The organism is Mycoplasma sp. 394 (assembly GCF_054353895.1).
The window spans coordinates 1-115,343 of the sequence record NZ_JBTHHL010000002.1 but is presented as its reverse complement, the minus strand read 5'-3'; the positions used below and the strand labels follow the sequence as shown (position 1 = coordinate 115,343).

At 27.7% G+C, this 115,343-nt stretch carries 75 protein-coding genes (1 of these 75 running past the window's edge); 33 read left to right on the top strand and 42 right to left on the bottom strand.

Features of this window, described 5'->3' with window-relative positions; genetic code table 4:
• The 9 genes from ACXYRQ_RS01170 to ACXYRQ_RS01130 all read left to right on the top strand — a co-directional run.
• On the top strand, positions 1–406 hold the 3' portion of the coding sequence (locus ACXYRQ_RS01170; RefSeq protein ID WP_458614548.1) for a transcription antitermination factor NusB. Its footprint begins 50 nt before the window's first position; only the last 406 of its 456 coding nucleotides appear in the window; the start codon falls outside the window, past its left edge; the stop codon is at positions 404–406.
• Positions 396–824: a hypothetical protein gene (locus tag ACXYRQ_RS01165; RefSeq protein ID WP_458597404.1), complete on the top strand. Its 429-nt coding sequence runs from the start codon at positions 396–398 to the stop codon at positions 822–824. Before ACXYRQ_RS01170 ends, ACXYRQ_RS01165 begins: the two co-directional genes overlap by 11 nt.
• Positions 824–1,981 (top strand): aminotransferase class V-fold PLP-dependent enzyme, encoded by a 1,158-nt coding sequence (locus ACXYRQ_RS01160; RefSeq protein ID WP_458614546.1) that lies wholly within the window; start codon positions 824–826, stop codon positions 1,979–1,981. Before ACXYRQ_RS01165 ends, ACXYRQ_RS01160 begins: the two co-directional genes overlap by 1 nt.
• Positions 1,971–2,381: an iron-sulfur cluster assembly scaffold protein gene (locus ACXYRQ_RS01155; protein ID WP_458614545.1), complete on the top strand. Its 411-nt coding sequence runs from the start codon at positions 1,971–1,973 to the stop codon at positions 2,379–2,381. The genes ACXYRQ_RS01160 and ACXYRQ_RS01155 overlap by 11 nt, the downstream gene beginning before the upstream one ends.
• Entirely contained in the window at positions 2,374–3,615 is a 1,242-nt protein-coding gene (locus ACXYRQ_RS01150) for a Y-family DNA polymerase (RefSeq protein WP_458614544.1), read from the top strand. The genes ACXYRQ_RS01155 and ACXYRQ_RS01150 overlap by 8 nt, the downstream gene beginning before the upstream one ends.
• 3 nt (positions 3,616–3,618) lie before the next feature.
• Positions 3,619–4,698: a nicotinate-nucleotide adenylyltransferase gene (locus ACXYRQ_RS01145; RefSeq protein ID WP_458614354.1), complete on the top strand. Its 1,080-nt coding sequence runs from the start codon at positions 3,619–3,621 to the stop codon at positions 4,696–4,698.
• A gap of 1 nt (position 4,699) precedes the next feature.
• Entirely contained in the window at positions 4,700–5,443 is a 744-nt protein-coding gene (locus tag ACXYRQ_RS01140; RefSeq protein WP_458614543.1) for a pseudouridine synthase, read from the top strand.
• Positions 5,444–5,565: 122 nt separating this feature from the next.
• Complete coding sequence (gene gyrA, locus ACXYRQ_RS01135; protein WP_458614542.1) at positions 5,566–8,151, top strand: DNA gyrase subunit A; 2,586 nt, start codon at positions 5,566–5,568, stop codon at positions 8,149–8,151.
• Between the two features lie 6 nt (positions 8,152–8,157).
• Positions 8,158–8,646, top strand: a complete 489-nt coding sequence (locus ACXYRQ_RS01130; protein WP_458614541.1) for a large conductance mechanosensitive channel protein MscL — start codon at positions 8,158–8,160, stop codon at positions 8,644–8,646.
• A gap of 37 nt (positions 8,647–8,683) precedes the next feature.
• Here ACXYRQ_RS01130 and asnA read toward each other — a convergent pair whose 3' ends face one another.
• Positions 8,684–9,664 (bottom strand): aspartate--ammonia ligase, encoded by a 981-nt coding sequence (gene asnA / locus ACXYRQ_RS01125; protein WP_458614540.1) that lies wholly within the window; start codon positions 9,662–9,664, stop codon positions 8,684–8,686.
• Positions 9,665–9,896: 232 nt separating this feature from the next.
• Between asnA and ACXYRQ_RS01120 the strand changes: the two genes are divergently transcribed.
• Genes ACXYRQ_RS01120 through glyA form a run of 5 tightly spaced genes read left to right on the top strand, consistent with a single transcriptional unit; the run spans position 9,897 to position 16,189 of the window.
• A complete protein-coding gene (locus tag ACXYRQ_RS01120) occupies positions 9,897–11,132 on the top strand; it encodes a replication-associated recombination protein A (protein WP_458614539.1) in 1,236 nt (411 codons plus the stop codon).
• Positions 11,133–11,134: 2 nt separating this feature from the next.
• The gene (gene pheS / locus ACXYRQ_RS01115) at positions 11,135–12,085 is read left to right on the top strand and encodes a phenylalanine--tRNA ligase subunit alpha (RefSeq protein WP_458614538.1); all 951 of its coding nucleotides are present in this window, start codon (positions 11,135–11,137) and stop codon (positions 12,083–12,085) included.
• Positions 12,075–12,788 carry a uracil-DNA glycosylase gene (locus ACXYRQ_RS01110; RefSeq protein WP_458607224.1) on the top strand — a complete coding sequence of 238 codons (714 nt, stop codon included), beginning with the start codon at positions 12,075–12,077 and terminating at the stop codon, positions 12,786–12,788. Before pheS ends, ACXYRQ_RS01110 begins: the two co-directional genes overlap by 11 nt.
• Complete coding sequence (locus ACXYRQ_RS01105; protein ID WP_458614537.1) at positions 12,760–14,913, top strand: phenylalanine--tRNA ligase subunit beta; 2,154 nt, start codon at positions 12,760–12,762, stop codon at positions 14,911–14,913. The genes ACXYRQ_RS01110 and ACXYRQ_RS01105 overlap by 29 nt, the downstream gene beginning before the upstream one ends.
• 7 nt (positions 14,914–14,920) lie before the next feature.
• Positions 14,921–16,189: a serine hydroxymethyltransferase gene (gene glyA / locus ACXYRQ_RS01100; protein ID WP_458614536.1), complete on the top strand. Its 1,269-nt coding sequence runs from the start codon at positions 14,921–14,923 to the stop codon at positions 16,187–16,189.
• 8 nt (positions 16,190–16,197) lie between these two features.
• On the opposite strand, the gene ACXYRQ_RS01095 is transcribed toward glyA, so the two are convergent.
• The 3 genes from ACXYRQ_RS01095 to rpmG are packed head-to-tail and all read right to left on the bottom strand — an operon-like array spanning position 16,198 to position 18,443.
• The gene (locus ACXYRQ_RS01095) at positions 16,198–17,208 is read right to left on the bottom strand and encodes an alpha/beta fold hydrolase (protein WP_458597420.1); all 1,011 of its coding nucleotides are present in this window, start codon (positions 17,206–17,208) and stop codon (positions 16,198–16,200) included.
• Entirely contained in the window at positions 17,208–18,254 is a 1,047-nt protein-coding gene (locus ACXYRQ_RS01090) for a M24 family metallopeptidase (RefSeq protein WP_458614535.1), read from the bottom strand. The genes ACXYRQ_RS01095 and ACXYRQ_RS01090 overlap by 1 nt, the downstream gene beginning before the upstream one ends.
• Positions 18,255–18,290: 36 nt before the next feature.
• A complete protein-coding gene (gene rpmG / locus ACXYRQ_RS01085; RefSeq protein WP_435128387.1) occupies positions 18,291–18,443 on the bottom strand; it encodes a 50S ribosomal protein L33 in 153 nt (50 codons plus the stop codon).
• 197 nt (positions 18,444–18,640) lie between these two features.
• Between rpmG and ACXYRQ_RS01080 the strand changes: the two genes are divergently transcribed.
• Positions 18,641–20,971: an HsdM family class I SAM-dependent methyltransferase gene (locus ACXYRQ_RS01080; RefSeq protein WP_458614534.1), complete on the top strand. Its 2,331-nt coding sequence runs from the start codon at positions 18,641–18,643 to the stop codon at positions 20,969–20,971.
• Positions 20,972–21,008: 37 nt separating this feature from the next.
• Here the strand turns inward: ACXYRQ_RS01080 and rlmD are convergent, their stop codons facing one another.
• The 3 genes from rlmD to ACXYRQ_RS01065 all read right to left on the bottom strand — a co-directional run bounded on the left by rlmD (position 21,009) and on the right by ACXYRQ_RS01065 (position 25,672).
• Entirely contained in the window at positions 21,009–22,298 is a 1,290-nt protein-coding gene (rlmD, locus tag ACXYRQ_RS01075) for a 23S rRNA (uracil(1939)-C(5))-methyltransferase RlmD (RefSeq protein ID WP_458614533.1), read from the bottom strand.
• Entirely contained in the window at positions 22,288–22,833 is a 546-nt protein-coding gene (rsmD, locus tag ACXYRQ_RS01070) for a 16S rRNA (guanine(966)-N(2))-methyltransferase RsmD (protein WP_458597428.1), read from the bottom strand. Before rsmD ends, rlmD begins: the two co-directional genes overlap by 11 nt.
• A 67-nt stretch (positions 22,834–22,900) precedes the next feature.
• Positions 22,901–25,672 carry an exonuclease/endonuclease/phosphatase family protein gene (locus ACXYRQ_RS01065; RefSeq protein WP_458614532.1) on the bottom strand — a complete coding sequence of 924 codons (2,772 nt, stop codon included), beginning with the start codon at positions 25,670–25,672 and terminating at the stop codon, positions 22,901–22,903.
• Positions 25,673–25,938: 266 nt separating this feature from the next.
• Here ACXYRQ_RS01065 and ACXYRQ_RS01060 point away from each other — a divergent pair, with 266 nt between their 5' ends.
• Entirely contained in the window at positions 25,939–28,266 is a 2,328-nt protein-coding gene (locus tag ACXYRQ_RS01060) for an HsdM family class I SAM-dependent methyltransferase (protein WP_458614531.1), read from the top strand.
• 32 nt (positions 28,267–28,298) lie between these two features.
• Here ACXYRQ_RS01060 and ACXYRQ_RS01055 read toward each other — a convergent pair whose 3' ends face one another.
• Complete coding sequence (locus tag ACXYRQ_RS01055) at positions 28,299–40,718, bottom strand: beta-N-acetylglucosaminidase domain-containing protein (RefSeq protein WP_458614529.1); 12,420 nt, start codon at positions 40,716–40,718, stop codon at positions 28,299–28,301.
• Positions 40,719–41,079: 361 nt separating this feature from the next.
• Between ACXYRQ_RS01055 and trpS the strand changes: the two genes are divergently transcribed.
• The 3 genes from trpS to ACXYRQ_RS01040 are packed head-to-tail and all read left to right on the top strand — an operon-like array spanning position 41,080 to position 44,270.
• The gene (gene trpS, locus ACXYRQ_RS01050; RefSeq protein WP_458614528.1) at positions 41,080–42,093 is read left to right on the top strand and encodes a tryptophan--tRNA ligase; all 1,014 of its coding nucleotides are present in this window, start codon (positions 41,080–41,082) and stop codon (positions 42,091–42,093) included.
• Complete coding sequence (gene thrS / locus ACXYRQ_RS01045) at positions 42,080–43,828, top strand: threonine--tRNA ligase (RefSeq protein WP_458614527.1); 1,749 nt, start codon at positions 42,080–42,082, stop codon at positions 43,826–43,828. The genes trpS and thrS overlap by 14 nt, the downstream gene beginning before the upstream one ends.
• A complete protein-coding gene (locus ACXYRQ_RS01040; protein ID WP_458597440.1) occupies positions 43,821–44,270 on the top strand; it encodes a hypothetical protein in 450 nt (149 codons plus the stop codon). The genes thrS and ACXYRQ_RS01040 overlap by 8 nt, the downstream gene beginning before the upstream one ends.
• A 13-nt stretch (positions 44,271–44,283) precedes the next feature.
• Here ACXYRQ_RS01040 and ACXYRQ_RS01035 read toward each other — a convergent pair whose 3' ends face one another.
• The 5 genes from ACXYRQ_RS01035 to ACXYRQ_RS01015 form a co-directional block, all read right to left on the bottom strand.
• The gene (locus tag ACXYRQ_RS01035; RefSeq protein ID WP_458607237.1) at positions 44,284–44,790 is read right to left on the bottom strand and encodes a hypothetical protein; all 507 of its coding nucleotides are present in this window, start codon (positions 44,788–44,790) and stop codon (positions 44,284–44,286) included.
• Entirely contained in the window at positions 44,790–46,775 is a 1,986-nt protein-coding gene (gene uvrB, locus ACXYRQ_RS01030) for an excinuclease ABC subunit UvrB (RefSeq protein ID WP_458614526.1), read from the bottom strand. Before uvrB ends, ACXYRQ_RS01035 begins: the two co-directional genes overlap by 1 nt.
• A 73-nt stretch (positions 46,776–46,848) precedes the next feature.
• A complete protein-coding gene (locus ACXYRQ_RS01025) occupies positions 46,849–47,823 on the bottom strand; it encodes a DHH family phosphoesterase (RefSeq protein WP_458614525.1) in 975 nt (324 codons plus the stop codon).
• Positions 47,814–48,785, bottom strand: a complete 972-nt coding sequence (locus ACXYRQ_RS01020) for a DHH family phosphoesterase (RefSeq protein ID WP_458614524.1) — start codon at positions 48,783–48,785, stop codon at positions 47,814–47,816. The genes ACXYRQ_RS01025 and ACXYRQ_RS01020 overlap by 10 nt, the downstream gene beginning before the upstream one ends.
• Entirely contained in the window at positions 48,772–49,980 is a 1,209-nt protein-coding gene (locus ACXYRQ_RS01015) for a hypothetical protein (protein WP_458614523.1), read from the bottom strand. The genes ACXYRQ_RS01020 and ACXYRQ_RS01015 overlap by 14 nt, the downstream gene beginning before the upstream one ends.
• A gap of 315 nt (positions 49,981–50,295) precedes the next feature.
• Here ACXYRQ_RS01015 and ACXYRQ_RS01010 point away from each other — a divergent pair, with 315 nt between their 5' ends.
• From ACXYRQ_RS01010 to pgsA, 6 genes are read left to right on the top strand one after another with little or no spacing between them, the layout of a single operon-like run.
• Positions 50,296–50,517 carry a hypothetical protein gene (locus tag ACXYRQ_RS01010; protein WP_458597448.1) on the top strand — a complete coding sequence of 74 codons (222 nt, stop codon included), beginning with the start codon at positions 50,296–50,298 and terminating at the stop codon, positions 50,515–50,517.
• A 9-nt stretch (positions 50,518–50,526) separates the two neighbouring features.
• Complete coding sequence (locus ACXYRQ_RS01005; protein WP_458614522.1) at positions 50,527–51,108, top strand: diadenylate cyclase; 582 nt, start codon at positions 50,527–50,529, stop codon at positions 51,106–51,108.
• Between the two features lie 2 nt (positions 51,109–51,110).
• Entirely contained in the window at positions 51,111–52,697 is a 1,587-nt protein-coding gene (gene mgtE, locus ACXYRQ_RS01000; RefSeq protein WP_458614100.1) for a magnesium transporter, read from the top strand.
• Positions 52,698–52,699: 2 nt separating this feature from the next.
• On the top strand, positions 52,700–53,050 hold the full coding sequence (locus ACXYRQ_RS00995; protein WP_435128440.1) for a hypothetical protein: 351 nt from the start codon (positions 52,700–52,702) through the stop codon (positions 53,048–53,050).
• An 8-nt stretch (positions 53,051–53,058) separates the two neighbouring features.
• Positions 53,059–53,703: an MHJ_0274 family protein gene (locus ACXYRQ_RS00990; RefSeq protein WP_458614521.1), complete on the top strand. Its 645-nt coding sequence runs from the start codon at positions 53,059–53,061 to the stop codon at positions 53,701–53,703.
• A complete protein-coding gene (gene pgsA, locus ACXYRQ_RS00985) occupies positions 53,690–54,340 on the top strand; it encodes a CDP-diacylglycerol--glycerol-3-phosphate 3-phosphatidyltransferase (RefSeq protein ID WP_458607244.1) in 651 nt (216 codons plus the stop codon). Before ACXYRQ_RS00990 ends, pgsA begins: the two co-directional genes overlap by 14 nt.
• A 26-nt stretch (positions 54,341–54,366) precedes the next feature.
• Here the strand turns inward: pgsA and ACXYRQ_RS00980 are convergent, their stop codons facing one another.
• From ACXYRQ_RS00980 to ACXYRQ_RS00900, 17 genes are all read right to left on the bottom strand, one after another.
• Positions 54,367–55,632, bottom strand: coding sequence for a hypothetical protein (locus tag ACXYRQ_RS00980; RefSeq protein WP_458614520.1), 1,266 nt, complete (start codon positions 55,630–55,632; stop codon positions 54,367–54,369).
• Complete coding sequence (locus ACXYRQ_RS00975; RefSeq protein WP_458607246.1) at positions 55,619–55,999, bottom strand: S1 domain-containing protein; 381 nt, start codon at positions 55,997–55,999, stop codon at positions 55,619–55,621. Before ACXYRQ_RS00975 ends, ACXYRQ_RS00980 begins: the two co-directional genes overlap by 14 nt.
• Before the next feature lie 17 nt (positions 56,000–56,016).
• The gene (gene fmt, locus ACXYRQ_RS00970; RefSeq protein ID WP_435128455.1) at positions 56,017–56,853 is read right to left on the bottom strand and encodes a methionyl-tRNA formyltransferase; all 837 of its coding nucleotides are present in this window, start codon (positions 56,851–56,853) and stop codon (positions 56,017–56,019) included.
• Positions 56,853–57,782 carry a hypothetical protein gene (locus ACXYRQ_RS00965; RefSeq protein WP_435128458.1) on the bottom strand — a complete coding sequence of 310 codons (930 nt, stop codon included), beginning with the start codon at positions 57,780–57,782 and terminating at the stop codon, positions 56,853–56,855. The genes fmt and ACXYRQ_RS00965 overlap by 1 nt, the downstream gene beginning before the upstream one ends.
• Positions 57,782–58,771 (bottom strand): replication initiation and membrane attachment family protein, encoded by a 990-nt coding sequence (locus tag ACXYRQ_RS00960; protein ID WP_458597464.1) that lies wholly within the window; start codon positions 58,769–58,771, stop codon positions 57,782–57,784. The genes ACXYRQ_RS00965 and ACXYRQ_RS00960 overlap by 1 nt, the downstream gene beginning before the upstream one ends.
• A 45-nt stretch (positions 58,772–58,816) precedes the next feature.
• The gene (locus ACXYRQ_RS00955) at positions 58,817–59,398 is read right to left on the bottom strand and encodes a dephospho-CoA kinase (protein ID WP_458597466.1); all 582 of its coding nucleotides are present in this window, start codon (positions 59,396–59,398) and stop codon (positions 58,817–58,819) included.
• The gene (locus ACXYRQ_RS00950; protein WP_458614519.1) at positions 59,374–60,261 is read right to left on the bottom strand and encodes a 5'-3' exonuclease; all 888 of its coding nucleotides are present in this window, start codon (positions 60,259–60,261) and stop codon (positions 59,374–59,376) included. The genes ACXYRQ_RS00955 and ACXYRQ_RS00950 overlap by 25 nt, the downstream gene beginning before the upstream one ends.
• On the bottom strand, positions 60,254–63,208 hold the full coding sequence (gene dnaE, locus ACXYRQ_RS00945; protein WP_458597470.1) for a DNA polymerase III subunit alpha: 2,955 nt from the start codon (positions 63,206–63,208) through the stop codon (positions 60,254–60,256). The genes ACXYRQ_RS00950 and dnaE overlap by 8 nt, the downstream gene beginning before the upstream one ends.
• A gap of 130 nt (positions 63,209–63,338) precedes the next feature.
• A complete protein-coding gene (locus ACXYRQ_RS00940; protein WP_458614518.1) occupies positions 63,339–64,952 on the bottom strand; it encodes an MHO_4530 family protein in 1,614 nt (537 codons plus the stop codon).
• Position 64,953: 1 nt separating this feature from the next.
• Positions 64,954–67,131 (bottom strand): ATP-dependent helicase, encoded by a 2,178-nt coding sequence (locus ACXYRQ_RS00935; protein WP_458614517.1) that lies wholly within the window; start codon positions 67,129–67,131, stop codon positions 64,954–64,956.
• 9 nt (positions 67,132–67,140) lie between these two features.
• On the bottom strand, positions 67,141–67,794 hold the full coding sequence (locus ACXYRQ_RS00930; protein ID WP_458614516.1) for an RDD family protein: 654 nt from the start codon (positions 67,792–67,794) through the stop codon (positions 67,141–67,143).
• Positions 67,794–68,819, bottom strand: a complete 1,026-nt coding sequence (locus tag ACXYRQ_RS00925) for a glycosyltransferase (RefSeq protein ID WP_458607252.1) — start codon at positions 68,817–68,819, stop codon at positions 67,794–67,796. Before ACXYRQ_RS00925 ends, ACXYRQ_RS00930 begins: the two co-directional genes overlap by 1 nt.
• A gap of 89 nt (positions 68,820–68,908) precedes the next feature.
• Complete coding sequence (gene secDF / locus ACXYRQ_RS00920) at positions 68,909–71,401, bottom strand: protein translocase subunit SecDF (protein WP_458614515.1); 2,493 nt, start codon at positions 71,399–71,401, stop codon at positions 68,909–68,911.
• A 60-nt stretch (positions 71,402–71,461) separates the two neighbouring features.
• Positions 71,462–72,415 (bottom strand): Holliday junction branch migration DNA helicase RuvB, encoded by a 954-nt coding sequence (gene ruvB, locus ACXYRQ_RS00915; protein ID WP_458597482.1) that lies wholly within the window; start codon positions 72,413–72,415, stop codon positions 71,462–71,464.
• The gene (gene ruvA, locus ACXYRQ_RS00910; protein WP_435128490.1) at positions 72,396–72,989 is read right to left on the bottom strand and encodes a Holliday junction branch migration protein RuvA; all 594 of its coding nucleotides are present in this window, start codon (positions 72,987–72,989) and stop codon (positions 72,396–72,398) included. Before ruvA ends, ruvB begins: the two co-directional genes overlap by 20 nt.
• 74 nt (positions 72,990–73,063) lie before the next feature.
• Positions 73,064–73,267 (bottom strand): 50S ribosomal protein L32, encoded by a 204-nt coding sequence (gene rpmF / locus ACXYRQ_RS00905; RefSeq protein WP_435128492.1) that lies wholly within the window; start codon positions 73,265–73,267, stop codon positions 73,064–73,066.
• Positions 73,268–73,476: 209 nt separating this feature from the next.
• Positions 73,477–74,178, bottom strand: a complete 702-nt coding sequence (locus ACXYRQ_RS00900) for a hypothetical protein (protein WP_458614514.1) — start codon at positions 74,176–74,178, stop codon at positions 73,477–73,479.
• 189 nt (positions 74,179–74,367) lie between these two features.
• On the opposite strand from ACXYRQ_RS00900, the gene ACXYRQ_RS00895 reads away from it, so the two are divergent.
• A complete protein-coding gene (locus ACXYRQ_RS00895) occupies positions 74,368–76,245 on the top strand; it encodes a ribonuclease J (RefSeq protein WP_458597487.1) in 1,878 nt (625 codons plus the stop codon).
• 156 nt (positions 76,246–76,401) lie between these two features.
• On the opposite strand, the gene ACXYRQ_RS00890 is transcribed toward ACXYRQ_RS00895, so the two are convergent.
• The 12 genes from ACXYRQ_RS00890 to mnmG form a co-directional block, all read right to left on the bottom strand.
• On the bottom strand, positions 76,402–77,691 hold the full coding sequence (locus tag ACXYRQ_RS00890) for a hypothetical protein (protein ID WP_458597488.1): 1,290 nt from the start codon (positions 77,689–77,691) through the stop codon (positions 76,402–76,404).
• Positions 77,675–79,663, bottom strand: coding sequence for a S8 family serine peptidase (locus ACXYRQ_RS00885; RefSeq protein WP_458597489.1), 1,989 nt, complete (start codon positions 79,661–79,663; stop codon positions 77,675–77,677). Before ACXYRQ_RS00885 ends, ACXYRQ_RS00890 begins: the two co-directional genes overlap by 17 nt.
• A gap of 458 nt (positions 79,664–80,121) precedes the next feature.
• Entirely contained in the window at positions 80,122–81,432 is a 1,311-nt protein-coding gene (locus ACXYRQ_RS00880) for a hypothetical protein (RefSeq protein ID WP_458607259.1), read from the bottom strand.
• On the bottom strand, positions 81,416–83,404 hold the full coding sequence (locus tag ACXYRQ_RS00875) for a S8 family serine peptidase (RefSeq protein WP_458614513.1): 1,989 nt from the start codon (positions 83,402–83,404) through the stop codon (positions 81,416–81,418). The genes ACXYRQ_RS00880 and ACXYRQ_RS00875 overlap by 17 nt, the downstream gene beginning before the upstream one ends.
• Positions 83,405–83,507: 103 nt before the next feature.
• Positions 83,508–83,777 carry a hypothetical protein gene (locus ACXYRQ_RS00870; RefSeq protein WP_458614512.1) on the bottom strand — a complete coding sequence of 90 codons (270 nt, stop codon included), beginning with the start codon at positions 83,775–83,777 and terminating at the stop codon, positions 83,508–83,510.
• Between the two features lie 425 nt (positions 83,778–84,202).
• Positions 84,203–85,177 (bottom strand): hypothetical protein, encoded by a 975-nt coding sequence (locus ACXYRQ_RS00865; RefSeq protein WP_458614511.1) that lies wholly within the window; start codon positions 85,175–85,177, stop codon positions 84,203–84,205.
• A 163-nt stretch (positions 85,178–85,340) separates the two neighbouring features.
• Complete coding sequence (gene infB / locus ACXYRQ_RS00860; protein WP_458614510.1) at positions 85,341–87,146, bottom strand: translation initiation factor IF-2; 1,806 nt, start codon at positions 87,144–87,146, stop codon at positions 85,341–85,343.
• The gene (locus ACXYRQ_RS00855; RefSeq protein ID WP_458597499.1) at positions 87,121–87,423 is read right to left on the bottom strand and encodes a YlxR family protein; all 303 of its coding nucleotides are present in this window, start codon (positions 87,421–87,423) and stop codon (positions 87,121–87,123) included. Before ACXYRQ_RS00855 ends, infB begins: the two co-directional genes overlap by 26 nt.
• A complete protein-coding gene (locus ACXYRQ_RS00850) occupies positions 87,404–89,164 on the bottom strand; it encodes a NusA N-terminal domain-containing protein (RefSeq protein WP_458614509.1) in 1,761 nt (586 codons plus the stop codon). The genes ACXYRQ_RS00855 and ACXYRQ_RS00850 overlap by 20 nt, the downstream gene beginning before the upstream one ends.
• A 7-nt stretch (positions 89,165–89,171) precedes the next feature.
• Positions 89,172–89,603, bottom strand: a complete 432-nt coding sequence (locus ACXYRQ_RS00845) for an LSm family protein (protein ID WP_435128526.1) — start codon at positions 89,601–89,603, stop codon at positions 89,172–89,174.
• Between the two features lie 144 nt (positions 89,604–89,747).
• Positions 89,748–90,182, bottom strand: a complete 435-nt coding sequence (locus ACXYRQ_RS00840; RefSeq protein ID WP_458607265.1) for a 23S rRNA (pseudouridine(1915)-N(3))-methyltransferase RlmH — start codon at positions 90,180–90,182, stop codon at positions 89,748–89,750.
• Entirely contained in the window at positions 90,182–92,002 is a 1,821-nt protein-coding gene (mnmG, locus tag ACXYRQ_RS00835; RefSeq protein ID WP_458614508.1) for a tRNA uridine-5-carboxymethylaminomethyl(34) synthesis enzyme MnmG, read from the bottom strand. Before mnmG ends, ACXYRQ_RS00840 begins: the two co-directional genes overlap by 1 nt.
• Before the next feature lie 384 nt (positions 92,003–92,386).
• On the opposite strand from mnmG, the gene metK reads away from it, so the two are divergent.
• The 7 genes from metK (at position 92,387) to ACXYRQ_RS00800 (ending at position 115,266) form a co-directional block, all read left to right on the top strand.
• On the top strand, positions 92,387–93,511 hold the full coding sequence (gene metK, locus ACXYRQ_RS00830; protein ID WP_458614507.1) for a methionine adenosyltransferase: 1,125 nt from the start codon (positions 92,387–92,389) through the stop codon (positions 93,509–93,511).
• Positions 93,512–93,559: 48 nt separating this feature from the next.
• Positions 93,560–94,819, top strand: a complete 1,260-nt coding sequence (obgE, locus tag ACXYRQ_RS00825; protein ID WP_458614506.1) for a GTPase ObgE — start codon at positions 93,560–93,562, stop codon at positions 94,817–94,819.
• A 23-nt stretch (positions 94,820–94,842) separates the two neighbouring features.
• Entirely contained in the window at positions 94,843–96,624 is a 1,782-nt protein-coding gene (locus ACXYRQ_RS00820) for an ABC transporter ATP-binding protein (RefSeq protein WP_458614505.1), read from the top strand.
• An 8-nt stretch (positions 96,625–96,632) separates the two neighbouring features.
• Positions 96,633–98,558: an ABC transporter ATP-binding protein gene (locus ACXYRQ_RS00815; RefSeq protein WP_458614504.1), complete on the top strand. Its 1,926-nt coding sequence runs from the start codon at positions 96,633–96,635 to the stop codon at positions 98,556–98,558.
• A 360-nt stretch (positions 98,559–98,918) separates the two neighbouring features.
• A complete protein-coding gene (locus ACXYRQ_RS00810) occupies positions 98,919–111,209 on the top strand; it encodes a hypothetical protein (protein ID WP_458614503.1) in 12,291 nt (4,096 codons plus the stop codon).
• Positions 111,210–111,303: 94 nt separating this feature from the next.
• Positions 111,304–113,418 carry a DNA (cytosine-5-)-methyltransferase gene (gene dcm / locus ACXYRQ_RS00805; protein WP_458614502.1) on the top strand — a complete coding sequence of 705 codons (2,115 nt, stop codon included), beginning with the start codon at positions 111,304–111,306 and terminating at the stop codon, positions 113,416–113,418.
• 54 nt (positions 113,419–113,472) lie between these two features.
• On the top strand, positions 113,473–115,266 hold the full coding sequence (locus ACXYRQ_RS00800; protein WP_458614501.1) for a methyltransferase domain-containing protein: 1,794 nt from the start codon (positions 113,473–113,475) through the stop codon (positions 115,264–115,266).
• The last annotated feature ends 77 nt before the right edge of the window (positions 115,267–115,343 follow it).

The window sequence follows — 115,343 nt, the reverse complement described above, 5'->3', positions numbered from 1 at the left end:
AATTATTTATAAACATGAATTACTTGATATTCCTTATAACCTTGAAGCTATTATTAATGAATTTCAAATAAATTTTGAACAAAAACTTTTCTTTATCAAAGTCAAAAATTCAGTTGTTTTTGTTAAAAAAATACTGCAGAAGTTATTAAACGAGGATTGACCGTGACAACGACTTAGTCCACTTATTCGTGCAATATTAATAAATGCATGTGTAGAACTTTATTCTATACAACCAAAAATTGTAATAAATGAAGCCGTGATTATTACTAAAGAATATTTTGGACAGCCATCTAAGTCATACAAAACCTCTAATGACGAACTTTTATATCAATTTGTCAATGCTATTTTAGAGAATTTTTATAAAGCGGTCATTGTACTCGATTCTGAAAGCAGAAATGCAAACTAATGAAACTTTATTAAAATATATTTTTTTAAAGCATCAAAGTTTATTTAATTTTATATTCAAAACCTTTATTGATTTAGATGTTATTGAAAAATATGATTTATCGAAAATACAATGAATTGAAATTAAAAATAATTTTAATGGTTTTAATGCAACTATAAATAACTTTTTACAAGGTTTTATAGTTAAAAACACAAATAAATTAATGCTTAAAAACTTTTTTATCTATATGTTTTTACAACTTATTTATAAAAACAAAAATCATAAATTTATTAAAACATGTCCGTTTTTTGATGAAATTCAAAATGAGATAACTTTTAATAATAAAAAACGCAGTTATTACTATGATTTTTTAGATGAATTTAAAAAAATACCTAACTATAATATATTTTTGATTAAGATATTAAGGAGGTTGTTATAATGAATGACTGGATTCGTAAGCAATTCCCAATCCTTAATAAAATTACTTATTTTGACAGTGCTGCATTGGTTTTAAAACCAATTTCTGCAACAAATGCAATTTATAATTATTATAAGAATATCTCGATTTCATCAAGAACTGCAGACACTCCACTTGGAAATTTAGTCAATTCAAAAATCGCATCTGTTAGAAATAAGGTGGCAAAACTAATCGATAGTAAAGATCATGAAATAATTTTCACCAGCGGAACAACTGAATCGATTAATTTGTTTGTAAATATGTTTGCACATTTATTGAAACCTAATGATGTAATTTTATTAAATGCTTTCAATCATTCTTCAAATCTTATTCCGTGAATTGAAATGTCAAAAAAAATAGGATGCAAAATCCATATTAGTAACAATTTACTTGATGACTTGCAAACCTTTAAAAATGTTAAAATTATAGCATTCGCTCAAGAAAATAACACATTTAATCAAAATTTTGACATCAAAAAAATATCACAAATAGCACATTCAAAGAATATTTATGTCTTTAACGATGCTGCACAATCAATTAGTCATCAAAAAGTTTCATTAAATGATTCAGATATCATTGTTTTTAGCACAAATAAGTTTTACGGTCCTACCGGTATGGGTGTTTTAGCAATTAAGGAAACACTTTTAAAGAAGTTAAAACCAGTAAAATTTGGTGGTGGTAGTGTTTCAGAAGTTCATAAAGATGCATCATGGGTTTTAAAAGATACCATCAATGCATTTGAACCAGGAACCCCTGATATTGCAGGTTTTTTTATGTTTGATAAAGCACTTGAGTTTTTTTACAAAGTAGGTTATCAAAAAACTCAAGAAATTTTAAAAGATCTATCTTTTTATTTACATAGAAAACTGATGAATTTACCTAATATAACTGTTTCAAGTAAACCAGGTGATTTTATCGCATTAATTAATGTTAAAGGAATTAATGCACAAGATGTTGCAGGATATTTGGGAAGCAAAAATATTTATACAATTGCTGGAATCTTTTGTGCTCCTTATATAAGAAATATCATCAAAGAACACTCGTTTTTAAGAATTTCTTTAGGTATTTATAATAATTATTCAGATATTGATAAATTAATTGATGCTTTAGCAAATGGAGGTGATTTTTATGCATTTTAATCCGAATATAGCACGCGAAACGATAATGAATCACTATCTTAAACCAAAGAATAAAACAAAACTTGATACATCAAATGTTTTTTATAGCACTAGTTGTTCGGATAAGTTATTAGTTGATTTAAAATGGGATCAAAACATCCTAATAGATGCAAGTTTTGATGGGATCGGATGTGCACCTTTTTTAGCAGGTGCTGATATGTTTTTAGATGCTGTTAAAGGCAAAACAAAAGAACAAATCGACTTACTAGTAGATATTTTCACCAAATTTGTTAATGGTGAAAATATCAGTGATGAACATATGGATTTATTAGGTGATTTATGAGTTTTTTATAACATCAAAAGTCAACCAAATCGCATTCATTGCACCTTAATGATAACTAAAGCATTTAAAGATGTCTAGACCTTATATTTTTCACATTGATTTTGATTCATATTTTGTTTCTGCTATTAGAACTTTAAAACCTAATTTGCTTAATAAACCAGTAGCGATTGCAAATAAAGGAATCCATTCAGTTGCTGTTTCAGTGAGTTATGAACTTAGACAACTTGGTATCAAAGCGGGGGCAAAAATATCAGAAATATTAAAAAAAGAACCAAAAGCAATCATTGAACAACCTCGTTTTGATTTATATATTGCAACTTCAAATGCGATTTTTAGATATATTAAAAAGTTCTATGCTGATAAATTTGAAATCGGGTCAATTGACGAATGCTACATCCAAGTTCATAGCAGCATTGATAGCGATGAAAAAGCTTTACAACTTGCTAAAAGATTGCAAGATGATATCGAAAACAACTTTAAAATCCCTATTAGTATTGGAATTTCTAAAACTAAGTTTTATGCGAAAATGACAACTAATTTATTTAAACCAAAAGGAATTGCTGTAACTAATAGCAAAAACTATCAAGAACGCTTCTTTAGTCTACCGATTACTAAATTTCACGGTATCGGAGAAAAACTTGGTGATCACTTTAAAAACCTTGAAATAAATACCATTGGGGATTTAGCAACATTAACTTATAATGATATAAGACTGACATCAATTTTTAAAACATCCGGATTTAAATTCATAGATGCTTTAAATTATTTTGCTGATTCAGATGTTAGTGATGAAATTCCTGAAGTCAAAGGGATTAGTCACGATATCACCTTTAACAAAAAAGACATAAACACTGAAGATATTTTGCAAAATATAGCAATACAAGCACAAAAAGTATCAAGAAGGTTGCAAAAATTATATAAACTAGGTAATCAAATTAGCTTTGGTGTACGAACATTTAGTGATGGTTGAATCGCAAAACATATGGTAGTTGAAAAATTTATCAATGAAGCAGATGAAATTATTAAATATTGTAAGCAACTTTTTTATGATAATTTTTTAGATACCAAAATCATCGGAATCAGCATCCGTGTATCAAACTTAATCAATTCCTTTGAAAACTACCGTAGTTTAAGTATTTTAGAAACACGAAAAGCATGTAAAACTAACTACATTGTAGATCAAATTATTAATAAAGTGAATACAAAAATGAAAATGAAGAGTTTAAAAACTTTGGCGGACTATAACATCGAACGAATTAAAAAAAGAAGGGGACAATCTGATTCAATTGAAGTAGGTGTCTTTAAGAGGTAAATTATGAAAATAGGTATATATGGTGGTTCATTTGATCCAATTCACATTGGTCATATAAAACTTGCAAAATATGCAATTAAAGAACTCAATTTAGATAAACTACTATTTGTTCCGACTTTTACATCACCATTTAAGTCTAAAACAAAATTAGTTAAACCATATCAAAAAGCAGAAATGATTCAGCTGGTTTTAGAAGAGAAAATGCAATTATGTGACTTTGAAATTAAGCGAAATAATGTCTCATATACCATCGATACAGTAAAATATCTAAGGCAAAAATATCCTAATGATCAACTTTTTTTATTAATTGGTAGTGATAATTTACCAAAATTAAATAAATGAAAAGACATTGATATTATCTCTCAACTCACACAAATAACAGTATTTCGTCGTGATAAAAACATTAATAAAATTAACCTAAAAAAATATAATGGAATTTTGTTAAATAACCCCTTTTATGATTTTGCATCAAGTGATTTTAAAAACGGAATGCTCTCGCATGTAGATAAAAAAGTTTTAAACTACATTCAAAAAGATGGTTTATATTTAGAACAAATTATTCATAATAGTCTTTCTGCTTTGCGTGCCAAGCATTCTGTAGCAACAGCTGATTTTGCTGTCAAACTTGCTAAAGCTCATAATTATCCTGCTAAGGATGCTTATATTGCAGGATTAACACATGATATTGCAAAAGAATGGGATGTTAAAAGATCGCTGCAAGCAATTAAAGAGTTTGAACCAGATATTAAAGAAGAAAATCCGGCATTTTTACACCAAATCTGTTCATATATATGATTAAAGCATGGATATATGCTGCAAAATCAAGCCATTTTACAAGCTGTTCGTTATCATACCCAATTACATCCGAATATGAGCAAGTTAGATAAAATTATTTTTGTCGCCGATAAAATTTGTCAAGGACGACGTTTTACTGGAATTCAAAAAATACGAGATCTTGCGTTAACTAATTTAGATGCTGGCTTTAAAGAAGTTGTAAAACAAACCTATGATTTTAATATTTCAAAAGGTGTAAAATTCTCTAATGAATCACTAAATTTATACAACTTATATATGAAAGATTAAAATGGAAAAAATTAGATTACAAAAACTACTTTCACAAGCTGGAATCGCATCAAGACGTGAATCAGAAACATTAATTGAAAAAGGTTATGTAACAGTAAATGGTATGGTAGCTAAATTAGGTGATAAAGCAGATTTTGGCGATAATGTGTTTGTGAAAAATAAACCTATATTTCAGCAACAAAAAGTTTATTATGTTTTAAACAAACCAACAAAAACTATTACAACTTTAAAAGATAATTTCAATAGACCTTCTGTGATAGATTTAATGAATGTTCCTTATAAAGTGTTCCCAGTAGGGCGTCTTGATTATGATACTACTGGAGCACTAATAATGACAAATGATGGTGATTTAGCAAATAAATTAATGCATCCAAAATATCAAATCCCAAGAGTGTATCGAGCTAGAATAAATGAAAAACTTAGTATAAAAGAGTTAAAAAAACTTAATTCAATAGTTAAAGTTAATGGAGTAAAAAGTGTGCAGGATGTTATCCCTTGCGGAAGCGATTCACCGAAAAGTTATTTTGTTGTTTTAACACAAGGAACATATCATCATGTTAAAGAATTATTTAAATTGGTAGATAAGTTAGTTATCAATCTAAAAAGACTTGAATATGCAGGAATCACAGTAGAAAAAATGCCAATTGGAACCTATCGACCACTTAGCTTAAAAGAAGTTAAGGATTTGAAAAATTTAGTAAGATTACAAGAAGAAAAATTGCAAAAAAGAGAAAATAATTCGTAATTTTCTCTTTTTTGCTTGTTCATAGGGACAAAAAAATGCTTAATTTTACCTGTTTATAATAACTTTAAACAAAAAATTGTGTATAATTTAATAAATTTATAATTTATTAAATTGGAGAGGATATGGCAGAAGATCAAGAGAAAAAAACAAAAATTAAAGAATATGACTATGAAGAAGATAACCACATCGTCTTTAAGAAAAAAGAACCAATAATAGAAGAAGACGAAGAAGAAATTCCGCAAAATAATGCAGAATATCAAGTTTCATCACAAATCATCAGCGAATCAAAAGACGGTTTGCATCCAATCCTAGTCGATGATGAGATGAAAACATCCTTTTTAGAATATGCTATGAGTGTTATTGTTTCTAGAGCGCTCCCTGATGTTCGTGATGGACTAAAACCAGTACACCGTAGAATTTTATATGATATGTCTGAATTAGGTATTACTCCTGGTTCACAACACCGTAAATCTGCCCGTATCGTAGGGGATGTGCTTGGAAAATATCACCCTCATGGTGATTCATCGGTTTATGAAGCAATGGTTCGTATGGCACAGGATTTTTCAATGCGTTATCCGTTAGTTGATGGACACGGAAACTTTGGATCAATCGATGGTGACCAAGCTGCTGCGATGCGTTATACCGAAGCTCGTATGTCTAAGTTATCTGCTGAAATGCTAGAAGGAATAAAAAAAGAAACAGTTGATTTTGTGGATAACTATGATGCAAGCGAAAAAGAGCCTGCTGTACTTCCTTCTCGCTTTCCAAACCTACTTGTATCTGGTTCATCTGGTATTGCTGTTGGTATGGCAACCGAAATCCCTCCACATAATTTAGGTGAAACTATTGATGCTACAGTTGCTTTAGCCAAAAATCCTAACATCAGCACCAAAGAGTTAATGCAACATATAAAAGGTCCTGATTTTCCTACGGGAGCAATAATTTTAGGGACTCGTGGGATTATTGATACTTATGAAACAGGACGTGGTAGCATTATAGTTCGTTCTAAAACTAATATTATAGAAAAAGCGAATGGTAAATCACAAATTATAGTTTCGCAAATACCATATGCGATTAAAAAAACCACTTTAATTCAAAAAATTGTTGAACAACATAAAAATAAAGAAATTGAAGGAATTGCTGATTTACGCGATGAATCAAATCGCGATGGAATTCGCATTGTGATTGATATTAAACGTGGCTTCAACCCACATATTATTTTAAATAAGTTATATCAAAAAACTTATTTACAGACTGCATACAGTGCTAATTTAGTTGCTTTAGTCAATGGTGAACCGAAACTACTTACATTAAAAACTGCTCTTAACGAATATTTAAAACATCAAAAAGATGTTGTTACCCGTAGATTAAAATTTGATTTAACCCGTGCCGAAGAACGTGCACATATCTTAGAAGGTTTAAAAATTGCTATTTTTAATATTGATGAAGTTATTGCAATCATTAAAGCATCCAAAACTGATTTAATTGCACAAGAAAAGCTTAGTATGCGTTTTGAGTTAAGCGAAAAACAAACTAAAGCAATTTTAGATATGAATTTGCGTCGTTTAACAGGATTAAGTATCGAAAAGATGCAAGAAGAATTAAAAAATTTATTAACTGAAATTGCTCATTATAAAAATATATTAGCACACGAAGATAAATTAATTGATTTAATTATTAGTGAACTACAGGAAATTAAAGCAAAATTTAATGATGCTCGTCGCACACAAATTGATATTTCTGGTGCTGGTAAAATAACTGAAGAAGATTTAATCCCTGAAAATGATATTGTAATCACAACGTCAGTAAATGGTTATGTGAAACGTATTAACTTAGATGAATATAACACACAAAAACGTGGTGGAGTTGGTTCGGTTGGTATGAAAACATATAAAGACGATGATATCGCAATGATTATTCAAGCAAAAACCCATACTGATTTATTGTTATTTTCAAATTTTGGTAGAGCATATAAACTTCGTGGACACCAAATTCCTGAAGGAACCAAACAAAGTAAAGGTGTTCCTTTCATTAATGTTTTAGAAACCTTAGATGTTAATAATGGTGAAAAGATTATTTCTATTATTAGTGTTGATGATTATGAGCAAAATCAATATTTAACTACTGTAACAAAGTTTGGTATCTTTAAGAAAACTGATATAGCTTCTTTTAAAGTTGTTCGTCGCAATGGACTTATTGCCTTCAAACTAGCTGATGCAGATGAATTAGTATGTGCATTCTTATCATCTGATGAAGATCATATTTTAGTTGCAAATAACTATCGTAATATTGCAATCTTTAAAAATGATGATATTCGAGCATTAGGTCGTAATAGCATCGGTGTAAGAGCAATAAAACTTGAAGAAAATCAATATGTTGTATCTGCTTCATCGAACCGTGATGGCAATTTAGTGCTTTCTCTTGGTTCAAAAGGTTATGGAAAACTTACTGATGAAGGTGAATATAATTTAACTAAACGTAATGTTAAAGGTCTTGTAGGAATTGATAATATAAAAGCTGGAAATCTTATTTATGCAGGATTTGTAAGTTTAGAAGATGAATTATTGATAATTACTTCACAAGGGATAACTATTAGAACACAAATTACACAAATACCTAAATCATCACGTCAAACTAAAGGTTCTCGTATTATTAATTTAAAAGACAATGATGAAATAGTTGCAGTTGATGTAATTAAATTAAGATAGGAAGCAATGAATAAAAAAGATAATAAGAAGTCTTTACTTTATGAATCATTTACAGAAGCATCGAAATTCTTTAAAAAAGGTAACTTAATTATACTTGCCGTTGGTTTTTTGGCTGGGACAGTATTTAATGCAGTTGTTTCTTCATTAGCAAACGATGTTATTATGTCTGCAATTGCACATAATATCCTTGGTGATAAATTTAAAGACTTAGAAAGTTTAGTGTGAAAAGGTATTAAATACGGGAAATTTCTAGGTGCAATTATTAATTTTGTAATCATTTCATTCACCTTATTTATTATGTTAATGTCATATTTTATAATAAAAGCTGGTATCAAAAGGTATAGATTAAAGAAAAATCCACCTGTTGCAATCGAACCTGAAGTAGTTAAACCTACCACAGATGAATTAATTTTAGAGCAACTGAAATTAATTAATCAAAACTTAAACAAAGAACCACTAAATCAACAATCAGATGTCGACTATCAATCAGAATAAAAATGTTTTTACCTATATCATAGGTAAAAACTTATTTTTATAACAATTCAATACCTTTATCTTTCATTTCTTCGATGTGTTCTTTTGGTCAATAACTTGACTGAACTTCACCGATATGTGCTTTTTCAAGTAAGAACATACTTAAACGACTTTGACCGATTCCACCACCAATAGTTAATGGTAATTGATCGTTAAGAATTTTATAATGAAACGGTGACAGGTTTAACAAGTCTTCTTTATCCTTTTTCGATTGTCTTAACATCGATTCAGCATCCACGCGTATTCCCATCGATGATAACTCGATTGCTTTATCTAAAACATAAGAATACACCAACAAATCACCATTTAATTTTCAATCATCATAGTCAAATGCACGTTTTGAATGAACTATACCTGATTTAAGATTTTCACCTATGCTATAAACGAAAACAGCTCCCTTTTCCTTTACAATTACATCTTCACGTTGTTCAGGTGATAAATTTGGATATAAATCTTCTAAATCTTGAGCACTAATAAAAAATAAGTTTTCAGCAAGTTTATCAGTAAGTTTTGGAAATTCTTCTTGCAATGCATACTTAGTAGCTTTAACAGCATCATAAATTTTACTTACAATCATTTTTAGAAAATTTAAATTACGATCACTACGGGAAATAATTCTTTCTCAGTCTCATTGATCTACATAATATGAATGAGTCGAATCGAGCTCTTCCTCACGACGGATTGCATTCATATCAGTATAAATACCTTCACCATCTAAATATTGATATTGTTTTAATGCATGACGCTTTCATTTTGCTAACGAATGCACAACTTCTAAGCGAACATTAGAATCTTTTGGATTAAATCAGACTGCCTTTTCACCTGATAAACCATCATTTAATCCTGTTTTTGCATCTAAAAATAACGGTGCAGTTGCTCTAGTCAAATTTAATGCTACCTTAATATTTGCTTGAAAAATTTGTTTAAGATCTTGAATAGCTATTTGTGTTTCTTTAATGTCTAATTTTGATTTATACATAGCAATTTAATTTTAAACTAATTTATTTTTGTTGATAATTTTTTCTTTATTTATGAACAATTTTACATCCATCGTTTTTTTAAAAAAACTAAAAATATACATAGTATGCAATAATAAGTTCTATTTATACATTCGTTTTATTAAATTATCCACAAGTTTATACACAAGAAAAATAATTTTGTTCTTTAACACCTATAAAAATCAAAAAATCGTTATAATTATAAAATAATATATGAACAAAAATTTAGCAAATTTATTGAGACCACAGAAATTAGATGATATTGTCGGTCAAAATCATATTAAAAAATTGCTTAAGGAAGTAATTGAAAACAAAATTACTTCTAGTTTTTTGTTTTTTGGTGAAAGTGGAACAGGTAAAACAACAACTGCTTTTATTTTAGCAAATGAGTTAAATTTAAAAGCGGGGTATTTTAATGCATCGATTGATAATAAATCAGATTTAATAAAAATTTTAGATGATTGCGATGTTATAATAATCGATGAAATCCATCGTTTGAATCGTGATAAGCAAGATATATTACTATCTTATTTAGAGTTTGATAAAATAATTGTTTATGCTACAACAACAGAAAATCCTTATTTTAAAGTTGTTCCTGCTGTTCGTAGCAGAATGCAGATTTTGCAGTTTAATAAAATAGATGTTCAAGATATCGCTTTAATGCTAGAGAAAATTATAAAAGAAAATTATCCTTATTTAAAAATAAGCAAGGAAAATTTAGTCAATTTAGCAGCTTTTTCAAGTGGTGATTTAAGAGCAAGTATAAATAACTTACAATTACTTGCACTATTAAAAAAAGATGGAAAAGAAGTTAGTAAAAATGACTTAAAAACTATAATACCAAATATCAATTTTTATAGCGATAATAAACAAAGTGCTCACTATAATAACCTTTCAGCATTTCACAAATCACTTCGTGGTAGTGATATTGATGCTGCATTATATTATGGTTTTTTAATTTTACAAAGTGGTGATAATGATGGTTTATTTCGAAGGATGCTTGCTGTTGCATACGAAGATATTGGATTAGCAAATCCAATGGTAGGTGCAAAAACTGAAGCAGCCATAAGAGTTTTTGAAAGACTAGGTATCCCCGAGGGGGAACTTGCTATTACATCAGCAATAATCGAACTTGCTTCATCTCCTAAAAGTAATTCCGTTGTTTTAGCACGTGATAAAGTTAAGCAAAACATTTTAAATGGTAACATTTACCAAATACCATCTTATTTAAAAGACTCACATTATAAATCTGCAGTAAAATTAGGTGATGGAATTGGTTATCAATACCCACATGACTATTTTAAACATTGAAATAATCAACAATATTTACCAAAACAACTACAAAATACTAAATTTTACATTCCAAGCAGCAACAAAAATGAACAAAACATTTTAGAATATTGAAACAATTTAAAAGCAGAATGAAAAAAACACTATAAAAAGGAGTAATAATGTTAAAACTTGAAGATATAAATACACTCGAAGATCTTAAACAAGCAAAAGCTAAAATTTATTCATCAGATGGACAAATATATCAACTACAACAAAGTCTAAAAACTGCACCAGTTGAACAAAAAAAACAAATCGGTAAACAAATTAATGATTTAAAGAAAACATATGAAGAGTTTTTTAAAAATGCTGAAGAAAGATTGGAAAAAATAGAAATAGATCGTAAAATAAACTCAGAATTTATTGATATTAGCAAACCTGTCTACAAACCTGGTAGCTTGCATCCGATAACATTAATCGAAGAACGCATTATGACTTGGTTTATTCAGCATGGTTATTATCAGCAAGAAAGTGGTGAAATAGTTTCTGATTTATATAATTTTGAGAAACTTAATATCCCCATCGATCATCCGGCTCGAGCAATGCATGATTCACTTTATTTAAATGCTACAACATTATTAAGAACTCATAATACTGGAATTACTGCAAAAGTTCTACACGAAAATAAAAATATCGAAATTTCAACATTTGCATTAGGTAAGGTGTATCGAAATGATGAAGATGATGCTACTCATTCACATCAGTTTACTCAACTCGACTTTGTTTGTGTTGGTAACGTTAGTTTTCCAAATCTCATATGAACTTTAAAATCCTTTCTATCCTATGTTTTGGAAGAAGAAATTGATATAAGGTTGCGTCCTAGTTATTTTCCATTTACCGAGCCTAGTGTGGAGGTAGATATGTTTTATAAAAATCATTGAATAGAAGTTTTAGGTGCTGGAATGCTGCATCCGAAAGTGCTACAAATGGCAGGATTTGATGCTAAATTTAATGCTTTTGCTGCTGGTGTAGGAGTCGAAAGACTTGCAATGATTAAATATGGATTTAATGATATTAGGGATTTATATCGTAATGATTTAAGAATTTTGGAGCAATTTAGCAATGAAAGATAGTTTTTTACAAATCTTACAAAAAGAAGGTAAAAAAAGTTATTTTGATAATATTTTTCATTCTTTAAAAGAAGCAGAATTAAATAACCAAACCATCTACCCACACCAAATGGACATATTTAAGCCTTTTGAATTTTTTCAAGTTAATGAAACTAAAGTTGTTATTCTAGGTCAAGATCCTTATTATAATGATGATAGCGCAGACGGATTGGCTTTTTCTAGTTGAAAAGACGAAACACCAAAGAGTTTAGCAAACATTTTTAAAGTCCTTAAACAAGATTATCCAGATATTGTCATAAAAACTAATTCACTAGTTAATTGAGCTAAGCAAGGTGTATTATTGATGAATACAGTTTTAACAGTTATAAAAGGTAAACCTAATTCACATAAATATATCGGATGACAAAAATTTACATCAGTAATCCTAGATAAAATCATCGAGGCAAATAGTGATATAATTTTTGTTATACTAGGCAAACAAGCAAAAGAAACTGTATATAATTTATCTAACTTCGATAAAATTAAACAACAAAATATCATCGAATCCTCACATCCTTCACCGTTGTCATTTAATAAAGGATTTAATAATTCACAAATATTTTTAAAAGTTAATCATCTTTTAAAAATTCAAAATAAAACAGAAATCGATTGAAATTTACCACATGAGGAGGTTTTTAATGCTCGTTTCACTAAAACATCTAAATAGTTATTTACCAGATATCAAACTTACTGCAGAAGAAACTACAAATGCATTAAATGAAATAGGTTTTGAAGTTGAGGATGTGAGAAAATTTGCTAATATAGAAGATATTTTATTTGCAAAAGTTATTAATGTCTTCAAAAATCCAAATTCTGATCGTTTAGATGTTGTTGAATTAAAAACTAAAAAAGGACAAATTACAATCCAAACAACTAATCGAATCTTAAAGGTAGGTGATTTAGTTGTTTGTTTTCCTGTTGGTGCAAAAAGAGGTGAAATTATCTTTGGTGAAAAAACACTTAAAGGTTATCCATCACAAGGGATGTTAGCATCTTGATCAGAATTAGGTTATAAATGAGACTTACTGTCAAAAAAAGATGAGTTGTTAGTCTTACCAAATGATTTTGCAAGCATAAATGATGATCCAATGCAACTTTTAAATATCGATGATTATCTAATCGAAATAGCAATCAATGCAAACCGCAATGATGCAAATTCATATTTTATTCTTGCTAAAGAACTTGCTGCATATTTTAACACTAAATTTGTTTTTGAATCAAAAGAACAAGAACCAAATTTTATAAGTGATTTTAAAGCAGCCAATGGAATGGCAAAAAATCTTAGTTTTAGTGAAATAAAAGGAAAATTAAAAACAAGTATTTACGAAAAAACTTTATTAGCAAAACACGATATTTCTTCTTTATTTGATTGAAGTGTTAACCTGACAAATTTAACATTAATAAATATCGGTGTTCCAGTACATGTTTATAATGCTGCAAAACTACAAAAAAATATTACTGCAAAATTGTATTCTGGTGAGATTGAGATATTAGGTGGTAAAAAAGTTGCTGTTGATAATGTTTTAGCTATTTCAGATGACAGCAATATTATTTCACTTGCTTCTGTTATCGGTCTAGAAACCACAAAAACTGATTTAGATACAGAAAACTATTTATTTGAAGTAGGTGTTTTTGATCCTAAATACATTCGTCACAGCACAAAAGAAATAAGGATAAGCACAACTGCATCAAGTCAAGGTTCAAGGGTTATAACTGCTTATCTCGCTTCAGTTGCGATGGAATTTATTCGTTTTTATTGCAAAAATTTACAGATTTCACAAATAATTAACCCTATTATTTATCATAAGCAAACAAGCATTATATATAATGCAGAACTTTTAAAGAAATATGCAGGTATAAATGAAATAAATGTTTTTGATAATGCTTTAAAAAAACTAACTTCGCTTGGATTTAGATTTGAAAATAATAAAATAACTACCCCTGAATATCGTTATGATATAGAAGTTTTTGAAGATATAATCGAAGAAATTTTTAGATTTTATTCATATGCAAAATTCAAACCACAACCAATTAAAACTGTTCCTGCTCATATACAAAAAATTAATAATTCTAAATCATATTTTCAGCACCAAGGATATAATGAAGTACGAACCTTTACTCTTGTTTCAAAAGAAAAAAATAAATTAAATCCTTTTTCATTTGAAAAACAAATCAATTTAATGACTTTTATTTCAAAAGAACACGAATGCATTCGTAATTCGATTATTACATCACTTTCAGAAGTTGTAGCATACAATCAAAAGCGTAAAATGAGCAATATTAACATTTTTGAATATGGAATGATTTCAGAAAATATAATGGTTTGAGGACTTGCGAGTACAACAAAGACTTTCGAACAACTAAAACAAGATGTTATTAATTTCTTAGGTTTTGATGTTAAATTTACTGCACTAAAGGATAATGATTATATTCATCCAAATGTTTCTGCTTATATAAAATACAATAATACGATTATCGGATGAATTGGAAAAATCCATCCCAAATATGATCAAACAAATGCTTTTTATGTAGAATTTATGGATATAAAAGCAAATAATAAGATTAAATATATCCCAGTAGATTTAAGTCCATTAAAAACTCTTGATTTAACTTTTACACTTAAAAATACCGATTATATAGGTAATATTGTTTCAAATTTAAGATGTCTTGGTCAAATTTATGACATCCAACAAATTGATAATTATCAACAAACAAATACTCGCAATGTTACTTTAAGAATTAGTGCAAATGATGAAGTTATACAAAGATTAAATGAAAAATTTAATAAGTAGGTAAAAAATGTATTCAAAAATTAAACTACATGATAAAGTTGTTTCCGATGCGATCAATAACGAACTACAAAGACAAGAGGACCACATCGAATTAATTGCAAGCGAAAACTATGTTTCTGAAGATGTCTTAAATGCACAAGGAAGTGTGTTAACAAACAAATACGGAGAAGGATATCCTAACAAACGCTATTATGGTGGATGTGAAAATGTAGATGTGATCGAACAAGCTGCTATTGATCGTTTAAAACTATTATATGGTGTTAAATATGCAAATGTGCAACCATATTCTGGTTCAGTTGCTAATGCTGCAGCTATTGCTGCTTGTGTACCATCAGGTGGGAAAATTATGGGATTATCCTTAAATAGTGGTGGACACTTAACTCACGGATATAAAATTTCTTTTAGTGGGATTTTTTATCAATCAGTTTCATATGATTTATCCAAAGATGAATTATTAGATTATGATGCAATCGAAGAATTAGCTATTAAAGAAAAACCGGATTTGATTATTTGTGGATATTCATCATATTCAAGATTAATAGACTTTAAACGTTTTCGGCAAATTGCTGATAAAGTCGGTGCCAAGTTGCTTGCAGATATTGCGCATTTAGCAGGATTGATAGCTGGTGGAGTATTTCCATCTCCGGTTAATTATGCACATATTATTACATCTACAACTCATAAAACTTTACGAGGTGGTCGTGGGGGAATAATTATGACTAATGATGCTGAATTGGCTAAAAAAATTGATCGTTGAGTGTTTCCTGGTTATCAAGGTGGTCCATTGTTTCATGCTATTGCTGGTAAAGCAGTTGCTTTCTACGAAGCATTACAACCACAATTTAAGCAATATGCTAAAGATATCATTAATAACTCGAAGCGTTTTTGCGATGCATTCAAGCGTCGTGGAGCAGTAATTATTAGTGGAGGAACTGATAATCATTTATTTATGATTAATGTATTAAAAACCTATCAAATAAACGGTTTAGAAGCCGAAAAAGTATTACATAAAATTAATATTACAGCAAATAAGAATACTATTCCATTTGATACTCTATCACCTTTTTTAGCAAGTGGAATCCGCCTTGGTACTGCTGCTATGACTAGTCGTGGTTTTAAACAATGAGCATTATTAGCAGACATTATTGATACAGCTTTAAAAAATATACACCTTATTAATTCAGATACCAAAGCAGGTCAAAGACTACTTAGTTCATTAAAAAACAAGGTTGTCAAAATTACTAGTGAGCATCCGATTAAAAAATCGTATTTATAAAATCACATCTATTTTTGGATGTGATTTTCTGTAAGATAATCATATATATTATCAGCAAATACTTTTAACTTATGATTGATACCAGGTTCATTGATTGAATGTGCCGCACCATTAATAAAAGTTAATTTAACATTATTTAGTTCTTTAGCTAATAAATATGCACCTATTGGTCTGGTATCTACATCTTGACGACCATGCACAATATATGTTCTAATATCTTTTATTTTATGTGCATTTTCAAGAATATAATTATCCGAAGGTAAAAGTGATTTATTTAAAAAGAAATGTAATTGATTGTAAAATAAATCTTTGTGTTCTTCTTGAAGAACAGGTACTTGGCGAATTTGTTTTCGGCTTAAATACCTTTCTTGTGGTTCAATTGTAACAATTGATTCTTCTCACTCGCAAAAGTTTTGAATCAATTTAATCTCTTTTTCTTTTGCGTTCTTAGATTTTAAGATTTTAGTTCAAGCATTATAGTATTTTTCCAAAACTTTTGCACCATCATATTTAGCAACTGCATTATAAAATTTCTTATATGCTTCTGGATAAAAGGTTGCCGCTCCATTAGGTTCATATAGAAAATCAATGTCTTCTTGACGTGCTAAGAAAATTCCACGCAGTAACATAGAAGCAACATTTTCTGGGTATCTAATAGCATAAAGTAATGCTAATGTAGTCCCCCAACTTCCTGCAAATAAGGTTACTTTATTTAACTTAAAATGTTTTCTAATTCGCTCAATATCTTCAATTTGATCATCTATCGTGTTTGAATCAGGAATTCATTTTGGTTTGCTAGAACCACATCCCCTTTGATCAAAAGAAATTAAATAAAACTTACTTTTATCAAAAATTCTTAAATATGGATTTGCATTAAAAGCACCTGGTCCACCATGTAAAATAATTACAGGATATCCACTAAAGCGGTTTCCACTAACACGATAATACAATTTATATCCATCTCCAACATCAAGGGAATCACTCAAAGTTAAGATATTTTTATCATTTCATTGGTTCATTATTTATTTTCATTAGGTCTAGAAAAGACATAATAACCATTTTCTGTAACTAGAACATCATCCTCAATTCTAGCACCACCTAAACCTTCGATATATATTCCGGGTTCAACTGTTATTATCATACCAGGTTCTAAAACATAATTAGAAAATTTTGAAACGTTAGGAAACTCATGAACATCAATACCTAACCCATGTCCAGTAGAATGCACAAAGTATTGTCCATAACCTTTTGCTTCAATATAATCACGGCATACTTTATCAATTTGTGATGCTTTGATACCAGGACGAACCGCTTTTCTCCCTGCTGCTGCTGCTTCTTTAACGATTTCTAAGATTTCAAGTTGCTTTGGATTTGCTAGTTTTTCATCACCTAAAATAAAGGTACGTGTAATATCTGCTTTATATCCTTTGTATTGAGCTCCAAAATCTATTTTTAGTAAATTGTTATTAACAAGTTTTTTATCAGTTGGATGATGATGAGGTTCCGCAGAAGCTTCAGCAGTTGCGACAATTTCCTCAAATCCTTCTTTTTCTGCACCTTTTAACTTTAATAAATAATTCAGTTTAAAAGCAACTTCTTTTTCACTCATACCAGGTTTGATTCACTCTTTAAGTTCATTGAGTGCCTGCATAGAAATATCTACAGCTTTTTGTATTAACTCAATTTCTCCATCATCTTTTAATATTCTAAGATGTTGCGCTGAAACTCACTCAATATGATCCGGATTTACTCAAGATAAAATTTGATCTTGAACTTGTTTTACTAAATATTCTTTTTCAAGTGCTATTTTCTTAAAGTTCTTTGCTGCAAATCAATTTTTAACTGCATCACCTTTAATTAAAACAATTTCTACATTCTTTGCATTTTTTTGTGCATACTCAATATATCTTCCATCAACAAATAAGGTTGCTTTATCTTTTTCAATAGCGATGAATCCATCAGTTGTTTGAACTCCGGCATATCAAAGTCTTGTTTGTGGTGCTTCAGAAATTAAAACTTCTACACCAGTTTTAGCGAACATTTCATCTAATTTTTTACGATTCATAAAACTCCTAAATTAAAAAACGCAGTTATTGCTGCATTATTTCTTTTCTTTATGTGCTGTATGCGCATTACATTTATGACAGTGTTTTGTTAACTCTACTTTTTCAGGATGAGTTTTTTTATTTTTCTTTGAAATATAATTTTCCATTTTGCACTTTGTACATGCTAATGTATAACCTTCTCTTGGCATATAACTCCTTTATTTATTTAGTATTACTATTTTACCAAAATATTTTTTTTCTTACTTAAATTTACAAATATTTTACTAAGTATCTATTTCAAACATAGTTTGTGAATAAATTTGTTAATAATTTAAAATTATGAGATGTTTTAAAATCAATAAGAAAAAAATGGTAAAATTAAAATACAAAATATTATAGAGGTTTTATGGCACGCAGTGAGTTTAAAATTGTAGAAGCATTTACTAATATATTAGGACTAAAAAATAATACTGATGGTACCATTCCTCTTTATAAAAAAACATCTGATGCTAAATATGAAGCAACAAAACCAGATGGGTATTATTTTTATGATGGTGTAATTTTTATCTTAGATGCTAAAGCAGAAGGGGTAAAATTTGAAAAGCAAATTTATGACTATATGAAGTTTGAAAAACATAAGAATACCATCGGTTTTCAATATAACGGTATAAACTTAAATGTTTTTATTAAGAATGATAAAGGTGAAATAAAATTATTGGATAATGAATCTGAAGTAAAAAACCATAAATACTACAAAGACACCTACTTTAAAGATATCAAAGAAAATAATGAAGTTTTAATTAGTAATTATGCAATGCAACTTGCAAATTCTTTTCGTAATGCTAAAATAAACAAGCAAATGACTGTCCCGTTCATTGGCGCTGTGATGCTTTGTTATAAATTTCAAGGAGATGATAAGTTAAATCGTGAATCAACAAGTTTGCTGCTTTCTAGTATTTTGGATGCTCTAAAAGATACTCCACTTACTGATGATATATCAAAACAAGAAAAGAAAAATAATATCTATAAATACCTTGATGATAAGACATTGAAAATGGCTAAAATTTCTGACTTAATTGAAATAGTTGATTCGATTCGTAATATTTATAACCTTATTAATATCAGTCACAAAGACTATAAAGGCCACGATATAATGAATGCTTTTTTAAAAGTTTTTCGTAAATGAAATTCAGCTAATTCAAATGAAAAAGGAGAAGTTTTTACACCCGATCACATCGCTCAAATAATGTACGAATTAATTGATGTTGATCCATTTAACGATGTTATAATGGACCCAACATGTGGGAGTGGTACCTTTTTAGTAAATGCAATGTTTAATATGTTTTCTAGCATAAATGATTTTTATTTAAAGCAAACAAATATAAATGCAAAAGAAAAAGAATATCAAATTGATAAAGCTTGCATCGAAGTAAAGGAAAAAAGAATCATTGGAATCGAATATGACGAATTTAATTCGACATTAGCAGGAATTAATATGCTATTACACGGTGATGGAAGTTCGCGAATTTATCAAGATGACTGCTTTAAAAGACTTGAAAGATTAAAATATGAGTATTCTAAGGTTTTAATGAATCCGCCCTTTAGTCAAAGTGATAATGAATTAAAGTTTTTATATACAACTTTAAAATATTTAAAACCAGATGGGTTAATTGCATGTATTATACCTAAAACAAACCTAAACGGTAGAGATGCAAAAAATGTTGCATATCTCAAAAAAATATTTGAAATGTCTAAAATTACACAAATTATTTCACTTCCTAGGGATTTATTTCAACCTAATGCAGGTGTCAATACATCAGTGATAGTTTTAAAAAAATATGATTCACGAACACTCATGAAAATAGATGCACTAAGACAAAATGCAGATGCATTATTAGAACACTGACATAATCAAGATATTTTGTTAGTAGATTTTACTAATGATGGATTTATCTATACTAATGAAAAACGATTGAAAACTAAATTATATGAAGAAAAAGTAGCAAGACTTAAAGAAGTTCTTAAGGGTAAATACACAGAATTTCAAGCTGTAATGCAAAATTTAAAATATGATGAAGAACTTGCATTTGAAAAATTTACAACAAATCGCCCTTTTGAAGTAAATAAAAACACTTTTATAAAATATATAAGAGAAAATTTATCTGCCAAAATTTTATGCGGCATCAGTAATAAATTAATTTTCTCACCTGTAGATATGCAAAAATATCAAAATATTAAATTTAAATATTTTAAAATATCTGATGTAATTGAATTTATTTCAAAAGGAATGCAAAAGAAATCAATTGATCGTAAATTAGAAAATAAATATGAGAACGGAATCCCAATAATAGTAGCAAAAAAAGACAATAACGGTATTGGTGGTTTACTTATAAAAGAAAAAGTATCTCAGACATTCAGTGATAAAATTTGCATCATTAACGGTGGTGATGGTGGTGGTGGAAAAACCTATTATTGTGATTTCGAATTTGGTGCCACTTCTTTTGTGAATATTTGTGATATTGTTCCAAAATACAAATCTCAATTTGATAATAAACCATTAGCAAAGTTTTATCTTGCTACCGTTATCAGCGAAAGGCTTTTTAAATCAATCGGTCATGGTCGAACCTTGCGTAGTGAAATTCCGAATGTAGAAATTAAGCTACCTGTTAATTCATATAATCAATTGGATATCAATTATATGAATGATTACATTTCATCTTTAAAAATCTTTAAGTAAAAAAGCAAGTAGTAGTTATTCTACCTACTTGCTTTGTTTACTTACTAAGATAAGCGACTATTTCAAAATGTGGGGTGTTTGGAAACATATCATAACCTTTGATGTAATTAATTTTAAAACCTTGTTGTTGTAAGTTTTGTAAATCACGTATAAAACTTCTTGGTTCACATGACATATAAATAAATGAATTTATATTATTCAATCATTTAGTCAATTTTACATCCAAACCTGCTCTGGGCGGGTCTAAAACCACAATAGTATTATTAATATCTAGATTATATAAATCTATAACTTGATAAACATCACCATTTATATATTTAGCCGATCTAAATCCATTTACATATGCATTATCTTTTGCTGCAGCAATTGCTTCTTTTGAAATATCTACACCTAGGATTTTATGTCTTTTATAAGCAACTAATTGTGAGATAATTCCAACACCACAATATAAATCGATGAAATTTTGTTTAAAGTTTTCTGCTACTTTTTTATGCATATCATTAAAAATTTTGGTAGCCATCTCAATATTTATTTGAAAAAACGAATTTATATGCACATCAAAGGATTTTTTATTTATCAAAATCGAAAAAGGTTTTTTTTCAAAAATTAATTTCAATTTTTGATTTTGATAAAAATATAATTGAATAATATTTTCAATAGATTTTAAAGTATTGATTATTTCACTATAAACATTTTGTTCATCAGAAAGATTGAATAACACTTGCACTTCGTTTATATGATTTATTCTTAAAGTTATTTCTCGAAATGCTTCTAAAACTTTATAACGATGACTTTTTTGTGAATATTGATTTAATGCATTAATTATTTTATCTAATGTTTCATTTAAAGAAATATTATTTTGGATTTTTATATCATCAGTTACTAAAATATTATTTGAATTACTATCATATTCTCCATAATGCAAAATATTATCAATCAACTTTAATGGAACCTTAATTTTGTTACGGTAATGAGTTTCTTGGATTGCCGGTTCAAATGTATCAATTACTGATTCGTTAATATTTAAATTACGAATCAGATGTGATTTAAGATAATTCTCTTTAAAAGCAACTTGTTGGTTATATGCTAAATTAATCAGAGGAGCACTGTTGATGCAAGAATATGATTTATCACGATGTTCAGATTTAGTGATTAATTCAACCACTTTTGCAAAAGCAAATTTAGTAGTTTCTTTATAAATTTGAACTTTCGCCTTTTCACCGACAAAAAGATCATGCACAAAAATAGGTTTATTATGCTCACGAGTCACACCTAATCCTTGATAACTTAACTCTGTACAAGTAACTGTGATGATTTTATTGAGCATAAGCAAGATATAAAATATCTACCTTTCCATATCTTTTGCTTTTATAAACTATAAAGTCATCTGGAATAACTACTTCAGAAACTTTATTTGTTTCAATAATTATTTCTCCATCAATATTTAATGTTTTTGCTTGTGAAATTAATTGCAAAGTATCATTAAGTAATTTGTAATCTAAATATGGAGCATCAAGATAGATGAAGTCAAATTTCATTGTATTACCTTGCAAAAAATTCAAAGCATCCGATGCTACAGCATTAATTGTATCTATTTTTAGACTCTGCAAATTTTCTTGTAGCACTCTAAAGACCTTTATATTTTTTTCCACTGCATATACTTTCAAAGCACCCCTACTTAATGCTTCTATCGCAATCGCACCCGAACCAGAAAAAAGATCTAAAAAACTTTTATTTTCTATTTTAAACTGCAATGAAGCAAAAACGGCCTCACGAACTTTATCTGTTGTAGGCCTTGTATCTTTTAAATCAGGCTGACTAATCTTTCTACTACGATATAAACCACTTATTATCCGTAACATTACCCCTCCAAAAATAACTACATTATAGTTATTTTATCATAATTTAAAACTTGAAAAATGTTGAATATTAATTTTTAGGTATCACTTCTCCGTATAAATTTATGCTTTCACGAAATGAAGCACTATTTTGATTTGTTTTAGTAAAATTTGTTGGCTGTAATACATTCGCATTATATATAATAGCAATTTGCTCAGTTGCTCCACCTTGAAAAAAAGCATATTTTGTGTCCTGTCACAATGTTTGTTCACGGGGTTGTAAAATTAATTTATAATTACCTCCATTTTTATTTAACTCATCTAAGATGTAGTTAACCGAATTTCCTTGTTTATCGTTTATTTCAGTTAAACCTATAACATCAAAACCAACTTTTTTAATCAAGGTGGCAATAGCATCTATTTTAAAGTCAGCAGTACTTTTGTAATCAGTAGTTTTTTTACCATAATTTTCGATATTTCAGTGTGCTATTCTTATAGTATTTGCTGGTTTTGGATAATTTGAATCAGTTGATTTTGCTGTATTTACTGTAATATTTTTTACTTTTACATCTGTAAAAACAGGTGCATGATCAGAAATTCTATATCTTATATTTCAATTAAAATTTTTGTCTTTATCATAACCTGCGTATTGATTAGTATTTTTTATATATTCTTTAAATGCTTTATAAGTGTCAACTTTAAATTTTAAATTAGCATCATCAGATGTTGTAATAGTATCATAATATGAATCTTCGCCGTTTAAATAATACATTTTATCATACGGATTTGCATAACCACTTTTTGTGTTTAAAGATGTGTATCAATCCGGGTTTTTTGGTGAATCTGAAACAAGTACTCGATGAACATCAGATGAGAAATATTTATCTACTTTAAAGTTGGATGAATCAATATTTGTATCTCCTCCAAAAATTACAAGTGATTCATTGTTGCTATCTAAGTTTTTATAATAATTCAATAACTGCGGGATAGCAACAAATTCAGAAAATTCTTGAGCTCCGTTCTTTTTAACTACCAAATTGTTAAAACGACTTTTATATAATTCTGATGTTGTTTTAACAAACGATTCGCTATATTTGCTAGAGTTTTTAAGTTTCGCTCCAGGTGAATCAAGGTGATCAAAAACAGTTATTATCGGTGGCATTTGGGTGTTATTTTTTATTTCAAACTTTACTCCAAACGGTGGTCTTACAAAAACAGTTTGATTTTTATCTAATTTAGTGCTACTAGTATTTAAGTTTCTTTGTGAGTTATCAGAATAATCATCTTTTGAATCTGTTGTTAATGTAAATGTTTGACTTTCTTCTTGATTTGTTCTTTTGTTAAAGTAAGTTACTGTAAAGGTTTTTTTATCTTTATCTAATGATGTTGCAAAATATTTTGAATCATTTTGATCACCAGCAATGTTTGTTTGATCAAAACCTTTATTAAAATTCAATATTTGGTTGCTTGATTCGTTTGATTGTCCAAAAAAACCTAAGAAATTACCTTTATACAAATAAAGTTTATGTTTATATTTTGAACCTTGTGATTTATCATATTTTTCTGCTATTTTGTTAAATTCTTTGACATTTAAAACAAACACTCCACTTGTTTGTTCTGGATTCTTATTATCTTTTTGCTTATTAGGAGTTTGTTGTTTTGAATTATCGACTGGATTATTTTCATCATCACTATCAAGGTTAATAACTTGAGTCTCTATTTTATCTGGATTATTTTTATTTTTATATGTTATGGTAATTTTTTCGGTATCTGTATCTCAATTCATCTTAAAATGAGTTGGTTTTGATGCATCTGAACCAATTATATATTTAGCATAATCATCTTTATTAAAAGTAATATAATCTCCTAAGTCTTCGTTGTGCTTATCAAAGCTAAAACTACCATCTGAATATACTAAATTCGGAAGTTGTTTATTATCAGAAGTTAAATCATCTAACATATTCATAAATTCATCAGCATTATCAGAATAAACTTTAAAAGGCTCGCTGATAGTTTGTAATTGCTCTGATTTATTAATTTGCTCTTGTTTCAACGAATCAGGTGTATCAACTTGTTGACCATTTTCAATATTAAAACTTGATCAATAAATATCATTTGAAATAATTGGTTCTTGTTTAGGTATATATTGTGCAATTTTATAAGAAAATGCAATAACATTACCTTTTATCACATAATATATTTGTCCATTGATAAATGTTTTAGTTCCATTATTTGTTGTTGGTTCATTTGCATTTGCAGGCTGATATTCTGAATCGGTTTTTAAACTAAAAACATCAAAAATTGAATCACTGCCTAGTTCTTTCACTTTCAAATATTTTGTTTCAACTGGTTGTTTAACTAATTTTCTTGTTTCGTAGTTATAAAAAAGTTTTTCATTCTTTGAAATTAATTCTTTAAGATTATCAACTGAGACGAGTTTAAAAAGATTGTTTGCATTATCTTTTGCCCATTTATCAATAGGTTTTGTATCTTCTTGTTTTTGTTGATTATTATTCTCTCCAAATTGATCTGTTTTTTCAGGTGACTCCTCCTTTTTTTCATCTTCTGATAGTTTACCATCTTCTGGATTGTTAGTAGGTTTAGTTGGATTAGATTGCTGTGGTGTATTTTTAATCGGATTAGTTTCACTTGGATTTGTTGAAGTAGAGGGTTTTGATTGCTCTTTTGGATTTATAACAGGTGATGTACTACCTTTATTAGGATTTTTATCTTTATTAGGTGTGGATTTATCAAATCCATCGCTTTTTTGAGTGCTATTTTCACCATTGCAAGCGACAGCAACTACAACCGATGTAGAAGCTAAAATAACAGCAGAAAATCATCATTTTTTATACTTTGACATTACAACTCCTTTATCATAATAATTATAAATTTTTATAACTAAAACTTTAACAAATCACATCACTTTTTGCAAAAATTGTATTTTTGATAACATAGTTTTCATTTATATGGAATAAAATTCCCATTTATAAGATTTTTAATGACAAATCACTGCTTTTTTGTTTTATCTATTACATTTATAAAACAAAAATTGCAAAAATTTCAATAAAGTAACTAATAAATTTATAAATACAATTTATTATAGTAATATTTAAATATAGGAGAAAAATGTCTAAATTAATATGTCCAATCCGAGGTCAATTAAATATCAATGAAAAAGCAAAAGATGGTAAAACATCAACTGAAGAAAAATTAAGAATTGATTTAATAAACATATTGCTTTCAAAAAATTATAACAAAGATGCTATATACTTAGAAGAAAAAATGCAAGTAGGTAGCAAAGGTTCACATCCAAAACTAATTGATTTAGCGATTAAGGATGGTGATTCATATTTATTAGTAGCAGAAGTTAAAAGAGATGATATCAGTGAAAAAGAAATAAAAGAAGCAATCTTATATCAGTTGCAAACTGCAATAAATTTAAAGAAAGCCAAATACGGTATTTTTTATAATGGTAGTCATCAAAAACTTTTTTATAAAGGCAATGAATACAATTTATCAATGCTACCTAATTATGGCGAAGAGTTTAAAACTGCTTTATTTAAATTTGATGAATTAGTCCCAATACAAAATGCAAAAGTGTTATTTGATGAGTTAGATTTGATTATTCATTCACTTGGTTATGGAAAAAATGAACGATATAAAGGTCTTTTTCAGGTGATATTAGCGAAATATTATGATGAACAATTTCATAAACATGATTTAAAATTTACTGCATTAACTACAAATATTGCAGTATTTGAAAAATTATGAGCAGATGCATATGATTATTATCAAAGAAATTTTGTGCAAGGACAGCAAGTACAAAAAGAACTTATTTTTAAATATGATGACTTGCAAAAAGTAATAAAACTTTTACAACCATATTCATTTATTAAAAGTAAATCCAGCGTACCACAAGATTTCTTTATGAAGTTTAGTTCAAAAATTTTAGATAAAATTAATATGGCACAATATTATACACCTGTTGCTATAATTGATTTTATAGTTAATATTTTAGATATTAAACCTTATCAAGCTGTCATTGATCCAGCTGGTGGTAGTGCAGATTTTTTAACTGGGGTTATCCAAAAATACAAAAATAATCCAGATTATAAAGATATGAAAGACAATTTATATTATTGAGATATTTCAAAAGATGCTTGTTCTGTTGCATTCTTTAATATGGTATTAAACGGTGATGGTAGAACTAAAATTCATCAAATCGATAGCATTGCAAATTGAAATAAAAATAACAGCTTTTTTGATTTTGTCATTACAAATCCACCTTTTGGTAGCAAAGTTAAATTTATGGGGAATCAAAGTATTCTAAAACATTACAAACTTAATGAACATTGTAACGGACAATTAGGGGTTTTATTTATCGAAAGAGCAATGAAACTGCTTAAGGAGAATGGAATTTTAGCAATTGTGCTGCCTAGTGGTTATTTAAATAATCAACAACAAAGATATATCAGAAAATACTTAATTGATAATTTTCATATTTTAGCAGATATCTCTTTTCCAGAAGGGGTATTTAAGGGTGCTGAAACAGGAGTAAAAACTGATGTATTATTTGTAAAGAAAACTAAACGAATACACAATTATAAAATTTTTACAGATGTAGTCAAAAACATCGGTTTTGACTTTAATACAAAAAATTTACCTCCTATTTATAAAATAAATGAAGAAAATGGTGAAATTCTAAAAGATGCGAATAATGAAGCAATTTTAAACACTGATTTACCTGAAATTCTAAAAAGAATGCAGCAGTTTGCTTATGATGAAAAAATCATTGGATTGTCACAGGTTAATCACTCGATAAATTACGGATATACCTATATGCAAGACTTAGACAGTTCATTAAAGTTAAAACCAGAATTATCAAACACAAAAATTTCTTTAATTTTAAATGATAAAAGTTTATATTCTCTTCGAGAATATAAACAAAATAATCAAAACGGATTAATTATTGAAAAAAAGACAAAAAACTTTGAAAAATCAATTATAAAAAGCAAAATTTATTCATACATCCCGATTGCTCAAACACATAGCAAAGGTTTATATACACTTTCAAACAAGCTACGTGGATGACAAATTCAAAATATTTCAAGAGCGAAGCAAATAGGTCACAAAGACAGCATTTATTTACCTTATTTATATGGTTCATATGATAAATTCTTTTATTTTAATTTGGATAATTCAGATGTCATTATCTCAAATGGTTTTTATCGAATTTATATCAATGACGAAAAGGTAAGGTATTCATTTTTTAAATTTTTATTTGATCAAAGTTATCAAATCCAATTTCAAGCTTTTGCTACTGGTCACATTCAAACCAATATTATCGAAGAACGGATATTAGACTTTCGTTTTAAATTACTTGATAAAGAAGAAATCAACAAAGTAAAACAAATGATAAAAGTATTCGATGAATGCATTAAAGTACGTGGATAACACTGCATCATAGGAATAAAAATAAACTAGCATTAGCTAGTTTGTTTTCTTCTTCTGTGTCTTAAAACAACAAGGATGATAATTCAAATAAGTCCTAAGGTCAAAATACTTGCAAGGGGGATATATGGTTTTAGTTTTGCTGAAACAATTGATTGAGAATCAATCAATGAATCTAGTTTGCTATTAATTAACTCATAACCATTTAAATTATCATTGGAATTAAATTGTTCTTTTAATGCTGCTACTTCATTTGTTGGTTTAAGTCTATCAAACTTGCTTTCTATTAAAGTTTGTAAGTATGATTTACGTTGTGTTTCTGTTTGATATGCATTATTTGCATATGAGAGTTTTTCTCTTAATGTATTTAAATCATTTGCATCGTATTTTACTGAATTTAATTCAGAAATATGAGTAACTGCTTGTAATCTTGCAGCAACATCTTCTAATGCTTTATTTAAAACTGATTTTTCACTTGCTTCTTGTTTTAAGGTTTCTAAGACATCATCATATAACTTTTGGTATGAATCTAAATAAGATGTTGAATCCAGTTTATCTGTATATGTATCAATGTTTTTGTGATCACTTAACTTACTAATACTTTCTTCGATTTTAGAACGATATTCATTTTTTAATTTATCTTCTGATGCTTTTGCTTGAACTACTTCATTTTTATATTTTCTTAAATCGATAACATTTTTAATTTCTACATATTCATTATTATCATATTTAACAATATTTTGCGGTTGCTCAAGTTGTTTAACAGTTGATTTTATTTGATTTGTTAATGAAATTATTTCATCGGATTCGATGCTTAGAGCGATGTTAAGCAAACGATATAAAGCTTCATAGTCATTTAAATTCTCGATTTTATTATATAAACTTGTATATGTTTTAATATATGCAGGTGTAGTAAGTTTTTTTAGCATATTTGGGATTAATTCTTTTAACGATTCTTTACGTTCTGATTCGGATGTATATGCATCTGTAACATCTGCTAAGAATACTCTTAATTTTGGTATGCTGTTTGCTTTCAAAAGACTTACTTCATTATATAAACTGATGTGATCAAGGTTTTCTAAAAGTGGCATATAGTTATGAATCTGAGTTTGTAATTTTGTCTTTTCAACCGATTCTTTGCTTAATATTTCATCTAATTTATCATTTAAAGCGATTAAAGAATTTAAATTTGTTGTTTTATAAAACTTATCAGAATATATTTTGATGTTTTTTGGTTCTTCTAATAAAGCAACCTTAGCAGCAATTTGTTTTCTTAGATTTTCCTTTTGCACATCTTCACTATGTTTTGCTGCTGCAACTTTTGCTTTATAAACTCTTAGATCTTCTAGATTATCGATGTTAGCGAAATTCTTGGTATTATAGGTAAAAATATGCTCAAAGTCTTCTAATGAATTTAATAAATCACTGATTTGTTCTTTTAACAAACGAACTTCACTGTGTTCAGAATCATATACTTCAGAAATTTTTGCATACAATGCTTCATAGTAGTTAAGTTGATTGATTTGGTTGCTGTGATGGTATTTTTTGTTATATAAAATAATGTTATAGTTATCTTCTAAACCTCTTAGTTTATTTTCAATTAAGGTTTTTAATTCTGTTTTTCGTTGTTTTTCACTTTGTAAAGCATTAGAGGTATCTGTATAATACTCTCTTAAATCATTTAAATTAGTTAGTTTCAATAAATTGTTTTCATTATAAACAACTATATGATTAAAGTCTTCTAATTGTGGATATAATGATGTAATTTTAATTCGTAATTGCTCTCTTTCTTGTTCTTCTTGTTTTAAAACATCAGAAAGTTTAGCACTAAGTGGAGTGTAATTTATGAGTAAATCGCTGTTTTGCGAATTAGCATATTTTTCTGTATATGTTTGTATATTTTGCGAATCTTCTAGCTTTGCTAATTGTGAATCAATCTGTGCTTTAATTCTTGCTTTTTCTGCTGCTTCCTGTGCAAGTGCTATATTTAATTCATCTAAGAAATTTTGTAAATCTCTCTTACTGGTAGTTGTAAACAATCGTTTAGCATTTAATTTAATAATATGCTGCGCTTCTTCTAAGTGTGGTAATTTTTCTTTAATTTCTTCACGGATGTTAAACTTAATTGTATCTTCGTTGATAACATCAACTAATGCATCATTAAGAGCATGCAACGAATCAATATGTGTATTTTGATTTAATTTATGAGCTCATTTGATAAAGGTGTCAAAATCGTGCAATTTAGCAATTTTGTCTGCTGTTTGTCCAAATAACTTGCTAAATTCACTTTCTTCAACTGCTGATTCAGCATCAATTTTGGTTTTAAACGATCTTAAATCATTTAATTCCTTAGAGTTTTTAATGCTGCGATATTCAGTGTTTAATGTAGCAATTTGATCAAATAATCTTAACTTACTTAATACAGTTTCAATGTGATCTTGAAGTTTTTGTTTTTCATGTGTTTCTTCAGCATACATATTATCTGTTTCTTTTAATAATTCACGAAGTTGGGTTAAAGTGGTAGCAGTTTGCAATTTATCTTTAACTTTCTTGATATTACCTTGATCTTGCAATTTTGCTAAAATCTCATTAATTTTTGCTTTTAACTGTTTTCTTTCAGTCTCTTCAGTTTTTAATGCTTGATCTATTTTATAATCTAAACCAAAATAACTATTTAAATTAGGATTTTTTTCAACTTTTGTATTTAAATCATTGAAGCTCTTGATATTATCAGGATCTTCTAATTTTGTTAAATTAGTCTTTATGTTATTTTTATATTTTTCTTTTTCTGAATTCTCCTTAGTTTGAGCTGCTGTTACTTTATTTAATAATTGTTGTAAGTTGCTTTGTCCGTTTGTTCGCGATAAAACATCCATATTATATTTACTAATATGATTAAAGTCTTCTAGTGATTCAACAATCTTTTTGATTTTTTCTCTTAAATCATATTCTTTTTGATCTTCTGTTTTAGCATTATCTACTTGAGTTTTCAATGCTCTTAAAGCATTTAACTCAGTTGTATTCTTACGTTTTAATGCTAAATTAATCACATTATTAAAATCATAGAATTTTAACAACTCGTCTATTATTTCCTTGTGTAACTTATCCTTTTCTTCATCTTCTTTTTTAATTAAATTTTGTGCTTCGTTATTTAATTCACGCAATTTATTTAAATCAGATGTAACATTGGGTTTTTTGGTTGTTATAGTCGTTTTATGAGTTGCATCTTCGAGTTGATTAGCAAGTGTATCAATATTATTTGATAACTGCTGACGCATTTGTTCTTCTTGTTGCAATGCTTGATCAAGGTCAGTTTTTAATGCTCTAAAATCATTTAAATTATTGGTTTTCTTAGCATAATCAAATTGGTGTTTATAAGTATCTAAATTGTTTTTATCTTGTAATTTCTTTATATTTTCTTCTATTTCTTTTTTAAGAGCTTCTTTTTGTGCTGCTTCTTCTTTTATTTCCTGTTTAACTTGATCTAAGAGTATTTTCAAACTAGTTGAATTTTTATATTCGTTTAATTGATCATAAATGCTATTTATAGTATTTTGATCATTAAGTTTTGGAACTTCAATTGTTTTAATTTCAGAAATTAAGTGTTGTTGTAATGTTTCTTCAGCAAATTGTGCATAAACTTCTTTGTCTAAATTACGCAATTCAACAAGTTTTTTAGCAGAATCCATTTTAGCTTTCAACTTTTGCTTTTCTGTTGCATTTGTTAATTTATCATAATCTTCTTTAATCTTTGCTTTTAGCCGCTCTTTTTCTTGTTCTTCTTTTGCAACTTGTGATTTAACATTAACAAATAACTCATCGAGATCTTTTGGCTGTGTAGTTTTAATAAAATCATCACTTAACAATGAACGATTAATCGGGTCCTCAAGTTTTTTTGCCTCTTCTAGTGCTTTTGCACGCACCGATTCAAGTCGTTCTTCTTCTGCCTTAACTGCATCAATATGTTTGCTTAGTTTTTCTAATTCAGCAATGGTGTTTGAATTTGCTAATGATGCACGATTTGATAATTGATTATCAGGATACATTAAATGATTAATTTTATCTTTTATTTCTTGCTTTAATTGTTCTTTTTTAGCGTGTTCTTGATCTAAAAGTTCTTGTGCTCTTTCTCTTAAAACACGCATGTGTGGAAGTTTTGTATCAGTTGTTTTTTTGTTTTCTATTTCTTGACGGTTATTATCTAATTCTAACTTGTTATATAACTGATCAATTTGGTTTGTTAATGAATTCTTTTCGAATGTCTCATCTTTTATTCTTTGTTCAGTAGCACTTTTGGTTTCTCTTAATTTAATTAAATTATTAGATGTGTTTGCTAAATCAGTATCAACTTGATTTTGATTTTCAGGATCTTCAAGTTGATTTTTAAGTTTAGCAATCTCTGCTCTCAATTCAGATTTTTCTTGTGTTTCTTTATTTATTAGAAGTTGTGCTTGATTTTTAGCATTATTAAGTTGTTCAATTGTGCTATTTTGATTATACATATTATTAACTTGTAATTGATGCTCTGATAAATCAAGTTGCGATACACTTTGCTCTATTTCGCTACGAAGTTGTGCTTTTTCGGCATTTTCAGCATCTAAGCGAGCTTGTACCTGAGGTAAAAAATCGCGATAATCATTTAAATTCTTGCTTGATAAATTATTTAAAAACTCATTAACAAAGCTTTGATTTTCAGATTTCTCTAATTTTGAAAGAATGCTTCTTATTTTATTTTCAGTGTCTTGTTTTTCTTGTTTTTCTGCTGCTATTTGATCATTCATCTCTGCTTCTAATGCATAAACTGAGTTAACATTTAAATTCTTGGTATTATATAAATTCTTAAGTTTTTGCAACTTAGCATCTAAATAAGAATGTTTATTTACATCTTGAATTTGTGCTAGTAAGTTAGGAAGTTTTGTAGAAGTGTATGTGGCACGAGCATTTTCTTCGCTATCCACTGCAGCTTGAACTTTTATTTTTAATTGATCAAGTCCGACTTTTTGAGTTGCTGCTAATAACTTGTCATTATATTTGACAACATTATTATAATCTTGAAGCGAATTAAGTAGTTGTGTAATATCATAACGTTTTTGATCTTCATCTGCAATTTCAATTAATTGGTTATTAAATTCTTCGAGTTTTAATAAATCAGTTATCGGATGATATTTTGATTCTTGCTCATCAGCAATCTTTCGATTATGCATATTAGCAAGCAGTTTTTTAATATTATTATTTGCTTGATCGCGACGATGTATTTCGGAAGCTTTCGCTTCTTGTGCTTGCTGTAAAATACTTTCAATTGTTGATCTGCCGCGTAGATCATCGATTGCTTTATTTTGATATTTGCTTTGATTTTTGTTTGTCGGATCTTCTAAAGTCGCTACAACTTGCTTAATTTGTGCTTTTAAAGCGAGTTCTTCAGCTTCAGTTGCAACAGCAGAATTTACATCATTTAATAAAGTTTGTAAATTAGCAATGCTGCTAGTGGTATTAAGTTTATTTTGAAAATTACTTTGATTTTCTGGGTAAGTTAATTTAGTGATTGCATTAAGAATTTGTTTCTTTAAATCGAATTTTAGATTATCTTCTTCTTGTTTAAAGTTATTTATCTTAGTTTTAAGTGTTTCTAAAGAATTAATAGTATGTGATGAATTTAAATCATTATCAACTTCTTGGATATGGTTTGTTTGCTCTAATTTAGATTTAATTGCTTGAATTTGATTAGTTAAAAGTGCTTTTTGTAGATTTTCATTATTTAAAAATCCTTGTGCTTTGTTTTTTAATGCAGTTAACTGAGCAACAGATAAATCAGCATTATTCAATTCATTTTGAACATCTGATTTATGATTTTGTAATTCTAATAATGCAAGTGTTGAATTAATTTGGTTTCTTAATTCAGTTTTTTCTGTATTAACTAAATTTTCTGCTTGTGTTTTCAAGTTTTCAAGAGCATTAATTTGAGAAGTAGATGATAAATTATTTCTAATTAATTCCTTGTTTGAATCTTTTCCTAATTGATCAATTAAAACATTAATATCATTTTTTAATTGTTGAGTTTGTTGCTCTTCGTCACGAAGATATTGTTCAGCAGTTTGTTTTAGTGTTTCTAATGTAGGAATAGTTGCATTTTGTCTTTGATTAGTAATAGGATTGATATGATTATCAAGTTGTAATCTTGAAACTAAATTATCTAATTCAGTATTTAATGCTACTTTTTTAGCATCTTCTTGTGCTTTTAGATTATCAGCTTGTATTTTTAAACTTTGCAATTGTGCAATTGTTTGTGAAGTAGGTAAAGAATTATTAATGGTATCTTGGTTATTTTGAATTTCCAATAAACCTGCTGTATGAGTTATATCTGAACGAAGTTGAGCTTTTTGATTATCTTCACTAGTTTTAAATTCATTAGCTTTTTGTAATAATTGCTCTAGTGCTGCAACAGTATCTGAACTAGTTAAGCCTGTATTAATTTCATTTTTATGAGTTTCTAGTTCTAAATTTGTTAAAACAGCATTAATTTGTGCTTTTAGCTTTTCTTTTTGTTCTTGTTCAATAGTTTCTTGAATTTTCTTTTCTAATCCGATAAAGAAGTTAAGGTTATCAGTGGTTTTTAACTTATTAAATTTATCAGTATATAAAGTAATGTTTTCTTGTTTGGTAAGTTGTATAATTTTTTCATCTATTTGAACTTTTAACTCTTGTTTTAAATGACTTTCATTATTTACAGCAGCAGATGAATTAGTATACATTTTTTCAAGTGCCGACACACCACGAGTTTTCTTTAAGGTTTTTTCATTATATAAAATTAAATTTGAAAAATCTTCTAGGTTAGTAATATTTTGTCTGATTAAAGTTCTTAAATTATTTTCTTGTTCATCGATTTGTTTTTGCTGCTCTACTTTGGTTTTCAAAGAGCGAAGTTGCACTAAATTAGTTGTTGTTTTTAATTCTTCTGATAATGGTTTTGAGTTTTCGCTATCATAAAAATGACTTAAAAGATCTTTTATTTGTGTTTGTAAATCAGTTTTTTCTCTCTGTTCTTGAGCTAACATCTCATCAGATTGAGTTTTAAGATGCTGTAGACTATATAATAAAGTTGTTTTAGGTAATTTTTCAGTTAATGTATTAATATGTTCAGGATCTTCAAATAATGTTTTATTATGTTCAATTTGTTGTTTTAGTTGTGTCTTCTGATTATTTTCTCTTGTATATTGAGCATTAATTTCATTATATAAAGATTGTAAGACATTTGTATCTGCAAATTCATCAAATTTATTATGTAACTTAACTAACTCAGGGATATCTTCTAATTTTGCCAATTCTTCTTTAATCTTCTTTATCAATTCATTTTGTTTATTCAAATCAGTTAATCAAGTTTGTTTTATTAATGCTGCTTTTTTATTTAAAATATCACGATAAAATGCATCAACTTGGTGTTGACTTAGATTTTCTGGGTGTGTAATTTGACTTTGCACACTTGATATTTTATTTTCATATTCTTGATATGATTCAGATGTATATACAATCGGGTTATTTAATGCTTTATTGGTAATTTCGTGTTGCACTAAAGTAAGATCAACCTTTTTATTATAGTGATCTCTTGCATAAATTAATGCATCTTTAATAGCATCTAAACTTGCTTGTGTATATGATTGATCTTTACTTTGATTTGCTTCGGTAATTTGTTTTAAAGCATTAGTAGCAGTAGTTTTTCAATGTAAAAATTCATTTCTAGATGCTTCAGTTCATAAATTATAATCACTCGGATCAACTTTATTAACTTCATTTTGTAAAGCTGTTTTATCTGTAGATACCGATGCAACTTGCACTGGATCAAAGTCATAAACTTCTAGTATCTTAGGTCTTTTAGTTTCTCAAGCAATTTTAATTTGCACAACTTTTTGATTTTGAGGTAGGATAAATTCATTAAGGTTGTTAGTTAATGTTCCTAAGAGATGGAAGGTGTTTGTTTCATTTTCTTTACGATAATATACCTTTGCAAGCGAATTGCTTTCAATGGTTAAAATACGTAAATGTTTATTAATAAGTGACTTATCATCGATGGTATAAATTAATTCACCGTTTTCTTGTTTTGGTTGATAATAAGTACTTAAATCCTTATCATGAAGAAAATCTAATTTACTATCATCGGTTGGTTCATATTTAGTTCCTAAAAAATAGTTACTAGTATAGTTAGGTTGTTGGATTTTATTATGATTTACGACTATTTCATTGATTTTAAGTTTTTTATTGCTTGGATAATTAGCTTTTATTAAAATCTTGATATATCTAGCTTTTTGATTTGAAATCGAATCGTTTCCTCAATATTTAAACCCTGGATAACGATGGTCATTGATAAGTTTAGGATTCACAGCATATTTAGAATCGTAAGAACCAGTAGCGACATTTTTTAATATTGTTGTTGAATCAGCATCGGTAGTAGTATCTCCAATACTAAAAACAGTGTGTCAAGAACTTTTATCAGATGAAACTTGCACATCCATATCCCTTGGATAATCAGATGTATCATCTTGAGTATATAAACGTAGAGATTTTATGTCTGTTTGACGCCCTAAATCGTAAATAATATAATTATTTGCATTAATATTTGGACCAAATTGATCGTATGTAAAAACCGAACCATCTAGTTCATTATTTCGTTCTGTTTGTGGATTTTGTGTGATATCTGTTGAATCAAATTTTGGATTTAAAGCAAGGTTTTCTACTGTAACAGTTATCTTTTTAAAACTTAAAGTTAAATCCGAACTTCCTGAGTTAAATAAAGCAATATAGCGGGCTTTAGTGTTTGCAGCAATAGTATCTGATGCAGCATCAACTCATTCATAACCATTATCAGAATATTGTAATTTTAATGCATTAGAATTAGCGGTTGAATTGTCATATTCTTTATTAAATGTCTGAATATTTTGAATTTTACTTAAATCTAAACCGATTCTCTCGTTTGCTTTTAAGGTAATATCTTGCTTTTCTTCAGGACTTTTTTGATGGTATAACTCAAATGTATCGTATCCATCATATTTAGCAAGCAAATCATTAACTGCTGCATTTTCACTATAAACATAATCAGTACTGTCTTGTTTATTTTCTGTGAATGCAATGGTATTAATATTAAATCCAAAATTTTCTGCTTTTAAGGTTCTTAAACGAAGTCCTGTAACGGTTCCAAAATTATCTGCTTTTGAAATATTAATTGTAATATCATCACCAGATAAATCATATGTTTTTCAAGGAATATAAACATTATTGATTTTCTTTTCTATACTTATTTGGCTGGTGCGATCTCCTGCTCCTGGATTTTGATCATTGACATATTTATATAACAGACGAATTGATTTAAGATTTTTTGGATTTGAAAAATTAATATCAAAACCATCATTTTGACTTAATGAACCACCTGTTGATGTCGCTATTAATCAAGCGAATGTGTGATCATCACCATCAAACATTAAATTAGGACCTTTATTATCGTGTATTAACAAACGATTAATATCAGCAGTAGTATAGTTGTATCTATCATTATTAGTTAAAAATACTCTTATTTCATCTATACGTCATCAATGCTGAACCTCTGATGTGTTTTTAATTCTAAAATCTTTTGCATGTGCATATCCTGTTACAACTGTTGAATTTTCACCTCATTTTAAATGAGTTGAACCAAATTGTTTTCATTGTCTGCTGGTATCTTTTTCATCTTCATCTTTATATTCGATGATTGCATCTTGTGGTAAATCAGTTGCAGAATCGAATGATTGGTTGATATAAATATGTGAAACTCATTGCTTTTTATCTAAACTAAAACCTACTGTAGCATCCCTTGGAATGTTTGCACCAACATTAACATCACTGCTTCCTTGTTTACCTTGAACCACCTTGGTAAATGCAGCACCTGTTGAATCTAAATCATCAAACATTTTATCAGTGCTTTTGTTTTGATAAACAAGATACATTAAATTAGTAGTATTATCAGCATTATAACTAACATGTGAATATCTTTCTCATGTTTTATTTGATGTTAATTCACCTGAATTAATAACGAATTCTTGTAAACGAACTCATTTTTGTCTAGGAGTAGTATCATTGTTTATTAATCTTACTTTTGTTACATTTGCTATATTTTGATTATTTAAAACAATCGGATTATATTGATTTGCAGATGTAACATTAACATTTCAACCATTTACATCGGTTCAACTGCTATTTGTAGATGTTTGATATTGAACTTTTGCATTTATAAAGTAATCTTTACGCAGTCCTAAATATTTCACTTGTAATGATTTAAGGGTGATTGGTTGATTAAATTCAACACCAAAATAATCATTTTGATGTAATTGTCCACTACTATTTTTTAAAATAACTTGATACGGGTTTCCTTTGTAAAAAACTGTGTCGGTTCCGCCTTTACCCAGACTATCTTGACGTTGCAAATTAGTTATAAATGTTTGTGTCAATTTTATAGGCGGGATAAAAAGTGATGATTCAATTCTTGGTTTCAATCAAGAAACTAATCAATCTAAAAATGGCATCAAATGTGAACTACCAACAATAGCATCATATGATTGTCCATTGTAGGTGATTTTATGAGTTGTTTTTAACTCATTAAGTAATTCTATTCCACGATTATAATAACTGATAAAGTCATTGCTGCTATTTTCCTGCTTTTTAATTACTGATAAAAGCAGCGCTTTTGCTGTTTGTGAAAGATTTATAAATGTATCAAGATAAACCGACATTTCCTTGTTAAATTCAGCATTTTGTGATGTTTTAAGAATACTTGCTGCTTTTTCAAAATCATGAAAATCTGTAATCAATGCTTCTGCTTTTATTTTATCAAAATGATTCGATGCTAAATTTGTTTTAAAAGCATCTATTTTAGTTTGGATTTCTTCAGACTCATCAATACTTGGATAATTACTAATATCTGGTTTTTTAATATGTTTAGCAAGTTTTAAGTATGATTGAGTTTCAATATCAAAAATATTGCTTTTATTAAGTGCGTTAGAAAATGCTGCTTGATAAATATTATTTATTTCAGTATCATTTCTTCAGATCTTTCATCCAAAATTCGCAGCAGCAAATGCAGCAATTTTTGATGCTTGTGCTTGTTGCATCGGATTAATTAATACACCTTGCAAGTTGTCTGCTGTTACATCAGTTCCAAAAAATTCTTTATATCCACCTAATATCAGTTGTGCAGGTGCATCTGAATTATTTGGTCAATTAACTCATGCAACAGGGGTTTTGTTGGTTGTAGTTTTAAATGTTGTTAAAGATGTATTATGAACCCCTGCATAAGTGCCAGTTGCTGAATTAATTATTTCAACTTCAGAAGTAAAATTAGCATAAGAGTTTGATGTTATAGTTGTATTTCTATTAGCAGGTGCATAAATTAAATTAGTACTTAAGTCACTCGTAATTTGTTGTTTTTCTTTTAATCAAGTAATTAAATCATTTAGTATTTTTGTTTCATAATGTACTTGTTGCGAAGTATTTTCAGAAAAGGGTTGGTTTTCTGCAAATAAACCAAATTTTCTTATCCCTGCTGTAATAAGTTGTTCAAATTTAGTTTTAATCTTTGATAAATTTTCATCGTAATTAGCAACTGTTATTTTATCATTTGAATCAAAAGGATCAAGCATATAAACTAAATTTATTTTAGTTTTCTTGGATTCTTGGATTAACTTTGAAAATTTATTTGTAAGTTCATCAGATGTATATTCTGTTTTTCATTGATCTCTTGTTTTTTGATCATCTTTATCAAAATATAGATATGAGTTAAGTTTATAATAACTACCTCATTTCATAAAATCTATTTTTGCATTCAAATCTCAAGGGGTTCCGTTATTATAGCTAAACACTCCACGAAGTTTTACATCTGAATAATCTTGAATATTAAATGTCTCGATTTGATCGCCATCAAGTTGATTAAGAATATGTCAAAAAGTTGTAGCACCGTAAAATGCTGCTGTGTTGTTTTTTGCTAACAAAGTAATGTAATTATGTTTTGAAGATAAAATATATGAATCATTACGTGATTTCAAAGATGCATTAAAATCAAGCCCTAATAAACTTGCTTTTTTATCAATATATGTATCGGTGTTGTCGGTTGTTCCAACTAAAATGTTTGTTTTACCATCACTATCTTCAAATGAATGACTTTCTGTAACAGTTAAATTTCTTATTTGTAAAGCTTCTTTAATTCTTGATTTAACTGCCTCATCAATTCCTTTTTCAAAAACTAAATTAACTTCTTTAGATAATAAATATTTTTTATTATCTGCATATGTTATAGATTTAACAGTCGGATAAATTTGATATATTTTATGATTGCTTGAATTATTTGGTTGTTGATTTGTTGCACTAGTAGCAGATATAGTTAATCCTACTGCCGCAGCAGCTGTTGCTGTTAAAACAAGTTTAGATTTCTTTAATCGCATTAATTACCTCTTTGTTAGATAATTAAAACACCAAAATTATTTTCTGGTTAAATTAAGGTGTTTAATTATTATCAAAATTTTCATTGTATATAATATGTAATATTATATAATAATTTAAATTCATAAGATACAATTTTTAATTTATTTATATAATAAGAACAAAAAAATTAATTTTTTATGAAAAAAATATCAACTTTTATCATAAAAACTAGTTAAATATTTTTGTATTTTTATACTTTTTTATAGATAAATAATTATTAAATTTCTTCATTTAAAAATAAGATTTTAAGCTAAGAAAATTTACAATATAATCAACTTTTTATTTAAAACATATAAAATATAATATTATTTCAGGAGAATGATGAAGCGATTTTTAAGCGGGATTAAACCAACAGGTAATTTAACATTAGGAAACTATATTGGTGCAATAAAAAATTTTATTAATCTACAAAATGAATTTCAATCACTCGTTTTTGTTGCGGATTTACATGCTTTAACAACCGGTAGAGTCGATCCAAAAGAACTACGACAAGCACGAAAAAGTATTATTGCGATGTATTTAGCATGTGGATTAAATGCTGATAAAACTATTATATTTTATCAATCGGATGTCTATGAACATACCTTATTGCAATGACTTTGTACTTCTGAAACCACAATTGGTGAACTATCTCGTATGACTCAATTTAAGGATAAATCACAAAAACTTAAACAAGGTAATGGTACTGAAAAAATCCCATCAGGACTTTTGATGTATCCTACATTAATGGCTGCTGATATTTTGCTTTATAACCCTGATTTAGTCCCTATTGGTGAAGATCAAACACAACATCTTGAATTAACACGCAAAATCGCTGATAGACTTAATAAAAACTATAAAATGGATTTTAAAATCCCTGATGCATATATCGCAAAAGTTGGTGCAAGGATTAAATCTTTAAGCAATCCAAATGTAAAAATGTCTAAATCTGAAAGTGAAAGTGACAAAGGTGTTATTTACTTGCTTGAAGATCCACAAAGCGCTTATAATAAAGTTATAAAAGCTGTAACTGACTCAGAAAACAAAGTATATATTTCTGAAGACAAACCTGGAATATTAAACTTATTAAACATCCATGCAGCATTAAATAATATTACTTTGCAAGAAAGTGCAAAAATGTTTGAAAATGCAAATTACAAAGAATTTAAATCTGCTGTGGCTTTAGATGTGAAAAATCTATTAATTAAAATTCAAACAAATTATCACGATGCTTTGATGAAAGTTGATTTAGTAGCAGAGCAAGGAGCAATTCAAGCTAAAGCAATAGCAAAATCAATCATAAACAAACTAATGCAAAATATGGGATTTAACGGAGAAAACGATGAAAGCAGATAAACATTTAAACCATACTACATCACATTTACTAGCAGCAGCAATTTTAAAATTATATCCAAATACTAAATTAGGTTTTGGTCCTGCAACTGATGAAGGTTTTTATTATGATTTTGAATTTTTAGAACCTTTTTCAGATACTCAATTAGCTAAAGTTGAAAAAATGATGAAAAAGATCGCAGCAAGAAATTTAATTATGCAGCAGGTATCTATTGATGAATATGATTTTGTAGATAAACCATATAAAAAAGAGTTATATAATGAATTAAAAGCAGCAGGAAAAGATATTACTTTTTATGCATTAAAGGACCCACAAAATAATGAAACTATTTTTGTGGATTTATGTGCTGGTGGACATATTGAAAATACTAAAAATATCAAACATTTTAAACTTTTAAACCTTGCTGGTGCATATTGAAGAGGTAATTCTGATAACATCCAGCTTACTAGAATTTATGGTACATCGTGAGAAAATGCTGAACAACTTAATAATTATTTAGCCCTTTTACAAGATCGCAAAGAAAGAGATCACCGTAAAATCGGTAAAGAATTAAAGTTGTTTATGTTTAATAAACTTGGTGGACAAGGATTACCATTTTGATTGGAAGATGGAATGTATATTCATAATGAAATAAGAAATTTAGTATTACAAAATGATCGAAAATATGGATTTACCGAAGTTTTAACACCACATTTTGGAGAAAAACAACTTTACCAAATTTCTGGTCATTTAGAACACTACAAAGATGATATGTTTAAACCTATTAATATGGATGAAAATGAGCAACTTATTGCTCGTCCGATGACTTGTCCACATCATATCATATGCTATAGCAGTGAAAAACGCTCATATCGCGATTTACCAATTCGTTATAGTGAACAATCACAACTTTATCGTTATGAAAAATCAGGTGCTTTAACAGGATTAGAAAGGGTTCGTGGAATGCTACTTACTGAAGGACATCTTTTTGTAAGAAAAGATCAAATAGCATCGGAATTTAAATCCATGTATTCACTGATTAAGGAAACATTACAAGCATTTAAAATCCAAATTAGTTATGTTTCTTTATCACTTCGTGATAAAACAGATACTCAAAAATATTATAATGATGATCAGATGTGAGACGAAGCAGAAGCACAATTACGCGACGTGCTTAATGATTTAGGTGTAAATTATGTCGAAAAAGTCGGTGAGGCTGCTTTTTATGGACCAAAAATGGATATTCAAATTTTTACAGCACTAGGACACGAAATAACAGTTTCTACCTTGCAGCTAGACTTCTTGCTACCACAACGTTTTGATATCACATTTATTAATTCAAACAATCAAGAAGAAAGACCTGTTTTAATTCACCGTGGTTTAATCGGAACCTATGAAAGATTTGTTGCTATTTTAATCGAGCAAACAAAAGGAGTTTTACCTTTTTGACTTGCACCTAAGCAAGTTACTGTAATCCCTGCAACAAACCATAATGATGACATTGAATATGCAAAAGATATAAATGATAAACTTTTTACTAACTTCATCAGATCAAAGGTAGATCTAAGAGATGAAAGATTAGCTAAAAAAGTACGTGAAGCACAAATGTCTAAATCCAAATTCCAAGTAATAGTAGGTGAAAAAGAAAGAATCACTAATCAAATTTCTTATCGTGCTTATGCAAGTGAACAAACTATTACAATAGGTTTAAAAGAATTTATGCAAATGCTTTTTAAACTAAAGGAAAACCGTGAATAAAAAAACTCGTAATTGATGAGTATTAGGTTTTAACATTTATTTTGTTGCAATAATTATTTTTATAGTTATTTTTAGTGGTAAAGTGGTTCCTTGAAGGATAATAACTAATTTTGTCGTTCCAGGATGAGCATTAATTGTGCTTTCTACATTGGTAACTATTTTTACCTTAATTCCTGTATTTTTACTTATTTTTTATAAAAAATATAAAGCATATCATTTTCAGTATTTAGTTATGGTTTTAGGTCTTTCTCTAACAATAGCATGAGTTCCAAGTGCTTATAATGAAAATAAGGATTTGCAGTGATCGTTATACCAATATGATACTATTCCTGTATTCTTTATTTATGTTTTATTTTACTTTTTAGCTTCTTATTATATAAATCCTAAAAACATTGAAAAACTTCGTAATAAATACTTGAATAAACAAAAGAAAACATCGTAATATTACGATGTTTTTAATCTGGGATATCACACCCATTAAATGGTTCAAAATCAAAATAAATCTTCTTTAATGCTTGTTTTTTATCAGTATCCTTTAATATATCAAATTCTTCTACTAGCACTAACAAATCTTTTGTTGAACCATCAACATAAGCAAGTCTAAAAATCTGTTTTGCTTGCTCTAGAATGTTTTCTGCTTGTGAATTTGCTTGATACTCAAAGGTAGCATCGAGTTCAAACAACTCTTTTATCTTTACGAATGCTTGTTCTCTTGTGAGATTTTTACCAATATAATTAAAGTCTTTCAAATAATAAAACATATAAAAAATGAAACGATATAACGGTTTTGAAAAACCTGCATTTGAACGGTAATTATTTCAAGTTACTTCGTGATAAACTGGATTATTTTTATCAACTTCGATAGCAAACACTTTTAAAAAAGCATTGTATACTGAAACAACATCCACAGAGCGGATTTGGATGACATCAATGTCATCTAAAATATCTTGATATGTATACATTATTCTCCTTTTTGCAGCTCAAACATCATATCTCGCAACTGAATAGCACGCTCATAATCTTGTTGCTTTGCTGCTGCTTCCATTTGTTTTCTTAATTCTTTAATCACATCATCTTTTTTAGCAAATTGATTTTCTTTGGTTTGTTTTTTCTTTCTTAAAATTAAATCTATTGCTCCTTGCATCCCATCAGCATAAATAGAAGGTGGTATTGCTTTTGTGATTGTTTTAGGAGCTATATTATGAATTTTATTATATTCAAGTTGTTTTTGTCTTTTTAATTTGTTGTCATCCAAAGTAATTTGGATTGCTTCGGTAATATTATCCGTATATAAAACAGCCTGTCCATTTGCATTCCGTGATGCGCGTCCGATAATTTGGATTAATGATGAGGCAGTTCGCATAAAACCTTGTGCACCAGCATCTAAAATTAAAACTTTTGATACTTCTGGAATATCAATTCCTTCACGTAGTAAGTTAATTCCGATTAAAACCTCGATTTGTCCGATACGTAATTTACGAATCAGTTCGTTTCGTTCAAAGGTATTGAATTCCGAATGAATATATGCCGCCTTTATACCAAGTGAAATAAGATATTCCGTAATCTTTTCTGAACTTTCTTTAGTAATAGTAATTACAACAGTTTTACCACCACTTTGTCGTTGCTGAATAATAGTATCATGAATGTCCTGAATTTGGTTTACGGTGGATTTAATCACCACCTCTGGGTCAGTTAAACCTGTTGGTCTAATAAACATCTTAGTTACATTATTTTGTGCCTTATTTAGCTCGTATTCAGCAGGAGTTGCTGAAATATAGATTTTAAAAAAATCAAAATTATTTTCAGTTTCTTCAAACTTCAAAGGGCGATTTTCTAATGCAGATGGAAGTCTAAAACCATAATCTACCAAGGTTTGCTTTCGCGAATGATCCCCTTTATACATTGCATTAAGTTGTGGAATAGACATATGCGATTCATCGATGAAAACCAACGATTCAGGGGGGAAATAATCTAAAAGTGTGTATGGTCGCTCACCAAAAGTTCTACCATCTAAATACATTGAATAATTTTCTATCCCTTTGCACATCTTAAATTCAGATAACTCATCTAAATCATTGCTAATTCTTTGATTCAGTCTTTGCGCTTCCAGCAGTTTGTTTTCTTTATAAAAGTCAGCAAGCCGTTGATGTAATTCAGAACGGATTTTAGGGATAATTTGATCATATATGCTATCATCGGTTGCATAAGCATCTCCGGGAACTAGCACAAAGATTTTCTTTTTTTCAATTACATGTTTATTTAAAGCATGAATAATAGCTATTTCTTCAATAATGTCATCAAAAAAACTAACTCGCACAGCAACTTCTTCATTATCTGATGGTCTGATGATAACTTCATCACCTTTAACAGAAAATTCACCAGGCTTTGCTTCAACATCGTTTCGGTTGTATAAAATTTTAATAAGTTTATAATTAAAATCTTTTTTGCTTATTTGCAATCCTACATAGAAACGATAAAAAGATTCACGGTATACATCTGGATTTAATGCACCATAAATTGCACTAACTGATGCTACTACAATCACATCTTTGCGAGTAATCAATGAGTTTATTGCACTCAATCGCATTACTTCAATTTGCTCATTTGTACGCGAATCTTTTTCTATATAAGTATCTGTATTAGGTTTGTAAGCTTCAGGTCTAAAGTAATCAAAATATGATATATAGTATTCAACAGCATTATCAGGAAAGAAGTTTTTTAATTCAGAATAAAGTTGACTAGCTAAGGTTTTATTGTGCGATAAAACTAAAACAGGTTTATCAAACTCTTTAATCACATTTGCTATTGTAAAGGTTTTTCCAGAACCAGTGACACCGTGAAGCACTTGATGTTTATGGTGCTTGTTTATGCCGTTCACAAGAAATGATATAGCCTGTGGTTGATCACCAGATGGTTGATACTGTGCATTTAATTTGAAGATACTCATATGATTTTATTATATCACATTTGCTAAAAACTATAATTAGCATAGAAAAAATGCATAAAAATGCACTTTTTTGCTATTCTTGCTCACTTGTATATCTTTCAACTTCATAAGCACAATCATCAATCACTAATTCAACTTGATCAAAACTATCAATAATGCAACCAGCGGCGCGTTCATGACCACCACCGCCTCATTTTAAGGCTACATTACGAACTATTGGACCATTTGAACGAAATTCAACACGCACCCTACCATCTTCTTCTTCTAAAAATTGCACTCAAATCGGAAACCCTTTGATATTCGCAATCGAATTTACACGCAATGAACCTTGAGAAGTTTTTCCATATTTTTTTGTGGTAAGCAAGTCATTTTGAATGTATGCTACCCCTTCGCGAGTTTTTAAAGTAGACATCAATCAGGCATTAAATTTTAAGTCTTCCATGGTTGTTTGAGATAAATTCTTATGAATAAAATCTGCATCTAATCCTGCTTGATATAAATGTGCAACTAAATTAAAAGTCCTTGCACAAGTGTTATTATATAAAAAGCGTCCTGAATCGGTATAAATCCCTAAATATAAATAATTAGCAGCCTTTGGTGTTATTTTTCAATTGCTTTCAACTGCTAATTCAGTTACCATTTCATCAGCGGCTACATATGTTGAATCAACCCATCTAATAGCATTTTCCGCTAAATCATCTTCATTAGGATGGTGATCTATCCTAATAACTTGAGCAAACAAGTTTTTATCTAAAACATCACTAAATTCAATTCTCTCTTTGAAATTAGCATCCACAACAATCCCAAGTGATTTTGCCAAGATTTCATCATTAGGGATCAAATCGTGTTCAAAATTCATAAACTTAAAAGCATCTTGATGGTCACCAATTGCATAAACCATCTTATGTGGGAAGTTATCTTGAATTAACTCTTTTAGTGCAAATTGTGAACCTAGACAATCTCCATCGGGACGAATGTGATGAAAAATAACTATATTATCATATTTTTCAATTGCATTTTTAATATCTGTTAAATTACCTACTCGCATTTTTCCTCTCAATCACTTATGCTTTGATTCAAGTCCTTTAAAACATCATTAACTTGGCTTCAGTTTTCTAATGTAATTCCTGCTGCATTATCGTGTCCACCACCATTATATTTGTTTGCAACAACATTTACTAACGGTCCACTTGAACGTAATCTACCACGTATTCTACCATCTTCAAGTTGGATAAATAATGCTCAACATAAATTATTTTCAATATTTGCTAACTCATTGACATATAATGCTGCCTGTAAGGAATTGATTTCAAATTCATTTAAAAAATCTTGTTTGATTTCATAATATAAAACTCTGTTTGATTGTTTGAATTCTGAAAGAATTTTACCAATTATTTTTATATCTTTTAAACTTCTCTTACTTAGTTGTCTCAAAATGTTTTGTGGATGGAACCCATTTTGCATTAAAAATGCTACAAGTTGATATGTTCGCTGCGATGTGTCAGGAAATAAAAAGCGTCCTGAATCTGTATTAATACCTAAATAAATATGTTCTGATGCACTCTTTGATACTTTTCAACCTGCATCATAAGCTAATTGCGCAATCATCTCAGCAGCCGCTACATAATGCTCATCAATTCAATTATATTCATAATCAATATCTGCTTCATTTGGATGATGATCAATTCTTAATCTTGCAGTAGTTAATTTTTGATATAAAAGTTCAGCACACTGAATCCGATCTCCACTTGATGCATCAACAACTATTGCTAATGAATTGTTAAAATCGATGTCTTCAATTTTATCAAAATCATAGTTCATAAAATCAAAAACGCCTACATTATCACCTACCGTATAAACTTTTTTATTTGGAAAGTTTGTTTTAATAAGTTCTTTTAAACCAAATTGAGAACCTAAACAGTCACCATCAGGACGAATATGGTGAAAAATAATTATATTTTCATATTTATTAATTGCATCAATTGCTACTTTTGAATTACCTATCTTCATATAACTCCTTACTGTGCTTTTTTATGTAATTATTTATTTTCTGCATCATCTGTTTTTTAAATTCATTAGTATTATATCCATCATTAAATATATTTAATAATTTCTTATAAATTTGTTCATTCGATAGATTATTTAAGTTGTTTTTAAATTTATTTAATTCGGTGTTATTAAAAACATCTGAATTTTGCATATTTAAAATCAAGTTATTAATTTTATCATTTATATCCTGTTTTAAAAGCATTAAATCACTCATAGTTATATAATACACATCTGAAAATGTAGTTAAAAAGTTAAAATAATTTTTTATTTTTAGAAAATCTGATTCATCCAAAATCGGTTCAAATGATAATGTTTTAAAAAACGATGTATCAATTGCCTGGAATATTTGTCTCATATCATCAAAAAATGGTCCAAAATATGCTATAAGTTCTTTTTGAACTTTTAACAGTTTTTCTCAATTTGACTGTATATTAGTCACATTAGATTTTTCTTTAACATTTTGATTAATCAATTGCTGATATTTTTGCAATCTTTTATCAAGGTGATTATTAGAATTTACATCCTTTGCTAAATTATAAAATAAATTCTTTTTTCCTTGGTCTGCAAGTGCGATAAAACCTTGGAATTGATTATAAAAAATATATATATCAGAATTAATATCTCTTGGAAAATATTGTGAATTTATATATATAAAATGATTATACAATAATCCTTGTGATAATAAATTAAAATCCCCAAGATATAAAAAATCATTGGTTGTGTCTTTTAAAGAACGAAAACGATTCTCGTTTTCTCCGTGTATAAACTTATATTTTTCTAAAAAAGTTAATGAAGCAATACCTTGGTTTGAATCATTTATTTTCTCTAGTGGGATTATAGATAATTCGTTCTTTAAAAGATTAAATAATTTATGTTTTGCCTGTATCGATGCTGCAAATTTTGTTAAATCTTTTGCTGCAACTTCTCCGCTTCCTTGTCTTAATTGCTCAAATGTTTGCTTAAAAGAATTATCAAAATAGGCAACTAAGGCAAGTAAATATTTATATCTCGGATTATTTTCTTTTCTTGTATTAAGATAAAAATTATGAAAATCCTTTAGTTCAGAATCAACACTAATCGAACTACATGAAACAGTAGTTAAAAAAATTGATGGGAGTGAAAATCATAAAAGCAGTTTAAATTTCTTTTTAAACATATATATTAATTCTATCATTTTTTGGTTTTTTTAATTAAGAATTTGTCTAAATTAACAAACTAGAATATGAATACTTCTAGTACTTATATCTTATTAACTGTGAAATTTATATAACTTCTGCTAAATTTTCCTTTTTGTTATTTAATTATTAATTATACTTTGATAAGTTTTGATATATATTTATATATGTCATTCCAACATAATATATAGCAAGTTATTATCTAAGGTGACTATTTTCGCTTATTTTTTAATAACAAAAGAAAGAAAAAAATATATAATTATAAAACTATATGATTATAAAAATTAGGGGGATTTATGGATAAAAAAGATAAATTTGTGCAATTTAGACAAGAAGAAATTGCATATGCAATAGCAAAAGCAAAACAGAAACAACAAAAACAAATCTATAAAGAACAACAAAAACAACTCCCTTGAATTAAACGTGATTTAACAAAAAACTTATTTATCTCATTTTTAGTTTTAATTTTGATTATTGGTTTATTATTAATAGCATTCTTTATCGGTAAAACCTTATAGGAAGTTATCTTGGATGATGCAATTTTAGTATTATTAATAATTATTTTAATTTTATTAACTGTAATTATAATAATAATTTTATGACCTACCATACACACATTTTTTAGTTCAAAATTAAAAAAGAATAAATATGATAAACTCGGTAAAAGTAGTCAAATCCGTTTAATCAATCAGTTGCGAGAAACAGTTGAATATTTATCAAAACATAAAATAGGTGCATTAATTACCATTGAGAACACAGAAAATATTGATAATTTGAGAACTGATGGTGTTGTTTTAGATGCAAATATTTCTAGTTCTCTGCTTATTTCAATTTTTAACAAAGAATCTCCTTTACATGATGGGGCAGTAGTAATACGTGAAAATCGGATATATTATGCTGCTACATTTTATAAAATTACAAGTAAATCAGTAAGTGCAGATTACGGTTCGCGTCATCGTGCTGCAATTGGTATTTCTGAACAATCTGATGCAGTTACAATTGTTGTTTCTGAAGAAAATGGTTCGATAAGATTTATGAAACGTAGTAGCATTGAAATAATTAAAATGAATGAATTTCAAGAACAATTGATTAACTATCTTAAGGAGTAATTATGGAAAACAACACAGTTGAAATTACCCTTGCGACTCTTATTGGTAAACTTCGAATTTTAACAAAAGAGAAAAGTGTTAAGAAAATTCGGGATCTTGAAGAAGATACACCACATGCTGACTTCGCTAAGGCGGTTGAATCACTTCCTGACGAACATCAAATTTATATTTTGCGTATTTTAAAAACTGAAGAAGCTGCTGAAGTTTTTTCATACTTAGATGATGATGTAAAAATTAAACTTGTTAATTTATTTACTGATGACTTAGGACAGAAAGTTTTGCAAGAAATCGAGACTGATGAATTAGCAGACATTTTAGAAGAATTACCAGCAAATTTAACTCGCAAAATTCTTTCACAGACACCTAAGGAAAAAAGAGAAAAAATTAATCAAATTCTTTCTTTCAATGATGATCAAGTCGGAAGTTACATGAGCGTGGATATTTCAATCCTTAAATCCAATTGAACTTGTAAAAAAGCGATTGCTAAAATTAAAAGAGATTATAATCAAAATATTTTAATGGGTTATAATTTTTACATAACTGATCCACATGGTTTTTTATTAGGTGATGTAACATTAGAAGAACTTGTTTTTTCCGATGAAGATGTCTTGCTTGAAGATATATATAATGCTGTTGCAAGTGTTAAACCTACTGATGATAAAGAATTTGCAGCACAGGTTTTTTCAAACCATGATAAAGCAACTTTACCAGTTGTAACGAGTGATAACCGACTTATCGGGATGATCACTTCCGATGATGTTATCGATATTATTCAAGATGAAGCAACTGAGGATATTTATAAAATGGCTGGTATTAATGCTGATGCAGCAGAAGAAAGTTATTTAAAAACATCAATTTTGAAAATTATCAAATCCCGTGTTTTATGACTTATTATCCTTATGCTATCTGCAACTGCATCACAATTTATTATTCAAGAATTTACAAATCTTTCTGAAAATGTCATAAAAGGACTTGGTATTACAGTATCAACAGCGATTATAGTTTCACTTATTCCTATTATCTCAGGTGCCGCCGGAAATGCCGGTTCACAATCGTCAACAACAATTACCAGAGCTGCTGCATTAGGTGACTTTACTAAAAAAGAATATCGAAAGGTAATTTTCAAAGAACTTAATGTAGGTTTGATAATTGGTGCAATAATGTTTACGGTAAATGTTATGCGTCTATATGTTTATTATGGTATTTACAGTGCTTCACCAAAATTTAAAGATGAAATTGGTGACTGAGCAACATTATCATTTATCATTATTGCTAGTTCTTTATCTTTATGATTTGTAGTAATTTTTGCTAAGTTTTTAGGAACTACTATTCCACTTTTAGCAATACGTTTCAAAAAAGATCCTGCTGTTATGTCAGCACCTATTTTAACCACTCTTTCTGATGCTTTATCAACCTTGGTTTTCTTTGGACTGAATTTATTTGTTTTATGATTTGCCTGAAAAGTTGGTATCATATCATCAAAATCACACAACGAACATCATAGCAAAGAATTATTAGACATCGGCATCCCGATAATTCAAAATATGAATATTTATACACCTATTAACTTACCAAATCTAGGAGTTTAATTATGGATAATACAGTAGATATTGAAAAATTAAAGTTATTAGCAGAACGCTATAACGAAATTAATGATGAATTAAAAGAAATAAAAAAGGAGATGAATCAACTTGTATCTGGTACTCAAGTTGCTATTCACGAAAGACTTTCTGATGGTGGATTCGTAATATATGAAAAACCTGAAAACAAAGAAGTGATTAGTAAAAACTTAATAAATGCAATGCTTATCGATATAATTATGCGCTTAAGTAAAGGTGAGCTAGAGAAAGCTCCAAACATTGAAGAATTGAAAACTCAAATCGCTTTAGGTTGTCGACTTGAAAAAACATTTAAATGAAGATTACAAATTAAAAGAAAATAAGGAGATATATGAATATTATTAGGTTTGAAGAAACCCCGACTGCAAACCAAGGCTCAGTTACAACTAATACCACTGCTTCTCCGTTTGGTGGTAGTGGGATTATTATATGAGTTATTTTTGGTGTAGTTATTCTTGCACTAATAGGTTATTTTGTTTATCAATCAATTAAAACTAAGGTTGAAAACAAAAGAACAAAGGCTGCTGCTGCTGAATATGAATGAAATTCGAAGTTATATTGGTATGAGACTACTGTTAAGTTAAATAAATTGATTGATTTAAATCACCAAACACATGAAAATTTTGTTGTAAGTATTGGTGAATACAAAATGTCACATATCAATATGGCTACAAAAAGCCTTCTTAATGATATCTTAGATGAATATGAATTTAAAAATTTTATTATTCAAAATCCTAAATTTCAAAAAGAAGTGCAAGAAATACAGATGCTAAGAGATTTAAATTCTAATCTTTGAGAAAAGAAATTTAGTATTCTGCTTGCTGACTTTAAAAAATATGTACCAGAAGCACAAAAAATAGCAACGGAAGCTGCACGAACAAATGTAGATGATTTAAAAACACCTGAACAAATCGAATCTGCTTTTGAAGAAAAATATAAAGAAAGATTGTTAGAAAAACGTAATGCAATGAATTAAATCATTAAATGTTCCTAATAAACTTACTTTAATAAGAATTATTTTAGTTATACCAATTATTATCCTTATTAGTATTAATGCAACGATTTTCTTTGCAAATAAAGATATTTTAAATCAAACTAATTCGCTTTTAGCTATTATGTATTTAATTTTTAACATCCTTATTTTTATTATCTTTATCACTGCGATGATTACTGATTATTATGATGGTAAAATAGCACGTAAAAACCGTATTATTACTGCTTTTGGTAAGTTATGAGATCCTCTGGCTGATAAAATAATGACAACTTCTGTTTTAATTTATCTTTCTGTTATTTCTTATACGCCAATTTGGTCAACAGTATTATTCATATTACGTGACATAATTGTTGATGGATGTCGTGGGTTATTGATAAAAAATAATCAGGAAATTTCAGCAAACTTTTGAGGTAAACTAAAGACTTTATTAATGAGTTTTGCTATACCTATATTACTTTTATTTGTAATTATTATGCAATTTATACCTAATATTTCATATTATCATAGTTATTTATATTACTGAATTTATATAATAAACATTCCTTTATTTATAGCACAATTATTCTCGTTATTTTCTGGATATATTTATATAAAATTAGCAACAAAATTTTTCTTTTAAGACAAAAAGTTGGTGTTACCAACTTTTTATGTAAATAAATCTAAATCATAATAAATTGCATATAATATTTTGCTTCAATATAACAAACCAATTAGTTCTCCAAATGCTTCTTCATCGTTATTAGCTATTTCTATCTCAACAGATTTAGAATCATCAATATATGAAATAAAATAGTTATTAAAAGAATTAAGACTGGTATTTTTAAAGGCATGTAAGGTAAAATTAGAAAGATTTGATAATAAATCATCAAAATCAATATTCGAAGATAATTGATAATCAAAATATTTACGTTTAAATACAAAATAAAATAAAGTTTTTGGTAAACCGTTTGATAAAATAGATTGACCTATGCTAGAAATATCCCGAGAAAAAACACAACTATCATTAAAAACTTTTTTTCTTACTGTAAGCATATTAAAATGGTAAGCAAACACCTTTGATAAATTTTCTAAAAAATCATCATAACCAACAAAGATATTTAATGAAATATCTTTTTTTGTGTTGTTTGCTTTATAAAAATTAACTAAATGTAAAAACAAACCTAGTGCTTTGTTAAAATATGAATCGTTTGCATAAATGCTTTCAGAAATGTTTTTATACCCGTGAATTAATTTATTTAAATTTACTCCTTGTGTAGCTAATAATACTAAATATAACTCTGAGAAAAAAGAAAATTGGTTATGAACTGATGATGAGACAAACAATATATTAGAATCAGGGATATTATATTTTGCTAAATTAGCAAACCATTCTTTTTTACCAATAAAATAAATAAGTTTTTGCACAAAAAATTCACTTGCATGCTGGTTAAATTTTGATAGAACTAATTCAATCAACCATTTACTTTTTAATTTATTGATGTTATCAAATACATCTAAAAACATTATTCCTGTATGTTTTATATCACAGTGATGAAAATATGTATAAATCTTAGATTCAATGTTAACTTTTGTATCTTCGTTATTAATAAAAATTAATTTTATCTTTACATCAGAATAAAAATCATATTTACCAAAAATAAATTCAAGTGCTGATTGAAGCATCAATTGTGTCTGTTTTGATGCTATTACTAGCAAATATTTAATATTATTTTTATATAATAAATTACAAAAATTAATAATATTATTAAATCCTTTAACACTATAATTTATTGCTATATCATCAAATCCTAGGTGTTGTGAACCTTTAAAATTTAAACTTTTAAGTTTACTGATAATATTAGTGTTAAAAATGTATAATTCTTTTTGTAGATATTTTGCTTTATATAAAGTATTTATTTTAACCTTTGACATCTTTATTTACATCCTGGTTATTTTCTCGTTTTGCAAATTCCTTGATGCGTATGTTCATATAATTAATTAAGTTTCTAAAACCTTTTGAAGTTTCTTTTAATCAATAATTTCCATATGTTCTTAATTCATTAGGATGATTTTTTTTATAACTTCCATATCCATAGTTTTTGTTTATATTAAAATATAAACAGACAAAATTTACGATATCTCCTATTTTGAATATATCGTAAATTTTGCAAGGTTTATAATCGCTAATATCTTCGCGATAAATAAAAAACTTAGTAAAATCCTTGGTTTGCAATGAAACATATTGTGGACCTACTTTAAACACTTTTGCTATAACAATATCACCGACCTTGTATTTCATTATATAATTATATCTTATTATTTTAAAATTACCCGTCTTTTAGATTCGAATTGATAATCACTAGCATATAATGAACCGTCACTAAAATCTAACTTTATTGCATTCTTAATTGGCTCAAAATAAGCATAATATACTTTCAAGCGTTTATTTTGATAAATTATATATGCACCCGGATTGCTTGAAAAACAACGTATGATATTAAATGCTTGTTGTTTACTCATATAACTAGTTAAAAGTGCATCATCTTTACTTAACTTAGGAGACAAAACTACTTTGGATACATCTTGTTTTATAGGATTTATTTTATTCAACTCTATATCTTTTAGTCATTTTACTATATTTTCAGAAGCTAAATTTGAAAGTTTTTCAAACATTGTTTGTGATGTATCTCTTGGTAAGATAGCAATTTTTGATGTAAACAGAATGTCTCCTGCATCAAATTCTTTGGTCATATATATTAGTGAAATTCCTGTTTCTGAATCGTTATTTAACAAACTATATTGAATCGGTGCTGCTCCACGATATTTAGGAAGTAAAGAACCATGAATATTTATAGATGCTATTTTTGGTAAATCAAGAATTTTTGTTGGGATATATTGACCGAAAGCACAAGTTAAAAATATATCAACTTGATATGATGCTAACTGCTCATAGATTTGCGATATTTTCTGGGGTTGATATAAAGGAATATTATATTTTTTTGCAAGTAATTTCACTGGTGTAGGATTTACTTTATATCCACGTGATGCTGGACGATCTGGCTGACTGACAATGGCAACTACATCAAAGTTATTTATCACTTGTTCAAAGGGTTTAACAGCAAATTCAGGTGTTCCTGCTAAGATAATTTTCATTATTTATCCTTTTTATTACCAATTCATAAGGAACGATAGTTTGATAGTTTATTTATAAGCATTAGTATTTTTTTAGCCATCGGTGTTAATCCGTTTCGATCATCTTTATACCCGTCTTTGAAAAACTGTTTATCCAGTAATTCAGGGGTATAATAAGAACCGAAAATAACTATTTTTTTATTCGCTACACATTCTGTTAATAAAGGTTCTAAAAAAGTTTCTAAAAATCAATTTGAAAACTTTTTTAGTCCAAGTTCGTCAAAAATAATTACATCTAAGTACAAAATACTGGTTAAAAAATCATTAATTTCACTTACTATATCTTCGCTATTACGTCTTATGAAAGTTTTTGAATATGAATCTAAATTATTAATATTTAAATAGGCAACTTTTTTATTCATTAAAGCAAATTCGTTAGTCAAAGCTGATAACATTAGATTTCGTGAACTTTCTGCATCACCGTATAAGAAAAACCCACGAAATTTATTTTCATTAATTAATCATGGTGAATTTATTTCCATCATATGTTTAAATCCACTTTCTGATTCTGAGGTAATTTGTAAATGTGACAAACTTTCAGATGTCATCGGTGAAGAAATGTATTTAAATTTTATGTTATTCAATAATTTATAGTCAGTTATATAAGGTGATTTGTGATTAAGTGTCTTGGTAAAATTTATTTGACCATTATACCCACGTTTAATATTTGTAATAAATAAACGATTCGGGTCATTTTGTTCTTGAACATAGTCAATTAAATTGGCATATGAATTAATAATATCATTCTCTGTAAATGCTAATGTTTTAAAAATAGGTGATAATATTGGATTTTGTTTAATTTCATTAATAACTTGTTGTTTTGATGGTAAATTTGTTAAAGAAAGATGTGGGTTTTGAAAATTAGATCTGGGTTTTGAAAAATCAAACATTAACTAGTCTTTCTAGTGAGAAAATCTTGTTTTAATACAGTTTTTTGCTCAAAAATATGGGTGTATCTCTTATCAATTTTTAATTTACCATCTAAATATTTTTCAATATCTTCAAATTTAAACAAGTTTTGTGAACTTATTTCTAAAATCATTGTTCAGATGTGTTTATGTCACTTATCGCTTTTATATTTTAAACGTGCTATATACATAATTAAGTTTAAACATTTGCTTTCTGGAATTCTATCTGTTCATGTTTTTAATGAAATTTCATCAGCTGATGAAATTTCTTCATTACTTAGTTGTTTAAAAAAAGCCTGTGGTGTAAGTTTTAAAATTGCTTCATATGCATTAGAATATTGTACATTTCCTATTTCTAATGGAATAGGAAGGTTATGTTTTTTAGTATAAACCTTAATTTCTTGATCACTTATTAAAGTAGCACCTTGATTCATAATTAATTTTCTTTCAATTTGCTCTGATTCTGTTTGATTTACAGTTGAAAAAACACTAAAAAAATCTGATGTAATATCTTCATAATTAAATTCATATGAAGACACAATTTTTTGCCTTCTGGATTTTATGAACTTATCAAAATTTATCTTCCCTATTTTACTTACAATTAAATTAGTCAAAAAGGTATTTCGCTGGATATTTTCAGGTGTAAGTGGTTTTTGAATTTCAAAAATTGTTAAGGCTTTTTTATTATCTTTATATGTATTAATCAAACCAGCTCCTTCTAAACGGACACGAGCCGATTGAAGTTGTGATTCGTGTATATTTATAAAAATTGCTAATGTTGAAAAATCATATTCAACCACACTATAATCTTGCCCACCTGCTAAATCCAGTAAATACTCGTATAAACATACTCCTTCAGGGCCTAAAAAACTTCCATAAAATTGTCTTAGGTTATGTAAATCATCTGTAGAGATATTAAAATTTTTAGAAATAACAAAATTATTATATTCCAAATGTTGCATTAAACTCATCTGGTACTCCTTTTTAGATAATCAGGTAAGAATAATTTTAAATACTTATTTATATTTTTGCAGAATTTTCATAATTTTTTGCTTAGTATCACGACTTCTCATAGGGATATTCACAACCCTTTTGTTTCTAAAAAATTCGTTTTTAGTTCATTTATAGTTATTTTTTTTATCTAAATACTCAAAAAATGACTTTTCCACAAAGCGCTTATTAACAAATTCCTTGCGCTTTTTCGGACATATAGACATATTTCAAATTTCATCAAAAAGGTCACTAAAATCTGTTATTTGAGTAAATAAAATTGGTATTTCAACAAAATCAAATGTTTCTTGTAGTAATTTTGTTTTTAAATATGGATATAAAAGTCTTTCAAGAGTTTCAAAATTGTTATAATCAAGTGCTAATCAATCTTTTAAAACTTGTTTTGATATTCTACCATCCTTTATTAAAAACTCTCCGATGCTGCATTGTATCAGTTTGATAAAGGCTAAATCATTTTGATATATATTTAATACATATTCATCCATATTTATGGTTTTATAGCCCAAGGAAGCTAATGTGTTAAGAAAATAACTTTTTCCTGAGGCGATTCTACCTACAATTGCTATTTTTTTAGTTTTATTAGTCATGATTTTACCGTATTAAGTTGTAGTTGATCAAGAACATCATTTGCAGCTTCTAAATCGATGTTGAGCAGATATTTTTGGATATTCAGATCAAAATCACTTACATCTGTGTTTAATTTTGCCAGTTCATAGCACATTTTTCCATCACTATAACCTGCTAAAAGTTTTTCTTTAATTGATTTGGTAAAGAGATTGCTGTTTACGATATTTTTATAGATATTATCAAAGTCATTGAAAGCCTTAATTAACTTAATTGCTGTTATATCACCAATTCCACATACTCCAGGTAGATTATCCGATGGATCACCTTTTAAACCTTTATATGTAGCTATTTGATTAGGTTTTATATGATAAAATTCAACAAAATTTTGCTCATTAATATGAAGATATTCATTTTTTTTATTCAATATAACTTCAACATCTGAACTAACTAATTGTAATAAATCTTTATCGGCTGAAAAAATAAACTTTTTACCTGGTATTTTTGTGACATAAGTTGCAACAAGGTCGTCTGCTTCATCACCAAATTGCTGAAATCATGGTAATTTTAACACACTTAAAATCTCTTTGATTTTATCAATTTGCAAATATAGCTCATTCGGAGATGAAGCACGACCTGATTTATACTTACTATATTGCAAGTGTCTTTTCGTTTTTCCTGGTGCATCAAAAGCGATGAAAAGGTATTTTGGTTTTATGTGTTTAATTAACTTAATCATTTGCATTAAAAATAGTTGTAATGCATTAGTTGGAAAACCTTCATCGTTTCTTAAAATATTAGTTAAATCGCCTCGATATGATGCATAAAAAGATTGAAAAATTAAATAATTTCCATCTATTACTAATGAAATTTCTTGCTTAGTCATTGATTAGTTCCTTGTATTCGATAAGATTATAAAATCCGTTGCGCTTTTTTACAAATGCTCGAATTCGTGTTTTTGGTTTTCGATTTAATAAATTTTTTATATTTTGACTTCAACCTTGCAGTTCTACAACCGCTGAAATATCTTTAACTTTTACCTTTGTGTGTCTAGGATTGTTTCCGTTTTTAACTGATAAAATCTCAACATCGATTCATAAACCTACTTCATTAACATTAATCAGACACGGAATATGATCATCTTTTAATTTTTTTAAATATTCTTTATTATCCGTTGTATATTTGGCCCCTAAATATTTAATTTCATATGCTTCTTGCTCGGTTAAATCTTCGGTAACTGGTGGAAATATCATTTGTGAGACCTGTGCATTTGATATATATGTTAATAAAAAATCAAAATCATCTAAATTTTCCGAACTTCTTTTTACTTGCATCTGATAGGCGGCAAAAAGTTCATTAATAGTTGGAATCATAGTAAGTAAATATTTAACTCCACCAAAGCTTCTGAAAACTCCTGCTTTAATTAAAATATCTATAACTGCTTCACCAATACCTACCCTTTTTAATCTTAAAATAGCAGTTATAAAATCAGGATAATATCCGTAATTACTGCGTTCACTGATAATCTTAGTTACAGCAACCGAACCAATACCTTTGATAATCTGCAAGGAAAGATAAATACGATCCTTTCAAAACACTGCTGAGGCACCAGAGATATTAATATCAGGAGCTACAACTAAAATACCTTGCATATAAGCCTCTTCTGAATATCTTTTGATATTTGATGAATCTATCCCTGCATCTGATAATAATGCTTGATAAAAAATTTGTGGATAGCGTGTTTTATAATAGGCTAATTTATATGCTATCAATGCATATGCGACAGCATGAGCTTTGTTAAATCCGTAATTTGCAAAACTTTCTATTTTACTATAAATTTCTTCAAGCTTTTCTTCTGGAATATTATTTTTTAGTCCACCTTCAAAGAATAAACCTTTTAATTTATGTAACTCTTGCTCATCTTTTTTAGAAATTGCACGACGTAAAAGGTCTGCTTGTGAAAAAGTCATCCCTGTCAATTTTTGAGCTATTTGCATAATTTGTTCTTGATATACTATAATCCCATATGTTTGCTTCACAATAGCATCATAAATCGGATGTACTTTTTCGATTAAGTGAATATTCTGTTTATTTTTAGCGTATATCGGTATATATTTTGCAGGTCCTGGTCTAAATAGTGAAATAATTGCATAAATATCATCAAAACTATCAACATGCACTTGTTTTATAGTTTGTCTCATTTTAGGAGATTCAAGTTGAAAAATTCCATCAGTATATTGTTTGTTTAATAAATCAAATGTTATTTTATCATTAAAAAGTGAATAAGATTGATTCATTATATTATCAAAATGGTTTTCTTCAGGTAGTTGGTTTTCAATTTCTTGTATAAAAGTAAGGTTTTTTAGTCCTAAAAAGTCTATCTTAATTAAACCGAAACGTTCTAAATAATTCATTGTAATTTCTATTTGTTGAAAACTATTATCATTATAATGAGTTGCTACTAATTGATTAATTGGTTGATTTGCAACCACTACACCAGCAGCATGTAAACCAACCTGTCGTGGCAGTCCTTCAATTTTTGATGCTAGTTGATGTAATAAAGGAAATTTAGAAATATGTAATCTATATTTTGAATTATTTTCGTAAGCATCTAAAAGGTTTTTATCATTTAAACTTAGTGTTGATGCAATGTTATCTATTTCAGTTTTGCTGATATTGATTAAATTTTTTGAAATTAAATAACGAGCAACATCGCGAATTGAATTTTTACTAGCCAATGTCTGAAAAGTCGATATTAATGCAAAATTTTCGCTTCCATATTTTTGTTTTAAATAACTTAATACTTCATCGCGACGGTTATCTTGAATATCAATATCAATATCAGGTAATGACACACGATCGACATTCAAAAATCTTTCAAAAAGTAAGTCAAATTCAAGTGGATTAATCGATGTAATTTCTAATAAATATGCTACCAAGGAACCTGATGAACTACCCCGACCTGGTCCGATATTTATCTTATGCTCGCGGGCATAAGAGAGTGCATCATGAATAATTAAAAAATAATCAATAAATCCAAGCGAATCAATCACTTTTACTTCATGTTTAATTCTTTGAATAACTTGTTCTTTATCATAATGTTTAATTAGTTGCTGGTAGCGTTTACCTAATACCTTTGACTGAAATATTTCTTTGGAATTTTCGGAAAACTTTGCTAATTTGATTTTTGAATCAGGTTTACTAATTGATATTGATTCAACTATTTTTAGCATATTTAGATAAACTATCTCATCAATATCTTCAAATTCATTATCATCAAAATAATCATTATATACTCTTATTGTTTCGTTTTTGCCTGCTATAAAAGTTAAGATAGGTAATAGTTCATTGTCATCAAAATGTAGAATCCTTTTGGTTGGAGCATAAACACTTTGATGATGTAATACTTTTTTTGAATTAAGATAGAAATTATCTAAATAATAATCTAAATTAATTTCTTTTGCTATATGTCCATATTCATCATGATCAATTAAGTAAATATCATTATTATCAAGGTAATAATAATCAGGGATTTGACTTTGTGAAATATTTGTAACGATTTTATATAAGTAATTTAATCCATTATTATTTTTTGCTATAGCAATAACTCTAAAACCTTGGATAAGTTCTAATTCAACTCCTATGATAGGTTTAAAATCATATTCATCCATAAATTCTCAATAATACTGCAAAGCATAAAAATTTTGAAAGTCAGTTAAGGTGATATATTCTTGATTCATTAGTTTGCTTAAATGCAGCAAATCAGCAACCCTAATTGTAGAATTTAAAAATGAATATTCAGTATTTGTATGTAGATAGATTTTTTTTCTCATATTTAAATTCTATTATATTTATTTTTTAAATAAATATAATAATATTATTAACATACTTATTCACAAGTTATATATATAAAAAATACCTTTTCCCACCTTTACAAAGGAGAAAAAGGTAGATTACAATTAGTTATTCAGATGTATAAAAATATTCTACTTCTGCTTTTTCCATTATATATGTATCAATATTTTTAATAATATCTTCATATATTATAAGAATGTTGCGATTCTTTGCTAATGTAACTAATGAAAACACTTCTAAGAAGATGTTATTGTTTAAATGAATTTTTTTTGATATATCCTTTCCTATTACAATAGCTTTTAATTTAACATCGTTTATTATATTAAATAAATTTTTGTCAATTGTATTAACATATAATGTTGTTGCAATACGCTTTTTTAAATTTTCCGATATTTTCTGTTTAAGTTTTGGAACATCAAATATATTTTTTTCGCTATATACTAGTGGGATTGGTGATTCTTGTGTTATAAAAAAATTATCTTGCAAAAAAACTTCCTGAGAAATTTTAAATAACTTATTTTTTGATTTTTTTGTCAATTTTTGCGATAAAAAATCATTTCATTTTGGTTGGAAAATAAAGTTTAAGTAAGGGTTATTTTTAAATAATATAAAATTTTTATTGTTTTCAAAATTATTTTTGCATTTTAATTCTGCTACTGATAATCTTGTGACATCATTGGAATTATATTTTAATATTTTGTGTTTGCTAATATTAAAATTTTCATCTAAATTATTATTAATAAATAAATATTGCGATAAATCTGTTTTAAATTTCAAAAACTCTTTATCTTTTTCAATTAGTTTTTTATTAAGAAATTCATTGTATGAATCTGGTTTTGCAATAATGTTATATAATGAAAATTTTAAAATTTCTTCTACTGCTGATATTTGATTTAGCGAATCAATTTTACGTTCAAATACCGTTGCTGCAAGTAATATTTGTGTATATAATGATAATTCATTGATGTTTTTTACTTTATTAATATAATGCTCTATTTTAGTTAAAAAATTCTTTTTTATAAGAAAATAAATCATTCCATCTTTATTAAAAAAGTATGATTTCTTTATATTAAAATTAAATAAATAACCAATATTACTTAAATCTGTATCATTTATATGATTTGAAATTAAGGTATGTGGTTTTAAAGCAAAACCCAAAACTATATATGAACCGAGTCTTATATTTGTTTTTTCTTCATATGAATTATTTATGATATTTAATGGTTTGTTTTCTCTAAAATTTGTTCATTTAATCTGACAAAAAAATTCACCTTTTTGGTTGTTTGTAACTTGCATATGATAAGGTTTTTTGTGAGTAAAATTTCTATCAAATCTAAAAATAAGTTTGTCAATAAAACTAAAGTCATTACGAATTTTATTATTTATAAAAACCTGTAAATCTTGCAACGAAAAATTATTATTTTGATTTTCTAAGATAACTTCTATCTCGCTTATACTCTCTGAATCAAAATATTCTAAAAATTTTTTTAATGGTATATACTTATACATTTTAAAATCACTTTTTTTAGAATCAAAAATTGTTGATAGAAAATAAAACCTTGGATTTAATCGTATTACTCGCTTATTGTTATAATCAATTTTAAACAAAATAACACCAGATGCACTTCGGCGATATAGATAAAAAATAGCCAAAGCAAAAACAACTATGATAATTAAAATTAAAATTGCACAAATAATAGCTAAAATAATTCAAAGCAGCATCTTATCTCTCTTTTAAAATCCGAATAGAATGATGGGTTTTATTTAACGTTCGCGTTTCTCCATCTTTAAATTTTATCACAGCGTCATTGTTATCACCTAAATCAACTACTTCACCTTCACCGAACATTGTATGCGAAATTTTATCCCCTATAATCATTTTTGAATTAATTGATTTGATTTCATCTTCGTTTGTAATGCTTAAATCTAATCCGTAGTTTGAGCCGGCAATCAACGAATCTTGCACATTAATTCCTATTTCATTTACAAACTGAGATGGTTCCTTATCTAAATTTGTTCCGATTATTTTGCCTCGTGATGAACTTATAAATAATTTCTTTTTTGTCCTTGTTACAGCAACATATGCTAATCTGCGTTCTTCTTCAAGCATCTCTTCATCAAGGATTTTGTTATCTTTATCATACAATCTTTGAGTCGGAAAAACTCCTTTAGTAAGCCCGACTAAAAAGATGTTATCATATTCTAATCCTTTAGCTGAATGGATAGTCATCAAAGTAACAAAATTGGTATTACCATCTGAATCATCATTTACAGATAAGAAATTAATATAATTTAAATAATCTTCAATTGTTTTATCTGGATTTTTCTTTTCCCAAATCGCAATTGAGTTAATTAATTCATTAACATTTTCTTCGGCAGTTCCGCGTAGATTTTTGTTTTTTTCAATAAATTTAAAATATTGTATTTCTTTTAAGAAAAACTCAATGACTTGTGCAATTTTTGCTTTTGGTTTAATCAAGGCTTTATGATATCTGGCAATTAAACCGATAAAACCTTTAATTTTTTCCGAAACATAACGATGTTCCTTAATAAATCTACTTCAGTTTTTCATCAATGCTGTTAAGGTACTGTTTTCATTAGTTGAATCAACAAAATGTTTAATGATTTGAAGATTTTTTTCACCTAAACCACGATTTGGAACATTAATAATCCGCTGCATTGATAACTCATGACCGTTAAAGATTACTCTTAAAAATGCAACTGTGTCTTTGACCTCACTACGTTGATAAAACTTAGTCCCATTCATAATCCGATGTGGAATTCCTTCTTCAATAAGGATTTGTTCAAAAGCACGTGAATAAAAGTTAGAACGATACAAAATAGCAATCGATTTAAGTTGATTTTTCTCTTTTTTAAGTAAGTTTATCTCATTTACAACTCATCGAGCTTCTGCTTCTTCGTTGAAACTATGCATATATTTAATATTTACTCCCGATTCATTATCAGTAACTAAATCTTTATTAAAACGAATTTTATTATGCTTAATTAACTTATTAGCAGCATCTAAAATCTTCTTTGTAGAACGATAATTAACATCCAAAACAACTGTTTTAGCATTTGGAAAATCTTTGTTAAAATTTAAAATTAAATTAACATCTGCTCCTCGTCAATTATATATAGTTTGATCTGGATCACCTACAATTGTTAAATGTGTATGTGGTGTAATAATACTCTTAATAATTTGATATTGCAGCACCGATGTATCCTGAAACTCATCAATTAAAATATAATCATATTTATTCTTATATTTTGTTAAAACATCGGGACGTAATGTAAATAAATTATTAGTTTGTAAAATTAAATCATCAAAATCTAATGCTCCATTTTGCGCTAAATAATTAGTATATTGTACATAAATTTTGTTTAAAATACTTTTTTCACCTTCTTCTTTATATAAATCAGAAATGTTTTTATTAAAGTTTTTTATGTGAGAAATATGTTGCAATGCACTTTTATAACTTACTTCATTTGTTGTAATATCAAATTCTTTGTATATTTTTGCTAGAACTTGTTCTTTATCAGCTTCATCGATAATAATAAAATTATTTTTGTATCCTAATAAATGAATTTCTTTTTTCAAAATACCAGCACAAAAGGAGTGAAATGTCATAATGTTAAGCTTATCTTTGCTTTCATTACAGTATTTTTGAATTCTACCCGACATCTCTTGTGCAGCCTTGTTAGTAAAGGTTACAGCTAGGATTTTACTTGGAGAAATTCCATATGCATTGATTAAATAGGATACCTTTCGAGTAAGTACCTTAGTTTTCCCTGTTCCGGCTCCTGCTATAATACGTAAAGGGGTATCGAAATATTTAACTGCCTGTGCTTGATGTTCATTAAGATCAGCAAGCAAATTAATCTTCTTATTTATATTCATATGCTTCCTTTATGGTAAGTTAAATTGATCACTACGATATATTTGTCTTCATTGATAGCGAAATGGTTCTAATATATATTGATTGTTTGAAGTTGCTTCAATTTGTTTATTAAAAACCACTCTTGAGTTAGTTAAAAAATCAGTTAATGAAAGTCTTTTTTTTCAAAAAACTAATAAAGAATAATTAGCAAATTTAGTAAAACCAAGTATAGAAAATAAGGTAGTGCTAACTTTAATAGCAATATCATTCTTGATACTTTCATTGAGTTGTGGGATTTTTTTATCTGTAACTTTTATATCAGATGGATAAATAGTCGCAAGAAAAAATAAAAAAATAAATGATATAAAAAATGCAGCAATAATATTTCTCTTTAAGAGCATTTTTATCTTAAATACTTTACTGTCGGTGTCAATTACTTTACATTTAAAAATATATTCACCGAACATTTTTCCTTTTGTTAGTCAAGGGAAAAAGAAATAATATAAATTTGATCAAAATATTGCGATAACAAATGCTAAATAGTAATTTAAAGCATTTATTTTTTCTTTTATAACTGAATTATGTGAAAATCCTCAAAAGATTAAATAAATAACTATTGCATAAATAATAAAATTTATTAAATCGATTGTAAATCTTCTTAAAAAATTAACATTTTGATACATTATTCTAATGCTGACAAAATAGGTATTTTGCGAAGTTTCTTGCTATCAGATAAAATCAGTGAAGCTTCAGTTGATGTTTTTCTTATATATGGATTTGATGAATCGTAATTATTTGCACAAAATTGGTTTTCTAACTTCGTTAATAACTCAAAATGTTTATCAAGTAAAAATTTACTTCTTTTTTCTTTAATTATACTTCTTTCATTAAAGAAAATTGTACGATACATTAAAGAAGTACCAGTTAAAAATCCAGTTAAAAGCAACTTAATAAAATAGGATTTAGCATATATAAATTCTTCAGCACATCTATCTTCAATTGGTTTATTTAGCATTCATTTTTCTATTCCATTAAAACTACCAAGGAAATATTTGGTATTAAATCAAATATCAGAATCAAAATATTCACGATATATTCTGTAATCTAAATACATATAAGTTTTTGCTTCTAATAATAAAATATAATTTATTTCAATACACATTTTAGTATCATAATTGTTTGCAGGAATATAATTTATTACCTTTTTTACTAGTTGTTTTTTGAAAATTTTATTAAAAATAAAAGGGAAAGCATATGCAATTACTGATTTATTTTTGCTAATTAAAACAGACTTATCAATTTGTTGTCGAAGTTTGGGTTTTCAACTAATAGAACCAATTATTCTTGGTTTAAGTTCTAATATATCAACATCATAAAATTTTGCTTGATTGACTATTTCAGAAACATAATTTTTCTTTAAATGACTTTTGCTATTTATTACAGCGATAAAATCGCCATTAGCGAGTTTAAAAGCACTAAGTAAGTTATACTGATATGAATTAATTTTACTGTTATATATAACAATTAAGCGTTCTTTAAAGAAGTCGTAATATTCACTAATTACCTTCATAACTTGTGCTTCTTCATTGCTATGATTAAGGCATAAAATAACCTCAAAATCCTGGTTATCTTGTTCAACTAAATCTTTTAAATATTTTTTAACATCTTTTTTATATTTATTATCAAGCGAAATCAATGAAAGCTTCATTTGAACTCCTTATTTACTATAACATTAATTTTATCATATTTATGCATAAATTCATTAAAAATGACCTTTCAAACTGTGAAAAGTCATTTTTATTTATAATCGTTAATCCCGTTGAAGACTTGCTCTTCTGTTTTATTAACTTCTCAATAACCACTTGCATCACGATTGATTTTAATTCTTTGATGTATTTGTTCAAAGAATACAAAAAATCTTGTTGTAACAAATAAACTTGATATAAGTAATATTAATAATCCAAGCAACATAAAGACACCAAATCATAGGTTTGTTGTTTTATTAAGAGCTATTAAAATGATTAAAGTGATCATTATTATTATGAGCAGATAAATAAACTTAGTAATCGATTTGCTAATTACATCGTTTATAACTAATTTAACATCCGTTTTTGACAAACTGTGTTGATGGTATCTATGTCGTATTACTTCTTTGATGTTGGCAAATAAAGTAGTTGTAATATAAATATATATTGATTCCAAGATTAAGAATGCTACTAGAACATAATTATTTAATGGTACTCTAGTAATGAATAAAATTGCATATAGACTTAAAAACAATAAGATAAATCCTAATAAACCTGCTACAGCATATGTAATACCTATTCGGATAATATAGTAAATTACAATTAATGCAGAGAAAATAGCAAATAAAATAATTGAAATAACTAATGATTTGCTGAGTTCTTTGTTAGAAAGTTTGATAAAATCAATTTTTAAACTTATATCGGTTGCACCTTTTATTATTTTTTGAATCTGGATAATTTCTTGACCCGATAAATTTTGCTTAGATGTTGCAATGATGCTATAGTAATCATAATTTGAATTTCTTGCTATGTTATATACTATGTTATAAGATTTCAGTTCTGAATTTTCATTTAGTTTATTTACTAATTCTTTTGCAATTGAGTTGGATAAACCTAAATGCGAATTATTATAATTATCAGTAATAAAAAACATTGTTCCACGACCTGCATTTGTATCAATGCTAAATGATGCTAATGTATTTTTATAAACTGTAGATAAAGCAATAAAAACAATTAATCCAACTACTATTATAATGAAAATAAAAATAATTAAGTAATTAGATGTTTTTATTCAATTAACTTTTGAAAAGTTTGATTTAGGTAATGTGTCTGTTTTTCGATAAATTCCATAAATTCAATTCTTTTTTTCAAAACCATTATTTATTATAAATTCAAGAGTATATTTATTAAATATTAAAACAACAAAAACTAAAAAGACTGAAGCGATTACATATATTACCGAAGCAATATTAAATGTGTTTTGTCCAAGGAAATAGGTAAATATACCAAGTATTAGGATTAAAATATTCGTATCAACAATTGACCTAACTGAATCGCGATATGAATTTTTGATTGCTTTTTTCTGAGTATCTCCTTTTTTTATCCGATGCTTCATTCGATCAAAAAGTAAAATACTAGTATCCAAAAAGAATCAATAACTAGAAATAACAAAAATAAAGGTGTATGGTGAATATTCCCCTCGTAATGCTGTAAAGATTAATAATGTTAGGAAAATATATAACGCTGCAGAAATAGTGTTTAATGCTCCTAAAATACCATAATTAACTATCATAAAGATAGAAAGAACTACAAAAATAGTAATTGCAGCAATCATTGTATAAAACATTGTAGAATTATCAATTTCTTGATGAGCATATACACTTGAAACAAGATCTAATTTATAATCATCAAGTGCAAAATTAATCTCATTTGCCAAATCTGTAGCTTGATTATTTGTATAATTATTTGATAGAAGAATTGGTTGTCCGTTTTGATTAATCAATAAACTACCGATAAAATATTTTTTAAGGTTTTCTTTAATCAAGTTATCTTTTTGTGCATTTGGTTCCCTAACACGTTCATTAACATGTACATAATTTCAAAGATTTTTGTTTGCTTTTTGTCAACCTGATGCATCATTTTTTGCAATTAATTCTAAATCCTTATAATTAAGTCAAAAAAGCATATGTTTATCTTTCGATCTTAATACACCCTCAGTTGCTTGTGCCCATTCTGAATTTTCTGAAACAGCAATAGATATAAAGTTTGAATTATCAAAATTTGAAGGTGTATAACTAGCACCATCTTTTTTAAATGGTGGGAATAATTTATCATAATCAGCAGTATCTAAACTAAGATTAGAATTATATTTACCTTCTAAGAATAATGGTCTTAAATCAGAATCCGTAATTAATAAACTTGGTTTATCTACCAATTGATGTTCAAATTTTGATTTTTCATCATCGTTAAAATTTCCGCTTTTATTTACCAACAAATAACCATCGGATAATGTTGTAACATTGCTACCACTAATTCTCTTTGCAATATCTAGATTAACTTTCTCTGTTTCAGAAGCATTTGCTAAATTACCATTATATTTCACCGATATAACAGTTTTAATCCCATTAGTGTAATCTATGGATGTGTTCGATGATTTACCAATATAAAAAATGCTACCAAACACAATCGTAATAATTGCAGAAATGAGCATAAAAATACTTATTATGGATCTAAAAAATTTGTTTGAAAATAATAATTTTTTCATATTATTCATAAATATAATATACCACAATTTATGGTTTTTTTTAGTAAGATTTAGTATTTGTTATAATATTTTTTGTGAAATTAAGTAATCAATCCCTTTAGATGTAATTCTCCTTCCTCGTGAACTTTTTTCAATTAAATTAAGATAAAGCAAAATCGGTTCAATTTCAGTTAGGATATCGCCTTTTTCTCGAATAGTTAGACCTGAAATAGTGTTTAATGACACACTATTTTGATCAAAACCATCCTTTAGAATTTCTAAATACTGAATATGTTCGTTTGTTAATCCGTATTTATAAATTTCCAAACTTCTTAAAGTTTTCTTAGTAATCTTTTTATCAATAATACCATTATTATGAGAGATAGCAAAATCGTGAACACGTTGAATGATGTGATTTGCAATTCTAGGTGTTAACCTTGAATATTCACATAAAATTTCTAAAATTTCAGTTGCAACTTTTATATTCAATTTGGTACATGTATTCTCAAGAATTCGTATAATATCATCTTTTGTGTAATTAATAATTCTACCAATATAGCCAAAACGATCCTTAAGTGGTTGGATTATTTCATTAATTTTAGTAGTTGCTCCAATCAAAGTGAATGGTTTTATCTTCATACGCATCGATCGAGAATTACCATCTACACCTATGATTAAGTCAAAAACAAAATCTTCCATTGCATTATATAAAAATTCAATCACTGCTTTATTAATACTATGGATTTCATCAATAAATAATATATCTCCTTCGTTAATTACAGAAAGCATACTGATTAAATCAGATTTCTTCTCAATATTTGCTCCCTGAACATAATGAATGCTTTTGCCATATTCATTTGCTATAATTGTAGCTAATGTTGTTTTACCCATACCGGGTGAACCATAAAAAAGTATATGTGGAAGTACTTTGTCTTGGACTTTTGAACTTTCTATAATTGTTTTTAGTGTATTTTTTAAATGATTTTGTCCTATAAAATCATCAAAATTTTGAGGTCTAAGCTCTAATTTCTCCATCTTTATTTCCAGTAATTAAACCAATGCTTTCTTCAAGCATCTTATCAAAGTCTTTTTTCTCAGTAATATTTAAAAGCGCATAATCAATTTGTTTTTTCTTGAATCCTAATGTTGATAATGTGTTTGATAATTCATTAATCATTGCAGTTGATTCAGAATTAGTTTGAATGCTTTTATCAACCATTTTTCTTCATTTATCACCTAATTCTAAGCATATAAGTCGTGCTGTTTTTTCACTTACAAATTGACATTTTGCAATTTCTTCTCAATTATTTTGTGCAATTGCATTTGCTATTAATTCTCAACCTTTATCTAAGATGATAATCGCTACTTTTGGTCCTACTTTATCTACATTTAGTAAATCCATAAATAGGATTCTTTCTTTAAATTCCTTAAACCCATAGAAATTATGTAGATAATCTGTTGAATGTTCATAAATGTATATTTTCAATTTTTGTCCTAATTCAAAGCGATTTATACTTGGAACAGTTACAATGTAGCCATCTCCTTTGTTTTCAAATATCAAGTTATTTTTATTTTTGTGAACTATTTCACCAATTTTATAAAGTATCATTTTTTCCTCCACAATATATATAAAAAAAGAACTAATTACAAACTAAAAAAGGCGAAAAAAAATAGCAAATGCTACTATTTCTGAATTCTGTCACTTTGTGCAACATAGTGTTTAACTTTTACACCTTTGTAAAAACCACAATTTCAGCATACAACATGTTGTTCAATTGCTTCTGAACAGTTACTGCATTTTACTAAATTAGGTAATGTTAAAGCACTGTGTGTTTGTCTTTTGTGTTTACGTTGTTTAGATGTTTTACGTTTTGGTACAATAGCCATGGTTTTCCTCCTTTGTGGTTTTTTTTAATAAAAATTATCTTAATAATTGAAAGCTTTTTAATTATATTAAAAAAGATTATAAATAGAAATAAAAAAATTATGTTTTTTATCTAATGAAATTTATACTTAATAGATTCTTCCAAAAACATTAACTTTTACTTTTTTAACTATATTACAGTTGTAAAAATACAACTGGAAGATAATTATAGTTAGTATTTTAATGTATCTTGATATAAATCGTAAAACATCCCTGAGACAACGGGTTGGTTTTTATAAAATAAAGTTTTATAATCTTGTGAAATAAACACATAATTTCGGGTTTGAATATCTTTGATTTTTGTTAATATTTTGGCTGGATAATGAAAATGCCTAGATAATGGTATCTTGTAAAAATAATCTGACTTTTTCTGCTGCATATCATAATCTTTTGCATAAACAAATATTCCGTTGCTTCGGAAATTAAGTTGTGTGTTCTCTCTTTTATCTAGTATTTTATGATATAAAAGATTGCTCTTTCCTAATTTATTATTATAATCACGATATTTTTTTAAGTCTTTTCGCATTCTTTTAAAGGTAAAAAATGAATTCGTGTATAAAAACAAATCAATTCCAAAAAGCACCAATAAAGTTATCATAACTGCATTAAAAGTATCGTATGAATTTGTGTTAATCTTTTGTTTTAACAGTATAAATAAGAGCAAAATAGAAATAAACGAAATTACACTGATTATTGTTATAAAAATTAGAATTTTAATATATAATTTAATTCTTTGATACAAGAAATCAAAAACTTTGTTATCAATCTTTGCTTTAGCATTCTTAAGTCGATATAAACTAAAACTAATATAATCTGATACAAATTTGTTATAAGGTATCAGAAATCAAATCATCGAATAAATTATACCTATCATATTCTTCCTTAATCTTTTTGTTTTTATAATTATATCATTTGATATAAATTCACTAAATTTTTGATATTTTTAGTCTAATTACTTTTATTTTATAAATCTTATGATATAAATATTAATAATTATTATTCTTATTTACAAAATTATAATATTTCCTTAAAAATAACTTATCAAATTAATGCAGGAGCATAAATGAACAATACTATTCCTACTAAAATTTTAGGTTTAGGTGGTTTACTTGAAATAGGTAAATCTACCCTTATAATAGAACATTTAAATCATATTTTTATCATTGATTCAGGAATTAAATTCGCTGATACTTATAATACTGGTATCAAAGGGATTGTACCTAGATATGAATATTTAAAGCAATCTAATAAAATAATTGAAGGTGTTTTTATCACTCATGGGCATGAAGATCATATTGGTGGAGTTGTATATTTAGCAAAACAAGTTAATATTAAAAAAATCTTTGCCCCAAGAATTGCAATTCAATATTTAAAATTAAAATTTGATGAACATAAAATTAATAAAAATATCGAATTTATCGAGATAAATAAATCAGATGTACATTACTTTGATAATAATTGTAAAGTTGATTTTTGAACTGCACAACACTCAATTCCAGATGCTTTTGGTATCAGAATTACAACTCCAAATGGTTCAATAATGTGTACTGGAGATTTTCGTTTTGATTATACTCCAATTGGTAATTACACAGATTTTGCCCGCCTCGATGAAATCGGAAAACAAGGACTTACAGCACTTTTATCCGATTCTACTAATGCAATGCGTCCTAATCACTCACCAAGTGAAAGTGATATTTTGACTGACATTGAACGTATTATTACTGATGCAAAACACAAAATTGTTGTTACAACTTTTGCATCAAACCTTACAAGAGTTAAAGTTATTATCGAACTAGCTCAAAAGTTAGGTAGAAAGGTCATTACATTTGGAAGATCAATGATACAAGGAGTGAAAATTGGCCGCAAGTTAGGTTATATAAATGTTAGCGATGATGTTTTAATCGATAAAAAACAACTTGCAAGCACACCTAATAAGGATTTACTAATTTTAACCACCGGATCACAAGGAGAACAATTAGCAGCTTTATCAAGGATGAGTTATGGTAAACATGCTACTATAAAAATAACCAAAGGTGATGTAATTATATTTTCCTCAAGTCCAATTCCTGGAAATCGTATGGTTGTAGAATTACTTATTAACCGACTTTATAAACTAGGAGCAATAATCAAAGAAAATGGTATTGATGGTTATTTACATACGTCTGGTCATGCATATCAATGAGAGCATGACAAAATTTTTAGACTAACTAAACCCAAATACTTTCTTCCTTATCATGGTGAATACCGAATGTGTGTTGCACATGGAAAAACAGCCATATCAAATGGTATAAATCCAAAGAATGTTTTGATTTTAGAAAAAGGTGATGTATATCATATGTTGAATCAAAATATCTATAAAACCAATGAGAAAGTTGATTTTGGACCAGTTTATATTGATGGTAATAAAGTATTAACAATTAATGCAAATATTATTAAACAAAGGGAGATGCTGAAAGAATCTGGTTTTGTAAATATAGTATTTTTAATAGATAAAGAAAAAAATATGATTATTGGTAGACCTAATATTATCACTCGTGGAAGTTTCTTTGTTAAAACATCCAAAGAATTAGTAGATGAAGCTCGACGTATTAGTCACGGAGCAATCTTACATCAAATCAAAAACTCGAATAATTGAACCACCAAGGATTTAGAAAAAGTTATTATCGATAGATTATCTAATTTGTTTTATAAAGAAAAACGTCGTAAACCAATTATTATTCCTACAATTATATTTACCGAAGAAACAGCTGATGAAAGGATAAAAGAATGTAAAATTAATTTTACTAATTCTAAATCAGATACACAACTTTGCCATATCGAAAACAAAACACAGATAATAAAAAACAACAAAAAACAAAAACAAATGCTTGATGATTTAAAGCAAGAAATTTTTGGTGATGTTTGTGCAGATGATGATCATGACGAAGATGATGAAATTTAAAATAACAAGGTTTTCTTGTTATTTTATCTTGGAGTTGGACTAAAAGATTAATAACCAATTATATTAATCTTTTTCGCAATTCTTTATGTTTATCAATATTTATTTTTATATTTTTTAGAATTTTTAAATCAAATATTTGATTAATTTATTCTAACATTAATATTTTTTTTGTAAAACTAGGAAATCATTTGCTTGTTTATAATTCATTTCTCCATCAAATAGCACTTCATTATCTTTTGGAACAAAAAATACTTCATAAACTAGACTTGCCTTTTGTTCAGAAGCATTTGGTATACTAAAAAAATCATATTTTGAAAAATTGAAATTAAAGGTTCGTTGACTTACATATGAAATATGGACTTTATTATTCTTCTCCTTATTTATCACTAGATGATTAGGAAAATTTCAGTTTAATATTTGACCAAGTGATTTACTTATATGAACTATGAGTTTATTTTTTCTCAAAACATTCTCTATTTTCTTCCCAGATAAAAATAATTCTTCAAAATTATTTTTTATATTTAATGGAGTTAAATTAGATGACTGTTCTTTTGCTGTATTTAATAGTGGTAGAAGAATTTTTTGATTAAATTCTTCTGTTGTGTTAATTATCAATGGCTGCTTTGTTTGCTCGATATTAGATAATGATCGATTTGTTAAATCTCCTAAAAATAATATTTTTTTAGAATTTATACTTTGTTTTATCTGAATATTATTTATCAGATTTGTTAAACTTTCAAACGATTCACGAACTATAAAATCTGTAAATTTATAATTAAGTTCATAATACAATCTTTTTTTTAACACTTTTTGTTGTGTTTTATCAAGTTCAGTTATTGTGTAATCTTTGTTTTTTGGTATTTTTAACACAGTAAATATAGGTAAGTAAGGTGAAAGAGCAGTTCAAACAGGTAAATCCATACCTGTAGTTGTTTTTAGTATACTTACTTTGTTGCTGCTGATATGATCAAAAATTAGATATTCTAAATATTCAGTGCCAAATAAATCACCATCTTGATATATAAGGATATTATTATCATTTAATACATTTTCTAAGCTTTGGTTATTTAAAAAATCTTTTTCAAAAATTTGCAAAATATCATTGTCCGACAATAATTTTTGCATATGAAATTTTTGGTATGTTTGATTGATAACATTTATAACAGTATCATTAAATTCGGATTTAGATTTAATTAATGTAGGCTTGCTAAAATAAATCGGAGTAGTTGAAATCTTATTTTTATCTATAAATTGATCAAAAAGCTCAGAATTATTCATAACAATTCCTTGTTGAACTTGCTTAAGTCGTAGCAAATCCATTAAATATGGTGTATCAGTAGAAACAGTTTCTGAATAATCTTTTTTATTTGAACATGAAACTGCAATAGCAGTGAATATTGGTGTAGAGATAAGTAGTGATTTTAATAATTTACTCTTGAATGACATATGTAAACGCTAAAACATCATCAACAGAATTTTCAAACAAAGCTGATTTTCATTTCTTCACTACTAATCTATATTCACCATCTTCTGTTGTATGATATTCTATTAATTCATCATTTGATGAAATAGACTTAGAAGATGCTACTGTTATTCAACCTTGAATTTTATCATATTTTTCTAAATACAAATCATAATCAGAAAACTTTTCTGATTGTCTATTCAATACCACTTTATGTTTTAATCAATCATTAGAACGATGCTCAATGCTTCATTTTTCACTTTCTTTATTTAATCTGTCAACTTCAATAGAATTAGCAACTATTCCACCAATAGGTCCTAAAAATCATCATCAATTAACATTAGGATTATATGCTGGTTGATTTTCTTTGTTTTTTAATAAACCTGCATTAAACATCCATGATAAAGATGCTTTTATTGTTTTTCCTTTTGAAGTAAAAAAAGAATTAGTAGATTTTATTACACCAGCTGAATTATTATATTTAACTGTTGCATAATTAATATGATTTGATGCTTTTATCATATTTTCATAATCAGGAATTCCGGCTCCATATTTATTTGAAAAACCGCTAGTCTTTATTTTTTGATCACTATCATTTGTTGAAACAGCAGATGCACTAAGGATGCTTTTTAATGCTGGTATTCTATATAAATCATTGTCTAATAAAGGTTTTTCTCGTAATAATGTTGATAGCATACCCGCAACAACAGGAGATGAAAAACTTGTTCCTTGTCAGGTTTGTCCGTTAGCTAATGTATATGAGCCTGGTGCAGCTATAAAAGGCTTAGCTATATCACCGTGACTCGAATCAATTAAAACATTAGAATATGATGCTATTTTATTATCTTTTATGTTATCGTTTAAATTTTTATCTAGTGCACCAACAACTATTGAATTATATGATAAACCAAATTGATTTATTCACTTCATCATTTTCTGATTATCATTTCCATTTCCAGCTGAAATTACATTCAATACACCATATTTTCTTGATAAATAATCAAGAATATAACTTTCTTCATCATAATACTTATATTTTTCTTCATTAAAACTTCCGTAACTGTGATTTATGATTTTTATTTTTTTGTCAATTACCATTTCTTCTAATCTTGTTTGTCAATCAGAATTTGTATTATAAAATGATGAAAAATATATGCTAGCTTTTTTGTCAAAACCTTCTTTTCCTGCTGCTATTATTGTCGAAATTAAACCATGATCATTGTTCACATTATATTCGTTAAGTATTTCAACTTTGTTTTTGTCGAAATTATTAGTTTTTCATTTTTGTAGTGCTCTATTTGCTTCCAAAATACCTATTTTATTTAAATTATATCCACCATGACTATTAAGATCTTTTTCGTTTTGTTTTAGAAAATTAACGGTTTTATAAACATCATTTATATTCTTAATATCATAATTATGGTGATTATAATAAGATCCACCACCTAATATTCTAGTATCAATTTCACTAAATTTTGTCATCAGCATCATATTTGATTCTGGATTATTTTTATACAATATAAATCTATTTACTTGTTTGTTATCCTTTATTTTTGAAATAAATTCTTTGCGATCTGTTTCGCTTTTGAAATAAAATCATACAATAGGTGATATTCTGCTAATAACAGAATTTAAAAAATCTATTTTCAACATTTTCATATGCTCAAGAAATTTTTGATTTTCTGTTTTTATAAAATCTTCATCATTGATTTGATTTTGATTTTTGTAATTATGATTTAATAGAACCTTTAATTCAAAATGATTATCAGGTTGTGGTGTTGAAGAATTAATACTATAATTTCTAGCAAAAGATTCTCTTATTTGTAGTTTTGGATTTGTTGAATTTTCATATCATTGAACATTAGTTACATTCCTTGGTGTTGATACAATGGTTATAGGAAAAACAACAGTAGATGCTATACCTAGTACACATAAGAACTTTCTTTTATGTTTCATTATGCTCCTTTTTTAATTTTAAATTGATAAGGCATTTTTTCTTATAACAAAACAATTAAATACCATATAAGATTTTCATCCTTTTTTAACCTTATCTATAATTATATTAGCATAAAAAGTAAAATTACAAAATTTTTTATATTCGTTAAAAAAACCAAGAAAATTTCGCTTCCTGTTTTTATTCTTTTTAACTATAAATTATCAGATGTTAATTCATCATACCTAGATCATTTGCTGACAAAAAATGTTTTGTTTTAGAAAATCAGGATTAGTTTCACAAACACTAAAAATGAAAATAGACAATGCAAAGGAGATAATAAAACAGGAATCATTAAAAATAACAAAAAAACACAAAAAATGCTTAATTATTTGAGATAAGAAATTTTTGTTGATGTTTGCTCCGCTGATGACTATGGCGAAGATGATGAAATTTAAAATAACAAGGTTTTCTTGTTATTTTATCTTTGCTTTACCAAAAAGTCATTAGTTTCTTTAAAATTTAACACACCTTTAAATTTAATACTATAATCATTTGGTGCTTGAAAAACTTCTAAAATGAGATTTACTTTAACATCACTTGCTTCCTTATTTTGATCATCACTTCTTCTTGAATTAAATTCAAACACTCTTTCTGATATTTTAGCTAATGTCATTTCCTTATTTCTGCTATTAATATCATATTTAATTGTTTGATACGGATAAGTAAAATGATATATATTACCTTTTTCTTTTATAATACGAATATATAAATTATTATTAGTAAGTATATCTGAAAGGTCTTTTGCTTTTAAATATTGAGATTGAAAAATATTTTTAATTTCTTGTTTAGACAGATTAAGATGTAAGTTTTGTGAAATATTATATATATTGTCTAAAAACTGATTGTTAAATTCTGATTCATTAGTTATTTTCAGATACTCAGTAGTTGATGGTATTAGAGCAAGTATATCATTTGTTAACTCACCTAAAAATTCTACAGGTTTATATATTATATCTTGCCTAATTTGCGCTTTATTTATAAGTAACTTTATGTCAATTTGTTTGTCCCCTAGAATAAAATCGTCTTTTTTGTAATGCAATTCATTAGATAAATTGTTAATATACTGATCTATTTGGTCATTAGGAAATTCTTTAATTTCATAATCCTTGTTTTTAGGTAACTTAAAGATTGTAAATATCTTTCTTGTATAATAAATATAAAGGTGTTTAACATCTAAATAATAACCAGGTAGAATTTTAAAAATTTTGATTTTCCCCATATCATTTTCCGCATCATAAACAAGATAATCTAGATAAGATGGGATTTGATACGGGGTTTGCTCATAAATTAAAATATTTTGTGTTTTTAATATATCATCTATGTTTTTAGCATCTAAAAAATCATCTTCAAATGTTTTTGTTATTTCTTCATCACTCATTGATTTATTTAAGTTATATTTTTGGTAAAGTTCATTAACCTTACCTACAACATTCTTAATAAACTCATCTTTTGTTTTAATTAAAAGTGGTTGATTAAAATAATTAACAGCACTTCATTGATCTTTTTTGTAAGGAATAAATTGGTCAAAAATTTGTGAATTATTTAGTTTAATATCTTGTGATTGTTGTTTTAATCTTAGTAAATTTATTGAATATCCAAGGTTACGTTCGGTTTGTTGAGTTTCTGAATTTTTATTATCGTGTTTTGAAGTTGAACATGCAGATGCAATAATAGTAATAATAGGTGTAGTACCGAAAATAAATTTAAATAGTTTATTTTTGAACAACATATGTATATGCTAAAATATCATCCACTGAGTTATCAAATAAAGCTGATTTATATTTCCTTACTACTAATCTATATTCTCCTGAACCATCTGATTTATATTCAATTAATTCATCATTAGATGTTGAAGATTCAGATCTTGCAACTTCAACTCAACCTTTATTATACTCATACTTTTCTAAGATAAAATCATAATCTGAAAATTTCATTTTTTGTTTTTTTAATACTTCATCTGTTTTTAATCAATCTGATTTGTGGTGGGTTTTTTCTCATTCTGATGTCTCTCTTTTTACACGATCTGACTCTACTTTGTTAGCTATTAAACCACCGATTGGACCTAAAAATCACCATCAATTTACATTTGAATTGTATTTTGGTTTATTTTCAAGATTCTTTAATAAACCTGCATTAAACATTCATGATAACGATGCTTTTAATATTTGGCCTGAATTTAAATAAATCGAATTTGATCTTTTAAGAATATCATTAGTATCGGATGAATTGATCTTTAATATACTTAAATTATCTGCGGCTATTTTCATATTTTCAAAGTCAGGTATACCTGATCCATATAAATTGCTAAAACCATTAGATTTATTGAGTTGTTTCGGATCGTTTGTTGATATAGCAGAAGCACTAAGGATACTTTTTAAAGCAGGTATTCTAGTTTCATCTTTATCTAATATTAATTTTTTCTCTCTTAATAATGTAGATAATAATCCAGTTATAACTGGTGCAGAAAAACTTGTTCCATTTTTTTCTTCATATAATTCAAACGTTCCAGGTGCAGTTATAAATGGTTTTGCAACATCACCATTACTTGGGTCAATTAATATATTCGAGTATGATGCAATTCGGTTGTCTTTTATATTTGCTTCTAAATTCTTATTTAATGCACCTACAACAATTGAATTGTAAGATAATGAATATTTATTTATTCAATTCATTCCTCTGCCATCATTACCATTTCCAGCAGAAAATACATTTACAACACCATATTTTCGAGAAAGATAATCAACTATATAACTTTCTTCACCGTAAAGTTTTTCTCTTAAATTAAGACCACTTCCGTAACTATGGTTAATAACTCTAATACCTTTATCTATAATTAAATCTTCAAGTCTTTTTTGTCAGTCGCTATTTTTGCCATCAAAAGATGTAAAATAAATACTTGCTTTCTTATCAAAACCTTCCTTGCCACCTACAATAGATGAAACAATAATACCATGATCATCTACATCTTCTTTTGTCTCTGTATATTGATTCAAAACGTACATATTATTTTTGAAAAAATTATATGTAGTCGAATAATTAAGTTGTCCTCTATATTCCATAACACCTACATTATTTTCATTGTAACTGGTATGACTATTTAGATCTTTTTGATTTTGTTTTTCAAAATTTACTGTTTTATAAATTTGATATTTATTTTTGATTTCATATCTGAAAAGATCATCTCTGTATGAATAATAATTATCAGGAGATTCATAAATTTCTTTTACAGGTATTTTGATATTTGTTATATCATTTTTATAAAGAATAAATCTATTAACCTGATTATCTTTATTTAATTTATGTATAAATTCTTTACGATTATCTTCATTTTGAAAATAAAATCATACTATCGGTGAGATTCTGCTTGAAGTAGAACTCAGAAATTTTAATCCTATTTTTTTAACATAATTAATAAAATTTTGGTTTTGTTCTTTTATATATTTTTCATCATTAATTTGTAAGTTGGTTAAATATTTATGATTTAATAAAACTTTTAACTCATAATCATTATTTATTTGTCCAACACTTGAATTAAGATTATAATTTTTAGCAAATGAATCTCTAACTTCTAACTTTAGATTATTTGCTTTTTCATATCATTGGATGTTTTTATTTGTATTTGGTGTTGATACGATTGCAATAGGTAAGACAATAGCCGATGTCATACCTAATGCTCATAAAAATTTTCTTCTATTTTTCATTTTACTCCTTTTATTTTGATTGATAACATTATTTAACTATTTTATTTAGTATATTTTATAAAGGCAAGATTCCACTCCACCAATATATTATTTTCTTTTAATATTATTTTTGTTTTACTAAAAAATCATTGGTTTCTTTAAAGTTTAATATACTTTCAAATTCCACACTATAATCCTTTGGTATTTGAATAACTTCATAAATTAAATTTGATTTAATATCATCAAGTTTAGGTAGATCATATAAATATAACCTGCTTGAATTAAAACTGAATATTCTATCTGAAATTTCTGCTAATACAACTTCTTTGTTATTAGTTTGATATTTAATGGTTTGATACGGATAGGTTCAATGATATATATCGCTTTTTTTCATTTATAATACATATTTTAATACTAAAACATCAACTAAATTTTTAAATTGAGTTGATTTGTTTATATCTATTAAGTCTTTTTTTAATCTTATTTACTATATCATTGATTAATTTATTAAATATTGATAAATATAATTTATTATTAACATCATATAAATTTAGATACTTTAATATCCTCGGTTTATAATCTCAATTGTTTATAAATTTTGATGTCAGTTTATTTTCAATAACCATTTTACTCCATTTTTTAATTTTAAATTGATAAGGTAGGTTTTATTATATTTAATTATTTACCTTAATAAGATTTCATCCTTTTTTAACCTTATCTATAATTATAATAACATAAAAAAGTGAAATTACAAAATTTTTTATATTTGTTATTAAAAAAAACCAAGAAATTTTACTTCTCGGTTTTTTTGCTAATGAACTATAAATTATCAGATGTTAATTCATCATACCTTGATCAGTTGGTAACAAAAAATGTTTTATTTCTAACCATTTCATTATCTTTATCAAACAATTGATAATTTTCGCTTTTAGGAACACTGATAAACAAAGCAATTGGACGATGTGAATTACGAACATTTTCGCTGTTAGGCATAAATCAATTAATAAGATATACTTTCTTTAAAATACTATCTAAATTAAAACTATAAGCATCGATATTCCTTGCATAATTATCTGTAAAATAATAATATACATTGTTATTATGCAGTAAATTTTCTAAGCTTGTATTTGCTACTAATTGAGCATATTCTTTAATTCGACCTACTTGATAAGAATTTAAATTATTAAAAACTATATCATCAATATTTGAAAGAGTACCAATTTTTTGAAAATTTTCTTTTATAGCTTCATATTTTTTGTATTCATTAACACTTGCTTCATCTTTTGATGTAGATAAACGATAAAAATCGTGTTTTTTATTAAGTTCATTTTTGTTTAAAAGTGATATATATTCATTTTCCTTTTGAAAATAAATTGCAGGATGATATTCATTAAAGAATGATAAATTATCAAAATTCTTTTTGCTTTGTGATCTAACTGCTTGCGAAAAATTACGAACTAAACTTTCGAATCTTTTCACTTCAGATGCAGAAAGAATTTTATCTAAATCAGACTGATCTCTTCCTTCGTTTTTTGCTTTATCATATGCTTTATATTTTGTAAGATTATTATTAAAGAATTCGTTATTTTCAGTTCTGATTTTCTTTTGTAAATCTAATACAGATTGAACAGGTGAAATTTTATCATTTTTACTTGGGGTTTGTTTATCAGTTCCACCAACCTTAATTTTTTCATCATTAACTTTCCGATAACTACATGAAATAGCAGCCGATGTTGTTATTAAAGGCAATAAAGAACCTCCTGAAACCAAAATTTTTCTAACACTTTTTTTCATAATTATTTAATGTTTTTTAAACATTGCTCCATAATTGATATATATCTATATTATAGTCTTTTTTAGCAATTCAAACATTCTTATAATTTTTCTGGTATATAAATATTTCTAGTGAAAAAATAAATATGTTAATTTTTCACATATTTATACTTTAAATCAATTTTTAATTAATTCTTACTTCTTCATAGAATTCTAAAACATCATCTTCTTGGATATCATTAAAATCTTTTATATGTGTACCAAAGTCTTTACCTTTTACAACTTCTTTTGCATCATTTAATTCACGACGTAAAGTTTCTAGTTGTCCTTCGTGAATTATTTTTCCTTTACGATATACTTTTACCTTACATTTTTCGCGAACCACACCAGCATCCATCATACATCCTGCAATCTTTCCTACTTTTGAATAAAAGAAAACCTTGATAATATGTGCTTCACCGATCTTGCAATCTTCATAAATTGGTGCTTTTAATTCATCTAAAATACTTTGACAATCTTGAATTATCTTATAAATTACATTATGCTCAATAATACTAATATTTTGTGCCTGAGCATTTTGTTTCATATTTGATGGTGTTTTTAGGTTAAACACGAAGATTATAGCATTTGATGCTTGTGCTAGTAATAAATCATTTCCGCTTACAAACCCTGCTGATGCAGCAATAACCTTTATAATTGCTTCATCATTTTCAAGTCCATTTATTTGTCCTTTGATAGCTTCAGAAGTCCCGTGAACATCTGATTTAATTATAATATTTATTATTTTTTTACCATCTGAATTTGCATTTACTAATGATTTATCATGCAATAAATTCATTTTATCAGAAAAAGCCTTTTCGTTAGCTAATTTCTTTGCAAATTTTTCATCACTAAATCCAATAAATTTATCACCAGCATCAGGGGCATAATTTAATCCTGTTATAATTGCCGGCATACCTGGATAAACTTTTTTAATAGGATGTCCGTTTGTATCAGTTAAAGAACGAATCCTTCCATATTTAGAGCCAGCAACAATAAAGTCACCTTTATATAATGTTCCATTTTCAATTACTATTGTAGAAACTGCACCAGCACCTTTATCAACACGTGATTCGATAACTGTTCCAATTGGATATCGTTTTGGATTAGCTTTTAAATCTAAAAGTTCAGCAAGTAAGGTTATTTCATCAAATAATTGAGTTAAACCATCACCGTTTATTGCTGATCCATAAACTATTTGAGTGTCTCCACCGTATTCATTGATTACAACTTCATTATCTGCTAACTCTCCCTTCAAACGATCTAAATCCTTGTTAGGCTTATCCATTTTATTGACAAAAACAATAATAGGAACATTAGCTGCCTTTGCATGTTGAATCGCTTCTTTGGTTTGAGGCATTACACCATCGTCTGCTGCAACAACTAAAATAATAATATCAGTAATTTTCGCTCCACGAGCACGCATTTTAGTAAATGCTTCATGCCCTGGAGTATCTAAGAAAGTTATTTTTGCATTCTTATGTTCAATTTGATATGCTCCGGTATGTTGGGTAATCCCACTTGATTCGGTTGCGACAATATTCGATCGTCTTATTTTATCTATTAGGGTGGTTTTTCCATGATCAACATGACCCATCACAGTAATAATTGGACTACGATGAATTAAATCTTCTGGTCTATCTTCAAAATTTACTTCATCTAAAAAGTTTGATCCATCAACATTTGTTTCTTTTTGAAAGTCTAAATTATTTTCTAAACAAATTTCACCAATTTCTTCTTCGGATAAAATGTGATTAAGATTATACATCTTACCTTGTAAAAAGAATTTTTTGATTATGTCGTTTGCATTAATACGAGTAATTTTAGCAAAATCTCCGATAGTCATTTTACCTGTAAAAATAAACACTCCATCTTTTACTTCAGTTTTTGCTGTTTGTAGTTGTTGCTTTATTTCAGCAACATTACTAATCCGATGTGTTTTCTTTGACATTGATCACCTCCTGAATTTGTGATTCCAAGTCATCGTAAGTTTCATTAGTGACATTGGTACGAAAGGTACGATTTAATGCTTTAGTTCTTCTTATTTTATTCCAATTTTCAAAAGATGGAATAAAATAAGCACCTCTTCCTTTCATATTTTGATTTTTATCTAAAATAACTGTATTTGCTTTGCGATTAAAATCAAAACGCAACATTTCCTTAACATTTACTATTTGGTTAGTCGCGATACATTTACGATTAAAGTTTTTAAGATTCTCATTCATCATCTAAATCATCAAAATTAATATCTGTATCTAAACCATAGTTCATTAAATCATTATCAACTTTAAAGTCTTTAATCTTCTTGTATTCAGTAATAACTTTTTTCTCTTTTTTAATTTGGTTTTTATTATTAAATTCTTTTGGTTTATCACTACTTTGCATACTATTTTGAAATTCTTCTATTTCTTCTTCTGCTGCAAAGTTAATATCAAATGATGAATTAATATCATCTACAAAATCATAATTATTTAACTCGCTATCAGATTGAATTTGGTTATCAACTTTTTCAAATAAATCATCAAACATACTTTCACTAGATTGTTTAATTTTATCATTTGTTTTTTGTAATTTATTTTTTTGTTGTGAATCAATAGTTTCCGATGTATTTTGTTTAGCAATTAATGAATCGCTAGTCTGCATACGCATTGAACTATAAAAGTCTGCTACATCTTTATCAAAATCATCCATTGAAATATTGATATCTTTAAGATATTGATTTGGTTTTGATTTTCTTGGTTTTTTATTTGTGTTAAATAACGATTTTTCTCTTAGAACAAATGTCTTTTTAACTTCTTTTAATTTAAATGGTATTTTTAGTTGCATCGCTTTTTCAACATCAATAACTTCTATTTTGGTTTCAGTTAATTTTGATGCTAAGTCAATATTTAATGCACTGCGACCAATTGCTGTTTTAAATTCTTCTTTTTCAACTATAGCATAGGCTTTTTGAGTTTTCTTGTGCAAAACAACATCAATTACTTTAGCAGGCGATAATGCATTTTTAACATATTCTAATTTATTTGCAGATCACCTTATAATATCTATTTTTTCTTTAATAATATCAGATACAGCAATGATGCGTTTGGCTCCCTCACCAAAAATTGAACCAACAATATCGTAGTTAAAGTTACGATTTGGATTAACTCTTACAGCAACCTTAGAACGAATTCCTGGTATTCTTTGCACCTTAACAATTTCGATATCTCCGCTACCTATTTCAGATATCTGAGTTTTTAAAGTTTCTTGGACTTGGTTTGGATCAATCATCGAAACTTCTAAAACATTGAGATTATTTTCTAAATTAATACCTTCTAATGTAACCTGTATATCTGAACCAGGATGTATCGGTTCAGAACGATTTAATTTATGTTTCGATAAGTAAGCTTTATATAAGCGATTATCTTCTAAGATTTCCACTAAAAATCCACCACGAACCATAGTTGATAAAACCTTAGCATGAAATTTTTGACCAATTTTATTAACAAAAATATTGCTTATACGTTCTTTATCAACAAATTTTAACTCACTGCGAAACCCGTTTTCTATAGCAGCACGATGTTTTTTACTGATTCAACCAAAATCTCAAATTATATCAACTGTATCACCTGAATGAATATTCGGATTTAAAATTTTCGCTTCTTTAATATGAATAAATAATAATCTCTGTAAATCTGGTTCACTATTTTTCTCATTTATTTCTTCAAAAACAATTTCATCTGAATCATCTACTACTATAATATTATGCTTGATTAATGTGATAGTCTTATCTTCGTGATTAACTATAAAATCAATTTCTGCATCAGGATCTATATCTTTTGTTATAACTTTTAATGTTTCTTCTTTAAAGATATTTAAAATGGTATCAAAGTCAAAATTTTTAGATTCTGCATATGAGTTAATCATTTGATATAACTGATTTTTTTCATTTTTTCTTTTGTCAATAACAATATTTTTATTTTCTGCCATATGTTCCTTAAAATTTAATATATAACTCTACTGAAGAAATATTATTTTTTTCAAATGATACTTTTCGCATCTGCCCTTTTTTATTTCATCTAACAAGTATTTTATCATCAAAAACTTCCAATAATGTGACTACAAAGATATTATGTGATTCATAACTTTTAATTGTTTTTATTTTTATTTCTTTATTTATATAACTTGTTAAATCATTGATATCTAAATCCGTTTTTAAACCCTTTGATAAAACTTCTAAATTATATTCATCTTTAAACCAATTTTGAGTGTTTAAAAACATTGAAACTTGTTTGGATAATTCTTCAACTTGCTTTAAGTCAGTAAACTTACTTGTAATTTCTAAAGTTTGTCCAAAATCATTTGAAACCATTTTTGCATCCAAAATATTATCACCAAATTGTTCAATTAAAATTTGTTTATAGTTCATTTGACTCCTTAAAATAAGAAAAGTTGCACTGACGTACAACTCCTTATAATTCATAAAAAAGAGAAGTTGTTATATTATAGCAGTTTATGATAAAAATTTATTATTAATTTAGATTTTTTATTTTATATTAATAAGATTAAAAAATTATTTATGATAAGTTATATTATTTTTAATTGTAAAACTTCGATATATTTGTTCAATAAGCATTATGCGAAATAATTCGTGTGGAAAAGTCATTTTGGAAAAATTTATCTTATTTTCAAAATATGATTCATCAACTCCGTTTGAACCTCCAATTACAAAAGTAACATTATCAATATCTAAAAACAAATTACCGAATTCTATTGAATCATATTGTTTTGCATTGGTAGATAAATAAAATACTTTTGAGTTTTTAGGTATCTTATCAAGGATTAATTGGGTTTCTTTTTTTATTTTCAAGTCAATATTATCATTTTTTTGTTCTTTGATTTCTATTAAATTAATTTTTGCAAAAAAAATAATTTTCTTGATATATTGTTTATAGATATCTTGGTATTCTTTTGATAAACTTCCAACAGCGATAATATTCAATTTCATTACTTTTTGCTACCTAAATAAAACATCAACATTTGTATATCAGTAGGATTTATCCCGGAAATCCGAGATGCCTGACCTATGGTTTGTGGTCGAATTGCTTCAAGTTTTTGTCGAGCTTCTGTTGCTAAATTCATCACTTTCTGATAATCTATATCTTTTGGTATTTTTAGTGAATCTAAGCGCGACATTTTTTGTGCTTGGATTTGTTGTTTTTTAATATAACCATCTAAACGGATAATGGTAGTAAGTTCATTTTTGAATTCGAAATCACCTAGTACTTCTTCTGCTTTAACATCTGGACGGGCTAAAACTTTTAACATTGAAACTCCATTTTCTATTCCATATTTTTGTGCTAATTGTGATTTTGAAGATAAAAATTCTTCACTCAGTCGCTTTATTTTTGCATCTATGGTTTGATATTTTTTTAGTACATAATCATATGTTTGTTTAGAAACCAATCCGATTTGATAACCATATTTAGATAAACGTAAGTCAGGGTTATCATTACGCAATAACAATCGATATTCAGCTCTAGATGTTAACATTCGATATGGTTCTTTTGTTCCTTTTGTTACCAAATCATCTATTAATACTCCGATATATGCATCATCACGCTTTAAAATTAATGGCTCTTTATTTTCTAGATTTAATGCAGCATTTATTCCTGCAATTAATCCTTGTGCGGCTGCCTCTTCATATCCACTTGTTCCATTGATTTGTCCTGCTGTATAGAGATTTTTAATCACTTTTGATTCTAAGGATGGTTGGATTTGTAAGGGATTTAAAGCATCATATTCAATTGCATACCCTCATTTTTGGATGCGACAATTTTGTAATCCTGGTATAGTTCTTAACATCCTATCTTGCACATCTATTGGCATTGATGTTGACATCCCGTTTACATATATAATACTTCCATCAGCTGTTTCAGGTTCAAAAAAGATTTGATGACGATGTTTATCTCGAAAACGCATTACTTTATCTTCTATGCTAGGACAATATCTAGGTCCCACCCCTTCGATTAAACCTGAATACATAGCAGATTTACCAATATTTTCTTCAATTATTTTGTGTGTTGCATCATTTGTATAGGTAAGATAACATGAAATTTGTTTATCAAGTTTGATGTTAGAACGGTTTGAAAAAGTCAATATAGTATCTTCTAAGTCTTCTTTTTCTACTTGTGAAAAATCTATTGAATCGGCATAAATTCGAGCAGGTGTACCAGTTTTAAGGCGTTGAAGATGCAAACCCAATTTTTGTAGTGATAAACTAAGTTTTGGTGTAGTTTTTTGATTATCAGGTCCGGATATAGTAATTTCATCTCCACGTAAAATTCTTGAATTCATATATGTTCCAGTTGTGATCACTAACACAGTTGTTTTTATAACACTTCCATCTGATAAAACAACACCAACTACTTTTTTTTCTGAATCTGTTAAAACTTCTTCAACAACCGCTTCAATTAAATCAATATTTAGATGCTCATTTAGTGCTTTCGCAATAATATTAGAATATTTATCTTTGTCTATTTGAGCCCTTAATGCCCTAACAGCAGGACCCTTTGATTCATTTAACATCTTAATTTGAATCATCGCTAAATCTGAAAAATATCCCTGAACTCCACCTAATGCATCAATTTCACGAGTTATAATCCCTTTTGCAGGACCCCCAATCGACGGATTACAAGGCATCATCGCTAAACGCTTTAAATCAAATGAAATTAATGCAGTTTGATGACCTTTATTTCCTAGAGCAAAAGCAGCCTCCACACCTGCATGACCACCACCAATAACGATTGCTTGATAACTTTTTTCCATATTTACCTCTTTATTTTTTATTATATTAAAAAAGTTGTATTTTTTTAGCAAAATTTTTAATTTGTTTTGCTTGTGAATTAAATCTTAATATCTTTGTGTATAAATCCCTTTATTTTCTTTTTTTACTATATATAACATAAAAAAGAAAATAAATTTATTTTATATAGCATCCAAAACAAAAATCGTTAAATTATTTCTTTCCTTAAAAATTCTGCTATAATTGCATAACCCATATATTTTTATATGGTCAGCATAAAGAGTATGGTAGTTGACAACGAAAACCATTGCCAACCGGTTTAATACACGGTGGAGAGTCAGGGGATGTATCCCAACATGCAAATGACCATCTTTATGCTCCTATTTAACTAATAAGGAGTTTTTTTTATGAGAAAATTATTTACCAGTGAATCAGTTGGAAGAGGACATCCAGATAAAGTCTGTGATCAAATTTCAGATGCGATTTTGGATGCTTATTTAACCTTAGATCCATATGCTAAAGTTGCAGTCGAAACAATGGCCAGTGGACACAACATCTTTATAGCAGGGGAAGTTAAAGCAACTGCTGATATTGATGTTATTGAAATTGCTAAAAATATCTTAAAATCCTTAGGATATTACACTAACGAAACAAGTTTTATCACAGACATCCGACATCAAAGTCCCGACATCGCTCAAGGAGTTGAATTAGGTGATGAAATCGGAGCAGGCGATCAAGGGATAATGTTTGGTTATGCAACTAACGAAACCGATGTTTATATGCCACTTGCGATTACAGTTGCACATGAACTTGTCAGGGTGGCTGAAAAACTTAGAGTTAGTGGAGATTTTGTATGAGCAAAAGCTGATATGAAATCGCAAGTTACCTTAGATTACAGCGATCCCAAACATACAAGTGTTGATACAGTTTTATTAAGCATTCAACATTCAAGTAAGTATGTTGAATCCGAATTTAAAGATTATATAGTGCAAAAAATCATTTTGCCAACATTACAAAAATTTAATTTAGATGCTCCAAAACACATCCTAATTAACCCAACCGGACAATTTATTATCGGTGGACCTATTGGGGATACTGGCTTAACAGGACGTAAAATCATTGTTGATACCTACGGTGGAGCATCGCGACATGGCGGTGGAGCTTTTAGTGGTAAGGATGCTACCAAAGTTGACAGATCTGCTGCATATGCTGCTCGATGAGTGGCAAAAAATGTTGTTGCAGCAGGTTTAGCAGATAAAGTTGAAATCCAAATTGCTTATTCTATTGGAATAGCAAAACCTATTTCGGTTATGGTTGAGACATTCGGGAGCGAAAAAATCGCTAAAGAAAAAATTGAAAATGCAATTATTAATACCTTTAATCTCACACCAAAAGCAATTATCGAAGCACTTGGATTAAGAAAACCAATTTATGCAAAAACAGCATATTTTGGACACTTTGGTAGAAATGATATCGATCTACCATGAGAGCGACTTAATAAAGTTGAAGAATTAAAACAATATTTAAAATAATTACCTAAGTTGACACTTTAAAAGACTATAATATTAAGAAAGGATTTTATGGCAAAGTTTATCGATGAAGTTAGCATATTATTGCAAGCTGGTAAAGGTGGAGATGGGATGATCTCTTTTCGTCGCGAGGCGCATGTTGATAAAGGTGGCCCAGATGGAGGCGATGGAGGTCGTGGAGGAAACATCTATTTTGTTGGTGATTTAGGTAAAAACACCTTGCTTAGTTTTTACAAAAACAAGCATATTACAGCAGAAGATGGTGTCAAGGGTGGCCCAAAAAATCTTTACGGTGCTAATGCTAAAGATACTTATGTCAAAGTTCCAATAGGAACCTTGGTATATAACGGGACGAAATTAATTGCTGATGTTATCAAAGCTGATCAAGCATATTTGGTAGCAAAAGGTGGAAAAGGTGGTCGTGGTAATAACAAGTTTAAAACCGCTAAAAACACAGCACCTAGAATTGCTGAAAACGGTATGCCTGGAGAAAAATACCAAGCACATATAGTCTTAAAAATTCTTTCTGATGTCGGTGTGGTAGGTAAGCCTTCAGCAGGAAAATCGACATTTTTAAATTCTATTTCAAATGCACATGCAAAAGTTGCAGAATATGAATTTACAACCTTAGTACCACAATTAGGAATGGTGCAATTTCATCAAAACTCTTTTACCGTTGCTGATTTACCTGGTTTAATTCAAGGTGCCGCATTAGGTAAAGGACTTGGAATTCAATTTTTAAAACACATCGAAAGATGTAAAGTCATCGCACATATTATTGATTTTGGTTCAGAAGATAAAAACCCGATTTTAGACTATGAAACTATTAATAACGAACTAAAATCATATAATTTAAAACTTGAATCAAAACCACAATTAGTTATAGCAAATAAATCTGATTTAGATGCTTTTAATGTGCATTTAAAATCTTTTAAGGATAAATATCCTGATGTTAAAGTTATTTCGATATCTGCAATTTTTCATCAGAACTTAGAAGTTGTTAAAGCTGCTTTATGTGAACTTATTTCAACTACTCAATTTCAGACAATTACTGAAGAAAATGATTCAGTAAAGGTTATAACTTATGAACCAGATTTTATTGTAAAAAATCCTTATAAAGGATACTTTGATGTTAGTGGAAAGAAAGTTGAAGAACTTTATTATAAAATTCCTATTAACACTTATGATAACTTAATTCGCTTTAATAACATCCTTAAAAAAATCGGTGTATGAGATGAACTAATTCGTCGCAACATCCAAAAAGGTGATATCGTTGCAATTTATGGTTTTGAATTCGAATGAGATGATTAAGAATAGGGGGTAATATGATATCTATGTTTAAGATTCTCCCGAAAAATCTGAAGAATCGGATTTGATTTGGAGTATCTTTAATCTTATTAAATGTAATTATAACAATGTTTATTCCAATTTTTATTGCTCAATTTTTACCTCTGTTGATTAATAAAAGTGGAACATATCACATAGTACTTTTCAATCATATAATTTATCAATCTACAAATTTTTCTAATACATTAGGTCTACTTTTAGGTGTTACCTTAGGATTAATCGCTTTTTCTTCTTTTGTATCAATGATGGGTCTTTTAATCATTGTCTGATCAGGAGAAAGAGCATCAAATTTTTATCGCGATAAACTGTTTGCTAAATACCAAAAGTTATCATTAAAAGAAATTGCACAAATTACACCAGAAAGTCTTATCACTCGGATCAACGACGATGTTGCAGTCTTTTGAGAGTTTTTAGTTGGAGCAAGCACTACCTTAGTTAAAGCTCCTTTTTATATCATTGCTGGTTTAGTTTTTGCATTTTTAACTGATGTTCCTTTAACATGAGCGATTATTGCCGTAATTCCTTTGCTAGTTTTTGTAATGTATTTTATCTTTAAATTTGTTCGACCATTAATTGCGCAAAACCGTAAAAACTTAGATGCAATTACCAAAGAATCTGATGAAAACATCCTAGGAATCAGATTTATTAAAGCATATAACCTGCAAGAGCAACAATATAGCAAATATCAAAGAGCAACCAATAAATGAAAAGTTAATGAACGCGGAATTTTTTCACTCTTTTCATTAGCAATGCCAGCTTTTTTCTTTATTACTAACTTAATAATTATTATTATTTATGCTGTTGCATTTGTGACAACTCAAAAAAATCCAAATACTAATATCCCACAATTAATTGCTAAGATTAATACATTTATTGAATATGAATTTATTATCGCACTTGGTATCAGTAGTTTTAGTCAATTTTTAGGAACTTTTTTCCGCGCTCGTGTTTCTGCTAAAAGAATTTCATATGTCTTTAACTTTAAAAGTTCGGATAAAGTATTTCCAACACATCTTAATACAAATAACGATAAAAACAGCTACAGCATTGAATTTAAAAACTTGAATTTTAAATATTTTCAAACATCTGAAGATTATGTTTTAAAAGATATTAATTTTAAAATTGATGCAGGTCAAACCTTAGGAATCATCGGACCAACTGGTGCTGGAAAATCTACCTTAGCAAACTTATTGATTAAAAATATGCAATATACTGACGGAAATATTTTAATCGATAACCAAGAAGTTAATAACTTTGATACCAACCAAATCCGTAAAGATGTTGGGATTGTATACCAAGATGCTTTACTTTATTCAGGTAGCATTAAGTCTAATCTACTTTTTGCTAAAGAAGATGCTAATGAACTACAAATTCAAAAAGCACTCGATTCTTCATGTGCAAACGAATTTGTTAATTCGTTTGCAGATAAACTTGATCATGTTGTAGGACAACGTGGCAAAAACTTATCCGGTGGACAAAAACAACGTCTTTCGATTGCTCGAACCTTGTTAATTGAACCAAAAATATTAATTTTAGATGATTCTACCAGTGCTTTAGATAACATTACTACTAAAAACCTTATTCATAATTTATCTACAAATTATCAAACCACCAATATTATCATTTCACAAAAAATTAATTCTATCAAGCATGCTGATAAAATTATCGTCTTAGACAAAGGTAGAATCATTGGACAAGGCAGACACGATGAACTGCTACAAACATGCCAATGATATGCTGATGTTAACTTTAACCAATTACAACAATAAGGAGCATAATGACTAAACATTCAAATTGACATGCTTTTAAAGTTTGAGTTTCTTTTATTAAAGAAGATAAAACCATTATTTATTGAGCATTATTATTTTCTGTTTTAAATGCATTAGCTTATATTGGTGGCAGTTTTTTAATCGGATTTGTTATTAACCACTTTTTTGAACCACTAGCAAAAGGTAATATCGCTTTTGAAAATATTTCTATCACACAGTTTGCTTTGACTCTTGCTGGATTAGGTGGATGTTATTTGATATATGCCATTTTTCGTTATTTAGAAAATAGCATTTATGCTAGGGTTGCCTTTTATGCAGCGGCAAGGGTGAGAAACAAATTAATGCATTCGCTGTTAGAAATGCCAATTAGTTATTATGATAATAATAAAACCGGGAACCTTATTTCAAGCTTAATTGTTGATTGCAATAACATCGCTTTATCGCTTTATCAAGGGCTAACCCAAGTTATTAATGCGATATTTAACATCTCGATTGCTATAATTGTTATGTCAATGGTATCTGTTTATTTAACATTAATTGTTGTTCCGTTTTCACTTTTGATGTTTGCATCAGTTGCAATTGTAATTAGACGTTCACAACCATACTTTATCAAAGTTCAAGAAGCATTTGGAGAACTTAACTCTTTTGTCGAAGAAATGTTAGCAAATACCAAGGTTACAAATGCATTTAACCGTCAAGAACTAATTAATAGCGAGTTAAAAAAGATAACCAAAAAAATTCGTCAAATTGCTTTTCGAGGTGATTTAATTACCAAGAGTCTTGAAACTATTTATTATGTGATTTCAAACTTAATTATCTTAATTATTACAGCCATTTCAGCAGTTTTTTATTTATTTTCAGTCCCTGTTTTAGGTGTACCTGGGTTAGGTGCAGGGGTGGATGGAAAAGCAACTGCTGCATTAATTTTTACTTATACATCATTGAATTGAAACTTTATGGGACCTTTTCAAGCGGTATTAGGAACTGTATTTCAAGCACAAGTCGGAATTGCAGCAACTACCAGAGTTATCCGAATTTTAGATGCACCAATTGAATCACATCAAAATGAAAAAATTCGCATTGTTAAAATCAGATTTGATCAAAATGAGCAAAAATTCATTGAAACTAACACAAATGATCCATACGCGTTTGCAGCATATAAATATAATCAAAACAATACCGTTAGTTATGCATCAGTGAAAGGGGAAGTTGTTTTTGATAATGTTTTCTTTAAATATAATCCAAATTCTTCTAATTACCAACTTAAAGGTGCTTCCTTTAAGGCTGAGCATGGAAAAGTTATTGCGATTGTAGGACCAACTGGTGCTGGTAAAACCACAATTATTAACTTAATTTCAAAATACTATGACTACCAACAAGGAAGCATTAAAATCGATGGAAATGAGCTAAAGGAAATCAATTCAAAAGACTTGAAAGACATCTTAACTATTGTGCTACAAGATTCATTTTTATTCAATGAAACTATTTTAGCAAATCTTAAAATGACCAATCCAAATGCAAGTATGGAACAAATTGAACAAGCAACCCAAATGACACAAGCACACCACTTTATCCAAAATATGGAAAAAGGATATCAAACACAAATTGAACATAATGGAATGAATATTTCACAAGGTCAAAGACAACTGCTTTCTTTGTCGCGAGCAATTTTATCAAATCGTAATATTTTAATTTTGGATGAAGCTACATCTAATATTGATTCAAGTACTGAGCAGATTGTTCAAAAAGCAATGCTGCATCTGATGCAATATAAAACTTCATTTATTATTGCACATCGACTTAGCACCATTAAACATGCTGATTTGATATTAGTAGTAAATGACGGAGAGATTATCGAAAGTGGAACACACGAAGAACTTCTAAATGCAAAAGGCTTTTATAATAATCTATATCAGTCACAATTTAGTAATTAACACAACTTATGGTTGTGTTTTTAATAATGTTTGTTTATACTAAAATTTGATATCATTTATCTGAGTTAATTTTTGTTTATTAACAACTTTATTAACAAGTAAAATTAATATCTTTGCTTGTTTTTAAAATACACAACATAAGCATTTTTGGATTTTGACATTCTTTAAAAATTAACTTTTTACTTGAATTTATAGCACTAAAAAATTTTTTACCATATATATATATATATATATAAGAGAGTATAATTTTATTCTATGAATTTATTGTGTGTTTTTTGTTATAAAATTTTTATACAGTCAACATATATAAAAATAACAAAAACTACAAAATTAAATAAGTAAAATATAAAGGAAGAAATTATGACTAACAAAAGAAAAGGAATAATTTTTGTTTCATCTGCTGCAGTTGCCGCTACAACTGTCACAGGACTAACAATAGGAATTTTATATGATCGCAAACAAGCAAGTGATCAATATAAAACCTTATATAATAAAACTTTAAATGATATAAAAAGGGTAAACATCTCTGATGAAACTAAGAGGCTGCTTTTTGCAGATTTATCTAAATTACCAACTACATATAAGACCCCAAGACAATTTGAATATCTTGCAGAAATAAATAAGAAAATCACCGATGCAGCAGTTAATTCAGTAAATAACAAATTAAATGAACTTGTGAATTTTGATTCTAAGGTTACTACTTTTACCAATCTTGATGATTTGATTACTTTTAATAATGCTCTTGATAAATTACTTGAATTTGATAAATTACTTCCAAAACTTAATGATTCTAAGGAAAAGGATGAACTTATTGCTCAGGCTGCACAAGCAACCAAACCAGAGCAAGTACAACCTTTAATTGATCGTCTTAAAGAATTAATTGATAAACAAGCAAAAGAGTTAGCAAAACTAAAAGAAAGCGTTGATGCTAAGATTGCTAAACTTCCATCAGTAATACAAGATAACTTTTTAGATTTACGTGCTAGAGCAGGGGATGATAAAGAAAAATTACGTGAGTTATCTACTTTATTAGATAAAACTCAGTTAGTTGCTGATAAAGCAAAAGAAATTCAAAATATCTACCAAAGGGATGATGTATATCAAGATATGACTACATTAGCTCCAGGTGATGAACTACCTGGTGGACAACTTGATACCATTAATAAAAAAGTAGATGAAATCTTAGATTCAGAAGAAAACCGTGATTTAGAAGACTTAAGAAAACAAGTACATGAGTTAAATAATGCTCTTGATGATGAAGCTGCTAAAAAAGATTTTTCAGATAAAATTGATAAAGCTGGAAACATCCCAGAACTTGTTGATATCCAAAAACAAATAGAAAATAAACTTAGAGCAATTTCTGGGGTTGAAGGATTGTTAAATTCTAAAAAGAAAATTTTAAAAGACAGAGTTAATAATTCAAATTTACCTGAAATTATTAAACAAAGATATCTTGATGATATTGATAATGCTAACCTTTTATCAGATTTAGATAACATTGAAACTGAATTAAAAGGTGTTTTAGCAATTGAAGATGCTAGAAATGCTGCACGTGCTCAAATTGAAGCACTGAATAATCCACCTAGAAATGAACTTTTAAACGAACTTAATAATGCTAATACCTTAGAAGATATTAATAAGGTAGGACAAAAAGCACTTGATTTATTAAATGTTGCTAAAAAAGAAGCTAGAACCAAAATTCGTTTACTAGATGGTGATTATGACAATAAAAACCGTTTAGATGTTGCACTTGTTGATGCTAAAACCCAAAAAGATGTAGTTGATTTAGAATTAGAAGCAGAACGTATTTTCCAAAAAATTAAAGATAATACCCAAGATGATATTAATAAAATCGATCCTAATGGTGAATTTAGTCAATTTAAAAAAGAACTACAAAGCAAACTCACTGATTTAAATAATAATCCTAACGCTATAGCAAAAGACTATTTAGACTTATCTAAAAAAGCAAACACCGTTGATAACTATGAAGAAGCTAAAAAGCGTGCTAAAGAATACTACAATAAATTAGATGATGAAAACAAAGCCAAAGTGGCTAAAGAATATAACACTATAAATTCAGCACAATTTGATCCTGAAAAACTTTTTGATCCTAATGATAAAACCACTAATCAAGCCTTTAAAGCAGTTTTAGATGCTAAGGAAAAAATTGAAGATATTTATAACTTCCAAGAAAACAAAAAAGTAGCACAAGCCGGAATCGATCAAATTGAAAATGCTACTAAAAAAGCAGAATTTAAAGATCGTTTATTAAAAGTAACTAACAATGCTGAATTAGCAGGATTAATTTCAGATATTAAAAACTACCACAAACTTGAATCAGATAATAAACTTACCAACGGACAACTTGAATATATTATTAATAAATACATCAAAGATCCTAAGAAGAAAGCAGAATTATTAAATAACCTTAAAAATGCTACAAGTGATTCAAACGGAAAGACAATTGATAATCAAAATACCATTTTTGATAATCTTTCTAAAATCCGTAATGAAATTACTAATAGTATTGATGCACAAAACCAACTTGATTCACAAAAAGAACAAATTGGTGCTTTAATTGATCGAATTAGCGATCCTGCTAAAAAACTTGCTTTTCGTGATAAATTAGTTGATGTCAATGATTCAAATGCTGCAAACGATTTATTAGGTTCAATTGATAATCAAATTAAATTACAAAACGAACAATCACATTTAAACAGCCTAGCTGATAATATCATCGATCCAAAAGCAAAACAAGAGTTTTTAAACAAAATAAATTCACTGCCTGATGCTGCTTCTGGCGCTGCTTTAGCAGAGCAAATTAATAAATCCTTAGCAGACCAAGATGCAGCACTAGCGGCTGCCAAAACTGCTGCTAAAGATAAATTAGGTTTATTATCGAATGCTAATCCAAAAAAACTAGATTTATATAACCAACTTTCTAATGCTAAAACACCACAAGAAATTAAAACTATTTCTGATCAAGTTGATTCATATATTAACGAACTTAAAGATCAAGCTAAAAAAGCTATTGCTCGCACCGAAGGTGGATTAACTGAATATAACGGAGATTTAAAGCAAAATTTAGAATCTTCTTTTGGTGCATCACAAGTTGAAGCCGCTATCCAAAATGTTATCGATCAAGCTAACAAAGCATTCTCAGATGTTCATGATAAAGTTATTGATACATTAGATGGAGATGGAAGCACAGCAAATCCTGGTCTTAAAGATACTGACAAAAAAGCTAAATATGCACAAGATATCATTAATTCAAATACCATTAAAGACTTAAATAATGTTTTAGATAAAATTAATAAATCTATTGCATATGAGCACGCTCATGATGCTGCTGATGCACAACTACAAAATGTACAAGATCCACAAAAAGCTGCTGAATTAGCTAAGGAACTAGAAGCAACTAAAGCAAATGAAGATACTCCAGGTGCAAATGCAATTTTAGATAAAATTAACCAACAAATAGAATCTGAACACAATGAAATTGCTAATTTAGTAGCACAAACTAAAGAACAAATCAAGAAATTATATAAACCAGAAAATATCGACTTATTCAATAAACGTGCAAATAAACCTGACTTAGGTTTATTAGATGCTCGTGATATGCTTAAAACCATCAAAAATACCATTGCTTTAGAACAAGATGAATTAGCTAACAAAAAAACACAAGCTCGTAAAGATACACAAGCTCGTTTATTAGCAGGCCCAAAACTTGATGAATTTAAAGAAAAAATCCAAGCTGCGCAATCTCAAGTAGCTGTTGATGGTGTTATCAAAGAAGTTGATGCATATTTACAATCTTTAAAAGATGATGCAAAATCACAAGCATTAAAACTTAACGACAACGAAGGTCTTATCCGTGATATTGATGCTGCAACAACACAAGCAGCTATTGCTGCAGCTAAACAAACCGCAATTACTCGTTTAAACGATGCTAAAGCACAAGTATCGAATCGAATCGATGATGTAATCAATGTTGTTGCTGCTGATAATAAATCATTAAAAGATGCTTTAGCTGCTGCTGATAATCAAACACAAATTAATCAAGTAAATAATGACATTGATGCTAAGTTAGTTGCTTATAATGCTGATACTAAAGCCGATGTAGCCCGTTTGAATAACCCCGATGCTGATCACATCATAACTTCCGAACACTGAACTACCCAATCCATTTCAAAACAACAACGTGATCGTGTTTCAGATAAAATAAATTCTAGACTTTCAGAATATGATGCTACCCTCGCTAAATTAATCGGTGATAATACAATGCATAAAAAATATGCTGATATTAAAGCTGCTATGGATACATCAAAAATTAAAGAGCAACAAATTCTTGACTATATTTCTGAAATGAATGCTGCTTTTGAAGGACAAAAACAAAATGATTTAGGATTACTTTCATCCGTTACAAACAACGAACAAAAAAGTGTCTTGAATCAAATGGTTAATACTGCAGCAACCATTCAAGATTTAAACGATGCTAAAGTTGCAATCCAATTACAAATTCATAAAGAAGCAGTTTTAGCAACCTTAGATTCTAAAAAACTTTTCCCTGAACAAAAGACTTCATTTAATGTATCTATCAATGGAGCACAAAGCGAAGATGCATTGAATCAAGTAATCAAGAACTTGGAAGCCAAGGATGCATATAACCGTGCTTTACAACCAAAAATTAATGCTGCAACTGCTGCTAATAATAATATCGACTTGGATGAATCAAAAGCAACCAAAGATGAATATGCACAATTAATCAATGATGCTCGAAGCAACGAGGATGTTGCTGCTGTTATGGCTAAAATCAAAGCATTCTTAGATGCTAAAAAGGCTGAAGCAAAAACTCAAGTTGATAAACTTACTGGTAGACAATCTAGAGAGACTGAACAAGGTAATCTTGATAGTACCCAAAGTGAAAGTGGATATAAACAAATTAAAGATACAGCTGCTAAAATCTTCTCAGATGAACAAACTGATTTAAAAAAACTATTAAATGGATATACATATACTGATAATAATCAAAAAGTTCAAAGTGTAACAGGGGTAAGTGATCAAAGTTTTAAAGATGCTGCATTAAAAGCAATTGATAATGCTGCTAATATGGGAGAGTTAGATGCAGAACGCATTAAAATCAATAATCAAAAGACTCGTGAAGGTATTCAAAAATTAATTGATACAATTCAAGAAAGTACTGATAAAGCAAAACTGCAAAATGATTTAAATCAAGCTCAAAATGCAGAAAGTTTACAAAAAGTCGAAACTGAAGTTAATAGTAAACTTACAGATCAAAGTAATCAAGTTACTGCTTTAAAAGCGCAAGTTAAAGAAAAATTAAATGTTTTAAATAGTTCTAATAGTGTAAGAACCGAAATTGAAAAAACTATTGATAACCAAACTCAAATCTCTAAACTAAAAGAGGATTCACAAAAAATTGATACTGAACTAAAACGCATTCGCGATGAAGTACAAAAAGAAATTACCCAAAAGATTCAACCTACTAATCGAAATAATGAAAACCCAGGTCATCTTAATAAGTATAACGAACTTCAAGAACAAGTTAAAAATGCTCGAACTGATGAAGATTTATTAAGAATTAAAAATACTATTATCCCAGATTACCTTAAATCAGTTGTTGCACAATATAAAAGCAAAATCGATAACAGTTTAGATGCAACCGATGCAAAAGATTTTGATACAAAACTGCAAACAGCTGAAAAATTTGTTCCTACTGCAGCAACTCAAGGTTCTGGGGGTTCACAAGGTGGTTCAACAATACCTGGAAGTGGGTCTACCAGTTCAACTACCCCTGCTACCAAAGATTTATCTACTGTCAACCAAATTGATGATGTTCTAAAACAAGCTCAAGATAAATTAAAACAAAATGCAGAAACCCTTAACAATAAAGTTGAAGATGCTAGCAAAAAAGCAGAATTTACCAAAGAATTAAATGATGCATATAATCAAACTAATACCGGTTCAGTATTTGTTAATAAACTTGAAAAGATTAAAGAAGTTTATGACAAGATTCAAACACAAAGACAACTTGAAGAAACTAACTTAAAAAATCTGAAAGCACAAATTACTAACCAAATTAATGCATCACTTAATGATTCTGCTAAATCTGCTAAAAAGACTGAATTAGAAAATGAATTAAAATCAGCAGATACATCTGCTAAAGCAAATGATGTTAAAACAAAAGTAGAAAAAGAAATTACCGATGCTAAAACTACAGCAACTGCTGTAATTGAAAAATTAAAAGGTAATAACAGATACGATAATTTAAAACAAAGACTTGACCAAAGTAATGATTTAAATAACATCAATACCATCCAAGCTGAAGCAAACAAAGTTTTAAATGACTATAAAAATGAAGTTACTGCTGCGATTAATCAAGTTGAAGATAATTCTACTAAAACCACATTAACAAGTGAAGTAAATGATACCAGCAAACAAACATATACTGAATTATCTAACATCAAAAACAAAGCACAAATCAAATACAAACAAGAACAAATTACTAAAGAAATTAATCAATTATGAAACAAAGATAATTACCAAAATCAAGTTAACGCCACCGATGTTACCTTAGATAAATTAAACAACATCGAATCGCAAGTTCAAGCCGCTAAACGCAATCAAGATACTCAATTAGCTCAAGCTAAAACCGAGGCTAAACAATATATTGATAAAGCAAGCAAAGCAAATGAATATAATAACGAGCTACAAAATGCTACTACCTTAGATGTTGTTAAAACTGTTAAAGATAAAGCGATTAAAGATGTTGAAACTGCTAAGAATGCTGCATTAGCTGAACTAAATAAACTACAAGGTTCTCCAGATTATAATACCTATAATCAACTTATCAACGATACATCTAAAACAGAAAGTGCTTTAAATCAACTTAAAACTAATGTTGAACAAAAAATATCACAAGCTCGCACTGATGCTGAAAATGCTATTAATGCTACATCTGCATCTAATAAAGCAGAATTAATTAAAGAATTAAAGGATGCATCTAAAACAGATACATATGCAAAAATTAAATCACTTGAATATACTGCTAAGGTTCAAGAAAAAGCCGATCCAATTAAAACAAGTATTTCAAGCATTTTATCAAGAGACCAAAGTCCATATACTACTCGATTAAATAACATCACTTCTACTCATCCTACATCTGAAGCAGATATGAATCAGAAACTTAATGAACTTAATCAATTATCTGCTGATGTAACTACAAAAAATCGCGAACAAACCGTTGCAATCCAGTCTGCTTTACAAGCATTTAACCAACAAGTAGAAAAAATCGATGTATCGACTGATAAAAAGAATGAATTTAAAAACCAAGCAGGAAGCAGTGATCCACAAACTATTAAAGATGCTGAAAATAAAGTTACTGAATATCTAAATTCTAAACAACAAGAAATTAATAATTTACTAAATAAATTTATTCCAGTGAATGAGAACGGAGCTAACCGTAAACAATTTGAAAATGATTTAAAAGGTGCTCACAAAGAATCTGAATATAATGCTTTAAAAGCAAAAATTGAAGCTAAATTCAACGATATTAAAGCAAAAGCTGAAGCTGCAAACAAAATCTTTGGTAATGAAAAAGATTCAGAATTTAATACTGCTAAAACAACCGATACCGAAAAAGCATATACAGATTTTACTAACAAAATAAACCAAGAATTTAGCAACCTTAAGAACCAAACTAAAGCTTCTTTGGATGGTATCACTAATACTTCTGAAAAAGCAAAATTACAAAAACAAATTGATTCAGCACCTACTAAAGCAAAAATCGAAGAAATCAAAACTCAGATACAACTGCAAAAAGACAAAGAATCTGCACTAAACGAAGCAAATAAACTTTCAGATTCTAATGTTCAAAAACAAACTATTATTAATGCTATAAATAATGCTACTACATCTGCTGATGTAAATAATCAAAAAACTGCTGCAACAAATGCTTTAAAAACTATTAAAGATAAAGCAACTAATGATTTAAATAAAATTACTGGTGACGTAGCACATGTGCAAGCGCAACAAAACTTACAAAATGCTACCACCGAAGATCAAATTAAAGCAGTTGAAAACACTATTGCAACAACTCTTGCAAATAAGAAAAACGAAGTTCAAAACGAAATCAATCAACTTACTTCAAATCCTTCAAGTCTTTCTACAACTGGTAAAGACACCATTAGTGATTTAAATAATTTAAAAAAACAAGTTATTGAAGAAGCAAAAAAACAAGCAAAAAATGAAGTAGATAAAATTGCTACAAATAATTCAGAAAAAACTAAGTTAGAATCACAACTTAATAATGTTGCATCAGTTGCACAAGCTAATGAAATCAAAAAGCAAGCTGTTGCTCAACAAAATCATGACCAAGCACTTGCTAGTGCTAAAAATAATGCTTTACAAATAGTTAATAAATTAGCAGATACAAATAACAAAAAGAATGAATTAAAAAATGCAATAAATGCAGCAACTGATCCTTCCGTCGCACAAGCAAAGGGTCAAGAAGCACAAACTATTTTAAATAATCTAAATAATGAATTCACCAAAACTAAAAACCGTTTTGATGCTAATTCAACAGATTCAGTGTTTGTAGCAAACCAACATCCGGCTGATAATGAAAAAGCAATTACCGATGCAACTACTGCTTTAAAAAACGAATTAGCAAAAATTAAGGATAACGCATCTGCTGCTGTTGAGAAGTTAAAAGTTAATACAAGCGCAACAAATGATTCTTCTGAAAATAACGATTATAATCAATTAAAAGAAGCACTTAATAAATATATTACCAATAATCAAATTAATGATCAAGCAACCGAAAGTGCTTTAAATAACATCATTAATCAAGTAAATCAAAAACTTAATGATAAAAAATTAGCTGTAAAAGCACAAGTTGATGCACTAACACAATCGCAAGAAAAAACCAATTTAGAAAATCAACTTAAATCAACTGATTTAACTAAAAATACTTTGGTAGATATTGAAAATAAAGCCAAAAGAAAAAAACAAGTTGATGATACTATTACATATATTAATAATAAAAAATTAAATGCTGATGGGGTGAATAATCAAAACATTATCCCTGATACTGATAAAAATAACTTTATTAATCAAGCAAAACAACCAAATGCAAATCTTGATCAAATAAAGCAAGAAGTTGATAATAAATTTAATGAAATTAAAAATTCTTTAAAAGCTGCTAAAGATGCTGCAAAAGCTGCAATAAATAAACTTCCTGTATCACAACGAAATAATTATTCAATTGATTCACTTACAAAAGTAGCTGATGTCAACGCTAAAAAAACACAAGCAGAGTCTGCTTTAAATACTATTCGTAATGATGTACAAACTGAAATTAATAAACTTGGTAGTTCACAAAAATCTTATTTAGAAAACAAGAAAACCCAAGAAAACAACGACGGACAAAAATTACTAGATCTTAAAGAAGAAGCAAAACGAATTAAAACCAAATCAGATGAAGTTAGCTCTTATATAGATTCACAATTTACAAATAATGCTCAAAAAACTTACTTTAAAGATCAAGTAAATTCAACAAACGGAGATAACGAAACAAAACTAGATTCATTAAAAGCAAAAATTACTAAGGTTGCAGCTAAGGTTACTGATGTACAAAATACATTAAATTCAGCTGGATTGCCATCTAATGAAGTATCACAATTTACCACTGAATTAGGTAATGCGCATGATGAAAATGCATTAGATAATTTAAAGAATAAAATCTTAGTTGCTAAAGCTAAAAATGATGCTCAAAGTGAAATTAATAAATTAGATAATAATCAAAAATCAACCTTACAGAGTGAATTGACAAATAATAGAACCCAAAGCATTGATTCATATAATACAATCAAAAATAAAGCAGTACAACTTAAAAAAGATATCGATGCAGCTCAAAGTGAAATTAATAAATTACAATCTGGTAACCAAACTGATTTAAAAACTAAATTATCAAATGCTAAGGATTCATCAACTGCAACAAAAATTAAAAATGATGCAATTACTTTAAAACAACAAGTTGATGCTGCTAAATCACAAATTGATACTATTTTAAACGACAGCAAATATGCATCTAAGAAAAATGACTTAATTAACAATTCATTATATAATGCAACTGATAAAAATAGTATAGATTCTGCTGTTAATGAAGCTAAAAAGTATAAACGTGGTGAAGAAATAAAAGAACTTAAAGATCAAATATCTGGATTGATAAATCGCCTAAGTGATCAAAGTAAGAAAAATGATTTTACCAATAAAAACAATGCAGTAAATAATCACGATTATGCTAATGAATCAACTTATAATAATGACACATCTACTTTAAATAATTTAAAAACAGAGGTTTCAAATTATTTAAATCAAAAGAAAACCGAAGCACAAAACCAACTTAACCGTCTTAGTTCAACTGGTGCTGCCAAAGTATCTAACTATGATTCGTTAAAGAATTTAGTTAATTCAGATAATACCACCGAAAACCAATACCAACAAGTAGTTACTGATGTAAATTCAGAAATTCAAAAACTTAAAAATGATGCTTTAAAAGAAATTAATAAACTACCAAAAGAAATTATTCAATCAAATAATTTAATGGATGGATTAGATGCTACTAATGTAACTCAACAAACAATCGAAAATAAAAAAGCTTTAGCTATTGCACAACAAAAAAATAAGGAAAATATTGCTAATACCATTATTAAACGTCTCGATGGAATCGATGAGCAAAGTAAAAGCAAATTAGCAGATGAATTATCAAAAGCTAAAACTGATACAGAAAAGCAAGATATCATTGATAAAGCACAAGCATCATATACTAATACCATTAATGATATTAAAGATGCTTTGGGAATATCTGAGATTAATCAACAAGGTAATGGTGAAACTAAAGATCAAACATATAAAAATATCCTACAAATTGATGATGCTAAGAAAAAAGAAATTGAAAAAGCGATATCTGATGGAGATAGTGCTAAGTTAGCAGAGATAAAAAAAGAAATTGATGCTAAGAAAAAAGAAATCGCTGATAAAGCCAAAGCAGAAGAACAAAAAAGATATAATGATGCTGTAAGCAAATCACAAAAAGCATTTAATGATCATGGATTATTAGGTACTAATAGTGGATATTCTAATATTTATACAGATGAACTAAAAAATCTTGCTGAAAGTTTAAATGAAAAGCGAGAATCAATAATAAAAGATAATACTTTATCGCAAGATGAAAAAATCACTAAATTAACAGACATTGAAGAACAAGCTAATGCTATATTCATGGGTATAAAAGATCGTTTATCTCACGACTTAGAGGTAATTAAAACAAAAGATCCATCATTTTATAATAACTACAAAGTATATATCGTTTCTTTTAATAGTATTAGAGATTTCGATTATTCAACATTTAGATATCAAGCGATCATCAATAAATACAATGAATCACAATTTAATGATCAAAAACAACAAATTCAAAATCTAAGAAATCAACTTAAAAACATCATTGCTCCTTTAGATGGTGATGCAATGTATTCACAACTACTTACACAAGCAGATTCTACTACAGATAATTCATTAGTCTCTAAATTCCAAAATATAGTTAAGGATAGACTTGAAAAATTAAAAAAAGAAGCACTTGAGGCAGTTACTGCAAAACTTGGTGATGCAACAGCAGCTAATAATAATAATAAGCGCTCTGATTGAAACAACCGTATCAATAACAGTTCTACTAATACTTATAAAGCATTTAAAGCAATTATGGATGAAATTTATAAATATTCACCAAATTCACAAACTGATGCATATGTTGGTGAACAAGGTGATCACGATGCTAATGTTGCTAACGGTAATTTCTTTGATACCAAATCAAATCCGTTATTCGGATGACAACAATTTAGATTACCAGATAATGTACAAACACAACTTTCGAATGCAATTGCAAACTCAAATGGTGATGCAAAAATTGCTGCACAAAAGAAATTCTTAAATTCTTTATTTGACTACCGTTCATTCCAAGTCTTTAAGGAATATCTATTAAACAACTTCTTTAAAGTAAAACCACAACCACTTACTGCAAATATTACTTTTGATGTAAGTAAAAAAATCAAAGAGTGAGCACCTACCCAAATATCTGGTTTAGAAACAGGTGATTCACATATCGGAAGTTACTACAAAGAACTTGCTTTAAAATGATATCGCTATGTAACTAGCCCGCAACCTGGTAAGGAAACTACAAATCAACCACAAGTTACTTTATTTACCAAAGAACAAGCAAACTTCATGATTGGAGAAGTTATGAACCCACGTGCTAAGAAGTTTGCTCGTAATGTTATTGTAGAATCAAAACGACTTACCTTTAATCAAAAAGTTAAATATTTAGACTTATTGGCTAAATCCGTTTCTAGAAATGACATCTTAACAGTATTGAAAAAAGTAAATGCCGATGATCCAACCTTACCAACATCAATTTCACCAAACTACTCTGCTTCACATTATTGAAAATATGATGATACAGACTGAATTAGAAACAATATCCCTGGTTCAAAACTTGATCCAGCTTGACCACAACTTTATAGTATTGACACAAGTTATGGTGGAGTATATATGAACTTTGATAAAATTAAATAGGATTATAAAACTAATGCAATTTGCGTTAGTTTTATTTAAATCTGATTTAGAAAAATTTTTGTTTTGTTTGTTTTGGTATGATATAATAAAAATAATGGATAAAAAGCAAGAGATAAAATTTATTGATTTATTTGCTGGTATAGGTGGATTTCGACTTGGTTTACAAAGTAAAATAACCAAGTGTGTTTTTGCTTGCGAAATTGATGCACATGCAGCATCAATGTATCAAGCAAATTTTGGTGATGATCCTAGTTGCGATATTAGCAATCTGGATGCTAAGAATATTCCAGATTTTGATATCCTATGTGCTGGGTTTCCTTGTCAAGCATTTTCGATATCAGGAAAGCAAAAAGGATTCAACGATGCAATTCGTGGAACCTTATTTTTTGATATCATTAGAATCTTAAGGGAAAAGAAACCAAAAGCATTCATCTTAGAAAATGTTGCTAATTTATTAAAACACGATAAGGGAAATACCTTCTTTATTATGCAAAAAACATTAACTGAATTAGGATATACTGTTTCATACAAAGTTCTAAATGCAAAAGATTTTGGTGTCGCTCAAAATCGAGCAAGAATCGTAATTGTAGGAAACAACCAAGGGAAAGTGTTTGATTTTGATAAAATCAAAATCAATCCAGTTAGTTCAATGAAAGAATTTTTGGATAAAGATGCTAACGAATATCTAAATCAAAATGAATACACATTATTAGATCAATCACAAATAAAAATACAAAAATCTGGATTAATTTTTATCGGGTATCGAAATAAAAAGATTCGTAATAAAGGTATCGATAAAGAAACCTTGCATCTATCAAGAGTGCATAAACAAGTGAATCGGATTTATTCTTCAAGAGGACCAGTTCCAACAATCACATCGCAAGAAAAAAGTGGAAGATACTTTATTTATCATAACAACAAAGTCAGAAAATTAACATTAAATGAGTGTTATAAGCTGATGGGTTTTCCTGATTACTTTAAGAAAATCGGGTCAACTTCAAAATTATATGAAAGAATAGGCAATAGTGTTTGTGTACCAATGATAAGGCAAATTGCTAATGAAATGATACATCAGTTTTGAAATAATAGGGAGAATATGGATATAACAACATTTTTAGAAAATATTTATAAAGAGTCTTTGACTTTAACATCAGTTGACAAAACAAATTTAAATAATAAACAAAAACATAATATTCAAATAATTGTTGATCACGAAGAAGGTTATAAAGGGGTTTTTACAGTTTTAGTTACTTCCTTAGTCTATAAAATTCTACATCCACACCAAGACATTAGATTACATCAAGCAAATATGAAAAATGGATATAGTGGAAGAAGTTTTGATGCAAAATATATTACACCTTTTTTAAAACAAAAACAGTTTTTAGGTGCAATGAAGGAATCAGGATGAACAACTAGAACCTTAGAACAAAATTTCGCTTATAATTTAGATTATCCAGGTAAAATAAGTAACATAGATATCAAGAATGCATTTTTAAGTATTTTATATGATGTGCAAGAATTAAATATTGATCCACGGTTATATTTAAAATCTCTGTTTGCATTAAGTATTAAACAAAAAGAGATAAAATCTGTGAATATTTTAAATCCCTTTGCTAATAAGACACAAATAACAATTGATGATATTATTAATCTTTTAAATCGACATTTTTATTACAATTATAAATCACGCGGTGCATCAATTCTACCTGTTATTGCTTTATATAGCATCTATCAATGTATCCTAAAAGAAAATCATAGATATAAAGACAAAATTTTAAATCCACTTAGTTCGCACTACAATAGTGATAAAAGTTCCAAGAATGTTGCTGATATAATCATCAAAAATAAGGATGGTTCACTATTTGAAGCAATTGAAGTTAAATTTAATATAAAAGCTAATGATATATTACTTGCCGATTCATACATAAAGTTTAAAAACACTAGTATCCAAAGATTTTATTTGCTTTCTACGGTAAAGCAAGATGAAACAGAAAGAATTAATCAACTTATCAATAAAATCAAACTTGAACACGGTTGTCAAGTAGTTGTAAATGGTGTATTAGAATCGATAAAGTATTATCTAAGACTTTTGCATAATACTGAAAATTTCATCGAAAATTATATTAACAATATGAAAGAAAACAACGAGATAAATTCTGAGCATAAAATTGCTTGAAATCATATAATTAATGATTTTAAAAATACATAAATATGTTTAACAACAAAAGGAGTATAATATTATAATACTTCGAGAAAGGATGATATGAAATATTTTAAGTCAAACTTATTAAAATATATATTAGCTATCTCTCTTTCTTCTATCGGTTCTGAAGCATTTAAACTTAGTAGTTCATTATATATCTTTAAATTTACTGGTGATTTTTGAATCGTGTCTCTACTTTATATTCTAATGCAACTTCCTGCCTTAATTATTTATTTATTTGCTAATAAAATTATAAAATTTTTAAAAGATAAAAATGCTTTATTTTTGGTAGATATTTTAAGTGCTATAACACTTATCATTCCCTTTGTTGCTTTCTTTTTTATATTCAAAAATGCACATACACCTTGATTTTCTTACATATTACTTTCTATTAATATATTAATTTCCTTAATTCACTCATATCGATTTATTCATCTAAAAAATATTGTATATCATTATGCGAGTTCACAAAAAGAGTTAAGAAACATTAATACTGGATTTTCGATAGCTATTTCACTTGGAATATTCATATCACCAATACTTTCTTTATTTTTTGTGTATCTGGAATTTTATTTATTAATCCTATTCAACATATCTACTTATTTAATTTCTGGATTTCTTTATATTTCAAGCAAACCTAGCGAAAAAGCTTATGAATTTGTAAAAACAAACACTGATGTAAATATAAAACCGATATGATATAAATGGGTTTATATCATATCAATATCAATTTTTATTGGAATATTTTTATATCCAAAGAATTCAGGTTTAATTCCTTTCTTTAAGTATACTAATTTTGATTATTCACAATGGATGTTTTATTTAACAATACTAATGTCTGGAGTTGCTTTTGTAACAGGACTAATCCTTATAATTCTTAATAATAAAAATGTCAAAATAAATATCAATACCAGTTGGCTAATTTTGATAATGACTTTAATTAATCTAAGTTGATTTTTTGTAGATTTATCATCTTCGAAATTTATATCTACTATTTACTATATTATCATAAATGTAATTCAACAATTTCTTTTTAGTATTATGCTTCCGAATTATTATGATGAAACATATAAACTGTTTTCAAAGAAATATTATCAAAAACAAAATAGTTATTCAATGTTAGCAAGATTATTAATCCCATCTATCATAACTATTTTTATTACATTAACTCTTAAATCTACAAATTATTTTTATGCATACTTAATTTATTCAATTTTTATTTTAGGATTATCGTTTTTTATATTGCTAACAAATATCAAAATTTATAAATATAATCTGCTAAATTATTATAATACAGACGAATCTCTTCGGGATTACTCAATAACTGCTCAACAAGGTTTATGAACATCTGAACAAATGGTTTTATATAAATATTTTCCAAAAACTTCTGCTAATTTAAGAATTTTAGACATCGGGTGCGGATTAGGTAGAACTACATTTGAATTATCTAAAAGATATCCAAATGCAAAAATTTACGGTATTGATATAAATAAGAAATTCATCTCAATGTTGAAAACTTATAATAATATTAAGTGATTTTTTACTGATATTAGTAAGCCCATAAAACGAACTAGTTTTTTAAAAGCACAAAAGTTTGACTTAATTCTCTTTTCTTTCAACGGTTTTTCCTGAATTTCCCACTTTAATGTATTAAAAAATCGTTTAAGCCTTAAACATAGGCAAAAACGAATTTTTTTAATAATTTTTTCTTACTGTTTCACAGTAATCATTAAAAAGTGTTCAACCTTCTTCGAAATTAAATCCTGTAATTTCGTTTCTTATACTTTCTATAACTTCATTTGTGTATATATCAACTTTGTTTGAAATCGAAACATTAGAAATAAGATTTATTAATTTTTCTTCTGTTATTTCATAAGAAATACCTGTTTTCATATGAAATTCTTTGAAAAGATAAACAAGAAATTTCAATA